The sequence below is a fragment of the Citrobacter sp. B72 genome (genome assembly GCF_016894305.1).
GTDB classification, from domain to species: Bacteria; Pseudomonadota; Gammaproteobacteria; order Enterobacterales; family Enterobacteriaceae; genus Citrobacter; species Citrobacter portucalensis.
Window position 1 is genome coordinate 1,728,460 of record NZ_CP069801.1, and the last position, 115,343, is coordinate 1,843,802.

106 protein-coding genes, 1 pseudogene and 1 riboswitch (2 of these 108 only partly in view) are annotated in these 115,343 nt (G+C 52.0%); of the genes and pseudogenes, 52 read left to right on the forward strand and 55 right to left on the reverse strand.

Annotated elements, in window-relative coordinates:
• Positions 1-559 carry the 5' portion of a MocR-like pyridoxine biosynthesis transcription factor PdxR gene (pdxR, locus tag JQN59_RS08110; protein WP_149607647.1) on the reverse strand. 914 nt of this gene lie to the left of the window's left edge, so 559 of the gene's 1,473 nt are visible here — the first part of the coding sequence; it begins with the start codon at positions 557-559; the stop codon falls past the left edge of the window.
• A gap of 164 nt (positions 560-723) precedes the next feature.
• Between pdxR and torC the strand changes: the two genes are divergently transcribed.
• From torC to torD, 3 genes are read left to right on the forward strand one after another with little or no spacing between them, the layout of a single operon-like run.
• Positions 724-1,857: a pentaheme c-type cytochrome TorC gene (gene torC, locus JQN59_RS08115; RefSeq protein WP_149607646.1), complete on the forward strand. Its 1,134-nt coding sequence runs from the start codon at positions 724-726 to the stop codon at positions 1,855-1,857.
• Positions 1,858-1,866: 9 nt separating this feature from the next.
• The gene (gene torA, locus JQN59_RS08120; protein WP_149607645.1) at positions 1,867-4,365 is read left to right on the forward strand and encodes a trimethylamine-N-oxide reductase TorA; all 2,499 of its coding nucleotides are present in this window, start codon (positions 1,867-1,869) and stop codon (positions 4,363-4,365) included.
• Positions 4,355-4,987, forward strand: coding sequence for a molecular chaperone TorD (gene torD / locus JQN59_RS08125; RefSeq protein ID WP_128316796.1), 633 nt, complete (start codon positions 4,355-4,357; stop codon positions 4,985-4,987). The genes torA and torD overlap by 11 nt, the downstream gene beginning before the upstream one ends.
• Before the next feature lie 714 nt (positions 4,988-5,701).
• Here the strand turns inward: torD and yeiP are convergent.
• Positions 5,702-6,274: an elongation factor P-like protein YeiP gene (yeiP, locus tag JQN59_RS08130; RefSeq protein ID WP_003027452.1), complete on the reverse strand. Its 573-nt coding sequence runs from the start codon at positions 6,272-6,274 to the stop codon at positions 5,702-5,704.
• A gap of 157 nt (positions 6,275-6,431) precedes the next feature.
• Here yeiP and JQN59_RS08135 point away from each other — a divergent pair, with 157 nt between their 5' ends.
• Positions 6,432-6,686, forward strand: a complete 255-nt coding sequence (locus JQN59_RS08135; protein WP_008785278.1) for a YkgJ family cysteine cluster protein — start codon at positions 6,432-6,434, stop codon at positions 6,684-6,686.
• Here the strand turns inward: JQN59_RS08135 and setB are convergent.
• Complete coding sequence (gene setB, locus JQN59_RS08140) at positions 6,683-7,864, reverse strand: sugar efflux transporter SetB (RefSeq protein WP_003834548.1); 1,182 nt, start codon at positions 7,862-7,864, stop codon at positions 6,683-6,685. The two genes, JQN59_RS08135 and setB, sit on opposite strands and share 4 nt — an antisense overlap.
• Positions 7,865-8,232: 368 nt before the next feature.
• Here setB and fruB point away from each other — a divergent pair, with 368 nt between their 5' ends.
• Genes fruB through fruA form a run of 3 tightly spaced genes read left to right on the forward strand, consistent with a single transcriptional unit; the run spans position 8,233 to position 12,006 of the window.
• Positions 8,233-9,363 (forward strand): fused PTS fructose transporter subunit IIA/HPr protein, encoded by a 1,131-nt coding sequence (fruB, locus tag JQN59_RS08145; RefSeq protein ID WP_103014199.1) that lies wholly within the window; start codon positions 8,233-8,235, stop codon positions 9,361-9,363.
• On the forward strand, positions 9,363-10,301 hold the full coding sequence (fruK, locus tag JQN59_RS08150) for a 1-phosphofructokinase (RefSeq protein WP_003834544.1): 939 nt from the start codon (positions 9,363-9,365) through the stop codon (positions 10,299-10,301). The genes fruB and fruK overlap by 1 nt, the downstream gene beginning before the upstream one ends.
• A 16-nt stretch (positions 10,302-10,317) precedes the next feature.
• The gene (fruA, locus tag JQN59_RS08155; protein WP_048215908.1) at positions 10,318-12,006 is read left to right on the forward strand and encodes a PTS fructose transporter subunit IIBC; all 1,689 of its coding nucleotides are present in this window, start codon (positions 10,318-10,320) and stop codon (positions 12,004-12,006) included.
• A gap of 105 nt (positions 12,007-12,111) precedes the next feature.
• Here fruA and JQN59_RS08160 read toward each other — a convergent pair whose 3' ends face one another.
• Both JQN59_RS08160 and JQN59_RS08165 read right to left on the reverse strand, forming a co-directional pair.
• Positions 12,112-13,410 (reverse strand): anaerobic C4-dicarboxylate transporter, encoded by a 1,299-nt coding sequence (locus JQN59_RS08160; protein ID WP_149608288.1) that lies wholly within the window; start codon positions 13,408-13,410, stop codon positions 12,112-12,114.
• A 75-nt stretch (positions 13,411-13,485) separates the two neighbouring features.
• Positions 13,486-14,205, reverse strand: a complete 720-nt coding sequence (locus JQN59_RS08165) for an aspartate/glutamate racemase family protein (protein ID WP_048224619.1) — start codon at positions 14,203-14,205, stop codon at positions 13,486-13,488.
• A gap of 97 nt (positions 14,206-14,302) precedes the next feature.
• Here JQN59_RS08165 and JQN59_RS08170 point away from each other — a divergent pair, with 97 nt between their 5' ends.
• Positions 14,303-14,515, forward strand: a complete 213-nt coding sequence (locus JQN59_RS08170) for a hypothetical protein (RefSeq protein ID WP_048215909.1) — start codon at positions 14,303-14,305, stop codon at positions 14,513-14,515.
• A 43-nt stretch (positions 14,516-14,558) separates the two neighbouring features.
• Positions 14,559-15,470 (forward strand): hypochlorite stress DNA-binding transcriptional regulator HypT, encoded by a 912-nt coding sequence (gene hypT, locus JQN59_RS08175; protein WP_020996669.1) that lies wholly within the window; start codon positions 14,559-14,561, stop codon positions 15,468-15,470.
• A gap of 32 nt (positions 15,471-15,502) precedes the next feature.
• Here the strand turns inward: hypT and nfo are convergent, their stop codons facing one another.
• Both nfo and JQN59_RS08185 read right to left on the reverse strand, forming a co-directional pair.
• Positions 15,503-16,360 (reverse strand): deoxyribonuclease IV, encoded by an 858-nt coding sequence (nfo, locus tag JQN59_RS08180; protein ID WP_032944004.1) that lies wholly within the window; start codon positions 16,358-16,360, stop codon positions 15,503-15,505.
• A 71-nt stretch (positions 16,361-16,431) separates the two neighbouring features.
• Positions 16,432-17,481 (reverse strand): YeiH family protein, encoded by a 1,050-nt coding sequence (locus JQN59_RS08185; RefSeq protein WP_008785269.1) that lies wholly within the window; start codon positions 17,479-17,481, stop codon positions 16,432-16,434.
• Between the two features lie 315 nt (positions 17,482-17,796).
• Between JQN59_RS08185 and yieE the strand changes: the two genes are divergently transcribed.
• Both yieE and lysP read left to right on the forward strand, forming a co-directional pair.
• Positions 17,797-18,678 (forward strand): DNA-binding transcriptional regulator YeiE, encoded by an 882-nt coding sequence (gene yieE, locus JQN59_RS08190; protein ID WP_003834519.1) that lies wholly within the window; start codon positions 17,797-17,799, stop codon positions 18,676-18,678.
• A 195-nt stretch (positions 18,679-18,873) separates the two neighbouring features.
• On the forward strand, positions 18,874-20,343 hold the full coding sequence (gene lysP, locus JQN59_RS08195; RefSeq protein ID WP_003834517.1) for a lysine-specific permease: 1,470 nt from the start codon (positions 18,874-18,876) through the stop codon (positions 20,341-20,343).
• Between the two features lie 71 nt (positions 20,344-20,414).
• On the opposite strand, the gene JQN59_RS08200 is transcribed toward lysP, so the two are convergent.
• The gene (locus JQN59_RS08200) at positions 20,415-22,400 is read right to left on the reverse strand and encodes a ligand-gated channel protein (protein WP_003834514.1); all 1,986 of its coding nucleotides are present in this window, start codon (positions 22,398-22,400) and stop codon (positions 20,415-20,417) included.
• A gap of 279 nt (positions 22,401-22,679) precedes the next feature.
• The gene (gene fghA, locus JQN59_RS08205; RefSeq protein WP_149608287.1) at positions 22,680-23,516 is read right to left on the reverse strand and encodes an S-formylglutathione hydrolase; all 837 of its coding nucleotides are present in this window, start codon (positions 23,514-23,516) and stop codon (positions 22,680-22,682) included.
• 322 nt (positions 23,517-23,838) lie between these two features.
• Between fghA and folE the strand changes: the two genes are divergently transcribed.
• The 6 genes from folE to mglC all read left to right on the forward strand — a co-directional run bounded on the left by folE (position 23,839) and on the right by mglC (position 30,759).
• A complete protein-coding gene (gene folE / locus JQN59_RS08210) occupies positions 23,839-24,507 on the forward strand; it encodes a GTP cyclohydrolase I FolE (protein WP_003027410.1) in 669 nt (222 codons plus the stop codon).
• Positions 24,508-24,521: 14 nt separating this feature from the next.
• A complete protein-coding gene (gene yeiB, locus JQN59_RS08215) occupies positions 24,522-25,679 on the forward strand; it encodes a DUF418 domain-containing protein YeiB (RefSeq protein WP_048215912.1) in 1,158 nt (385 codons plus the stop codon).
• 144 nt (positions 25,680-25,823) lie between these two features.
• Positions 25,824-26,849 carry an HTH-type transcriptional regulator GalS gene (gene galS / locus JQN59_RS08220; RefSeq protein WP_020996668.1) on the forward strand — a complete coding sequence of 342 codons (1,026 nt, stop codon included), beginning with the start codon at positions 25,824-25,826 and terminating at the stop codon, positions 26,847-26,849.
• A gap of 293 nt (positions 26,850-27,142) precedes the next feature.
• Entirely contained in the window at positions 27,143-28,141 is a 999-nt protein-coding gene (mglB, locus tag JQN59_RS08225; protein WP_003027399.1) for a galactose/glucose ABC transporter substrate-binding protein MglB, read from the forward strand.
• 71 nt (positions 28,142-28,212) lie between these two features.
• Positions 28,213-29,733, forward strand: coding sequence for a galactose/methyl galactoside ABC transporter ATP-binding protein MglA (mglA, locus tag JQN59_RS08230; protein WP_003027396.1), 1,521 nt, complete (start codon positions 28,213-28,215; stop codon positions 29,731-29,733).
• 15 nt (positions 29,734-29,748) lie between these two features.
• Entirely contained in the window at positions 29,749-30,759 is a 1,011-nt protein-coding gene (mglC, locus tag JQN59_RS08235) for a galactose/methyl galactoside ABC transporter permease MglC (protein WP_003027393.1), read from the forward strand.
• A 51-nt stretch (positions 30,760-30,810) separates the two neighbouring features.
• Here the strand turns inward: mglC and JQN59_RS08240 are convergent, their stop codons facing one another.
• The 6 genes from JQN59_RS08240 to JQN59_RS08265 all read right to left on the reverse strand — a co-directional run bounded on the left by JQN59_RS08240 (position 30,811) and on the right by JQN59_RS08265 (position 35,105).
• Complete coding sequence (locus JQN59_RS08240; RefSeq protein ID WP_003834502.1) at positions 30,811-31,050, reverse strand: DUF2542 family protein; 240 nt, start codon at positions 31,048-31,050, stop codon at positions 30,811-30,813.
• A 2-nt stretch (positions 31,051-31,052) separates the two neighbouring features.
• A complete protein-coding gene (sanA, locus tag JQN59_RS08245) occupies positions 31,053-31,772 on the reverse strand; it encodes an outer membrane permeability protein SanA (RefSeq protein WP_003027383.1) in 720 nt (239 codons plus the stop codon).
• Positions 31,773-31,935: 163 nt separating this feature from the next.
• Positions 31,936-32,820 carry a cytidine deaminase gene (gene cdd / locus JQN59_RS08250; protein WP_149608286.1) on the reverse strand — a complete coding sequence of 295 codons (885 nt, stop codon included), beginning with the start codon at positions 32,818-32,820 and terminating at the stop codon, positions 31,936-31,938.
• Between the two features lie 148 nt (positions 32,821-32,968).
• Positions 32,969-33,664, reverse strand: a complete 696-nt coding sequence (locus tag JQN59_RS08255; RefSeq protein WP_003027380.1) for a CidB/LrgB family autolysis modulator — start codon at positions 33,662-33,664, stop codon at positions 32,969-32,971.
• The gene (locus JQN59_RS08260; RefSeq protein WP_003834497.1) at positions 33,661-34,065 is read right to left on the reverse strand and encodes a CidA/LrgA family protein; all 405 of its coding nucleotides are present in this window, start codon (positions 34,063-34,065) and stop codon (positions 33,661-33,663) included. Before JQN59_RS08260 ends, JQN59_RS08255 begins: the two co-directional genes overlap by 4 nt.
• Positions 34,066-34,196: 131 nt before the next feature.
• Complete coding sequence (locus tag JQN59_RS08265) at positions 34,197-35,105, reverse strand: LysR substrate-binding domain-containing protein (protein ID WP_008785262.1); 909 nt, start codon at positions 35,103-35,105, stop codon at positions 34,197-34,199.
• A gap of 126 nt (positions 35,106-35,231) precedes the next feature.
• Here JQN59_RS08265 and mhbT point away from each other — a divergent pair, with 126 nt between their 5' ends.
• From mhbT to dusC, 6 genes are all read left to right on the forward strand, one after another.
• On the forward strand, positions 35,232-36,590 hold the full coding sequence (mhbT, locus tag JQN59_RS08270; protein ID WP_103014204.1) for a 3-hydroxybenzoate transporter MhbT: 1,359 nt from the start codon (positions 35,232-35,234) through the stop codon (positions 36,588-36,590).
• 11 nt (positions 36,591-36,601) lie between these two features.
• Complete coding sequence (gene gtdA, locus JQN59_RS08275) at positions 36,602-37,639, forward strand: gentisate 1,2-dioxygenase (RefSeq protein ID WP_048215915.1); 1,038 nt, start codon at positions 36,602-36,604, stop codon at positions 37,637-37,639.
• A gap of 15 nt (positions 37,640-37,654) precedes the next feature.
• Complete coding sequence (locus JQN59_RS08280; RefSeq protein WP_003845199.1) at positions 37,655-38,356, forward strand: fumarylacetoacetate hydrolase family protein; 702 nt, start codon at positions 37,655-37,657, stop codon at positions 38,354-38,356.
• 8 nt (positions 38,357-38,364) lie between these two features.
• Positions 38,365-39,009 carry a maleylacetoacetate isomerase gene (gene maiA / locus JQN59_RS08285; RefSeq protein ID WP_079934534.1) on the forward strand — a complete coding sequence of 215 codons (645 nt, stop codon included), beginning with the start codon at positions 38,365-38,367 and terminating at the stop codon, positions 39,007-39,009.
• Positions 39,010-39,023: 14 nt separating this feature from the next.
• Positions 39,024-40,217 (forward strand): 3-hydroxybenzoate 6-monooxygenase, encoded by a 1,194-nt coding sequence (locus JQN59_RS08290; protein WP_149608285.1) that lies wholly within the window; start codon positions 39,024-39,026, stop codon positions 40,215-40,217.
• Positions 40,218-40,278: 61 nt separating this feature from the next.
• Entirely contained in the window at positions 40,279-41,223 is a 945-nt protein-coding gene (gene dusC, locus JQN59_RS08295) for a tRNA dihydrouridine(16) synthase DusC (protein ID WP_048215919.1), read from the forward strand.
• Between the two features lie 103 nt (positions 41,224-41,326).
• Here the strand turns inward: dusC and yohP are convergent, their stop codons facing one another.
• Both yohP and JQN59_RS08300 read right to left on the reverse strand, forming a co-directional pair.
• The gene (gene yohP, locus JQN59_RS27230) at positions 41,327-41,410 is read right to left on the reverse strand and encodes a small membrane protein YohP (RefSeq protein WP_015572324.1); all 84 of its coding nucleotides are present in this window, start codon (positions 41,408-41,410) and stop codon (positions 41,327-41,329) included.
• Between the two features lie 70 nt (positions 41,411-41,480).
• Positions 41,481-42,215, reverse strand: a complete 735-nt coding sequence (locus JQN59_RS08300; RefSeq protein WP_048224585.1) for a class I SAM-dependent methyltransferase — start codon at positions 42,213-42,215, stop codon at positions 41,481-41,483.
• A gap of 169 nt (positions 42,216-42,384) precedes the next feature.
• Between JQN59_RS08300 and mdtQ the strand changes: the two genes are divergently transcribed.
• The gene (mdtQ, locus tag JQN59_RS08305; RefSeq protein WP_103014209.1) at positions 42,385-43,824 is read left to right on the forward strand and encodes a multidrug resistance outer membrane protein MdtQ; all 1,440 of its coding nucleotides are present in this window, start codon (positions 42,385-42,387) and stop codon (positions 43,822-43,824) included.
• 37 nt (positions 43,825-43,861) lie between these two features.
• Here the strand turns inward: mdtQ and JQN59_RS08310 are convergent, their stop codons facing one another.
• Positions 43,862-44,431 (reverse strand): DedA family protein, encoded by a 570-nt coding sequence (locus tag JQN59_RS08310; protein ID WP_003834476.1) that lies wholly within the window; start codon positions 44,429-44,431, stop codon positions 43,862-43,864.
• Between the two features lie 240 nt (positions 44,432-44,671).
• On the opposite strand from JQN59_RS08310, the gene JQN59_RS08315 reads away from it, so the two are divergent.
• Positions 44,672-45,259 carry a Yip1 family protein gene (locus tag JQN59_RS08315; RefSeq protein ID WP_003834475.1) on the forward strand — a complete coding sequence of 196 codons (588 nt, stop codon included), beginning with the start codon at positions 44,672-44,674 and terminating at the stop codon, positions 45,257-45,259.
• Positions 45,260-45,439: 180 nt separating this feature from the next.
• Positions 45,440-46,387, forward strand: a complete 948-nt coding sequence (gene pbpG, locus JQN59_RS08320; RefSeq protein ID WP_020996667.1) for a D-alanyl-D-alanine endopeptidase — start codon at positions 45,440-45,442, stop codon at positions 46,385-46,387.
• 101 nt (positions 46,388-46,488) lie between these two features.
• Here pbpG and dld read toward each other — a convergent pair whose 3' ends face one another.
• A complete protein-coding gene (gene dld, locus JQN59_RS08325; protein ID WP_020996666.1) occupies positions 46,489-48,198 on the reverse strand; it encodes a D-lactate dehydrogenase in 1,710 nt (569 codons plus the stop codon).
• A gap of 232 nt (positions 48,199-48,430) precedes the next feature.
• Here dld and bglX point away from each other — a divergent pair, with 232 nt between their 5' ends.
• The 5 genes from bglX (at position 48,431) to JQN59_RS08350 (ending at position 54,715) form a co-directional block, all read left to right on the forward strand.
• Positions 48,431-50,728: a beta-glucosidase BglX gene (bglX, locus tag JQN59_RS08330; RefSeq protein WP_075551243.1), complete on the forward strand. Its 2,298-nt coding sequence runs from the start codon at positions 48,431-48,433 to the stop codon at positions 50,726-50,728.
• A gap of 232 nt (positions 50,729-50,960) precedes the next feature.
• A complete protein-coding gene (gene osmF, locus JQN59_RS08335; protein ID WP_149608284.1) occupies positions 50,961-51,878 on the forward strand; it encodes a glycine betaine ABC transporter substrate-binding protein OsmF in 918 nt (305 codons plus the stop codon).
• Positions 51,879-51,893: 15 nt separating this feature from the next.
• Positions 51,894-53,060: an ABC transporter permease gene (locus JQN59_RS08340; protein WP_048216408.1), complete on the forward strand. Its 1,167-nt coding sequence runs from the start codon at positions 51,894-51,896 to the stop codon at positions 53,058-53,060.
• Entirely contained in the window at positions 53,053-54,000 is a 948-nt protein-coding gene (locus tag JQN59_RS08345; RefSeq protein ID WP_149608282.1) for an ABC transporter ATP-binding protein, read from the forward strand. Before JQN59_RS08340 ends, JQN59_RS08345 begins: the two co-directional genes overlap by 8 nt.
• The gene (locus JQN59_RS08350) at positions 53,984-54,715 is read left to right on the forward strand and encodes an ABC transporter permease (protein ID WP_003834464.1); all 732 of its coding nucleotides are present in this window, start codon (positions 53,984-53,986) and stop codon (positions 54,713-54,715) included. Before JQN59_RS08345 ends, JQN59_RS08350 begins: the two co-directional genes overlap by 17 nt.
• On the opposite strand, the gene JQN59_RS08355 is transcribed toward JQN59_RS08350, so the two are convergent.
• Both JQN59_RS08355 and mlrA read right to left on the reverse strand, forming a co-directional pair.
• Entirely contained in the window at positions 54,696-54,803 is a 108-nt protein-coding gene (locus JQN59_RS08355; RefSeq protein WP_003027354.1) for a protein YohO, read from the reverse strand. The two genes, JQN59_RS08350 and JQN59_RS08355, sit on opposite strands and share 20 nt — an antisense overlap.
• 51 nt (positions 54,804-54,854) lie before the next feature.
• Positions 54,855-55,586, reverse strand: a complete 732-nt coding sequence (gene mlrA, locus JQN59_RS08360; RefSeq protein WP_003027351.1) for an HTH-type transcriptional regulator MlrA — start codon at positions 55,584-55,586, stop codon at positions 54,855-54,857.
• A 225-nt stretch (positions 55,587-55,811) separates the two neighbouring features.
• On the opposite strand from mlrA, the gene JQN59_RS08365 reads away from it, so the two are divergent.
• From JQN59_RS08365 to JQN59_RS08375, 3 genes are read left to right on the forward strand one after another with little or no spacing between them, the layout of a single operon-like run.
• Positions 55,812-57,497, forward strand: coding sequence for a sensor histidine kinase (locus JQN59_RS08365; protein ID WP_003834458.1), 1,686 nt, complete (start codon positions 55,812-55,814; stop codon positions 57,495-57,497).
• Positions 57,494-58,213 (forward strand): two-component system response regulator BtsR, encoded by a 720-nt coding sequence (btsR, locus tag JQN59_RS08370; protein WP_003840155.1) that lies wholly within the window; start codon positions 57,494-57,496, stop codon positions 58,211-58,213. The genes JQN59_RS08365 and btsR overlap by 4 nt, the downstream gene beginning before the upstream one ends.
• Before the next feature lie 46 nt (positions 58,214-58,259).
• Positions 58,260-58,730, forward strand: coding sequence for a DUF1456 family protein (locus tag JQN59_RS08375; RefSeq protein ID WP_003834454.1), 471 nt, complete (start codon positions 58,260-58,262; stop codon positions 58,728-58,730).
• A gap of 43 nt (positions 58,731-58,773) precedes the next feature.
• Here JQN59_RS08375 and JQN59_RS08380 read toward each other — a convergent pair whose 3' ends face one another.
• Together JQN59_RS08380 and metG are read right to left on the reverse strand one after the other, a co-directional pair.
• Positions 58,774-59,232 (reverse strand): YehR family lipoprotein, encoded by a 459-nt coding sequence (locus JQN59_RS08380; RefSeq protein ID WP_032943976.1) that lies wholly within the window; start codon positions 59,230-59,232, stop codon positions 58,774-58,776.
• Positions 59,233-59,437: 205 nt separating this feature from the next.
• Positions 59,438-61,471 carry a methionine--tRNA ligase gene (metG, locus tag JQN59_RS08385; protein WP_048215927.1) on the reverse strand — a complete coding sequence of 678 codons (2,034 nt, stop codon included), beginning with the start codon at positions 61,469-61,471 and terminating at the stop codon, positions 59,438-59,440.
• A 164-nt stretch (positions 61,472-61,635) separates the two neighbouring features.
• Here metG and apbC point away from each other — a divergent pair, with 164 nt between their 5' ends.
• Together apbC and JQN59_RS08395 are read left to right on the forward strand one after the other, a co-directional pair.
• Entirely contained in the window at positions 61,636-62,745 is a 1,110-nt protein-coding gene (gene apbC / locus JQN59_RS08390) for an iron-sulfur cluster carrier protein ApbC (RefSeq protein ID WP_048215928.1), read from the forward strand.
• A 265-nt stretch (positions 62,746-63,010) separates the two neighbouring features.
• Complete coding sequence (locus JQN59_RS08395; protein ID WP_048215929.1) at positions 63,011-63,295, forward strand: DUF2574 family protein; 285 nt, start codon at positions 63,011-63,013, stop codon at positions 63,293-63,295.
• 176 nt (positions 63,296-63,471) lie between these two features.
• On the opposite strand, the gene JQN59_RS08400 is transcribed toward JQN59_RS08395, so the two are convergent.
• Positions 63,472-64,169 (reverse strand): IS1-like element IS1B family transposase gene (locus JQN59_RS08400; protein WP_095033700.1). Its coding sequence is split into 2 segments (ribosomal slippage): positions 63,472-63,920 and positions 63,920-64,169, totalling 699 coding nucleotides; the frame shifts between segments, so codons are not numbered across the junction.
• A 59-nt stretch (positions 64,170-64,228) separates the two neighbouring features.
• Here JQN59_RS08400 and JQN59_RS08405 point away from each other — a divergent pair.
• A pseudogene (locus JQN59_RS08405) lies at positions 64,229-66,247 on the forward strand (fimbrial biogenesis outer membrane usher protein); the annotation flags it as partial.
• Positions 66,219-67,226, forward strand: coding sequence for a fimbrial protein (locus JQN59_RS08410; RefSeq protein ID WP_131820873.1), 1,008 nt, complete (start codon positions 66,219-66,221; stop codon positions 67,224-67,226). The pseudogene JQN59_RS08405 and the gene JQN59_RS08410, both read left to right, overlap by 29 nt.
• A 53-nt stretch (positions 67,227-67,279) precedes the next feature.
• Here the strand turns inward: JQN59_RS08410 and JQN59_RS08415 are convergent, their stop codons facing one another.
• From JQN59_RS08415 to tssD, 4 genes are all read right to left on the reverse strand, one after another.
• Positions 67,280-67,612: an RcnB family protein gene (locus JQN59_RS08415; RefSeq protein ID WP_003834436.1), complete on the reverse strand. Its 333-nt coding sequence runs from the start codon at positions 67,610-67,612 to the stop codon at positions 67,280-67,282.
• Between the two features lie 270 nt (positions 67,613-67,882).
• Positions 67,883-68,323: a hypothetical protein gene (locus JQN59_RS08420; RefSeq protein WP_048234940.1), complete on the reverse strand. Its 441-nt coding sequence runs from the start codon at positions 68,321-68,323 to the stop codon at positions 67,883-67,885.
• On the reverse strand, positions 68,324-68,692 hold the full coding sequence (locus JQN59_RS08425; protein ID WP_149608007.1) for a tlde1 domain-containing protein: 369 nt from the start codon (positions 68,690-68,692) through the stop codon (positions 68,324-68,326).
• Positions 68,692-69,186, reverse strand: a complete 495-nt coding sequence (gene tssD, locus JQN59_RS08430; RefSeq protein ID WP_048236390.1) for a type VI secretion system tube protein TssD — start codon at positions 69,184-69,186, stop codon at positions 68,692-68,694. The genes JQN59_RS08425 and tssD overlap by 1 nt, the downstream gene beginning before the upstream one ends.
• A gap of 295 nt (positions 69,187-69,481) precedes the next feature.
• Positions 69,482-69,578: riboswitch (TPP riboswitch) on the forward strand.
• A 31-nt stretch (positions 69,579-69,609) separates the two neighbouring features.
• Between tssD and thiM the strand changes: the two genes are divergently transcribed.
• Genes thiM through JQN59_RS08445 form a run of 3 tightly spaced genes read left to right on the forward strand, consistent with a single transcriptional unit; the run spans position 69,610 to position 71,984 of the window.
• The gene (thiM, locus tag JQN59_RS08435) at positions 69,610-70,398 is read left to right on the forward strand and encodes a hydroxyethylthiazole kinase (RefSeq protein ID WP_149608006.1); all 789 of its coding nucleotides are present in this window, start codon (positions 69,610-69,612) and stop codon (positions 70,396-70,398) included.
• The gene (gene thiD / locus JQN59_RS08440; protein WP_008785237.1) at positions 70,395-71,195 is read left to right on the forward strand and encodes a bifunctional hydroxymethylpyrimidine kinase/phosphomethylpyrimidine kinase; all 801 of its coding nucleotides are present in this window, start codon (positions 70,395-70,397) and stop codon (positions 71,193-71,195) included. The genes thiM and thiD overlap by 4 nt, the downstream gene beginning before the upstream one ends.
• Positions 71,196-71,237: 42 nt before the next feature.
• Positions 71,238-71,984: a GntR family transcriptional regulator gene (locus JQN59_RS08445; RefSeq protein WP_008785236.1), complete on the forward strand. Its 747-nt coding sequence runs from the start codon at positions 71,238-71,240 to the stop codon at positions 71,982-71,984.
• On the opposite strand, the gene JQN59_RS08450 is transcribed toward JQN59_RS08445, so the two are convergent.
• Genes JQN59_RS08450 through JQN59_RS08460 form a run of 3 tightly spaced genes read right to left on the reverse strand, consistent with a single transcriptional unit; the run spans position 71,958 to position 75,198 of the window.
• Complete coding sequence (locus JQN59_RS08450) at positions 71,958-72,923, reverse strand: PfkB family carbohydrate kinase (protein ID WP_060683554.1); 966 nt, start codon at positions 72,921-72,923, stop codon at positions 71,958-71,960. The genes JQN59_RS08445 and JQN59_RS08450 overlap by 27 nt on opposite strands.
• The gene (locus tag JQN59_RS08455) at positions 72,920-73,924 is read right to left on the reverse strand and encodes an ADP-ribosylglycohydrolase family protein (protein ID WP_008785234.1); all 1,005 of its coding nucleotides are present in this window, start codon (positions 73,922-73,924) and stop codon (positions 72,920-72,922) included. The genes JQN59_RS08450 and JQN59_RS08455 overlap by 4 nt, the downstream gene beginning before the upstream one ends.
• On the reverse strand, positions 73,921-75,198 hold the full coding sequence (locus JQN59_RS08460; RefSeq protein ID WP_008785233.1) for a nucleoside permease: 1,278 nt from the start codon (positions 75,196-75,198) through the stop codon (positions 73,921-73,923). The genes JQN59_RS08455 and JQN59_RS08460 overlap by 4 nt, the downstream gene beginning before the upstream one ends.
• Before the next feature lie 252 nt (positions 75,199-75,450).
• Between JQN59_RS08460 and fbaB the strand changes: the two genes are divergently transcribed.
• Positions 75,451-76,503 carry a class I fructose-bisphosphate aldolase gene (fbaB, locus tag JQN59_RS08465; RefSeq protein ID WP_003834421.1) on the forward strand — a complete coding sequence of 351 codons (1,053 nt, stop codon included), beginning with the start codon at positions 75,451-75,453 and terminating at the stop codon, positions 76,501-76,503.
• 19 nt (positions 76,504-76,522) lie between these two features.
• Here fbaB and yegS read toward each other — a convergent pair whose 3' ends face one another.
• From yegS to JQN59_RS08500, 7 genes are all read right to left on the reverse strand, one after another.
• Entirely contained in the window at positions 76,523-77,422 is a 900-nt protein-coding gene (gene yegS / locus JQN59_RS08470) for a lipid kinase YegS (RefSeq protein WP_149608005.1), read from the reverse strand.
• A gap of 131 nt (positions 77,423-77,553) precedes the next feature.
• Positions 77,554-78,285, reverse strand: coding sequence for an arginine ABC transporter substrate-binding protein ArtJ (artJ, locus tag JQN59_RS08475; RefSeq protein WP_003027308.1), 732 nt, complete (start codon positions 78,283-78,285; stop codon positions 77,554-77,556).
• Between the two features lie 261 nt (positions 78,286-78,546).
• Positions 78,547-79,215, reverse strand: coding sequence for an arginine ABC transporter permease ArtM (gene artM, locus JQN59_RS08480; RefSeq protein ID WP_003840185.1), 669 nt, complete (start codon positions 79,213-79,215; stop codon positions 78,547-78,549).
• A complete protein-coding gene (gene artQ / locus JQN59_RS08485; protein WP_003027301.1) occupies positions 79,215-79,931 on the reverse strand; it encodes an arginine ABC transporter permease ArtQ in 717 nt (238 codons plus the stop codon). Before artQ ends, artM begins: the two co-directional genes overlap by 1 nt.
• Before the next feature lie 6 nt (positions 79,932-79,937).
• Complete coding sequence (gene artI / locus JQN59_RS08490; protein ID WP_003027298.1) at positions 79,938-80,669, reverse strand: arginine ABC transporter substrate-binding protein ArtI; 732 nt, start codon at positions 80,667-80,669, stop codon at positions 79,938-79,940.
• A gap of 16 nt (positions 80,670-80,685) precedes the next feature.
• Entirely contained in the window at positions 80,686-81,414 is a 729-nt protein-coding gene (gene artP / locus JQN59_RS08495) for an arginine ABC transporter ATP-binding protein ArtP (protein ID WP_003027295.1), read from the reverse strand.
• Between the two features lie 225 nt (positions 81,415-81,639).
• Positions 81,640-82,155 (reverse strand): lipoprotein, encoded by a 516-nt coding sequence (locus JQN59_RS08500; protein ID WP_003834409.1) that lies wholly within the window; start codon positions 82,153-82,155, stop codon positions 81,640-81,642.
• 520 nt (positions 82,156-82,675) lie between these two features.
• Here JQN59_RS08500 and cspE point away from each other — a divergent pair.
• The 4 genes from cspE (at position 82,676) to JQN59_RS08520 (ending at position 84,424) form a co-directional block, all read left to right on the forward strand.
• Complete coding sequence (gene cspE, locus JQN59_RS08505; RefSeq protein ID WP_149608004.1) at positions 82,676-82,888, forward strand: transcription antiterminator/RNA stability regulator CspE; 213 nt, start codon at positions 82,676-82,678, stop codon at positions 82,886-82,888.
• Positions 82,889-82,898: 10 nt separating this feature from the next.
• Positions 82,899-83,087, forward strand: coding sequence for a cold shock small protein YmcF (ymcF, locus tag JQN59_RS08510; protein ID WP_149608010.1), 189 nt, complete (start codon positions 82,899-82,901; stop codon positions 83,085-83,087).
• Positions 83,088-83,285: 198 nt separating this feature from the next.
• Positions 83,286-83,597: a heavy metal-binding domain-containing protein gene (locus JQN59_RS08515; protein ID WP_204528195.1), complete on the forward strand. Its 312-nt coding sequence runs from the start codon at positions 83,286-83,288 to the stop codon at positions 83,595-83,597.
• Complete coding sequence (locus JQN59_RS08520; RefSeq protein WP_149608003.1) at positions 83,594-84,424, forward strand: N-acetylmuramoyl-L-alanine amidase; 831 nt, start codon at positions 83,594-83,596, stop codon at positions 84,422-84,424. Before JQN59_RS08515 ends, JQN59_RS08520 begins: the two co-directional genes overlap by 4 nt.
• Positions 84,425-84,524: 100 nt before the next feature.
• Here the strand turns inward: JQN59_RS08520 and JQN59_RS08525 are convergent, their stop codons facing one another.
• The 4 genes from JQN59_RS08525 to poxB form a co-directional block, all read right to left on the reverse strand.
• A complete protein-coding gene (locus JQN59_RS08525; protein ID WP_003834312.1) occupies positions 84,525-85,538 on the reverse strand; it encodes an NAD-dependent epimerase/dehydratase family protein in 1,014 nt (337 codons plus the stop codon).
• A gap of 97 nt (positions 85,539-85,635) precedes the next feature.
• On the reverse strand, positions 85,636-87,066 hold the full coding sequence (locus JQN59_RS08530; protein ID WP_149608002.1) for an SDR family oxidoreductase: 1,431 nt from the start codon (positions 87,064-87,066) through the stop codon (positions 85,636-85,638).
• A gap of 10 nt (positions 87,067-87,076) precedes the next feature.
• Entirely contained in the window at positions 87,077-88,078 is a 1,002-nt protein-coding gene (gene ltaE, locus JQN59_RS08535; RefSeq protein WP_149608001.1) for a low-specificity L-threonine aldolase, read from the reverse strand.
• A 155-nt stretch (positions 88,079-88,233) separates the two neighbouring features.
• Positions 88,234-89,952 carry a ubiquinone-dependent pyruvate dehydrogenase gene (poxB, locus tag JQN59_RS08540; RefSeq protein ID WP_149608000.1) on the reverse strand — a complete coding sequence of 573 codons (1,719 nt, stop codon included), beginning with the start codon at positions 89,950-89,952 and terminating at the stop codon, positions 88,234-88,236.
• Between the two features lie 152 nt (positions 89,953-90,104).
• On the opposite strand from poxB, the gene JQN59_RS08545 reads away from it, so the two are divergent.
• Entirely contained in the window at positions 90,105-90,539 is a 435-nt protein-coding gene (locus tag JQN59_RS08545; RefSeq protein WP_149607999.1) for a DoxX family protein, read from the forward strand.
• A gap of 74 nt (positions 90,540-90,613) precedes the next feature.
• Here the strand turns inward: JQN59_RS08545 and JQN59_RS08550 are convergent, their stop codons facing one another.
• The 5 genes from JQN59_RS08550 to aqpZ all read right to left on the reverse strand — a co-directional run bounded on the left by JQN59_RS08550 (position 90,614) and on the right by aqpZ (position 97,057).
• Complete coding sequence (locus JQN59_RS08550; RefSeq protein ID WP_048215943.1) at positions 90,614-92,227, reverse strand: FAD-NAD(P)-binding protein; 1,614 nt, start codon at positions 92,225-92,227, stop codon at positions 90,614-90,616.
• 179 nt (positions 92,228-92,406) lie between these two features.
• Positions 92,407-93,375 carry an NADH oxidoreductase gene (gene hcr, locus JQN59_RS08555; RefSeq protein ID WP_003027256.1) on the reverse strand — a complete coding sequence of 323 codons (969 nt, stop codon included), beginning with the start codon at positions 93,373-93,375 and terminating at the stop codon, positions 92,407-92,409.
• Positions 93,376-93,385: 10 nt separating this feature from the next.
• The gene (hcp, locus tag JQN59_RS08560) at positions 93,386-95,038 is read right to left on the reverse strand and encodes a hydroxylamine reductase (RefSeq protein ID WP_149607998.1); all 1,653 of its coding nucleotides are present in this window, start codon (positions 95,036-95,038) and stop codon (positions 93,386-93,388) included.
• A gap of 155 nt (positions 95,039-95,193) precedes the next feature.
• Complete coding sequence (locus JQN59_RS08565; RefSeq protein ID WP_103014216.1) at positions 95,194-96,093, reverse strand: lysine exporter LysO family protein; 900 nt, start codon at positions 96,091-96,093, stop codon at positions 95,194-95,196.
• A gap of 268 nt (positions 96,094-96,361) precedes the next feature.
• A complete protein-coding gene (gene aqpZ, locus JQN59_RS08570) occupies positions 96,362-97,057 on the reverse strand; it encodes an aquaporin Z (RefSeq protein ID WP_003840208.1) in 696 nt (231 codons plus the stop codon).
• A gap of 371 nt (positions 97,058-97,428) precedes the next feature.
• Between aqpZ and JQN59_RS08575 the strand changes: the two genes are divergently transcribed.
• Positions 97,429-99,087 carry an ATP-dependent endonuclease gene (locus JQN59_RS08575; protein WP_003834292.1) on the forward strand — a complete coding sequence of 553 codons (1,659 nt, stop codon included), beginning with the start codon at positions 97,429-97,431 and terminating at the stop codon, positions 99,085-99,087.
• Here JQN59_RS08575 and JQN59_RS08580 read toward each other — a convergent pair.
• Positions 99,084-100,031 carry a VirK/YbjX family protein gene (locus tag JQN59_RS08580; protein WP_149607997.1) on the reverse strand — a complete coding sequence of 316 codons (948 nt, stop codon included), beginning with the start codon at positions 100,029-100,031 and terminating at the stop codon, positions 99,084-99,086. The genes JQN59_RS08575 and JQN59_RS08580 overlap by 4 nt on opposite strands.
• 159 nt (positions 100,032-100,190) lie before the next feature.
• On the opposite strand from JQN59_RS08580, the gene macA reads away from it, so the two are divergent.
• Together macA and macB are read left to right on the forward strand one after the other, a co-directional pair.
• Complete coding sequence (gene macA / locus JQN59_RS08585; protein WP_008785219.1) at positions 100,191-101,306, forward strand: macrolide transporter subunit MacA; 1,116 nt, start codon at positions 100,191-100,193, stop codon at positions 101,304-101,306.
• A complete protein-coding gene (gene macB / locus JQN59_RS08590) occupies positions 101,303-103,249 on the forward strand; it encodes a macrolide ABC transporter ATP-binding protein/permease MacB (protein WP_048215946.1) in 1,947 nt (648 codons plus the stop codon). The genes macA and macB overlap by 4 nt, the downstream gene beginning before the upstream one ends.
• 74 nt (positions 103,250-103,323) lie before the next feature.
• Here the strand turns inward: macB and cspD are convergent, their stop codons facing one another.
• On the reverse strand, positions 103,324-103,548 hold the full coding sequence (cspD, locus tag JQN59_RS08595; RefSeq protein ID WP_003834283.1) for a cold shock-like protein CspD: 225 nt from the start codon (positions 103,546-103,548) through the stop codon (positions 103,324-103,326).
• Between the two features lie 323 nt (positions 103,549-103,871).
• On the opposite strand from cspD, the gene clpS reads away from it, so the two are divergent.
• Together clpS and clpA are read left to right on the forward strand one after the other, a co-directional pair.
• The gene (clpS, locus tag JQN59_RS08600; protein ID WP_003036810.1) at positions 103,872-104,192 is read left to right on the forward strand and encodes an ATP-dependent Clp protease adapter ClpS; all 321 of its coding nucleotides are present in this window, start codon (positions 103,872-103,874) and stop codon (positions 104,190-104,192) included.
• Positions 104,193-104,222: 30 nt separating this feature from the next.
• Positions 104,223-106,499 carry an ATP-dependent Clp protease ATP-binding subunit ClpA gene (clpA, locus tag JQN59_RS08605; RefSeq protein WP_003036804.1) on the forward strand — a complete coding sequence of 759 codons (2,277 nt, stop codon included), beginning with the start codon at positions 104,223-104,225 and terminating at the stop codon, positions 106,497-106,499.
• Between the two features lie 268 nt (positions 106,500-106,767).
• Here clpA and trhP read toward each other — a convergent pair whose 3' ends face one another.
• The 6 genes from trhP to mdtC form a co-directional block, all read right to left on the reverse strand.
• A complete protein-coding gene (gene trhP / locus JQN59_RS08610; RefSeq protein WP_043016896.1) occupies positions 106,768-108,129 on the reverse strand; it encodes a prephenate-dependent tRNA uridine(34) hydroxylase TrhP in 1,362 nt (453 codons plus the stop codon).
• Between the two features lie 159 nt (positions 108,130-108,288).
• On the reverse strand, positions 108,289-108,621 hold the full coding sequence (locus tag JQN59_RS08615) for a YegP family protein (RefSeq protein WP_149607996.1): 333 nt from the start codon (positions 108,619-108,621) through the stop codon (positions 108,289-108,291).
• Between the two features lie 135 nt (positions 108,622-108,756).
• On the reverse strand, positions 108,757-109,479 hold the full coding sequence (gene baeR, locus JQN59_RS08620; RefSeq protein ID WP_032943946.1) for a two-component system response regulator BaeR: 723 nt from the start codon (positions 109,477-109,479) through the stop codon (positions 108,757-108,759).
• Positions 109,476-110,879 carry a two-component system sensor histidine kinase BaeS gene (gene baeS, locus JQN59_RS08625; RefSeq protein ID WP_149607995.1) on the reverse strand — a complete coding sequence of 468 codons (1,404 nt, stop codon included), beginning with the start codon at positions 110,877-110,879 and terminating at the stop codon, positions 109,476-109,478. The genes baeR and baeS overlap by 4 nt, the downstream gene beginning before the upstream one ends.
• Positions 110,879-112,291 (reverse strand): MFS transporter, encoded by a 1,413-nt coding sequence (locus tag JQN59_RS08630; protein WP_003834276.1) that lies wholly within the window; start codon positions 112,289-112,291, stop codon positions 110,879-110,881. Before JQN59_RS08630 ends, baeS begins: the two co-directional genes overlap by 1 nt.
• Positions 112,288-115,343: the 3' portion of a multidrug efflux RND transporter permease subunit MdtC gene (gene mdtC / locus JQN59_RS08635; protein ID WP_103014219.1), read on the reverse strand. Its footprint extends 25 nt past the window's final position; 3,056 of the gene's 3,081 nt are visible here — the last part of the coding sequence; its start codon lies beyond the right edge, outside the window; it ends in the stop codon at positions 112,288-112,290. The genes JQN59_RS08630 and mdtC overlap by 4 nt, the downstream gene beginning before the upstream one ends.

The following is a 115,343-nucleotide window of genomic DNA, read 5'->3' on the forward strand; positions in this document are numbered from 1 at the left end:
TGGTAATGATGATGTTCTCTGCTCGGGTATTAATTCCGCGGGATAAATTAAGGTATCTGACCAATTGCTCACGCAGTGAAAATAATCCACTTGGTGAATGGTATCGGGTAAATAATTGTTCTTTAAGTATGCTTGGAGCATTATTCCATTTCCGCCAACTTGACCAGGGAAAAGCGTTGGGATCGGGGACGCCCATCCGACAGTAGCACTCTCGTCCAGGCTCGGCGTAAACATCGGTTGAGACTCCGGCAGCTTTAGGTTTTGTCGGCGGAGAACCCTGGGTAACGGGCACATGCGTTGGTGTTATACGTACAGGCGTGGTGAATATCACTTCATAGCCAATGCCGTGTCGGCTCTTGATTAACCCTGCAGCCATAAGCTTATCATAGGCCATCACTACCGTTATTTTGGCTACGTTCAATACCTGAGCCTGCTCGCGAATAGAGGGAAGCTTATCGCCACAAAGCAAATCTCCCCGCTGAATAGCCTGGAAATAAAATTGGAAAATTTGCAATTGCAGCGGAGTGCGGAGTTCTCTATTGAGCGTTAATGTAAGCATGAGTAATTCCTTATTAATATATGGCCACTATATTACGAATTTCTCGTTTTTACTATTTGATACACCTCATGGAGTAGCAGCTGTTCCTATAGCTTGCTATCGCTGTCTCTATTTTTGATTTTTATTATCCCTTAGCGTGTCGCTATTAAAAAATGGAGGCAAGCATGTCGTGGATAAGAAAGAACGCATTGTGGTGCGTATTGGCTGGGGCGGTGGCAATGGCCCTGGCTATTTGGGGAACGTGGCAAGGCGTTCATTACACCAGTACCACCGAATTTTGTTTATCGTGTCACTCGATGCGCACGGCTGGAGAGGAATATAAAACCAGCGTGCATTTTCGTAACGCATCTGGCGTGCGGGCTGAGTGTAAGGATTGTCATATTCCCCCGGGCGTTGTTCCAACGCTTGTTCGTAAAACTGAAGCCTTAAACGACCTCTATCACACCTTTATTTCTCCTTCTATCGATACTCCTGAAAAGTTTGCTGCCAAACGCCCGGAGCTGGCCCAGCGGGAGTGGGCACGCATGAGCGCGAATAATTCAGCGGCGTGTAAATCCTGCCATAGCTATGAGGCAATGGATCATGGCAAGCAATCGGCAAACGCGGCTGCGCAAATGACCGCAGCGGCAGCAAAAGACAGTAACTGTATCGATTGTCACAAAGGAATAGCCCATCACAAACCCGATATGAGCAGCGGTTTTCGCGATCGCTATAAGCAGCTACAGCGTCAGGGAGATATGCCAACAGATGCGACCACACTGTTCTCATTAAGCGAAAAATCACTGGCGGCAACGGCAGGGAGTCCGGCCGGGAAGGCACTGTTATTTCCCGCCACCGAGGTCAAGGTGCTGAAAAAAGAAGGCAGTAACGTGCAGCTCGAAATCACGGGCTGGCGAGAAAGCAAAGGGCGTGGACGGGTGATCACCCAGTATATGGGGAAACGCGTTTTCTCCGCCGTTCTCGATGAGCCCCTGATGGCGAACGTAAAAGTGCTACAAACCCAGGTCGATCCTGACTCACATCAGGAATGGCAGCAGGTGAGCGTCACCGCCTGGACCACCGATCAGGACTTTATCAACACGCTTGCGCCAATCTGGGAATACTCAGATCAAATGCTGCAATCCACCTGTAGCGCCTGTCATAGCACTCCTCCTACAACCCGATATACCGCTAACGGCTGGATCGCCGGACTGAAAGCCATGTCGACCTATTACCGGCTTAATCCGGTGGAGGAACGTACGTTGTTGAAATACCTCCAGACCCACGCCAGCGATGTGTCTGAAACCAACAAAAAGTAAGGATAATGTATGGATATTCATGACTTTAATCCGTCCCGCCGCCGTTTTCTCAACGGAATGCTGGCGGTGGGGGCTGCCAGCGCACTGGCGCCTAATCCGCTGATATCAAAAGTGTGGGCGGCGGGGGAAAATCCCGAGCAGTGGATCCAATCTGGTTCGCACTATGGCGCTTTTGAAGCCAAAGTGGTCAACGGTGAGTGGACCGAAACCCGTCCGTTCAAACATGACAAATACCCCTGCGATATGCTGAACGCGGTGCGTGAAGTGGTCTACAACCCGTCGCGGGTACGCTACCCGATGGTGCGTCTGGACTGGCTGCGTAAGCGTGAGAAGTCAGATCGCAGTCAGCGCGGAGATAACCGTTTTGTTCGGGTCAGTTGGGATCAGGCGCTGGATCTGTTTTACGAAGAGCTGGAGCGGGTGCAAAAAACCTATGGCTCATCAGGCGTATTTACCGGGCTTGCCGACTGGCAAATGGTGGGCAAATACCATAAAGCGGGCGGGGCGATGGATCGGGGACTTGGCCTGCATGGTAGCTATGTGACAACCGTCGGCGACTATTCTGCGGCAGCGGCACAGGTCATTTTACCGCATGTGATTGGTTCGCTGGAAGTTTATGAGCAGCAGACGTCGCTTCCGCTGGTGATTCAAAACAGCAATACCATCGTGCTGTGGGGCTGCGATCCGATCAAGAACTTGCAGATCGAGTTTTTGGTTCCCGATCACGATGCGTTTGGCTACTGGCAGCAGATTAAAGAGGCGGTAGCGCAGGGTAAGATGCGCGTTATCAGTGTTGATCCGGTGCGGAGCAAGTCGCAAAACTATCTTGGCTGCGAGCAGTTGGCGTTGCGGCCACAAACCGATGTCGCGTTAATGCTGGCGCTGGCGCATACCTTGTACGAAGAAAAACTGTACGACACGGCGTTTATTACCGATTACACCGTCGGCTTTGAGCAGTTTTTGCCGTATCTGCTGGGCGAAACCGATAAACAGCCGAAAAATGCCGAATGGGCGGCAGAAATCTGCGGCCTGACGGCAGAGCAGATCCGAGACTTCGCCCGCCTGTTGGTGAAAGGTCGGACACAGTTTATGGGCGGTTGGTGCGTACAACGCATGCACCATGGTGAGCAGTATCCGTGGATGCTGGTGGTGCTGGCCAGCATGGTCGGTCAAATTGGTTTGCCCGGCGGCGGGGTAGGATTTGGCTGGCACTACAACGGTGGCGGTACGGTAACATCCGCCGGGCCTGTGCTTTCTGGACTGGGAGGGATCACGAATCCCCCGCAGGCAAAGTACAACGCGGATTTTCGCGGCGCATCGGAGCATATCCCCACTTCGCGTATCGTTGACTGCCTGCTTGAGCCGGGCAAAAAGGTTGCCTTTAACGGCGAGACGTTAACCTGGCCTGACATCAAAATGGCGATCTACAGCGCGGCGAATCCATTTCATGCGCAGCAGGACAGGAATCGCATGATCGACGCGTGGAAGAAGCTGGAAACCGTGGTGGTGTTGGATCACCAATGGACCGCGTCGTGCCGATTTGCCGATATCGTCCTGCCCGTTACTACCCGCTTTGAACGTAACGATATTGAGCAGTTCGGTACGCATTCGAATAAAGGGCTGATGGCGTTGCATCAGATCGTCAAACCGCAATATGAAGCGCGACATGATTTTGATGTATTTGCCGGGCTGTGTAAGCGCTTTGACAAGGAAGCGGTGTACCGTGAAAACCGTGATGAAATGCAGTGGTTACAGGCGCTTTATGACGAAGGTGTGAAGATGGGGGCATCGCTCGGCGTCTCATTACCGGATTTCACAACGTTCTGGCAGGGGGATGGATATATTGAATATCCGCCGGGGCAGCCGTGGGTACGTCACGGTGAGTTTCGCGACCAGCCAGACCTGAATCCGCTGGGAACGCCGTCAGGTCTGATTGAAATCTACAGCAAAACCATCGCGGGCTTTGCCTATGAGGATTGTCCGGGGCATCCGGTGTGGATGGAACCCTTTGAGCGTACCCATAGCGGCAAAAAAGATAAATACCCGCTGCATCTGCAATCCTGCCATCCGGATAAACGTCTGCATTCCCAACTGTGCTCTAGCGAGGCGTTTCGTAACACCTATGCGGTTGCCGGAAGAGAGCCGCTTTATATCAGTGAACAGGATGCCACCGCTCGTGGCTTAAAAGCCGGTGATATCGCCCGCGTCTTCAACGCTCGTGGTCAGGTACTGGCTGGCGTAGTTGTCAGTCCGGATTTTTCCCCTGGCGTGATTCGTATTCATGAAGGCGCGTGGTACTCCCCGCAGGAAGGGGGGAAAGCCGGGACATTATGCACCTATGGCGACCCGAACGTGCTAAGCGCGGATATAGGTACTTCACAATTGGCCCAGGGGCCTTCAGCGCATACCGTGCTGGTGGAGGTCGAGCGTTATCAGCAGAAAGCCCCGCAGGTGACGGCATTCGGTGGTCCGCAGATTGTGAAAGAGGAGGGGACCAGTGCAGCATAAGCAAATTCATCAGCAGCGGGCAGCTGTGTACCAGTGGTTTTCGCAACTGTTATTTCGTGAGCTGGATGAAAAACAGCTTGCCAGTCTGGAAAACGGCGATAGCCAGGCTTGGATTGCCTCACTGGCGGCGGTTCCTGGAGTGTCTGCCGAGGTTAAACGTTTTGAGCATAGCCTGGGCCGGGTTTTGCGGCGCGACTCCCGACAACTGGAGCTGGCAGCAGATTTTGCCTCGCTGTTTCTGCTGGCCCCGCCAGCTAGTGTTTCTCCCTATGCAGGGCACTATCCACACACGACAGCGGCAGAAGAACGTCGGCAAATGAATGTGCTGCTGATTGAGCAAGGTCTGGCAGCGCGAGAGAATGAACCCTCCGATCATATTGCTGTGCAGTTGGCATTAATGGCGAGGATGGTTGCTAAAGAGGAGAGGCTATCGGCGCAATATTACTTTTTGCATCATCATATTCTGTGCTGGGCACCGTTATTTCGCGACGCTTGTCTGGTGCGGGATAACGAGGGGTTTTATCCTCAGACGGTGAATCTGATAGTGCGTTTTATGCAAGAGGATGAACAGTATCTGGAGTCGTTGCTGATGGATGATTTTTATTTCAGCAGCCAGCGCTGAAAATGAAAAAAGGGACAGCCTGCGCTGTAATGCCAGTCAGTTAAGCATTATGGAGAATATTTTATTGCGGCATAGGGTTCCGTTCACCTCAGCGGAGTCATTTCTCTGAAGCGCAGATACCTGTGAACGTGCAAGGGAGGCTCACCGCCGCCTCCCTTGCAACCCAGGCTCCCGGCGGGAAAATCGTCGCGATGCGATTCATTCGGCTCATGCCGTCTGCCTGTCGGGTCGGGGCCGAGCCTGCGTCCCTGCAGGCCGTCCCCTCTGCCCGCATCCCTGCGGGCAGACCCGGTCAGCCGTCAACGCCTCATCGATTTTCAGCCGGACCGGGGTCATCGCTTCAACTCTCTGATTTCCAGTTAAATCTGTTTTGCTGTTTAAACAAAAAAGTAGATGGTCAGGTGTGGCTGGTCCGGCTGAAAATTGCCGACGTGTTTCCGTAAGGCCGGGAGAACCCGCAGGGATGCGGGTTCAGGGCGCGCTTTGCAGGGACGCTACCTCGCGCCCGGCCCGATAGCCTGAAGGAAAAAGCGGAGGGTATTGCGTAGCAACAATTTTCCCGCCGGGAGCCGGGATTGTTAAGGGTACGGCGATAGTACCCTTAACACGTTCACAGGCAGTATCGTTTCAGAGAAGTGATATCACTAAAGTGAACGGAACATTTTGCCAGAGACAACATGTCATTATCTTTGGTTCACCTGTAACGACAGGAGCTTAATCTGCACGGCCCATATAGCGACGTTCTTCGATATGAATACGGATTTTTTCACCCGCACTCAGATACTCAGGAACCTGGATCACCAGACCAGTGCTCAGGGTAGCTGGCTTGTTGCGCGCACTCGCTGAAGCACCTTTAATACCCGGTGAGGTTTCAACGATTTCCAGGTCTACAGTCTGCGGCAGTTCAAGCGCCAGCAGTTGGCCGTCCCAGGTCAGTACCTGCATATCCGGCATACCGCCTTCCGGCATGAACAGCAGCTCTTCTTCAATCTGGTCTTTGGTGAAGGTATACGGGGTATAGTCTTCTTTATCCATAAAGATGTATTCGTTGCCATCGACGTAGGAAAAATCAACGCCACGACGGCTCAGAGTGACGGTATCCACGATATCGTCGCCTTTGAAGCGCTCTTCAACTTTCAGACCGGTACGCACATCAGAAAAACGCATTTTGTACAGCGTGGCAGCACCACGTGCAGACGGTGATTGAATATCGATATCTTTTACAATCAGCAGTTTGCCGTTGTAGTTCAGTACCATACCTTTTTTAATTTCGTTCGCTCTTGGCATCGAAAAAATCCTGTAGTGAGGAGTGTCTAAAATATCGCGTAAAACTACTCGCGCCGGGGCATTCAGGCAAGCGGAATTCATGCTTTTGCTGGTGCAAAAAAGGTGGTACTGTGCCCTTTCCGCACAATCCGATGGTTTACGATAAAGAGAGTACTATATGGAATGCCGTCCGGATTGTGGTGCATGCTGCACCGCGCCTTCAATCTCCAGTCCCATCCCCGGTATGCCTGATGGCAAGCCCGCTAATACGCCATGCGTTCAGTTGGATGAATCCCTGCGTTGCAAAATTTTTGCGTCGCCGCTACGACCAAAGGTGTGCGGCGGTTTACAGCCTAGTGCGGAAATGTGCGGGCGGACGACGCACCAGGCCATGGTTTATCTCATCGAGCTTGAAGCGCTAACCGCGCCTTAAACGTCCTTGATGCGTGCCAGGCACGCGACGGTGGCGACGATCATCACCAGTGCAAACCAGAACACCGCGTGATAGTTCCAAATTTCAGCGGCAATCCCCGCCAGCGATCCAGCAATAATCCAGCCCACGCGAATGGTATTCGTATAGAGGGTGGTGGCTGAACCCGCCTGTCCCGGCATCAGGTCCTGGAAATAGAGCATACCAATCCCGCCGAGAATACCGATGTAAATCGCGTTCAGCAGCTGTAAGCCAAGCAATATCGCCGGAGAGTGAGCCAGCAGCATACCAGCATAAAAGAAGAATCCGGCAACGACGGCAATTCTCATCAACAGACGTTTACCCAGACGCTTTGCAAAATAGCCAGCAATCAACATGGTTGGGATTTCCAGTCCGGCTGCGGTACCCATCATGATGCCCGCCAGTTTTTCCGGCAGATGCAGTTCGTTGATGATAAACAGCGGCATATTAATGATATAGAGACTATTGGTTCCCCACATTAATGTGCAGATAACAAACAGCAGCAACGTGTCGCGTCGATTGCGGCGCGGGGCCTCAACTGCGCCTGTCGCGAGAGGCACGTTTTTACTCATTGAGGGTAAAAACAGCCAGACCATTACGCCGCAGACAACAAACGCCACCGCCGCGCTGAGATACATCACCGTAAAGCTGAATCCCATGGCCAGCGCGTAGGCCAGCGGCGGGCCAATTACCCAGGCTAGCGAAACCTGCGCACGTAATATTGAGCTGAACATGACGGCTTCCCGACCTGTGCGGTCGGCGTGTTCACGGGCGAGAGCAAACATTTGCGGGTTGGCGGTCGATCCAAAGCTGCTGAGGAATACCCCGACAAACAGCAAGATAAAATAATTACGGTTCCAGGCGAACAGCACGCAGGCCAGCATCCCCAGCACGCAGCAAAACACAATCAGGTTCTTGCGATCGCCTTTTCTATCTGAACGTCCGGCCAGAAACTGACTTACCAGAATACCGATCACAGCGCTACCGGTAAAAAAGAACCCGACCATGCCGGGACGGGCGTGGACTTCATCCGTCAGAAAAAGGCTGAGCGTTGGCGTCTGCAACGCACCGGCGATACCCGTCAGAAATGCGACAAGCAGGAACGCCGAAGACGTTAAATCAAACGCCTTGGGTGTGGCGGCTACGGGGGTGTTATGCATGTTTTGATATCAATGATGTGAAGAGACGCGGAGTTTACGCCGCTTGTCAGAAAATAAACAGGGAGCCAAATCAAAATCGGCATCAAAAATCAAAATAGCATTTCAGTCAAAGACTGCTGTTTGCTGACGTTGCTGAATCTGACAAGCTGACGGCGTTTTTGCGTCAGCATTTTTTTCTCCTTCGCAGAGAAAATGTGCGTTATCTCTAAATTCAGCAAGTAATTTGTCAACTTTACTTGTGTGCTGAAGAAAAAAGAGCAAGACTTCTTGAAACGTTTCAGCGTCATCTTGCCTTAACTGATGGAGTCGGGTGACGCCTTTTTTCTCATGTTGGCTGAATCGTTTCAATTCAGCGGGAGAGGAGAATCATGTTCCAGTTATCTGTTCAGGATATTCACCCGGGCGAACAGGCCGGGAATAAAGAAGAGGCTATTCGCCAGGTTGCCGCTGCCTTAGTGCAGGCGGGTAACGTCGCGGAAGGCTACGTCAATGGCATGCTGGCGCGCGAACAACAGACGTCCACGTTCCTCGGCAACGGTATTGCGATTCCTCACGGTACGACGGACACGCGCGATCAGGTACTGAAAACCGGTGTGCAGGTATTTCAGTTTCCGCAAGGCGTGACCTGGGGCGAAGGGCAGGTTGCTTATGTGGCAATCGGCATCGCCGCAAGCTCTGATGAACACCTCGGTTTACTGCGTCAGCTGACACACGTGCTGAGCGATGACTCCGTTGCTGAACAGCTGAAATCTGCGACCACGGCGGAAGAACTGCGTGCGCTGCTGATGGGTGAAAAGCAAAGTGAGCAGCTGAAGCTTGATAACGAAACGCTGTCGCTGGATGTCGTGGCCAACTCGCTGGTGACGCTGCAGGCACTCAACGCGGCACGGCTGAAAGAAGTCGGTGCGGTTGACGCCACCTTTGTGGCCAGAGCAATCAATGAGCAGCCGATGAATCTTGGTCAGGGGATCTGGCTGAATGACTGTGCTGAAGGTAACGTGCGTAGCGCCGTTGCGGTCAGCCGTGCAGCAACAGCGTTCGATGTACAAGGTGAAGTTGCCGCCCTGTTGGTGACCGTCGCCATGAATGACGATCAACCGGTTGCTGTGCTGAAGCGCCTTGGCGATCTGCTGCTGAATAATAAAGCTGACCGTTTGTTGAAAGCTGATGCGGCAACGGTGCTGGCGCTGCTGACCAGCGATGATGCCTTAACTGATGATGTACTGAGCGCCGAATTTATTGTGCGCAATGAGCATGGTTTACATGCCCGCCCGGGCACCATGCTGGTGAATACGATTAAACAATTTAACAGTGAAATTACCGTGACAAATCTTGATGGAACCGGCAAGCCGGCGAATGGACGCAGTCTGATGAAAGTTGTGGCGTTAGGTGTGAAGAAAGGACATCACTTGCGCTTTACTGCACAGGGCGAAGATGCTGAACAGGCGCTGAAGGCGATTGGCGAAGCCATCGCGGCAGGTCTTGGGGAGGGCGCGTAATGAGCAGACGTGTTGCTACTATCACCCTTAACCCGGCCTACGACCTGGTGGGCTTCTGCCCGGAAATTGAACGCGGTGAAGTGAACCTGGTTAAAACCACCGGTCTGCATGCGGCAGGGAAAGGGATCAACGTCGCTAAGGTTTTGAAGGATTTAGGTATTGATGTCACTGTGGGCGGCTTCCTGGGTAAAGACAACCAGGATGGTTTTCAGCAGTTGTTCAGCGAGTTGGGCATTGCCAACCGTTTTCAGGTCGTGCAGGGCCGTACCCGTATTAACGTCAAGCTGACCGAAAAAGACGGTGAAGTATCTGACTTCAACTTCTCCGGCTTTGAAGTCACCCCGGCTGACTGGGAACGCTTTGTGAATGATTCGCTGAGCTGGCTGGGCCAGTTCGACATGGTGTGCGTCAGCGGCAGTTTGCCAACCGGCGTGAGCCCGGAAGCCTTCACCGACTGGATGACGCGCCTGCGTAGTCAGTGTCCTTGCATTATCTTTGATAGTAGTCGTGAAGCGTTGGTAGCAGGTCTGAAAGCGGCACCATGGCTGGTGAAGCCAAACCGTCGCGAACTGGAAATCTGGGCCGGTCGTAAGCTGCCGGAAATGAAAGATGTGATTGAAGCGGCGCATGCGCTGCGTGAACAGGGGATCGCTCATGTGGTGATTTCACTCGGCGCAGAAGGTGCGCTGTGGGTTAACGCCTCAGGTGAGTGGATTGCTAAACCGCCGTCAGTTGAGGTGGTCAGCACCGTCGGCGCGGGTGATTCAATGGTTGGCGGTCTGATTTACGGTCTGCTGATGCGTGAGTCCAGCGAACATACCCTGCGTCTGGCGACGGCTGTTGCCGCCCTGGCGGTAAGCCAAAGTAATGTAGGCATTACCGATCGTCCTCAGTTGGCCGCAATGATGGCGCGTGTCGACTTAAAACCGTTTAACTGACAGCAGGAGAGGCATAATGAAAACGCTGCTGATTATTGACGCTAATCTCGGCCAGGCTCGCGCTTACATGGCGAAAACCCTGCTTGGAGCGGCGGCACAGAAAGCACATCTGGAAATTATTGATAATCCGAATGATGCCGAACTGGCAATTGTTCTGGGCGATACGCTTCCTGCCGACAGTTCGCTGAACGGCAAAAAAGTCTGGCTGGGCGACATTGGTCGTGCGGTTGCGCATCCTGAACTCTTCCTCAGCGAAGCTAAAGGCCATGCAAAACCCTACAGCGCCCCGGTTGCAACAGCACCTGTGGCCAGCAGTGGTCCAAAACGCGTGGTGGCGGTGACGGCGTGTCCGACCGGTGTTGCTCATACGTTTATGGCCGCTGAAGCGATTGAAACTGAAGCGAAAAAACGTGGCTGGTGGGTGAAGGTTGAAACCCGAGGTTCTGTTGGCGCAGGTAATGCCATTACGCCGGAAGAAGTGGCTCAGGCTGATCTGGTGATTGTGGCCGCTGACATTGAAGTTGATCTGGCGAAGTTTGCCGGCAAACCGATGTACCGCACCTCTACCGGTCTTGCGTTGAAGAAAACCAAGCAGGAGCTGGACAAAGCGCTGGAAGAAGCAACACCGTACCAGCCAACCGGTAAAGCGCAGACTTCAGCAACCGAAAGTAAGAAAGAGAGCGCGGGGGCGTATCGTCACCTGCTGACGGGCGTCTCTTACATGCTGCCGATGGTGGTTGCTGGCGGTCTGTGTATTGCACTCTCGTTCGCTTTTGGTATCGAAGCGTTTAAAGAGCAGGGGACGCTGGCGGCGGCGCTGATGCAGATTGGCGGTGGTTCAGCTTTCGCGCTGATGGTGCCGGTACTGGCAGGTTATATCGCGTTTTCCATCGCTGACCGTCCGGGTCTGACGCCGGGTCTTATCGGCGGTATGCTGGCGGTAAGCACCGGTTCCGGCTTTATTGGCGGGATTATTGCTGGTTTCCTTGCCGGTTATGTGGCGAAGCTTATCAGCACGAAGCTGAAACTCCCGCAGAGTATGGAAGCGCTGAAACCGATCCTGATCATTCCGCTGTTCTCAAGCCTGGTGGTTGGTCTGGCCATGATTTACCTGATCGGCAAACCGGTGGCGGGTATTCTGGAAGGTTTGACTCACTGGCTGCAAACCATGGGTACGGCCAATGCGGTGCTGCTTGGCGCGATTCTTGGCGGCATGATGTGTACCGACATGGGTGGTCCGGTTAACAAGGCGGCGTATGCTTTCGGTGTGGGTCTGCTGAGTACGCAAACTTATGCGCCGATGGCGGCCATCATGGCTGCGGGTATGGTACCTCCGCTGGCTCTGGGTCTGGCAACGCTGGTTGCGCGTCGTAAGTTCGACAAAGCGCAGCAGGAAGGCGGCAAAGCTGCCCTGGTACTGGGCCTGTGCTTTATCACCGAAGGGGCAATCCCGTTCGCTGCCCGTGACCCAATGCGCGTTCTGCCTTGCTGTATCGTTGGTGGTGCGATTACCGGGGCTATCTCGATGGCGGTGGGTGCGAAGCTGATGGCGCCACACGGCGGGCTGTTTGTCCTGTTAATCCCAGGCGCAATCACGCCGGTGTTGGGATACCTGCTGGCAATTATTGCTGGTACGCTGGTAGCCGGTCTCTCCTACGCGGTGCTGAAGCGCCCGGAAGCTGAGGTTGTGGCAAAGGCGGCCTGATTTAACGTCAATAGCAGGGGCAGAGAATTCTCTGCCCCTTTTTTATGCATTTACCTATACGTTGCAGCATCGCCACAATAATCCATCCAGCCTTAATAAAACGGGTCAGGCAATCATTGGCGCGATGATAAAACCAAAGGCAACGCCAGCAATGATCCCACCCAGACCTGGCAGCATAAACGGATGGTTTAAGACATACTTGCCCACGCGCGTTGTCCCTGTGGTGTCGAACTCCATTGCCGCCAGCGAAGTCGGGTATGTTGGTAGAACAAACACCCCGGTTACCGCCACATAGGAGGCCAGAATTGCCCATGTAGGCACGCCGAGCGCAACGGCCAGAGGGATGATTAGCGGCGTGGTGGCGCCTTGCGAGTAAAGAAGCGCGCAGGTACCAAACAGCACCAGTGCCAACAGCATGGGGTAAGCCCGTAGAATATCGCCTGCGATATCCTTAATCTCCGCTAAGTGGGCATCAATGAAGGTCGTTCCCAGTGTAACAATCCCGAGAATGACCGCCAGTGAACTCATCCCCGATCGAAACGTGGATGTCAGGACAATAGCATCGGTTGATGTTTTGCATAACACCACCATCAGGCAAGCGGCAGCCAGCATACAGATAATGATGATATCCCGGGTATTCATTGGGTTGCCTGCATCGAATCCAGGGCGTAGCTGCGGGCAGGCGGCAAGAATAACGATGACGACCGTTGCCAGCATAAACAGGGCGACTGAGAGTTTGGCACCCGGCGTGGTGCTGTTTTGCCCTTCATATTTACGCACTAATCCTTTTTGCAGGCGTTCCAGATAGACTTCATCATCCTGTAGCTCGCATCCCTGACGTGAGGCGATAAAAGCGGCAACCATCGCGGAGACAAAAGAAGCTGGCAGACATACAGCCATGACCTGAATAAAAGTGATACCGTTGCCTTCCATAATGGTCAGCATAGCCGCCATTGCGGCACTGATCGGCGAACCGGATATCGCCACCTGGGAGGCGACTACGGATCCGGCGAGCGTACGAGAAGGGCGGATACCGGACTCTTTGGCGACTTCGGCAATCACTGGCAGGGTAGAAAATACAATGAACCCTGTTCCGGCCATAATGGTCATCGACCAGGTGATAATCGGTGCAATAATATTGATATATTTAGGGTTACGCCGCATGAAATTACCGGCAACGCGAACCAGATAATCCATACCTCCTGCGGCCTGTAGCGCCGATGCTGCCACGACAACTGTCATAATAATGAGGATAACGTCAACGGGTGGCGAGCCAATTTGCAGATCAAATCCCAACGTTAAAATAGCCAGCCCCAGACCACCGCATAAACCGATACCTATTCCGCCGAGGCGGATACCAAAAAATATTGCACCCAACACGACGATAATTTCTAACCAAACCATAATGGCCTCCGCCAGAGAATAATTTGTTATTAAAATAAGTTGTTGTTTAATGCTTTATTAATCTGGTGACGGCTGTTATTGCGCCAGAAGATGATGTTTGCCAACTCGTTTTTCGTACCATTTAATACCGGCGCGAACTAATGATCCGGTTGAGTCAATATATTTATCTGGATACTTTCTGACTGCGTCGGCAAGAATGACGGGGACTTCAGTACATCCCAGTACAATGATTTGTGCGCCGCGTGAGAAGAGCACTTCAGCCTGTTCATTCATCAGCGTTTGTGCCCGCTTAAGGTCGCCAGCTTTTAAGCAATAAATACTTTCCATGACCTTATCCTGACCGGATGAATCAGGACTGATGCAGGTTAAACCAAGAGATTCTATGCCTTTTTGGTAGAGTCCCATGTAAAGGGTGGCGTTAGTAGCAAGTAAACCGATACGTGATTTTCCGCAGTTTTTGACCTCATTCATGGTTGTTTCAACGATACTGAGTAACTCTGTATGACAGCACTCTTTTAATTCATTAAACCAAAAGTGGGCGGTATTACAGGGGATCACAATACACTCCGCACCAGCATCTTCCAGTTTGTGCATATAATCACGCATTGCCGGAAGTGGGGAATGACCATGATGCATTAACGCATCAGTTCGGTCTGGAATATCAGGGATGGATGAAATAATTAATGGGATATGTTCCTGATCGCGTTGCGCTGCGGTAAAGGTGACGAATTTATTAAAAAGATCGACGGTTGCAGCAGGCCCCATACCACCAAGTACGCCAATTAAACCTTTCACGATATATACCTCTAATTTACCGATATTTAATATTCATAGCTGGTGTCTATCTGGTGCTTATGTTTAACAGCAGAGTGTCGTGAGGAGAAATGCAATAATGTTTGGTTCAATGCAAAAAACGCATGAGCGTGATGTCTTTTACCACCTCGGCAGGCCGGTAATCAGCCAGAGGCCCGTCATTCAGCGGTGGATGAGCGGTCGTGGTCGATGGGTAAAGAAACATGTTAATGTCAAAAACGAAGGTATTATGCAAAAAACGAATCACCAGATGCTGATGTTGAATATCATCTCCGGGAATATTCAGGCATGATGCTTAAGACTAATCGACATATTTAAACATCCGCGTGACAGGCATGAAAAATATCGAGACAAAATGGTTATATGATTTTCTGACGCTGGAAGCGTGTCGTCATTTTTCTCAGGCCGCAGAGGAGCGCAACCTATCCCAACCGGCATTTAGTCGGCGGATCAAGGCGCTAGAATCCGCTGTTGGGGTGCTGCTGTTTGACCGTACGACAAGTCCACTGCAGCTGACGGAGGAGGGTAAGTTATTCCATTCGCAGACCCGTAGCCTGCTACAACAGCTGGAATGCAATTTAGATGAGCTAAGTGGTCACAACCTGCTTGGCGTTCCCAATATCAAAATAGCGGCGGCACATTCTCTGTCGCTGACGATGTTGCCCAGATTAGTACATTCAATGTCGGCATGGGGCGAAGAATTTGTTTACCACGTCGAAGCGATTGATGTAGTCCAGGCGGTGAATACGCTGCGCGAGGGGAAAAGTGATTTTATTATCTCCTTTCGCGATGAAGACTTAATGCAGTCGCCTTTCTGCGGCTTGAAGGTTTTTGAGTCTGAGCTGTATCCCGTCTGTGCTGCGGATGCACAGGGTAAGGCGTTGTTTGATATCTATCAGCCGCAGGTGCCGATTCTGAACTATACCAGCACTTCCTACATGGGAAGATTGGTTAACCGTCACCTGGCGGAGGTGGGCAGTATTTCAGCGCGTACGCTGTTTATGTCTTCGATGAGTGAGCTATTGAAGAATATGGCATTGGATGGTCATGGTATCGCCTGGCTGCCAGCGTGGACGATCGTGAACGAACTACGGGATAAGCGCCTGGTTTGTCTGGACACGCCGGAGTTGATGGTGCCAATTCAGGCCTATATTTACCGAATGGATACCCGTTTGAATAAAACGGCAGAGCATTTCTGGCGGATTTTGTACAACCATATGCCAGAGGATCTGGTTACGCTCACTTGATACGCGCCAGCTTGTCTGGCGCGCGGAGATCGTTACGCCACTGCTTTTTCTGTTTGCTGGGCTTTCAGCCAGGCGATCTCTTCGGCCCATATATCCGGATTAATGGTTTCCAGTACCAGCGGAATACCGTCAAAACGATTATCCTGCATAATCCAACGGAAGGCATCATGGCCAATATTACCTTCACCCAGGCTGTGATGACGGTCAACGCGACTGCCAAACGCGCTCTTGGCGTCGTTCAGGTGCATACCGCGTAGATACTTGAAACCGACAATGCGTTCAAATTCCGCAAACGTCTTTTCGCACTCTTCTGCGGAACGCAAATCGTAACCCGCCGCGAAAGCGTGGCAGGTATCAATACAAACGCCAACACGGGACTTATCTTCGACGCCGTCGATAATGGCGGCCAGGTGCTCAAACTTGAATCCCAGATTACTACCTTGTCCGGCGGTATTTTCGATAACTGCCGTAACGCCCTGGGTCTGAGCGAGGACGATGTTGATGGATTCGGCAATGCGCGCCAGACATTCATCTTCCGGGATCTGCATCAAATGGCTGCCCGGGTGAAAGTTCAGCAGGGATAAGCCAAGCAGTTCACAGCGTTGCATTTCATCAAGAAACGCATCACGCGATTTTTCCAGCGCATCGCTGACCGGGTGACCGAGGTTAATCAGATAACTATCGTGAGGCAGTATTTGTGCGGAGGTGTAGTGGTACTTCTCGCAGGCAGATTTGAAATCATCAATGATTTCGGTGGTTAGCGGCGCAGCACGCCACTGGCGCTGATTCTTGGTGAACAGGGCGAATGCGGTCGCTTCGATTTCTGCGGCTCGAATAGCGGCGTTAGCCAGACCGCCAGCGGCGCTTACGTGCGCTCCGATGTATTTCATAAATTTAACCCGCCATACTCAAATACAAAAAGGGAGAGTATAGCGGGTTAATGGAGGTGAGTCGTGATCGTTTATGCCATCAGGGCGTGGACAGCGACGTTAATCGCACCACCACCGACAATCAGCCAGACAAACAGCAGCAGGGCCATCAGTAACGGTTTGGCACCGGCTTTTTTCAGTGCGCTAACGTGAGTGGTTAACCCCAGTGCAGCCATTGCCATTGCCAGCAAAATGGTATCCAGCGTTACCAGCATGTTCACAACCGACTGCGGCAGCAGGTGGAACGAGTTAAAAATCGCGACCACAATGAACAGGATGGCAAACCATGGAATAGTGATTTTGCTTTTCTCACCGCCCGTAGCCGGAGACAACTGTTTAACGCGTGCAGCCAGGAGGATGAGGAACGGTGCCAGCATCATGACACGCAGCATTTTGGCAATAACCGCGGCGTTTTCTGCATCCGGGTTAATGGCGTGCCCGGCAGCCACTACCTGTGCTACTTCATGCATGGTGGAACCAATGTAAATGCCGTAGGTTTCTGGGCTAAACCAGTGTGCCAGCAGCGGATACATTGCCGGATACAGGAAGATAGCGATAGTACCGAAGATCACCACGGTGGCGACAGCGACGGTTACCTTACTGGCTTCCGCTTTCACTACCGGCTCGGTTGCCAGCACGGCGGCGGCCCCACAAATGCTGCTCCCCGCACCAATCAGCCAACTGGTGTGGCGGTCCAGACCAAACACTTTCTGCCCCAGGAAGCAGGCAATCAAAAAGGTACTGCTCAGCGTTAACACATCAATCACGATACCGCTGACGCCGACGTCAGCAATTTGCGCGAAGGTGAGGCGGAAGCCGTAGAGGATGATCCCCAAACGTAATAAATGTTGTTTAGCAAACAGCACGCCGCCGTCACAGCTTTTCCAGATGTGCGGATAGACGGTGTTGCCGAGGACCATCCCCAACAAGATTGCTAAGGTGAGGGCGCTGAACCCGGCACCTGCGACGGCGGGAATAGATCCACCCCATAAGGCGACCCCAGTGATAACTGCACTCAGGGCAAGCCCCGGAATAAAATGCCACGCTGTACGACGATGAGTCTGCAAGGTGAGTTCTGTCATATCCTTCTCCTTTATCTGGGTAAAAGAGTACGGCGAAGTGGTTTAAAAATAAAATTGATTATATATTTATAATTAATCTATATAAGTGGTATACCCGTCATACTTCAAGTTGCATGTGCGTTGGCTGCGCTCGTTCACCCCAGTCACGTACTTAAGTACGCTCCCGGGGATTAATGAGGGACATCCATGTCCCTCACCAGAGGCCAGCCTTTGGCTGGTCAAATTCGTTCCTGACGAATTTGTCTCTCTCTTGCCGCCTTCCTGCAACTCGAATTATTTAGGGTATAAGTAACGGATATCCGGTGGAAAACGACTATGCATATCACCTTGCGACAACTTGAAGTGTTTGCTGAGGTACTAAAAAGCGGTTCAACGACCCAGGCGTCTGTCATGCTGGCATTGTCGCAATCGGCGGTGAGTGCGGCACTTACCGATCTGGAAGGGCAACTCGGCGTGCAACTGTTTGACCGCGTCGGCAAACGGCTAGTGGTCAATGAGCACGGGCGTTTGCTCTACCCACGAGCGTTGGCGTTACTTGAGCAAACGACCGAAATCGAGCAGCTTTTTCGCGAAGATAATGGTGCCATTCGGGTCTATGCCAGTAGCACCATTGGTAACTATATCTTGCCTGCTATGATCGCCCGCTATCGGCAGGATTTTCCTGATTTGCCGCTCGAGCTGAGCGTGGGTAACAGTCAGGATGTGATCAATGCTGTGCTTGATTTTCGGGTAGACATTGGGCTGATCGAAGGGCCGTGTCACAGTACTGAAATTATCTCTGAACCGTGGCTGGAAGACGAGCTGGTGGTGTTTGCCGCACCGTCGTCACCGCTCACAAAGGGGCCTGTTACGCTGGAACAGCTGGCGGCTTCGCCGTGGATCCTGCGTGAGCGAGGATCCGGTACGCGTGAACTGGTGGATTACCTGCTGTTGTCTCATCTGCCGAGATTTCAGATGGCAATGGAGTTGGGTAACTCAGAGGCCATTAAGCATGCGGTACGTCATGGTCTCGGGATCAGCTGCTTGTCGCGTCGGGTCATTGCGGAGCAGCTGCAGGCGGGAACGCTGAGCGAAGTTCCCGTGCCGCTGCCGCGTTTAGTCCGCACTCTCTGGCGCGTGCATCACAGGCAAAAACACATCTCCAATGCCATTACGCGATTTTTGCATTACAGCGACCAGGTCGAGCTGGGCGAATAGGGCGCTTACAGTCGTAAGGTCATCTCTTTATAGAACGGCGGTTATATCTTAACCGCTGTGCGCCGCAAATTTTCTGCTTTACTTATAATCCGCGGCCAGTCATGAAGGTCTCTTATAACAGCGTATTTGTGCCGGAAGAATGCCATTTCGTCTGCTACAATCGCGCCTCATTTTTTGGATGGATAGCATTTTCACATGGTTTCCGAAACTAAAACCACAGAAGCGCCCACGCTACGTCGTGAACTGAAGGCGCGTCACCTGACGATGATTGCCATTGGAGGCTCCATCGGTACAGGTCTTTTCGTTGCATCTGGTGCAACTATTTCTGCAGCGGGTCCAGGCGGCGCGTTGTTCTCTTATATTCTGATCGGTCTGATGGTGTACTTCCTGATGACCAGCCTCGGTGAACTGGCTGCCTATATGCCGGTTTCCGGCTCGTTTTCCACCTACGGTCAGAACTATGTAGAAGAGGGCTTTGGCTTCGCGCTGGGCTGGAACTACTGGTACAACTGGGCGGTAACGATTGCCGTTGACCTGGTGGCCGCACAGCTGGTGATGAGCTGGTGGTTCCCGGACACGCCGGGCTGGATCTGGAGTGCGCTGTTCCTCGGCGTTATCTTCCTGCTGAACTACATTTCCGTTCGCGGGTTTGGTGAAGCGGAATATTGGTTCTCACTGATCAAAGTTACCACCGTCATTATCTTCATCGTGGTTGGTGTGATGATGATTTTCGGTATCTTCAAAGGCGCTCAGCCGGTGGGCTGGAGCAACTGGACGACCGGTGATGCACCGTTTGCCGGTGGTTTTGCTGCGATGATTGGCGTGGCGATGATCGTTGGCTTCTCCTTCCAGGGGACAGAGCTTATCGGTATCGCGGCTGGCGAATCTGAAGATCCTGAAAAGAACATTCCACGTGCGGTACGTCAGGTATTCTGGCGAATCCTGCTGTTCTATGTGTTCGCGATTTTGATTATCAGCCTGATCATTCCGTACACCGATCCAAGCCTGCTGCGTAACGATGTAAAAGACATCAGCGTTAGCCCGTTCACGCTGGTATTCCAGCATGCGGGTCTGCTGTCTGCGGCAGCGGTGATGAACGCAGTTATCCTGACGGCGGTGCTGTCGGCAGGTAACTCCGGGATGTACGCCTCCACGCGTATGCTTTATACCCTGGCATGTGACGGTAAAGCACCGCGTATTTTCGGTAAACTGTCTCGTGGCGGCGTACCGCGTAACGCGCTGTATGCGACCACCGTGGTGGCGGGGCTGTGCTTCCTGACTTCAATGTTTGGCAACCAGACCGTGTATCTGTGGCTGCTGAATACTTCCGGGATGACGGGCTTTATCGCCTGGCTGGGGATTGCTATTAGCCACTATCGCTTCCGTCGCGGTTATGTGCTTCAGGGTCACGATGTGAAGGATCTGCCGTACCGTTCTGGCTTCTTCCCGCTGGGTCCGATCTTCGCCTTTGTGCTGTGCCTGATTATCACCCTGGGTCAGAACTACGAAGCGTTCCTGAAAGACAGCATTGACTGGGGCGGCGTGATGGCTACCTATATCGGTATCCCGCTGTTCCTGATTATCTGGTTTGGCTATAAGCTGACCAAAGGAACCCGTTTTGTTCGCTACAGCGAAATGAAATTCCCGGGTCGCGTGAAGAAGTAATTCTTAACCAGATACGGCAGAAAAACAAAACCCCGGCATGATGAGTGCCGGGGTTTTTTATTGCGCCTAACTTAGAAGCTGTAAGTCATGCCAACCGTGTAACGACGTCCATCAAGGACGGTGTCGTAGGTATCGTAATCGATTTGTTTATCCAGCACGTTATACACGCCAGCGGTCATCAACAGATCCTTGGTAGCATAGTAACGTAAACCAACGTCGACCTGAGTATAGGACGGGGTGCCCTGTGCCATAGAGGTTCGGCTCAGGTATTCAGACGTTTTCCCGCGCAGATTCAGACGGCTCCAGAAACCGAGATCCTGCGTAGCCTGCCAGTCCAGCGTCGTGTTAAACATATGCTTCGGCATTTTGTTCAACGGCTGGCCAGAAAACTGACCGCTTTTCTGCTCAGATTCCGTGTAGGTGTAGTTCGCAGTCCAGTTGACGTCAGAGGTTATTTTCCAGCCGAAGGTGGATTCTACGCCGCGCATATTGGCTTTATCGACGTTAACGCGATCGCTGACGAAGTCATAATGGGTGCCGCCGATGGTGCAGGCCGGATCGGAACTGCTGTTACAACGGCGAACTTCGGTGATTTTGTTTTTAAAGTCGGTATTGAACAGCGTAACGCCTGCGTTGAGGTCGTTGCCGTTATCCCACAGTAAACCGATCTCTTCGCTGAGGCTTTTCTCTGGCTTCAGATCCGGGTTGCCGACAATGATTCCGTTCAGACGACCACCGCCGGTAACCTGTCCCCAACTGGCAGAAGACTGGCGCAGATCCGGTGCACGATAGCCCGCGGAAACGCCACCTTTTAAGGTCCACTGATCGCTCAGATGCCATACGCCATAGCCGCGCGGCGTCCAGTTGTCACCGTAGTTTTCATCCTTATCCATACGCAGACCGCCGGTCAGCGTGAAGGTATCGGTAACGGCCCATTCATCTTCAGCAAACAGCGCCCAGCTCCAGCGGGTCAGTTTGTTCAGTCCATCAGCCGCTTGCAGCTGGTTGCCGTTATCGCGTAGTTTTTCATAACGGTATTGCCCGCCTAGCGTCAGGGTGTGTGCCCCAAGGAAGACCTGGTTCTGGTTATTGAAAATCGTGTTGTAAGACTTCATCTGGCGACCGGGGTTATCGGTCTCTTCCTGCTGGACATAACTGGTGGAGTTGAAGTCGTCGTAATAACCGCTGTGGGTTATTGAGTACGTGGTGTGCACATACTTGTTTTCGCTTTTACTGTTGGGCTTACAGCTTCCGTTACGGCAGTTTTCCTCTGCCATGGATTTGCCTGGCGTACTGTCGCGATCCTGCAATTCACGTGCGTAATCGAAATCGATGTCGTTTTTATCATCTGGCGTAAAGTTCAGGGTTAATCCCCCGCTACGCATACGCTGTTCATTGTAGCCATTTACGATTTCATCTTCTGCGCGGTGGGAGAATAATCCGGTCACCTTCGCGCCAAGTAATCCGTCAATCAGTGGTCCAGACGCATAGGCGTTGGTCTGGTAAATATCGCCGGAGTCTCTGTCTTCCTGGAAAGTGGCATCGCCGTGCAAAGAGCCGGTCCAGGCTTTAGTATTCGACACTTTTTTGGTGATGACGTTAATAACGCCACCCATCGCATCGGAGCCGTAAAGCGATGACATTGGGCCACGGATGACTTCGATACGCTCGATGGATTCCAGCGGCGGTAACCAGCCTTGTTCAATACCTGAGTTATCGCTGTTAGGTCGTGTACCGCGGGTGCTGATGCGTTTACCGTTGACCAGGAAGAGCGTGTATTGCGAAGCCATACCGCGAATACTGATATCGCTGCTGCTCCCCCCGCCAGTGACGACGACGCCAGGGACATCTTTTAGCGCATCGGTGACATCTCGATAGGCTTTGTCCTCAATCTGCTGCTTGGTAATAACAGATATTGAAGCCGGGGCATCCTGAATTTTCTGCTCGAAACCGGTAGCGGTAACGACCACGGTGTCTTGTTCAGCGGCATGGCCGAGTGATGGGAGGCAGGCGACGCATACTGCGGCAGCTACAGCCTTAACGTGAGGTATAGTCATTTGTATCATTCCATTTAAATGAATCAAACTGCGCGTCATGTGAAAGGCCATGACAATTGTATGTATTTGTCTTTTAAGGACTCTTTTCAGTAAAGAAGCGGGGGGATTGTACAAAAGTATGAATATTTGTAAACACAAATGATAATAGAAATCATTTGTGTTTGATATGGTTTGGAGTGAAATGCTTTTTTAATCAATAAGATAGTGGGGGAAGAAAAAAGGAGAAAAAGTGAAGGAATGATGGAGAAATGAAGAGGGCTTCCGCCCTCAACTCAGGAATTACTTCAGCAAATACTGGGCGTGGAAGCGCAGGTGATCCTCAATAAACGACGCAATAAAGTAATAGCTGTGGTCGTAACCAGGCTGGATGCGTAGCGTCATTGGCCATGCGGTCTGACGGGCAGTTTCGGCCAGTACCGCGGGCTGCAACTGATCGGCAAGAAACTGATCGCTGTCTCCCTGATCGATTAACGTCGGAATCGCGTCTGCGGGTTTGCTGGCCAGCATTAACGCGCAGCTATCCCACTCTGCCCACTGTGTTTTATCTTCGCCCAGATAAGCGCTAAAAGCCTTCTCACCCCACGGAACACGACAAGGGTTTACGATCGGCGCAAAGGCGGAAACGCTGGTGTATCTCCCGGGATTTTTCAGCGCCATAATTAATGCGCCGTGGCCGCCCATGGAGTGTCCGCTGATGGCGCAGCGATCGCTGACGTTAAACTGCGACTGAATCAGTGCCGGAAGCTCATCACGCAGATAGTCATACATACGAAAATGCGTTGCCCACGGCTGCTGGGTGGCATTGAGGTAAAATCCGGCCCCTTGACCTAAATCGTAGCCATCATCGTTGGCAACCTGCTCGCCGCGCGGGCTGGTGTCCGGCATCACGAGAACAATACCCAGCTCAGCTGCAATGCGCTGCGCGCCTGCTTTGGTGGTGAAGTTTTCATCATTACAGGTCAGGCCCGACAGCCAGTACAGCACCGGAGGCGCGGCGTTATCACGGGGTGGTGGAAGAAAAATACTGAAGGTCATGGCGCAATTTAACGTGGCGGAGTCGTGACGCCAGCGTTGCTGCCAGCCTTCAAAATAGCGGTGCTCTTCAAGCATTTCCATGCGTGGCTCCTTGTTGTGTTGAACCTGAATGTGTTTGCGAACTCATCATAATACAGATTATTCATAGCACTGTGAGTAACTTTCACTTCCGCATTGAACAAACATACTTCATCATCTATATAACTTTACATTAACACTCGACGTCACCGGGCTGAACGACAAGTGAAATCCGCAACGCTGAAAGGCTGTGCCAATTTCAATAATTATCACGGTGAATACTGGATTATGTGCGCCGCCTCACGCACAATGTTCTGGCTGTGACACAGCCTAAAAACTTTGCCCCATGCAGGGCAGAGGCGCCCCACCTGCAGGAGAAGAAGAAATGTCATCACTCAGTAAAGAAGCGGCACTGGTTCATGAAGCGCTGGTTGCGCGTGGTCTCGAAACCCCGCTGCGCCCGCCCGTGCAAGAGATGGATAACGAAACACGCAAACGTCTTATCTCTGGCCATATGACCGAGATTATGCAATTGCTCAATCTCGATTTGAGCGATGACAGTCTGATGGAAACTCCGCATCGCATTGCGAAAATGTATGTCGATGAGATTTTCTCCGGCCTCGATTACGCCAACTTCCCGAAAATCACCGTCATTGAAAACAAAATGAAGGTGGACGAGATGGTCACGGTTCGCGATATCACGCTGACCAGCACCTGCGAACACCACTTTGTCACTATCGATGGCAAAGCGACGGTGGCGTATATTCCGAAAGATTCGGTCATTGGTCTGTCGAAGATTAACCGCATTGTGCAGTTCTTTGCGCAGCGTCCGCAGGTACAGGAACGTCTGACCCAGCAAATTCTCACCGCGCTGCAAACGCTGCTCGGGACGAATAATGTGGCGGTATCGATTGATGCGGTGCATTACTGTGTGAAAGCGCGCGGCATTCGTGATGCGACCAGTGCGACCACCACCACTTCTCTTGGCGGATTGTTTAAGTCCAGCCAGAACACGCGTCAGGAATTTCTGCGCGCAGTACGTCATCACAACTGATTAGGACAGGAACCATGGAGCGTAATGTCACGCTGGATTTTATTCGTGGCGTTGCCATTCTTGGTATCCTGCTTCTCAATATTAGCGCCTTTGGCTTGCCGAAGGCGGCATATCTCAACCCCGCCTGGTATGGCGACATTACCTTATCTGACGCCTGGACCTGGGCGCTGCTCGATCTCTTCGCGCAGGTAAAATTCCTCACGCTGTTTGCTCTGCTGTTTGGTGCTGGTCTGCAAATGCTGCTCCCGCGTGGTAAACGCTGGATCCAGTCGCGGCTTACGTTGCTGGTGCTGTTGGGATTTATTCACGGTTTACTCTTCTGGGATGGCGATATCCTGCTGGCATATGGCTTGATCGGCCTGATTTGCTGGCGGCTGATCCGGGATGCGCCGTCGGTGAAAAGCTTGTTTAACACCGGCGTGGTGCTTTATTTGGCGGGCGTTGGTGTATTGCTGCTGTTGGGTGTGATCTCCGGGAGCGAAACCAGCCGGGCCTGGACGCCGGATGCTTCAGCGCTGCTGTATGAAAAATACTGGAAAGTGAACGGCGGAATGGAAGCAATCAGCAATCGCGTGGATATGATGTCCAATAGCTTGCTGGCGTTAGGCGCGCAATATGGCTGGCAACTGGCGGGGATGATGCTGCTCGGCGCGGCATTAATGCGTAGCGGCTGGCTAAAAGGGCAGTACAGTTTGCAGCATTATCGACGCACTGGCGTTCTGCTGGTTATTATCGGCATGGCGATTAACCTGCCTGCTATCATCGCTCAGTGGCATCTGGACTGGGCCTACCGCTGGTGTGCCTTCCTGTTACAAGCCCCGCGAGAGCTGGGGGCGCCTTTGCAAACCATTGGTTATGCTGCGCTGATGTTTGGTTTCTGGCCACAGCTTAGTCGCTTCAAATGGGTCATTGCTATCGCCTGTGTGGGGCGCATGGCATTAACCAACTATCTGTTACAAACCTTAATCTGCACCACGTTGTTTTATCAGGCCGGTTTATTTATGAAATTTGACCGGCTGGAGCTGCTGTTTTTCGTCATCCCTGTCTGGGCGATTAACTTACTTTTCTCTGTCATATGGCTGCGTTTCTACCGGCAGGGCCCGGTGGAATGGCTGTGGCGTCAATTAACCCTGCGTGCTGCGGGGACATCATTACCGCGAACATCCAGATAACGATCTGGATCACATTCATTAACAAAATGGATGTAAGCGCTTTCATTCCTGTGACATCACTCACGCAGTCCGTTTCATTGTGCTGACAAAATACCCAGCCTGGGGTGTCTGCGGGCAGCCGCAATCTAAAACAGGGCAGTGAATATGGTAACCATTCGTGATGTGGCACGGCAGTCTGGCGTTTCTGTAGCGACCGTTTCCCGCGTACTGAACAACAGTGCGCTGGTGAGTCCCGATACGCGTGAAGCGGTAATGAAGGCAGTCACTCAGCTTGGCTATCGACCTAATGCCAACGCACAAGCACTGGCGACGCAGGTAAGCGACACGATTGGTGTTGTCGTCATGGATGTATCAGATGCGTTTTTTGGCGCGCTGGTAAAAGCCGTGGATATGGTTGCCCAGCAGCATCAGAAGTATGTCCTGATTGGCAACAGCTACCATGAGGCGGAAAAAGAACGTCATGCCATTGAGGTGTTGATTCGCCAACGCTGTAACGCGCTGATTGTACACTCTAAAGCGCTGAGCGATCGGGAACTGGCCGAGTTTATGGATCAAATCCCCGGCATGGTACTGATCAACCGCCTTGTTCCGGGTTATGCTCACCGTTGCGTCTGCCTGGATAACATCAGCGGTGCCAAAATGGCTACCCGAATGCTGCTAAATAATGGTCATCAACGCATAGGTTATCTGGCATCAAGCCACCGCATTGAAGATGACGCCATGCGCAAAGAAGGGTGGTTAACTGCCCTGCAAGAGCAGGGGATTGTTGCGGCAGAAAGCTGGGTCGGCACCGGTTCGCCCGATATGCAGGGCGGAGAGTCCGCGATGGTGGAATTGCTGGGGCGTAACTTACAACTGACGGCGGTCTTCGCTTATAACGACAATATGGCAGCAGGCGCACTGACCGCGCTAAAAGATAACGGCATCGCTATTCCATTACACCTTTCTATCATTGGCTTCGATGATATTCCCATCGCACGTTACACCGATCCGCAGCTAACCACTGTGCGCTATCCCATTGCCTCAATGGCAAAAATGGCGACGGAGCTTGCGCTACAGGGGGCGGCTGGCACGTTGGATCCGCAGGCGTCGCATTGTTTTATGCCAACGCTGGTGCGTCGTCATTCAGTAGCGCTGCGGCAGAATGCGGCACCGATCACTAACTCATAACGTTGCGCGATGTAACCGCTTTCAATATGTGAGTAAATTCACAGTATATTAACAATGCGATAGCTATGATGACACTGTTTGTTGCGCTGTAACTACTATGTAACGGTGAATAATCACTTTCATCGAGGTATAGGTGCCTTAAACAAAAATTAAAGCCTGTTTTTGGAGCGTTGCCAGACACGGAAGAAATATTTTTTAAAAGTGAGCTTCGGCGTTCAGTAACACTTCAGTAACGTTCTGCCTGCCGAGCATTTATCTCAAGTACTACCCTGCATAATAAAACCGGAGATACCATGAATAAGAAGGTGTTGACCCTGTCTGCTGTAATGGCAAGCATGTTATTCGGCGCGGCTGCGCACGCTGCTGATACCCGCATTGGTGTGACTATCTATAAGTATGACGATAACTTTATGTCTGTAGTACGTAAGGCTATTGAAAAAGATGCCAAAGCGGCACCAGATGTACAGTTGCTGATGAACGACTCGCAGAACGACCAGTCCAAACAAAACGATCAGATCGACGTGCTGCTGGCAAAAGGCGTTAAAGCACTGGCGATTAACCTGGTTGACCCGGCAGCTGCTGGCACGGTCATTGAAAAAGCACGCGGACAGAACGTACCGATCGTATTCTTCAACAAAGAACCTTCTCGTAAAGCGCTGGACAGCTATGACAAAGCGTATTACGTCGGTACCGACTCTAAAGAGTCCGGCATTATTCAGGGTGATTTGATTGCCAAACACTGGGCAGCTAACCCGAACTGGGACCTGAACAAAGACGGCAAAATTCAGTTTGTTCTGCTGAAAGGCGAACCGGGACACCCGGATGCTGAAGCACGTACCACTTACGTGATTAAAGAGCTGAACGACAAAGGCATTAAAACTGAGCAGCTGCAGTTAGATACTGCAATGTGGGATACCGCTCAGGCGAAAGATAAGATGGATGCGTGGATGTCTGGTCCAAACGCGAACAAAATTGAAGTGGTTATCGCTAACAACGATGCGATGGCAATGGGTGCAGTTGAAGCGCTGAAAGCGCACAACAAAACCAGCGTACCAGTATTTGGTGTGGATGCGCTGCCTGAAGCGCTGGCTCTGGTGAAATCTGGCGCCATGGCCGGTACCGTCCTGAACGATGCCAACAACCAGGCGAAAGCCACCTTCGATCTGGCGAAAAACCTGGCTGACGGCAAAGGTGCGGCAGATGGCACTAACTGGAAAATTGAGAACAAGATTGTTCGCGTTCCGTACGTAGGTGTCGATAAAGATAATCTGGCAGAGTTCACCAACAAATAAATACTCCGTATGTGGGCGCAATTTCATTGCGCCCTTAATAACGCACTCTGCAAGGCCAACAAGGTATAATTATGGTCAGCACACATACTCAGTCGTCAGGCGAATACTTGTTGGAAATGACCGGCATCAACAAGTCCTTCCCCGGCGTTAAGGCGCTTGATAATGTCAATTTAAAAGTCCGCCCGCATTCTATTCACGCCCTAATGGGAGAGAATGGCGCGGGGAAATCAACATTATTGAAATGTCTTTTCGGCATCTATCAAAAAGATTCCGGCAGTATTTTATTTCAGGGTAAAGAAATCGATTTTCATTCTGCGAAAGAAGCGCTTGAAAATGGTATTTCGATGGTACACCAGGAATTAAACCTGGTATTACAACGTTCTGTAATGGACAACATGTGGCTGGGACGCTATCCCACCAAGGGCATGTTTGTCGATCAGGAAAAAATGTACCGTGATACCAAAGCGATATTTGATGAACTGGATATTGATATCGATCCGCGTGCGCGTGTCGGCACATTATCTGTTTCACAAATGCAGATGATTGAAATTGCGAAAGCATTCTCCTATGACGCCAAAATCGTCATCATGGATGAGCCAACTTCATCGTTAACTGAAAAAGAAGTTAACCATCTGTTCACCATCATCCGTAAGCTGAAAGAGCGTGGATGCGGTATTGTTTATATCTCTCACAAAATGGAAGAAATCTTCCAGCTGTGCGATGAAATTACCGTTCTGCGCGATGGCCAGTGGATTGCGACCCAGCCGCTGGAAGGGCTGGATATGGATAAGATCATCGCCATGATGGTCGGACGTTCACTGAACCAACGTTTTCCGGATAAAGAAAACAAACCTGGTGAAGTCATTCTGCAAGTGCGTAACCTGACCTCGCTGCGCCAGCCGTCGATTCGTGATATCTCGTTTGATTTGCACAAAGGGGAGATTCTTGGGATTGCAGGTCTGGTAGGCGCAAAACGCACGGATATCGTTGAAACGCTTTTTGGTATTCGTGAGAAATCATCAGGTACGATTACGCTACACGGCAAAAAAATTAATAACCACAGTGCAAATGAAGCCATCAACCATGGTTTTGCACTGGTCACGGAAGAGCGCCGTTCAACCGGTATTTATGCGTATCTGGACATTGGTTTTAACTCGTTAATTTCCAATATCCAAAACTATAAAAACAAAGTTGGTCTGTTGGATAATTCCCGCATGAAGAGTGATACCCAGTGGGTAATTGACTCTATGAGGGTAAAAACGCCGGGTCATCGTACGCAAATCGGTTCACTTTCTGGTGGTAATCAGCAAAAAGTGGTTATTGGTCGTTGGTTATTAACGCAGCCAGAAATTCTGATGCTGGATGAACCGACGCGTGGAATCGATGTTGGCGCGAAATTTGAAATTTATCAGTTGATTGCCGAACTCGCGAAAAAGGATAAGGGGATTATTATTATTTCCTCTGAAATGCCGGAGCTGCTGGGTATTACCGATCGTATTCTGGTGATGAGCAATGGTCTCGTTGCTGGAATTGTTGACACTAAAACAACAACGCAAAACGAAATCCTCCGTCTTGCGTCTTTGCACCTTTAAGATTAGGGGCTCCTCATGAGTGCGTTAAATAAGAAAAGCTTTCTTACTTACCTGAAAGAAGGCGGAATTTACGTTGTTCTTTTGGTTTTGCTGGCGATTATTATTTTCCAGGATCCCACTTTCTTAAGCTTACTGAACCTGAGTAATATTCTCACGCAATCCTCGGTGCGTATTATTATCGCATTGGGTGTGGCTGGACTGATTGTTACCCAAGGGACCGACCTGTCGGCGGGGCGTCAGGTTGGCCTGGCGGCAGTGGTGGCGGCAACTCTGTTGCAGTCGATGGAGAATGCCAACAAGGTGTTCCCGGAAATGGCGACGATGCCGATCATTGTAGTGGTGCTGATTGTTTGCGTGATTGGCGCCATTATCGGTCTGGTGAACGGTATTATCATTGCTTATCTGAACGTAACGCCGTTTATTACCACACTGGGTACGATGATTATCGTTTACGGGATCAACTCCCTGTACTACGACTTCGTCGGCGCATCGCCAATTTCTGGCTTTGACAGCGGATTCTCAACCTTTGCGCAGGGCTTTATTGCACTGGGCAGTTTCCGACTCTCCTACATCACTTTCTATGCGCTGATTGCGGTGGCCTTTGTGTGGGTGCTGTGGAACAAGACTCGCTTCGGTAAAAACATTTTCGCCATCGGCGGAAACCCGGAAGCTGCGAAAGTGTCCGGTGTAAACGTTGCGCTGAACCTGCTGATTATCTATGCGTTGTCTGGCGTATTCTATGCCTTCGGTGGTTTGCTGGAAGCCGGACGTATCGGCTCAGCGACCAACAACCTCGGCTTTATGTATGAGCTGGATGCGATTGCGGCGTGCGTGGTTGGCGGCGTGTCGTTCAGCGGCGGGGTAGGTACCGTGTTTGGCGTAGTGACCGGTGTGATTATCTTCACCGTCATCAACTACGGTTTGACCTACATCGGCGTGAACCCATACTGGCAGTATATTATCAAGGGCGGCATTATTATCTTCGCGGTCGCGCTGGACTCACTGAAGTACGCGCGTAAGAAGTAATCTGGGAAGAGAAAAATAAAACCGGTGCAGAGGCGTTCTGCATCGGTTTTTTTATTTGATAAAGAGTAACCAGATACCAGTGAACAGTGCACCAATGGCCATACCGAAATAAACGATGATATAGCTCCAGTAAGTGCTGGGTTCTTTAGCGCGAGAAATGATCATTGGCGTCTGCGAACCTTTCACTGTTTTCTCGACGATACCGGAACGCAGTCCCTTCAGGCCTTCTCTGCACGTCCAGAGAACAATCATCAGTACGCCAATAACGATAAAGATCGTTTTTCCTTCCATGCTTATTTTCCTTGTTTCTTTTGTAATTCGAGTAATTGTTCAGGCGTGACCGCCGGATACCCCTGCGCATCGTCCGGTACCTGATGCATGGTAGGGATGGGCACCAGTGGACCTAAAAAACGGGGCTCACGTTTGAAAATGTAGAGATCGGCGAGTGCGCCAAAACGCGCGCCAAATTCACGAACCCGCACGGTGAGCATATCTTTTGGCGAAGGTACGGCGTAGCACTGGGCCTGGATACCCATATGCAGCGCAATAAACAAGGCGCGCTCACAGTGGAATCGTTGAGTAATAATGATGAAATCGTTGGTATCGAACACCTTGCGGGTACGCACGATGGAGTCAAGCGTCCGAAACCCGGCGTAATCAAGCACGATGTCAGCGGGATCGACGCCTGCGGCAATCAGATCCTTACGCATCGTCATGGGTTCGTTATAGCTTTGCTGGGCATTGTCGCCGCTTAACAGCAGATAGTTTACCTTCCCGCTGTTATAGGCGTTCAATGCGCCCTGAATACGGTAGCGGTAATACTGATTGATGACGCCGGTGCGGTAATACTTCGCCGTGCCCAGAACCACACCGACCTGGCGGTAGGGCAAATCCTGCAGTTCGTCGTAAATGTAGGGAGCCGTCTTCCAGCTCATCCAGCGATCGAGTCCAAGCACAGTCAAAAGCAGCAAGCCTAGCAGGACTAACAGGCTGTAAAACACGCGCTTTAACATGCAGAAAACTCGTTATTTGGATGGAATTTCAATCAGGCTACTGTACCGGAAGACGTAGCGCAAGAAACAGCAGTCTGATTGAGGGGATTTTAGGCATTCTGCATAGTGCCGGATGGCGGTGTAAACACCTTATCCGGCCTACGAACTGGCGTTATTGAGTCGATTAACCCAGGAGAACGCGCTCAATATTATTGCAGCCCAGTGCTTTCAGCGTGGCGAAGGTCGCATCCCACTGAATCAACGGCGCGTCGGCTTTTTCAGCCAGCACGGCGCGTTGGATATCTGGATAATCATAACCGTTCAGATTCAACAGGTTTAACGCGCCCTGCAGCGGTGGCAGGGTCGGGTTAAAGGCGGCATTTTCAGCATAGCTGCCGCTAAAAATACGGCCATCTTTACACTCCAGCGCCACGCCGCTTGGGGATTTGCTGTACGGCATATGACATCTGTTGGCAGCAGTGATTGCCGCTTGGGTCAACGCATCGCCCTGCAGCGCGAAGCCGTGATCCTGCTCGTCCATCAGCAGCGTTTTAATCTCCAGATCTTTCGGGCCGAAGGCATCTGGCAGGTAATCACGCAGCATGTGTGGCGCACGTCCCGGCAGATGAATCCGTAAATCCAGTCCGCTGTTCAGTTCGTTCATAAACTGTCGACAGTGGCCGCACGGCGTGTAGTTGACGGTGATGGCGGCGAGCCCTTTTTCACCGCGCAGCCAGGCGTGGCTGATAGCGCTTTGCTCGGCATGAACAGTTTGCTGCATGGTCGCGCCCAGGAACTCCATGTTCCCACCGAAGTACCAGTTGCCGCTGATGCCGCGAGAAATTGCCCCAACGTTGAAGTTGGACAGCGGAGTACGTGCGCAGGCCGCAGCCAGCGGCAGCAGAGCGAATGCCAGCGCGTCTTCGTCCAGTCCCGATTCGCGTTTCAGCAAAGAGACCTGCTCAGCAGTCAGCATGGCGGGGAAATGTGCATCCGCCAGAACAGGGGCCAGGGCTGATTGCAAGTTATCCGCGAGTTGGGCAAAAGCAGTTTGAAAACGTGGATGCATGGCGATGCCTCATAACAATGTAATGGAATCGTAGTTTACGGGCCTGTTATGGCTTTATATGTGATCCAAATCTCATTGTGTGTGCAACTTATGAAACTTAAATGAAAAATGTGCAACGCATCGCAAATAAATAGCTAAAAAATGAAGATTAACCCACCACTGCCAGAATAATCGGGAACAGGAACGGGGCTACCAGCGAGGTAATAATGCCGCAGATGACCAGCGCCAGTGAGCTAAACGCACCTTCCTGATAGTCCAGTTCCGCACAGCGTGCGGTGCCCAGGGCGTGCGACGCGGTGCCCATTGCCAACCCACGTGCGGCCTTAGTGCGGATACGCATCGCATTAAGCAACGTATGACCAAACACTGCCCCCAGGATACCGACAAAGATGACGCATACGGCGCTGATCGCCGGAATGCCGCCAATACTGCCACCCACCGCCATAGCGATAGGTGTAGTGACCGATTTTGGCATAATAGACGCGGCAATTTGCGGTGATGCGCCCATCAACAAGGCGATTGTTGTACCTGTTACCATCGCCACAACGCTCCCGGCAAAACAGATAGCAATGATTGATTTCCAGCGGGCGCGAATCTGGTGCAACTGTTCGTATAACGGATAGGCCAGCGCGACCACGGCGGGTTGCAGCAAATCGTTCAGCACTTCGCTGCCTTTGAAATAGTGATCGTAGGGAATACCGGTCAGCAGCAGAATGGGAATGATCACCACCATGGCAACAAGCAGCGGATTCAGCAAAGGCATTTTAAAGCGAGCTGCCAGCTTACGTGCGCCAAAAAATACCGCCAGCGTAAGAGGTAACGACCACCAGATATACGACATCATTTTTTTGCTTTAGCCTCTTTTTGCCCAACGATTTTGCGCTCACCGTGCACAATGTGCGAGCTCCAACTCACCACCAGGAAAACGACCAGCGTACTGATGGTACAAGACACCACCACCGGACCAAATTGCGCGCGCAGCAGGTCAAAGTACTGCATGATCCCCACGCCAATCGGGACAAACAACAGGGCCATATAGCGAATCAGCACGTAGCAGCCGGGGTTAACCCATTTTGCCGGTAACACCTGCAAAGCCAGTAAGACAAACAGAATCAGCATGCCGATAATGCTGCCCGGAATGGTGATGGGGAGTAGCGATGCAAGAAAAATACCTGCATAGAGGCAGGCATAAATTAGGACGAATGCGCGCAAATATTGCCAGATAACGTTCAGTGCTTTGCTCATAGTTGAAACCCTTGACGAGACTGATTCATCATACAATTAAACTTAAAAACGTGCTACCGATCACATCATGAATTCTAAGCATAGAGGAAATAGATATCTGGAACATCGGGCGATGGCCCTAACTCTCCGCGCTAAACTTGTGCCAGGTAGTACAGAAAACGATTCAGGGCGGTAGTAGGCGTTTCGTTGTTGCGCCAGAATACGCCGACGCTGCCTTTTTGTTCAATCTTCGGCAGATTCAGGATAGCCAGTTGTCCCTGGGCGGCATACCGTTGTGCCAGCCGTAGAGAAAGAATAGAGATCATGTCGCTACTTTGCAGCAGGTTAGTACTGACGTTGATTGATGCCGATTCAATGATGTTTTCCGGCAACATTACGCCGTTATCAACCAGCGCGTTATCAATGCTTATCCGGATAGGGGTTCCTGTCGGCCAGACAATCCAGCGCCAGTTAGCCAGATCGTGCCAGGTTAGCAGGGGATATTTTGCTAAGGGATGGTCGGGGCGGGCGACGAAACAGACCGGCTCGGTATACAGCACCTGATAATTGAGCGGCAACTGAAGCGCCCGACCGCCGACCCGACCGACGACGACATCCACCGAACCCGCGAGCAGATCGTGCAGTAGCGGGGTCATCACTTTCTCTTCAATATTAAGATGCAGGGTTGGCAGTTCTGTGAGCAAACCCAGTATTGCCTGTGAAACACAGTCGGTCGCTACCGGCGAACAGCCAATCTTCAGACTCCCTACAAGTCCGCCTTGCTTAAAACGGGCGATTTCATACTGCGAACGCTCCATATCATTGATCAGGCGTTGGGCATGTTGCAGTAGCAACTTGCCGCCTTCGGAAGGGCGCAAGCCTTTACTGTGACGTTCAAAGAGCGTGATGCCAATCTCATCTTCGAGCTGTGATAACCATTTCGACAATGCGGGCTGGGTGATATTCATCATCCGGGCGACGTGCGTCAAATTTCCCTGTTCGCCCAGCGCGATAAGCGTTTGCAGGTGTTGCAACTTCAGTTTCTGCGCCCAGTTTGCCATTTGCTATAACCTCCAGGTTATGCCTCTGCATGAAAAGCCATTGTACATTTCATCTCCAAACATACAAAGTCGCAACATACCTAAAACAAAACAGAAATCTACTCTACCTGCACTGAGGCATTCACTATGACTCAACAACGTGATCTACAAGCACTGATCGATTCCGCCCCCGTCGGTAAGACCCAGTGGCGCGTTATCATCTGCTGTTTTCTGGTTGTCATGCTCGACGGATTTGATACCGCGGCGATTGGTTTTATCGCACCCGATATTCGCACTCACTGGCAGCTGACTGCTGGCGATCTGGCACCGCTGTTTGGTGCAGGTCTGCTGGGGCTGACCGCTGGCGCGCTGCTCTGTGGCCCACTGTCCGACCGTTTTGGCCGCAAACGGGTGATAGAACTCTGCGTGGCGCTGTTCGGTGCACTGAGCCTGCTCTCGGCTTTTTCACCCGATCTGCAAACGCTGGTTATTTTGCGCTTTCTTACCGGCTTAGGGCTGGGCGGGGCAATGCCGAATACCATTACTATGACCTCGGAATACCTGCCCGCGCGTCGGCGTGGCGCACTGGTCACCATGATGTTCTGTGGCTTTACTCTGGGATCGGCAATGGGCGGTATCGTCAGCGCACAGCTGGTGCCGGTGATTGGTTGGCACGGCATTCTGGTGCTGGGAGGCGTTCTACCGCTAATGCTGTTTGTTGCTCTGCTGTTTGCGCTACCGGAATCCCCGCGCTGGCAGGTTCGTCGTCAGTTGCCGCAAAACGTGATTGCCAGAACCGTTAGCGCCATCACCCGGGAACGTTATGACAATACCCATTTTTATCTCAACGAAGGTGCCGCGATAGCTAAAGGCAGCATTCGCCAGCTGTTCGTTGGGCGACAGCTGCCTATTACTCTGATGCTATGGGTAGTGTTCTTTATGAGCCTGCTGATTATTTATCTGCTCTCCAGCTGGATGCCAACGCTGCTTAACCATCGTGGAATTGATCTGCAGCATGCCTCCTGGGTAACTGCCGCCTTCCAGATTGGAGGAACTCTGGGGGCACTGGCGCTGGGCGTGCTGATGGACAAATACAATCCTTTCCGCGTGCTGGCCGTGAGTTATGCGCTGGGCGCAGTGTGCATCGTCATGATTGGCCTGAGCGAAAACGGTCTGTGGCTGATGGCACTGGCTATTTTTGGCACCGGCATCGGCATCAGCGGTTCTCAGGTTGGTCTTAATGCGTTAACCGCTACGCTTTATCCGACACAAAGCCGGGCGACGGGCGTCAGCTGGTCTAATGCAGTGGGGCGCTGCGGCGCGATTGTCGGCTCGCTTTCCGGCGGGGTGATGATGGCGATGAATTTCTCATTCGATAACCTGTTTTTCATTATTGCCGTCCCGGCGGCCATCAGCGCGGTAATGCTTACGCTGCTGACGGTTGCTATCCGCCAGTCGGCCTCTGCCTCAAATACTCTGCCACGCGCAGGTGTTGTGAATGAATAAGGAGAATCCCTATGTCTGAACTGAATCAGGACGTTAAGAACAGCCGTCAGCAGTTTTACCAGCATATTTCCGGGCAGAATCTGACCCCGCTGTGGGAGTCGCTGCACCGCCTGGTGCCGCCAACACCGAACGCACATTGCGCGCCTGCGTACTGGAACTATCAGGAGATCCGCCCGCTGCTGCTGGAAAGTGGCGATCTGATTGGCGCGAAAGAGGCGATTCGCCGCGTGCTGGTGCTGGAAAACCCAATGTTGCGTGGACAGTCTTCAATCACCCCAACGCTGTACGCGGGATTGCAGTTAATTATGCCGGGCGAGGTTGCGCCGAGTCATCGTCATAATCAGTCTGCACTGCGCTTTATTGTCGAAGGGAAAGGCGCATTTACCGCCGTGGACGGTGAGCGCACCCAAATGCATGAAGGCGATTTTATTCTGACGCCGCAGTGGCGCTGGCACGATCACGGCAACCCGGGCAGTGAACCGGTGGTGTGGCTGGACGGTCTGGACCTGCCGTTGGTGAACCTGCTGGGCTGTGGCTTTGCGGAAGACTACCCGGAAGATCAGCAGCCGGTCACGCGCAAGGAAGGGGATTACTTACCGCGCTACGCGGCCAATATGCTGCCGCTGCGTCATCAGAAAGGTAACTCATCGCCGATTTTTAACTATCGCTACGATCGCAGCCGTGAAGCACTGCATGACCTGACCCGCATGGGCGACGCCGATGAGTGGGACGGTTACAAGATGCGTTACGTCAACCCGGTAACCGGCGGTTATCCCATGCCTTCGATGGGAACCTTCCTGCAACTGTTGCCGCAGGGCTTTTCCTCACGGATGGCGCGTACCACCGACAGCACTATCTACCACGTGGTGGAAGGAAGTGGGCAGGTCACCATCGGCAACGAAACCTTCAACTTTTCGCCAAAAGATATCTTTGTGGTGCCGACCTGGCACGGCGTGTCGTTCCAGACCCGCGAAGATACCGTCTTATTCAGTTTTTCGGACAGACCGGTTCAGGAAGCACTGGGGTTGTTCCGCGAAGCACGCTATTAATTTGGGAGAGAGAAAATGACGCAATACGTATTTGAACCACAAGCGCCTGTTACCGTTCCGGTTGTTGGCTGTGATGAACAATTTCCTGTGCGCCGTGTTTACTGCGTGGGCCGTAACTATGCCGCTCATGCCCGTGAAATGGGCTTTGATCCGGATCGCGAACCACCGTTCTTCTTCTGTAAACCTGCCGATGCGGTAGTCCCGGTGGCGGCTGGTCAGATCCTTGAACTGCCGTACCCATCGCAAACCGATAACTATCACTATGAGATAGAGCTGGTGGTGGCGATAGGTAAAAAGGGCAGCGATATACCGCTGGAAAAAGCGCACGAATATATCTGGGGCTATGCCACCGGTCTGGATATGACTCGCCGTGACCGGCAGATGGAGATGCGCCAGATGGGGCGTCCGTGGGAAATCGGCAAAGCGTTTGATCTCTCTGCGCCCATCGCGCCGCTGCATAAAGCCAGCGAAAGTGTGGATGTTAACCATGCGCCAATCTGGTTGCAGGTCAACGGCGACGATCATCAGCGTAGCGATATTCGCCACCTCATCTGGTCTGTGAATGAAACCATCAGCTATCTGTCTGGTTTCTTCGAACTGCAGCCGGGCGATCTGATCTACACCGGTACCCCAGAAGGCGTGGGGGCGGTAGTGAAAGGGGATGTGATCACCGGAAACGTAGACGGTTTAACCCCCATCGCCGTGAAGATTGTCTGAGGTGGATGATGAAGCTGTACAGTTTCTTTAATAGCTCGGCGTCATATCGGGTGCGCATTGCGCTGGCGCTGAAGGGGCTGGATTACCAGACGGTGGGCGTCAACATTCGCATCGGTCAGCAGAACGAACTGGCCTACCGACGGATGAACCCGGTGGGACTGGTGCCGACTCTGGTGACCGATGACGGAGAATCACTTGGGCAGTCGCTGGCAATAATTGACTGGCTGGATAGCCACTTTCCGCAGTCGCCGCTGCTGCCTGCTGACTTTCCGATGCGCAGTAAGGTGCTGGAAATAGTCTATGCCATCGCCTGTGATATCCACCCGGTGAATAACATGCGGGTACTGCGCTACCTGAGCGAAGAGTTAAAGGTCAGTGAAGAAGATAAAAAACGCTGGTATGCGCACTGGATCCAGCAGGGGCTAAGCGCGGTGGAACAGATGCTGCGCCAGAGCCATTCGGGGACGTTCTGCGTGGGTGATGCGCCAACGCTGGCGGATTGCTGTCTGATCCCACAGTGGGCGAACGCGTTACGTATGGGCTGCGATCTGAGCGGATATCCGCGCTGTAAGGCGGTATATGATGCCTGTACTCAGCTTCCGGCGTTTATCGCAGCCGCGCCCGAGAATCAACAAGATAAAATTCCAGCCTGATAAGGAGAACGACAATGGCTAAAGTGACACGCGCAATTATCGTGGGTGGCGGGATTGGCGGCGCGGCGACCGCGCTATCGCTGGCCCGTCAGGGCATTAAAGTGATGTTGCTGGAGAAAGCGCACGAGATTGGTGAAATTGGCGCGGGTATTCAGCTCGGGCCGAATGCATTCTCTGCTCTGGACAGCCTTGGCGTGGGGGAAATCGCCCGCCAGCGCGCCGTTTTTACCGACCACATCACGATGATGGATGCGGTAAATGCGAAAGAGGTGGTCCGCATTGAAACCGGCCAGGCGTTCCGCGATCACTTTGGCGGTCCTTATGCGGTTATCCATCGGGTTGATATTCACGCCAGCGTTTGGGAAGCGGCGCTGGTGCATCCTAACGTTGAGTATCGCACTTCAACTAACGTGGTTGATATCCGCCAGACAGAGAATGACGTGACGGTATTTGACGAGCACGGCAACAGCTGGACGGCGGATATTTTGGTCGGCTGTGACGGTGTGAAGTCGGTTGTCCGCCAGTCTCTGATTGGCGATGCGCCACGGGTTACCGGACACGTGGTCTATCGCGCCGTGATTGATTGCGATGATATGCCGGAGGATTTACGCATTAACGCACCGGTTCTGTGGGCCGGACCACACTGTCACCTGGTGCACTATCCGCTGCGCGGCGGTAAGCAATATAACCTGGTGGTGACCTTCCACAGTCGTCAGCAGGAAGAGTGGGGCGTGAAGGATGGCAGCAAAGAGGAAGTGCTCTCCTATTTTGCGGGTATCCATCCGCGCCCGCGCCAGATGCTGGATAAACCGACATCATGGCGGCGCTGGTCCACTGCCGACCGCGAGCCGGTAGAAAAATGGGGAACCGACCGCATCACGCTGGTGGGAGACGCCGCGCACCCGGTTGCGCAATATATGGCGCAGGGTGCCTGTATGGCGTTGGAAGACGCGGTAACGCTCGGTAAAGCGCTACAGCAGTGTGGTGGCGATGCGGCTGATGCCTTTGCGCTGTATGAGTCGGTGCGTATTCCGCGTACCGCACGCATCGTCTGGTCAACGCGTGAAATGGGCCGTGTCTACCACGCCGCAGGCGTCGAGCGTCAGGTACGTAATCTGCTGTGGAAAGACAAATCGCAGGCGGAGTTTTATCGCGGTATGGAATGGCTGTACGGTTGGAAAGAAGATAACTGTCTGTTGCCGCGCTGAGCCTCTTTAATCTCCCGAACGGAGGCGCTACCATAGCGCCTCTTTTTTTGCGGGTGACGATATGCGTGTTTTACTGGCGCCGATGGAAGGCGTGCTCGACTCACTGGTGCGCGAGCTGCTGACTGAAGTGAATGATTACGATCTGTGCATCACCGAGTTTGTGCGCGTGGTGGATCAGCTCCTGCCGGCAAAAGTATTTCATCGACTCTGCCCGGAACTGCATAACAACAGCCGGACGCCATCCGGCACGTTGGTTCGCATTCAGCTGTTAGGACAGTATCCGCAGTGGCTGGCGGAGAATGCCGCACGAGCGGTAGAACTGGGCTCGTACGGTGTCGATCTAAACTGTGGCTGTCCATCGAAGCTGGTGAACGGTAGCGGCGGTGGCGCAACATTATTGAAAGATCCTGAGCTTATCTACCGGGGCGCAAAAGCTATGCGCGAGGCGGTCCCGGCTCATCTTCCGGTGACGGTGAAAGTTCGTCTGGGCTGGGACAACAGCGACCGGCAGTTTGAAATTGCCGATGCCGTCCAGCAGGCTGGTGCCAGCGAACTGGCGGTGCATGGCCGAACCAAAGAGCAGGGCTACAAGGCGGAACATATCAACTGGCAGGCGATTGGCGAGATCCGTCAGCGGCTGTCCATTCCGGTTATTGCGAATGGCGAAATCTGGGACTGGCAGAGCGCCCAGGATTGTATGGCCATCAGCGGATGCGATGCGGTGATGATCGGACGTGGCGCATTAAATATTCCGAACCTGAGCCGCGTGGTGAAATACAACGAGCCGCGTATGCCGTGGCCTGAAGTCGTGACGCTGTTGCAAAAATATACCCGCCTTGAAAAGCAGGGGGACACCGGGCTGTATCATGTAGCGCGGATTAAGCAGTGGTTAGGGTATTTGCGCAAAGAATATTCAGAGGCAACAGAACTGTTTCAGGAAATTCGTGCGTTAAATAATTCGCCGGATATCGCACGTGCGATTCAGGCTATCGAGATTACTGCCTGATCTCAGTTCCAGTAGGCCGGATAAGGCGTTTACGCCGCCATCCGGCATCAGAGAGAAGAATAGCCTGAGATTTCTGCTATCAGGCCTGGGCGAAATGACGACATCAGAAAATCATCTTAAACACGCCTGTTACCACCAATAGCCCAATCAGAAAAATAATCAGAATTACCCACAGCAGAATTTTCATTAACTTTCCTTTTTTTGGTAAGTTCAGATTGAGTATAGGAAAGTATCAATCATTCTGCCTGGAGGCGTTGTTATGCAGGTTTACGTGCGCTGAGCAGAAACACCATCGGCCGCTCTTTTTCTTCATCTAAAGCCGGGTTTTCAGCAATCTGTTGCGCGGACGGTCCCCATTCATCGACACAAACGATCTCGAATCCGGCGGCAATCAGCGCATTAATCCAGGTCGCCAGCTTACGGTGCTGTTTTTTGACGCCTTCAGCAAACCAGTTACTGATGCGCTCACCTTCCTGCTGATAATGATTAACCGGCCAGGACAGCTGCCCAGTTTTATCTTTTATCCAACCCTGATTAAGCGGTGCGGTATAAATTGGATGCTCGGCAGAGAAAACTAACATACCGCCTGGTGTTAATGACTGGTAAATGGTTACGAATAATCGTTCTATATCGTGCAAATAGTGCAGGGCAAGCGAGCTATAAACCAGGTCAAAAGAATTTGGGGACAGGGTTAGCGTTTCGAGATCTTCACGCTGATAAACGATGCCATTACCCTGCGTCATACTGTGTGCCTGGGTTAACATCTTTTGTGAAATATCCAGTCCCATTACACTGGCTGCCTGATTATCGCGCGCGTAGCGGCAAAACCAACCATATCCACAGCCCAAATCAAGAATATTTTTGCCTTGAAGAGAGGGGAGCATCGCTTGTATTGTCGGCCATTCTGGCGCGCCGTCGAGTCCCTTTACTGAACGATCCAGCGTGGCATATCCGGCAAAGAACTCAGGATTGTCATAGATATTCTGTGACATAACATCTCCATCCATTAATTATTAAAATTATTTAATCTATATTATTCACTAGGTGTATATTTTGCTGATTATATATTTTTATTGCCAAAGATGTATTGCCACGCGTAACTAAAAAAGCAACAGCGACAAGTCGTAATCTCTGCACATCTTTTCTTACCTGTATATCTCCATGAATCGTAATTCTGTGTTTGTCACGACGGCATTGTTGCCGCTTTTTGTTCTGATGTCTGGCTGCGCGCCGATGCATGATGACCGCCAGTCTCTGTCACAGCAGACGCCTGCCGCAAATGTCGATACCACATTGCCTGCCGCGTTAAAAAATGGCTGGCCGGACAGCCAGTGGTGGAAGGCATATCACGACCCCCAGCTTAATGCGTTGATTGAAAGCACGTTGCGAAATTCTCCTGATATGCAGGTCGCGGAACAGCGCATTCAACTGGCGGAGGCGCAGGCTAAGGCCGTGGAAGCACAAGATGGCCCGGAGATTGACTTCTCCGCAGACGTTGAGCGTCAGAAAATGTCAGCTGAGGGGCTGATGGGACCTTTCGCCATAACCGATCCCGCAGCAGGAACCACGGGGCCGTGGTACACCAATGGAACCTTTGGTTTAACCGCCGGCTGGAATCTGGATCTGTGGGGTAAGAATCGGGCCGAAGTGACTGCGCGTATAGGGGCCGTTAAGGCACGTGAGGCTGAGCGCGAGCAAACCCGGCAGCTGCTGGCGAGCGGTGTCTCCCGTCTTTACTGGGAATGGCAGACGCAGGCGGCGCTGAAAACCGTGTTGACGCAAATCGAAACTGAGCAGCAAAACGTGATTACCGTCGATCGTCAACTGTATCAAAATGGCCTCACTTCTTCGGTAGAAGGTGTCGAAACCGATATCGATTCCAGCAAAACAGAGCAGCAGCTGAATGATGTCAGCGGTAAAATGAAGGTGATTGAGGCGCGCCTAAGCGCGTTGAGCAACTCGCAGTCCGTTGCCCTGAAGCTCCATTCGACCAAACTGCCCGTGGTTGAAAGTCAGCTTCCGTCCCAGCTAGGTTATTCGCTGCTGGCCCGTCGACCAGATTTGCAGGCAGCACACTGGTACATTGAGTCATCGCTGAGCAATATTGATGCGGCGAAAGCGGCGTTTTATCCCGATGTGAATCTGATGGCATTTTTACAACAGGATGCGTTACATCTGAGTGACCTGTTCCGCCATTCCGCGCAGCAAATGGGCGTAACCGCCGGGTTGACGCTGCCTATCTTTGACAGTGGCAGACTGAATGCGAATCTCGATATTACGAAAGCGCAAAGTAATCTGACGGTGGCGAATTACAACAAAGCTGTGGTGGATGCGGTGAATGACGTGGCACGTGCGGCATCGCAGGTAGAAACACTGGCGCAGAAAAATCAGCATCAGCAGCAGATTGAACATGACGCTCAGCGCGTAGTGGGGCTGGCACAGGCGCGCTTTAATGCGGGTATTATTGCGGGCTCCAGGGTTAGCGAGGCAAAGATCCCGGCATTACGTGAGCAGTGCAACGGTCTGCTTTTGCAAGGCCAGTGGCTGGATGCATCAATCCAGTTGACCAGCGCGCTGGGCGGCGGTTATCACGCATCCTGATTGTTCGGCCCGCCGGTGTTCCGCTGTCGGGCCATCTTCATTGCGCTTTACGCGTGCTTCGGCGTTTCATCCACCAGCGAACGCCCGCGACTATCCCAATAACCAGCACCAGCCAGATGCCATGCTTGATATGCTGGTCGAGGCTGTGCAGCCACGGTGCAATCACTTCACCACCGACGTAGCCAAGGGTGGTAAATAGCAATGCCCAGACAAACGCGCCAAGAATATTCAGCGGTAAAAAGATCTTCGGCGGCAGGTGACTGGCGCCAATCAGTAAGGGACCAATAACGCGAAAGCCGTACATAAAGCGCGTACCGACCACAAACAGGTAAGGACGTCGTTGGATCATTTTCTGCGCATAATGAATTTTCGCCTGATGGCGCGAGAAACGACGCAGAATTTTGCCGCCAAAACGACGTCCGAGTAAATAGAGCAACTGATCGCCAATCATCCCACCTAGTGCGACCGAGAGTACCACCAGCGGGAATTTCAGGACTCCCTGATGCGCCACGACGCCGCCTAACAGGGTAATGGTTTCACCTTCCGCCAGGCTGCCGATGATTAACGCAGCATAGCCGTACTGCGCAACATAATGCGTTATATCCATACGTTGTATGACCTCCACTGGTCATAGCATACACCCTATGATTATTTGATGCCGGAAAAGCCGCGTAGTAGCGCTTAACGTCGTTCAGTTCCCTAATGCCTGATGGCGCTTCGCTTATCAAGCCTACGGCTTACACACTTTTTACCCGGCGCTTCGGTATTTTCTCTGTGTACATAAAATAATCAAAAGCTGAATTATAATTGAAGTGTTGAGGTCCGGAGCTGACAAGAAGGGGGCGGTATGAACCATGTCTGGGGGCTGTTTTCCCATCCCGATCGTGAAATGCACGTGATCAACAGCGAAAACGAAAGTGTTTCGCATCACTATACCCACCATGTACTGCTGATGGCGGCAATCCCGGTTGTTTGCGCGTTTATCGGTACCACGCAAATCGGCTGGAATTTTGGCGATGGCAATATCCTGAAGTTATCTCTGTTGACCGGATTTGCGATGGCAATTCTGTTCTACGGGGTCATGCTGGCAGGCGTCGCCGTCATGGGCCGGGTTATTTGGTGGATGGCGCGTAATTATCCGCAACGTCCGTCGCTGGCGCATTGTATGGTGTTTGCCGGATATGTCGCGACGCCGCTGTTTTTAAGCGGGCTGGTCGCACTTTATCCGCTGGTCTGGCTGTGCGCATTGGTGGGGACCATTGCGCTGTTTTACACCGGTTATTTACTCTATCTCGGCATTCCGACGTTCCTGAATATCTCTAAAGAGGAAGGCCTGAGCTTTTCCAGTTCGACGCTGGCGATCGGTGTTCTGGTGCTGGAAGTTCTGCTGGCGATTACGGTAATCCTGTGGGGTTACGGCTATCGGTTATTCTGACGGATAAACCTGTCTGCGCTGCGTTGTTGACGTAAAAGTCAGCAACGCAGCATTTCGAGACGATTCTCCTGTGGCGGCAAACCTGCCGGATCGCTATGATGCCTGAGCTAGCTTGAGATAATACTTAGTCTCTGGCGGTGTGCGTTGTGACGTGCGTGAACCATTATCAGAAATCTCATCATGCTGAAATTCCGAGTTTCATTATTAAGCCTTGCCCTGGTGCTGGCCGTTCCTTTTGCACCCCAAGCCGTGGCGAAAACGGCAACTACCGCAGCAGCTTCTCAGCCTGAGATAGCGTCCGGTAGCGCGATGATTGTTGATCTGAATACCAACAAAGTTATCTATTCGAACCACCCGGATCTGGTGCGTCCGATTGCGTCGATTACCAAATTAATGACCGCGATGGTGGTGCTTGATGCACGACTGCCGTTGGATGAGAAGCTGAAAGTTGATATCAGTCAGACGCCGGAAATGAAAGGCATCTACTCTCGTGTGCGACTGAACAGTGAAATTAGCCGTAAAGACATGCTGCTGCTGGCGCTGATGTCATCAGAAAACCGTGCGGCGGCGAGCCTGGCGCATCATTACCCTGGCGGTTATAACGCGTTTATTAAGGCCATGAATGCCAAAGCGAAAGCGCTCGGCATGACTCAGACTCGCTTTGTGGAACCAACCGGCTTATCGATTCATAACGTCTCGACCGCCCGTGATTTAACCAAGCTGCTGATCGCCAGCAAACAGTATCCGCTGATTGGCCAGTTAAGCACCACGCGTGAAGATATGGCGACTTTTGCCAACCCGGCTTATACGCTGCCATTCCGTAACACTAACCATCTGGTATACCGCGATAACTGGAATATTCAGTTAACCAAAACCGGGTTTACCAATGCGGCAGGCCACTGTCTGGTGATGCGCACCGTGATCAATAACAAACCGGTGGCGCTGGTGGTGATGGATGCGTTCGGTAAATATACCCACTTTGCTGATGCCAGCCGTTTACGTACCTGGATCGAAACGGGCAAGGTGATGCCGGTTCCGGCAGCGGCGCTGAGCTATAAAAAGCAAAAAGCGGCGCAGATGGCAGCGGCGGGTTCAGTGACGAGCGAGCAAACTGCACAGAACGATTAAATAAGACAACTTATCCGGCATACACATAGCTAATGTAGCGGTAGGCCGGGCAAGCGAAGCGCCCCCGGCAACATGCCCGGTGGCGCTTATCTTTTTCTGGTTTACGACTCTTTCCAGAACTTTTGCTTACTCGTTTTACCAATCCCCGGGTTCATACTGTTGGTGGGGTCATTCTCGCGGTAAAAACGGGTTAATGTTTCCGGTGCTTTATACAGATGTCCGACGTTATGCTCTGCTGGATACTGTGCTCCGCGCTCGTGCAGAAGCTCCAGCATCTGCTCTTTCAGCGCATGCGCATCCACGCCTTTTTTCACGATGTAATCCTGGTGGAAGACGTAGCACATAAAGTGGCCGTAATAGAGTTTGTGCACCAGTTGGCTGTCGATCTCTGCAGGCAGATGCTCGTACCATTCGGTGTCGTTACGGCGCAGCGCGATATCCAGCGCCAGAATATCTTCCACTTCATCAGCATGTACGGCCTGATAACGAATCGCCGCGCCAGCCGCCGCAAAGCGATGCAAAAACGCCTTGCTGCCTTCTTCCGGCGTACAGGCAAAGAAGTCGCCTTCAGCGGTTTTGAAAAACTCGCTTAGCCAGTTTTGCGCTTCAGCCACGCCGCCACCGGCCATTTTTAATAGCAGGTGATGTTCGTACTTATCGCGCCAGCTTTTCATGCGCGCGGGTAAGTGGCTGGGGAACAAATGGCCAAATTTCTGCATTGCCCGATCGGTGAAATGTGGACGGAAAATTTTCACTTTTTCCAGCATCGCATCGGTGCGACCTTTCAGGGTGAAGAAGAAGGGCATTTTGTCGGTGCCGAGCTTGTCGATCATCAGAAACGTATCTTTGCCGTATTGCTCAGCGATGTCATAAATATCGCGGTGCATATATTCACCGGCGACCGGCAGATGCTCAAATTTTGCCAGAATATGACGGCGAATCTCCGTCAGTACCTCTGGCTGGTTGGTACCGATGTAAAAGACCTGCTGGTTTTTTTCGGCTTCGAAGGTGTCCAGACGCACCGCAAAAACCGCGAGCTTGCCTGCACAACCGGATGATTCAAACAACCGATCCGGGTCGGCGTTATAGCGAGCGGGCGTGTCCGCCTCAATATCTCTGACGCGGGTAACGTAGTCGTGATCGTGTGCATGACGTCCATCGTGGCGCACATCGTCATCTTTGATACGCTCGTCATCAAGTTTGCTCAGGATCTGTTCTGGGGTCTGGCCCAGTTCGATACCCAGATGGTTAACCAGCTGTAATTTACCCTGCTCGTCAATACGTGCAAACAGCGACATCTCCGTGTATGCCGGACCGCGCTGAACCAGCGAGCCGCCAGAGTTGTTACAAATACCGCCAATCACTGAAGCGCCGATACAGGAAGATCCGATCACCGAATGCGGCTCACGGCCAAACGGTTTGAGCGCTTTTTCCAGTGAATAAAGCGTGGTGCCGGGATAGGCCAGCACCTGTTCGCCTTTGCCGATGACGTGCAGCTTATCAAGGCGCAGGGTGCTGATAATGACAATCTCGCGGTCGTAATCATTACCGCTCGGCGTAGAGCCTTCGGTCAGGCCAGTGTTGGCGGCCTGCATCAGGATAATTTTATCTGCAGCGACGCAAGCGTTCAGGACGCGCCACAGTTCTAAAAGCGAGCCAGGGAACACCACGGCGAGTGCATCGCCCTGACCGGAACGGAATCCCTTGCGATAGCGGGCGGTTTTAGCAGGGTCTGTGAGCAGGTGTGAATGACCTACCAGACGGGTCAGTTCATTCAGAAAAGCTTTATTATCTGTTGTAATGGAAGACATTCTCCACTCCTTGTGGTGGGACTCAATATCAGGAACAAGCATAGCGCTTTGTATGACAATACGCTTTCTCATTCACATTGTCTCTGGGTTGTCCTCCACTGAGTCGCGTTGGTTTCGAAAATTAGGAGAATAACCTTAGCTTTCTTTATCGCTCCCGTTTAGTCTTACGGCAAACTGCGGTTTTTGTTATATTTTCGCTGCCTCGTCGGGAAAAAATAAAGAGAGAATCAACATGAAATGGCTATGTTCTGTAGGTGTCGCGGTGAGTCTGGCGTTGCAACCAGCGCTGGCGGACACGCTGTTTGGTAACCATCCTCTGACGCCAGAAGCGCGGGATGCATTCGTTACCGATTTACTTAAACAGATGACCGTGGATGAGAAAATTGGGCAACTACGCTTGATAAGCGTCGGACCTGATAACCCGAAAGAAGCCATCCGCGAGATGATCAAAGACGGGCAGGTTGGGGCAATTTTTAACACCGTCACGCGCCAGGATATCCGCAAAATGCAGGATCAGGTGATGGAGCTCAGCCGCCTGAAAATTCCTCTCTTTTTTGCCTACGACGTATTGCACGGCCAGCGTACCGTGTTCCCGATAAGTCTTGGCCTGGCGTCCTCTTTTAATCTCGATGCGGTCAGAACCGTTGGCCGTATTTCCGCGTATGAAGCTGCCGATGATGGTCTGAATATGACCTGGGCGCCAATGGTCGATGTCTCTCGCGATCCGCGCTGGGGCCGTGCTTCAGAAGGTTTTGGTGAAGACACGTATTTAACGGCTACGATGGGTAAAACCATGGTGGAAGCGATGCAGGGGAAAAGCCCGGCTGACCGCTATTCGGTGATGACCAGCGTCAAGCACTTCGCCGCCTATGGCGCGGTTGAAGGTGGCAAGGAATATAACACCGTCGATATGAGCCCACAGCGTCTGTTCAACGACTATATGCCGCCGTATAAAGCCGGACTGGACGCCGGTAGCGGTGCGGTGATGGTGGGTCTTAATTCGCTGAACGGTACACCAGCAACCTCAGATGCATGGCTGCTAAAAGACGTGCTGCGAGATGAATGGGGCTTTAAGGGGATTACCGTTTCCGATCACGGCGCGATTAAGGAACTGATTAAGCACGGTACCGCCTCCGATCCTGAAGATGCGGTGCGTGTGGCGATCAAGTCCGGCATCAACATGAGTATGAGCGATGAGTATTACAGCAAATATCTGCCGGGCTTGATTAAATCCGGCAAAGTGACGATGGCGGAGCTGGACGACGCCGCGCGTCATGTGCTGAATGTGAAATATGATATGGGGTTGTTTAACGATCCGTACAGCCATCTGGGGGCCAAAGAATCTGACCCACAGGACACCAACGCAGAAAGCCGTTTGCATCGCAAAGAGGCGCGTGAAGTGGCGCGCGAAAGCCTGGTGCTGCTGAAAAACCGTCTGGAAACGTTGCCGCTGAAAAAATCCGCCACCGTGGCGGTTGTCGGACCGCTGGCCGACAGCAAGCGTGATGTAATGGGCAGTTGGTCCGCCGCCGGTGTTGCCGATCAGTCGGTAACGGTGCTGACGGGGATTAAAAATGCCGTCGGCGAACAGGGCAAAGTGCTGTACGCCAAAGGGGCGAATATCACCAACGACAAAGGCATTGTCGATTTCCTCAACCTGTATGAAGAAGCGGTAAAGGTTGACCCGCGTTCGCCGCAGGCGATGATCGATGAAGCCGTTAACGCCGCGAAGCAATCTGATGTGGTTGTCGCGGTAGTCGGTGAAGCGCAGGGCATGGCGCATGAAGCCTCCAGCCGCACCGATATCACCATTCCGCAAAGTCAGCGTGACCTGATTGCTGCGCTGAAAGCCACGGGTAAACCTCTGGTTCTGGTGTTGATGAACGGTCGTCCGCTGGCGCTGGTGAAGGAAGATCAACAAGCCGATGCGATCCTCGAAACCTGGTTTGCCGGGACGGAAGGCGGTAACGCCATCGCCGATGTGCTGTTTGGTGATTACAATCCGTCAGGCAAGCTGCCGATGTCTTTCCCGCGCTCTGTTGGACAGATCCCGGTCTATTACAGCCATCTCAATACCGGCCGTCCGTATAACGCCGATAAGCCGAACAAGTACACGTCGCGCTACTTTGATGAAGCCAATGGTCCGTTGTATCCCTTTGGTTATGGCCTGAGCTACACCACGTTTACGGTTTCTGATGTGAAGCTCTCTTCTCCGACGATGAAGCGTGACGGAACCGTGACGGCCAGCGTGCAGGTGACCAACACCGGCAAACGCGAAGGTGCAACGGTGATTCAGATGTATTTACAGGATGTGACCGCCTCCATGAGTCGTCCGGTAAAACAGCTGAAAGGTTTTGAAAAAGTGAATCTTAAGCCTGGTGAAACCCAGACCGTCAGCTTCCCGATTGATATTGAAGCGCTCAAATTCTGGAACCAGCAGATGAAATACGATGCAGAACCTGGCAAATTTAACGTTTTCATCGGCGTGGATTCCGCCAGAGTGAAGCAGGGCGAATTTGAACTGCTGTAATAGATGAATAAAGTCATGCAGCATGCCTGATGGCTCTACGCTTATCAGGCCGACAAAGTCGTATCATCCGGCAAATTCACATTGGGTTTGCCGGATTTTTTTTATTTTATTATCGCCTTACCGCTAATAACTCTCAGCGTTACCACCCAATTGCCAGGTTAAGGCTTGATTTTTCGACTATGCTTTTTCCTCAAGTCTCTGAAAAGGGCCGCAAAAGGATAAGGAGTACAGCATGATAATCTCAAAAGTATCGGTGGGTTCGCTGGTGCTGTTAGCCGCGATAAGCCTACCCTTACAGGCCGCGTCACCCGTCACGGTTGGTTCAAAAATAGATACCGAAGGGGCGCTGCTCGGCAACATTATTTTGCAGGTGCTCGAAAGCCATGGCGTGAAAACCGTCAATAAAGTACAGCTGGGTACCACTCCAGTAGTGCGTGGGGCAATCACCTCCGGTGAGCTGGATATTTATCCGGAATATACCGGTAATGGCGCATTCTTTTTTAAAGATGAAAATGATCCCGCGTGGAAAAATGCGCAGGCCGGTTTCGAGAAAGTGAAAAAGCTGGATGCAGAGCAAAATAAGCTGGTCTGGCTAACACCTGCACCCGCCAATAATACCTGGACCATTGCGGTACGCCAGGATGTCGCGCAAAAGAACAAGCTTGAGTCCCTTGCTGATTTAGGCCGCTACCTGAAAGACGGGGGAACATTCAAACTTGCTGCCTCTGCTGAATTTATCGAACGGGCTGACGCGTTGCCTTCGTTTGAAAAAGCCTATGATTTCAAACTGAATCAAAATCAGCTGTTGTCGCTAGCTGGGGGAGATACCGCGGTGACGATTAAAGCAGCGGCGCAGCAGACTTCTGGCGTCAATGCGGCGATGGCTTATGGCACCGATGGCCCGGTTGCGGCGCTTGGTCTGCAAACTTTAAGCGATCCCAAAGGTGTCCAGCCCATTTATGCGCCAGCACCCGTCGTACGTGAATCGGTGCTGAAAGACTACCCGCAAATGGGAGAATGGCTACAACCGGTTTTTGCCAGCCTGGATGAAAAAACGTTGCAGCAGCTGAATGCCAGTATTGCCGTGGAGGGGCTGGATGCGAAAAAAGTTGCAGCAGACTACCTGAAGCAAAAAGGATGGGTGAAGTAACGGAGTTTGCAGCAGGTGGGTGTTTTGTCAAAGATTTCAGTTAATCGGGTGCTGTTGTTACTGGTACTTCTTACCTTCGCGGCGGCAGCGCTGCCTTTCATTAGCTATGCGCCTAATCGCCTGGTCTCCGGTGAGGGGCGCCAACTCTGGGATATCCGGCCCGACATGGCGTGGGGATTGGCAGTAGCCTGTTTGCTGCTGTTTCTTCTGTGCTTTGTACCGGGAAAGCCCGGCAATATATTGACCCTTGTTATTAGCCAGTTGCTGGTTATTGCAGCGCTGGTAACCGCAGGAACAACGGCAACGTATCTGGCCCAGACGGGAAGTCCACTGGCCAGAACCAGCCTGGGCAGCGGGTTCTGGTTGGGGCTAGGACTAATGTTGCTGGCCGCCAGTGACGCCATTCGTCGCATAACCGAGCTGGCATCATGGCGTTGGCTGTTACACGCGCAAATGTTTATTTTTCCGCTGGTGCTTTTGTTCTCCGGCACGTTTAACGATCTTTCCCTGCTTAAAGAATATGCCAACCGTCAGGATGTCTTCAACGACGCCCTGACGCAGCATCTGACAATTCTGTTCGCTACCGTGGTGCCCGCGCTGCTTATTGGTGTGCCGTTGGGCATCTGGTGTGCTTTCTCTGTCTCCCGTCAGGGGCCGGTTTTTGCGGTACTGAATATCATCCAAACCATTCCCTCAGTCGCGCTGTTTGGCCTGTTAATTGCGCCCCTTGCCGGGTTGGTGAAGCACTTTCCTTTGTTGGGTTCGCTCGGCGTCGCCGGAACCGGCCTGACGCCTGCGCTTATTGCGTTAGTGCTGTATGCGCTGTTACCGCTGGTACGTGGCGTTGTGGCTGGGTTGAATCAGGTGCCGCAGGATGTACTGGAAAGCGCCCGAGCGATGGGGATGAACACTTTCCAGCGGTTTGTCTCGGTGCAGTTCCCGCTGGCATTGCCGGTCTTCTTGCGCAGTTTACGGGTAGTGATGGTGCAAACGGTGGGAATGGCGGTGATTGCTGCGCTGATTGGCGCAGGGGGATTTGGCGCGCTGGTCTTTCAGGGATTGCTCAGTAGCGCCGTCGATTTAGTGTTGCTGGGCGTGATCCCCGTTGTGGTACTGGCAGTATTGATTGATGCGCTGTTTGATTTAGGGCTCGCGCTGTTGAAGGTAACAAACAATGATTGAATTTCGCCATGTCAGTAAAACCTATGGTCAGCAAACAGCCGTTGACGACCTTAACCTGCGGTTGGGGGAGGGCAGCTTTTCGGTGTTAATTGGCACGTCAGGTTCCGGGAAATCCACCACGCTGAAAATGATCAATCGGCTGGTTGAACATGACAGCGGACAGATTCGCTTTGCCGGGGAAGAGATCCGCAGCCTGCCGGTGCTGGAGTTAAGGCGGCGCATGGGATACGCGATTCAGTCGATTGGCTTGTTTCCCCACTGGACAGTCGCGCAGAACATCGCCACGGTGCCGCAGCTACAAAAGTGGTCGCGTTCTCGTATTGATGACCGAACAGACGAACTGATGGCGCTGCTGGGTCTTGAGGACAGTTTGCGCCATCGTTATCCGCATCAGCTGTCTGGCGGGCAACAGCAGCGGGTCGGAGTGGCGCGTGCCCTGGCGGCAGATCCGCAGGTACTGCTGATGGATGAGCCTTTTGGCGCGCTGGATCCGGTCACACGTGGTGCGCTGCAGCAGGAGATGACGCGTATTCATCGTCTGCTCGGGCGTACCATTGTGCTGGTGACGCATGATATCGACGAGGCGCTAAGGCTGGCGGAGCATCTGGTTCTGATGGATGCAGGAAAGGTAGTACAGCAGGGCGCGCCGCTGTCGATGCTGACAGCACCGGCGAACGAATTCGTGCAAACATTCTTTGGCCGTAGTGAACTGGGCGTACGTCTGTTGTCGCTTCGCACGGTAGGGGATTTTATCCGTCGCGGTGAACACACAGCCGGTGAACCGTTGGTAGATGAAATGACGCTGCGTGATGCGTTGTCGGTGTTCGTAGCACGCGGTTGCGACGTCTTGCCGGTCGTGACCCCGCAGGGGTTGTCCTGCGGGACGCTTCATTTTCGTGATTTGCTTTCGGAGATGCCGACCCGTGAAACGTCTTGCTGATCCGTTGTTATGGCTTATTGTTCTGTTTCTGGTCCTGTTAGTTGGGTTGCCTCATAGTCAGGCCTTGTTCAGTGCGCTATTTCCGGCGCTACCGCGTCCCGTGTATCAGCAGGAAAGTTTTGCGGTGCTGGCACTGAGCCATTTTGGTCTGGTGGGGATTTCGAGCCTGATTGCCGTACTTATTGGCACCGGGGCCGGTATAGCGGTAACCCGGCCCTGGGGCGCGGAATTCAGGCCGATGGTGGAAACCATCGCCGCCGTGGGGCAGACCTTTCCGCCAGTTGCTGTGCTGGCGATCGCCGTACCGGTGATGGGATTTGGTCCTGAACCGGCAATTATCGCGTTGATCCTGTATGGCGTATTACCGATCTTGCAGGCAACGCTGGCCGGACTCGGAGGAATTTCACCCAGCGTGATGGATATTGCCAGCGGAATGGGAATGAGTCAGGGGCAGCGGCTGCGTAAAGTCGAGTTGCCGCTGGCGGCCCCGGTGATTCTGGCGGGGATTCGCACGTCGGTGATTATTAATATCGGCACTGCAACCATCGCCTCAACCGTTGGGGCGAACACGCTGGGTACGCCGATTATTATCGGGCTAAGTGGGTTCAATACCGCCTATGTGATTCAGGGGGCGCTGCTGGTCGCGCTGGCGGCGGTAATTGTTGATCGCGGGTTTGAGAAATTAGCGAGACATCTTACCCGGCACGTAAAATAAAAGTATAGCCTGCCAGCATGACACCGCCGATACCGCCGATGGCCATCAGCAGGAAGAGGGTAATGACACCGATTTTAGCTGCGCTCATTATGCACTCCTTATGTGAATTCAAGGATTGTACACGTTTGTTAATAGAATATTAAATACCGAGTGGATAAATATCGTGACCTAACGCGCGCCATTCATTCAGCTGTTGCTGCTGAGCGGGCGTTTGGTTCTCGCCGCACCAGACAAGCAAGGTGCGACCTTCAAACAGCTCCGGTCGCAGTTGGTTCAGCGAATGGGCAAGGACGTCAATGCGCCATCCCTGCTGGCTGGCGACCCAACCCTCCAGCCATAAACGGGTCGTATCCTGAATGTTCCAGCCAACCACCAGAGCATCTTTCCCCTGTTTCTTACGTGCTGAGGCCAGACAAATCGCGATATAGTTGATCAGTACGCCGTCGAGGATCCCCAGTAACGCCTGCAGGATCGGCTGTTGGCATTGCAGACGTCGGCGTAACGGAATGAACAAATGGGTGTTGAGCGTTTGTGCGGGATAATCCTGGCCGCGCTCTTTGATCCACAGTCTGAGGCTATGCAGATTATTACTTTGCAAATAGCTCAACAGCGTCTCTTGTTGTTCACGCCAACCGTTATGCACATCAATGCTCTCATTGCTGAGCAACATTTTAACCTTGCTGACCTGAACACCGTTGTTTATCCAGCGTTTTATCTCGCGGATCCGGTCGATATCCGCATCGTTAAACAGGCGATGCCCGCCGTCTGTCCGCTGCGGTTTAAGTAATCCGTAACGCCTCTGCCACGCGCGTAAAGTGACAGGGTTGATATCACAAAGCAAAGCCACTTCACCTATTGTGTAAAGCGCCATCGTCGTCTCACTCTTGCTCGCGAGGTCCCAGTTTTACTTTAGACGCTCTTTTGCGAACCAGGTAGTTTTGTCTGTTTTTTGATCTATGAATGGGTGATTTTGTAACCATGCTCGCGCTTTCGAGTGATCGTTCTCACAAATTCGTCTTTTTTTGCAACACTTCAAAGAAAGTTACACGCAGCCCATGTATGTTACGCGCTTTTAAGTGATGTGTGGTTGGCGGGTATGTACGAGTTTAATCTGGTGTTGCTGCTGCTTCAGCAGATGTGTGTGTTCCTCGTTATCGCGTGGCTCATGAGCAAAACGCGTTTGTTTATCCCGCTGATGCAGGTGACTATCCGACTCCCGCACAAACTGCTTTGCTATGTTACTTTTTCCATTTTCTGCATTTTAGGCACCTATTTCGGGCTGCACATTGATGACTCCATTGCTAACACTCGCGCTATTGGCGCGGTGATGGGCGGGCTGCTTGGCGGCCCGGTGGTTGGCGGTTTAGTTGGTCTTACCGGCGGTTTGCATCGTTATTCGATGGGGGGGATGACTGCGCTTAGCTGCATGATCTCGACCATTGTGGAAGGGTTGCTCGGCGGGCTGGTGCACAGCGTGCTTACCCGTCGTGGTCGTACCGATAAAGTCTTTAGTCCGCTGACCGCGGGAGCGATTACCTTTGTTGCCGAACTGGTGCAGATGCTGATCATCTTATTAATTGCGCGTCCGTTCGATGATGCGTTTCGGTTGGTCAGCAATATTGCCGCGCCGATGATGGTGACCAATACCGTGGGCGCCGCCTTATTTATGCGTATTTTGCTCGATAAACGGGCAATGTTTGAAAAATATACCTCCGCTTTTTCCGCCACAGCACTCAAAGTTGCCGCCTCAACGGAAGGTATTTTGCGCCAGGGATTCAACGAGGTTAACAGCATGAAGGTTGCTCAGGTGCTGTATGAAGAGCTGGATATCGGTGCGGTGGCGATTACCGATCGTGAGAAACTGCTGGCATTTACCGGTATTGGTGACGATCACCATCTACCCGGAAAACCTATTTCATCGTCATATACCCAACGCGCGATTGAAACCGGAGAGGTGGTGTATGCCGATGGGAATGAAGTTCCTTACCGTTGCTCTTTGCACCCGCAATGCAAATTAGGCTCGACGCTGGTGATCCCCCTGCGAGGTGAAAACCAGCGGGTAATGGGGACCATCAAACTTTATGAAGCCAAAAACCGCCTCTTTAGTTCGATCAACCGTACGCTGGGGGAAGGGATCGCCCAACTGCTTTCGGCGCAAATTCTGGCCGGGCAGTATGAGCGGCAAAAAGCGATGCTCACGCAGTCGGAAATAAAACTCCTGCACGCCCAGGTCAATCCCCATTTTCTGTTTAATGCACTCAACACCATCAAAGCTGTGATCCGACGCGATAGCGAGCAGGCCAGCCAACTGGTGCAGTATCTGTCGACGTTCTTTCGTAAAAATTTAAAACGCCCGTCGGAAATTGTGACGCTGGCCGATGAAATTGAACACGTTAATGCTTATCTGCAAATTGAAAAGGCACGATTCCAGTCACGTCTTCAGGTGACCTTGACGGTGCCAGAAGAACTTTCGCATCAGCAATTACCCGCCTTTACTCTGCAACCCATCGTGGAGAATGCCATCAAACACGGTACTTCTCAGTTACTGGATACCGGTGAAGTATCGATTACCGCCCGTCGCGAAGGGCAATATCTGATGCTGGATATCGAAGACAATGCCGGGCTGTATCAGCCAACCTCAGAAGCCAGTGGACTGGGTATGAATCTGGTCGATAAACGACTGCGCGAGCGGTTTGGCGATGATTTTGGCATCAGCGTAGCGTGTGAACCTGACCGCTTTACTCGAATTACTTTACGACTTCCTCTGGAGGAACTGGCATGATCAAAGTGCTGATTGTCGATGACGAACCGTTAGCCCGGGAGAATCTGCGGATCCTGTTGCAAGAGCAAAGCGACATCGAGATTGTCGGTGAATGTTCGAATGCGGTGGAAGCCATTGGCGCGGTGCATAAATTGCGTCCGGATGTTCTGTTCCTTGATATTCAGATGCCGCGTATCAGCGGCCTGGAAATGGTTGGCATGCTTGATCCCGAGCATCGTCCGTACATTGTTTTTCTGACCGCCTTTGATGAGTATGCGGTGAAAGCCTTCGAAGAACATGCGTTTGATTATCTGCTCAAGCCGATTGAAGAAGCACGGCTGGAAAAAACGCTGATCCGTTTGCGTCAGGAGCGCACCAAGCAGGATGTATCACTGCTGCCAGAAAATCAGCAGGCACTGAAGTTTATTCCGTGCAGCGGCCATAGTCGGATTTATTTGCTGCAAATGGATGATGTGGCGTTTATCAGCAGTCGCATGAGTGGTGTGTATGTGACCAGCAGCGATGGTAAAGAAGGCTTCACTGAGTTGACGCTCAGGACGCTGGAGAGCCGTACTCCTCTGCTGCGTTGTCATCGGCAATATCTGGTAAATATGGCGCAATTGCAGGAGATCCGTCTGGAAGACAACGGTCAGGCGGAACTGATTTTGCGTAACGGACTGACCGTTCCGGTGAGTCGTCGTTATCTTAAAAGTCTAAAAGAGGCGATTGGACTGTAAAACTGATACACTGCGCGCCATTGCATCACCGACAGTTGAAGGCTCTATGCTAAGTAACGATATTCTTCGTAGCCTGCGCTACACCCTGAAAGCGAACAATAACGACATGGTGCGTATTCTTGCGCTTGCTGACATGGAATCCACCTCCGCAGGTTTCGATACCTGGATGACAAAAGAAGATGAGGCTGGGTTTGTTCGTTGCCCGGATATCATTCTCTCCGGTTTTTTAAACGGCCTGATTTATCATCTGCGTGGTAAAGATGATTCTGCACCGGAACTGGCGCTGGAGCGTCGTGTTAATAACAATACGGTGCTGAAAAAGCTGCGTATCGCCTTTTCGCTGAAAACCGACGATATTCTGGCTATTATGACCGAGCAGAAATTCCGTGTGTCGATGCCGGAAATTACCGCCATGATGCGTGCACCTGATCATAAGAACTATCGCGAATGCGGCGATCAGTTCCTGCGTTATTTCCTGCGTGGTTTGACATCACGGGTACATAACGCGAAACCATAAAGAAAAAATGGGCGACACCGATTAACATCGGGTCGCCGATGGTTTACTTCACTTCTTTAAAACCCGCCGATTCCATTACCGTTTGCATTTGCTTCATGCTGATGTTTTTATCGGCGTTTTCAGAGAGTTTCATCCCTGAAATGGCCTGCAACGCTTTTATATCAACTTTTTCCATATCGATAGTGACATTTTCTTGCGCGTAGGTATCTGAATAGGTGAGTTTTTCTTCTATGCCAGTAATGTTTTGATATTTGGCGCTTAATGCGTCGAATACTTTTGCTGCTTCCTCTTTATTGCTGGCACCGACTGACGCATAGCTAATTTTACTTTCGGAGATTTGCTTCAGGACCTTATCACCTTTATAGGTGTAAGAGACGGTGATATCAGAACCATTAATGTTGGCATTGAATGTTTTTGTCTCTTCTTTATCACCACATCCCGCCAGGGAAAAAACCACAATCGATGCCACGGCGAGAGAAAATAATTTTTGTAACGCTTTCATGTAAAACTCCATTTCATGAATATCGGATGTTAAATAATAACGTCCACGAATCTGGTGAGCCCGGACTACCTTGATACCAGAGCAGTATAGAATAAATCTAATATTAACAACGAAGCAGTCCGAAAATGGAGCAGGGGTTAAGATTAGAGGAAGCACTTGCGTAGCAAAAAAAAGCGCTGCGGTTGCAGCGCTTGAGATGTTTGATTTACTTCACCTGTTGGCCTGGTTTTGCACCTTCGTCTGGGCTTAACAGGAAGATATCTTTCCCGCCAGGACCTGCGGCCATCACCATCCCTTCGGAAATGCCGAAGCGCATCTTACGTGGTGCCAGGTTGGCCACCATAATGGTCTGGCGGCCAATCAGGACCTGCGGATCTGGATACGCAGAACGAATACCAGAGAAGACGTTACGTTTCTCACCACCGAGATCCAGCGTCAGACGCAGCAGTTTGTCAGAACCTTCCACGAACTCGGCGTTTTCAATCAGCGCTACACGCAGGTCAACTTTAGCGAAATCGTCAAAGGTGATGGTTTCCTGAATCGGGTCATCCGCCAGCGGGCCGGTAACCGGTGCAGCAGCTGCTTTCACTTCTTCTTTCGACGCCTCAACCAGCGCTTCAACTTGTTTCATGTCGATGCGATTGTACAGCGCTTTAAAGGTGTTGACCTTGTGGCCGAGCAGTGGCTGCTCAATGGCATCCCAGCTCAGTTCGCTGTTCAGGAAAGCTTCAACACGTTCAGCAAGCGTTGGCAGAACCGGTTTCAGGTAGGTCATCAGCACGCGGAACAGGTTGATACCCATGGAGCAGATCGCCTGCAGGTCGGCATCGCGGCCTTCCTGTTTAGCCACCACCCACGGGGCCTGTTCGTCAACGTAGCGGTTTGCCACGTCGGCCAGCGCCATGATTTCACGGATAGCTTTACCAAATTCACGGCTTTCCCATGCTTCGCCAATCACCGCTGCGGCGTCGGTGAAGGTTTTATACAGAGCCGGGTCGGCCAGCTCAGCCGCCAGAATGCCGTCAAAACGCTTAGCAATAAAGCCAGCGTTACGGGATGCCAGGTTGACTACTTTGTTGACGATATCGGCGTTAACGCGTTGGACAAAGTCTTCCAGGTTCAGGTCGATGTCATCAATACGTGAAGAAAGCTTCGCGGTGTAGTAGTAGCGCAGGCTGTCGGCATCGAAGTGCTTCAGCCAGGTGCTGGCCTTAATGAAGGTGCCGCGAGATTTGGACATCTTCGCGCCGTTCACCGTCACATAACCGTGTACAAACAGGTTGGTCGGCTTGCGGAAGTTGCTGCCTTCCAGCATGGCAGGCCAGAACAGGCTGTGGAAGTAGACGATATCTTTACCGATGAAGTGATACAGCTCGGCGTCGGAATCTTTCTTCCAGTACTCGTCAAAACTGGTGGTGTCACCGCGCTTATCGCACAGGTTTTTGAATGAACCCATATAGCCAATTGGCGCGTCCAGCCAAACGTAGAAGTACTTGCCAGGCGCATTCGGGATTTCAAAACCGAAGTACGGAGAATCGCGAGAGATATCCCACTGTTGCAGGCCGGATTCGAACCATTCCTGCATTTTGTTGGCGACCTGCTCCTGTAACGCGCCGCTGCGCGTCCACGCCTGCAGCATTTCGCTGAATGACGGCAGATCAAAGAAGAAGTGTTCGGAGTCACGCATCACCGGCGTTGCGCCAGACACGACGGATTTCGGCTCGATAAGTTCGGTCGGGCTGTAGGTTGCGCCGCAGACTTCACAGTTATCGCCGTACTGATCCGGAGACTTACATTTCGGGCAGGTGCCTTTAACGAAACGGTCCGGCAGGAACATGCCTTTTTCCGGATCGTAAAGCTGGGAGATTGTGCGGTTCTTAATAAAACCGTTCTCCTTCAGGCGAGTATAAATCAGCTCAGACAACTCACGGTTCTCTTCGCTGTGCGTCGAGTGGTAGTTGTCGTAGCTGATGTCAAAACCTGCAAAATCAGTCTGATGCTCCTGACTCATTTCACCGATCATCTGCTCTGGCGTGATCCCAAGCTGCTGTGCTTTCAGCATGATTGGCGTACCGTGTGCGTCGTCCGCGCAGATGAAGTTAACCTGGTGGCCGCGCATTCGCTGGTAACGGACCCAGACATCAGCCTGGATGTGCTCCAGCATATGGCCGAGGTGGATTGAGCCGTTGGCGTACGGCAGCGCGCACGTTACCAGAATTTTCTTCGCGACTTGAGTCATAGTGGGCAATTACTTCTTTTGTAGTGAAAAGGGCTTTGATAGTACCAAAATGGTAATTACTGCGCCAAGCGATAAGGGCATTTATCCGTAAATGAATAATTGTTGCGGTTGGAGTAAACTACCTGGTGACTATTGTATATTCAGAACAACAAAAAGGAGTCGGGATGAACGCACAATCCCAGGCCAAATCACCAGAGACCCTGCGCGCCATGGTTGCCGGGACGCTGGCGAATTTTCAGCATTCAACCCTGAAGCATAATCTGACGACGCTTAAAGCGTTGCACCACGTCGCCTGGATGGATGACACGTTGCACGTTGAGCTGGTCATGCCGTTTGTCTGGCATAGCGCGTTTGAGGACTTAAAAGAGCAATGTAGCGCCGATCTGCTGCGTATTACCGGTGCGAAAGCGATCGACTGGAAACTGTCGCATAACATCGCGACGCTGAAACGCGTGAAAAACCAGCCGGGTATTAATGGTGTGAAAAACATCATCGCCGTCAGTTCAGGTAAAGGTGGCGTGGGTAAATCCTCTACCGCCGTGAACCTGGCGCTGGCGCTGGCTGCAGAAGGGGCGAAGGTAGGGATTCTGGACGCCGATATTTATGGTCCGTCTATCCCGACAATGCTTGGCGCGGAAAACCAGCGTCCAACCTCGCCAGATGGTACCCACATGGCACCGATCATGTCTCATGGTCTGGCAACGAACTCCATTGGTTATCTGGTCACTGACGATAACGCGATGGTATGGCGCGGCCCGATGGCCAGCAAAGCGCTGCTGCAGATGTTGCAGGAAACCTTATGGCCGGATCTTGATTATCTGGTACTGGATATGCCGCCGGGCACCGGTGACATCCAGCTGACGCTGGCGCAGAACATTCCGGTAACGGGCGCGGTTGTTGTCACTACGCCGCAGGACATCGCGCTGATCGATGCGAAAAAGGGCATCGTGATGTTCGAAAAAGTCGAAGTGCCGGTACTGGGTATCGTTGAGAATATGAGTATGCATATTTGCAGCAACTGCGGTCACCATGAACCGATCTTCGGTACCGGTGGGGCACAGAAGTTGGCCGAGCAGTATCACACTCAACTGCTGGGACAGATGCCGCTGCATATTTCTCTGCGTGAGGACCTCGATCGTGGTACGCCGACGGTGATTAGCCGTCCTGAAAGCGAATTTACTGCTATTTACCGCGACCTGGCAGGACGAGTGGCTGCACAGCTCTACTGGCAGGGAGAGGTTATTCCGGGCGAGATTGCCTTCCGCGCGGTGTAATTTATTGCGTTACATATATTCACCGCATCAATGTATTATTGATGCGGTGAATATATTAAATTTAAAAATCTTACGATATTGTTCATTCTGCGTTTATAATTCATGCCTTTTTCCGAATAAATCACCTCAATGCATCATTGCAATTGATCAAATCTATCCCATTAATCTACAATTTCAATTGGTTCAAATAGGGGAGTTAACTGATAATACTCAGTGCAGGCGGCTTGTACGCTGTTTCCCACCCATTACAGGAATAATGAACACAATGAAGAAAAGTTTATTCTTGGGAGTTATTACTCTGGCTTATGGAATGAGTTTGCAGGCTTTGGCTTCTGATACAATCGATGGAAAGTTAACAATCATCGGGCATGTTGTTGAGTCCACCTGCCATATCGATATGACAGGTGGCGAGCCTCAAAATGATTGCCAAGCAGATGCGGTTCGATTGACGGTTGGAAGCGACAAACCAAACTACCGGGGTGTCAATACGCAACGTGTGATGTTACCGGGTGATACGACACGGCAAATAGTGCTCAATACCTACGATTAATGACCTCAGAATGAATCTTGTCAAACGGCAGTTTTACCCAGCGTAATACTGCCGCCTCTTTAATTTTCCCTTCTATTACATTTGCTTTCCGTTATTTATTATTATCGTGAATTACTTAAATAAGTATTATCTTATGCTTAAATAATGCTTAGTGAAATTTGGGTAATGACTCCAACTTATTGATAGTGTTTTATGTTCAGATAATGCCCGATGACTTTGTCATGCAGCTCCACCGATTTTGAGAACGACAGCGACTTCCGTCCCAGCCGTGCCAGGTGCTGCCTCAGATTCAGGTTATGCCGCTCAATTCGCTGCGTATATCGCTTGCTGATTACGTGCAGCTTTCCCTTCAGGCGGGATTCATACAGCGGCCAGCCATCCGTCATCCATATCACCACGTCAAAGGGTGACAGCAGGCTCATAAGACGCCCCAGCGTCGCCATAGTGCGTTCACCGAATACGTGCGCAACAACCGTCTTCCGGAGCCTGTCATACGCGTAAAACAGCCAGCGCTGGCGCGATTTAGCCCCGACGTATCCCCACTGTTCGTCCATTTCCGCGCAGACGATGACGTCACTGCCCGGCTGTATGCGCGAGGTTACCGACTGCGGCCTGAGTTTTTTAAATGGCGGAAAATCGTGTTGAGGCCAACGCCCATAATGCGGGCGGTTGCCCGGCATCCAACGCCATTCATGGCCATATCAATGATTTTCTGGTGCGTACCGGGTTGAGAAGCGGTGTAAGTGAACTGCAGTTGCCATGTTTTACGGCAGTGAGAGCAGAGATAGCGCTGATGTCCGGCGGTGCTTTTGCCGTTACGCACCACCCCGTCAGTAGCTGAACAGGAGGGACAGCTGATAGAAACAGAAGCCACTGGAGCACCTCAAAAACACCATCATACACTAAATCAGTAAGTTGGCAGCATCACCGCTGTATACGTCCTATTATGTGAGCCAATACTATAGCGATTATAAAGACTCCGGTAACAGTAAAAATACTTTTGCTCGTTTTAATAGCGGATTGAATTTATTAGGTTGGCAACTACATTCTGATGCCAGTTACAATAAGACTGATGATAGTAATGGTGAGTGGAAGAGTAATACTCTCTATTTGGAGCGCGGGATCCCGGAAATTTTGGGCACATTGCGCGCGGGCGATATGTACACATCATCAGATATTTTTGATACCGTGCGGTTTCGCGGGGTACGCTTATATCGTGATATGCAGATGCTCCCAAACTCAAAACAGAATTTTACGCCGTTAGTTCAAGGGATTGCACAAAGTAATGCCCTTGTCACTATTGAACAAAATGGTTTTGTTGTCTATCAAAAAGAGGTACCGCCGGGCCCCTTCTCGATTGCTGATTTACAGTTAGCTGGTGGGGGCGCAGATCTTGACGTGAGTGTAAAGGAAGCGGATGGAACGGTTACGACCTATCTGGTTCCTTATTCCTCCGTACCCAATATGTTGCAGCCTGGCGTGTCAAAGTATGATTTTGTCGCGGGTCGCAGCCATATTGAAGGTGCCAGCAACCAAAGTGATTTCGTTCAGGCCAGTTATCAGTATGGCTTTAATAATCTATTAACGCTGTATGGCGGCACAATGCTAGGGGATAACTATAATGCCTTTACGCTGGGAACAGGCTGGAATACGCGCATTGGCGCTGTTTCTTTTGACGCCACGCAGTCACATAGTAAACAGGATAATGGTGACGTTTTTGATGGCCAGAGTTACCAGGTTGCGTGGAATAAATATCTTACGCAGACAGGGACGCGATTTGGTTTAGCGGCATACCGATATTCTTCTCGTGACTATCGTACATTTAACGATCACGTATGGGCGAATAATAAAAACAGTTATCATCGTGATGAAAATGATGTCTACGATATTGCTGATTATTATCAGTATGATTTCGGTCGTAAAAACAGTTTTACAGCCAACATCAATCAATCGCTTCCTGAGGGGTGGGGATCCGTATCATTAAGCACATTATGGCGTGACTACTGGGGACGTAGCGGTAGTAATAAAGATTATCAACTGAGCTACACCAATAGTTGGCAACGGATTAGCTATACGCTTTCTGCTAGCCAAACCTACGATGAAGATCATAATGAAGATAAACGTTTCAACATCTTTATCTCCATACCCTTTAACTGGGGAGATGGTATATCCACGCCACGGCGACAGGTATATCTCTCTAACTCGACCACATTTGATGATGATGGTTTTGCATCAAATAATACCGGTATTAGTGGGATCGCAGGCGATCGCGATCAATTTAACTATGGTGTAAACCTGAGCCATCAACGACAAGACAGCGAAACCAGCGCAGGGGCAAATGTGACGTGGCGTGCTCCTGTTGCAACGGTTAACGGTAGTTATAGTCAATCCACAAAATATAAACAAAGCAGTGGCAGTATCTCCGGTGGGATTGTGGCATGGGCTGGCGGTATAAACCTGGCAAACCACCTTTCTGAGACTTTCGCCATCGTAGACGCCCCCGGACTTGAAGGCGCTTATATCAATGGGCAGAAATATCGGGAGACAAACAGTAAAGGTACGGTGGTATATGATGGTATGAGTGCGTACCGTGAGAATATGCTGACACTGGATGTCTCTAATACCAATAGCGAAACAGAATTACAGGGTAACCGTAAAAGTGTTGCTCCATATCGTGGGGCAGTGGTCAAAGCGCAATTTGATACCGACCAGCGTAAACCCTGGTACTTTAAAGCATTGCGCTCGGATGGATCACCATTAACCTTTGGTTATGAGGTCGAAAGCGAACAGGGCGAAAACATTGGTCTGGTTGGGCAAGGCAGTATGTTGTTTATTCGTACTAATGACGTGCCTGCAAAAATCAAAGTTGCCATTGATAAACAACAAGGACGTTACTGCACAATCTCCTTCAATCAGGAAATTGATGCCAGTAAGACATACTCATGCCAGTAAAAGGATAATGATGATGAGATGGATACTGTTAACGGTATTAACATTATGCTCTTTTTGGGCACAGGCTGATAAATGTGATTTTGTTCCTCCACCAAATATTACGGGAGCATATTCTTTCACCCCAGATGCGATGTCCGGTGTACTTGATGGTGGTGTTTTTGCTTCTGGCCAGGATGGCACTGTTGTACTGGACTGTAAGTCACAGGAGAAGGCATGGTTGAAGGCCGCAATGGCCATCTTGCATAGCAGTGAATATGCTTTTAAGGTAGGCAGTAAATATTACATTGTTTCCTTTTCTGTGAGTTATCAAGCAAAGGATATTGTTGCAAATAAAGCAAAGTATACATTGTCAGATTTTTTTGATATGGCGGGTTTAGTTCTGAACTATTCAATTGTTGAGGCCCCAGACCGCGGGGCCGCAACGATCATCGCCCCTGGTGCGACGATCCCTCTCGTTACTGAGTTGAGCCTTGAATACTGTCAGGGAAATGAGAATAACTGTAGTTCAAAAAAATTAAATTATAATTTAAATGTCACGATTATGGTCGATATCACAACCTGCTATTTTGGTAATCAGGAAATTGATCTGGGAAGGATAAATATTAATGATCTTGATAAGAAAAAATTTGAGCTTCACCCGGTAATATTCACCTGTCAGGCCAGTGGGGCTGGGAATCTGAAGTTTACGCCTGATAATCTGTTATTTTATTTTGAACCGATGAGTCCATTGGCGGAGGATTCAATGACCCTGACCAACGATTATGGTACTGCGGCGAATAGCGCAGGGTCGGTAGGATTTCAGTTATCAATGGACGGTTCAACGAGTATTGGTTATGGCAGAAGTAACCTGTATCGATCTGGCGATGTGAAAGCGAATATAGTACCAATCAATATTTACGCCCGCACTAGAACGTATGCAGGGAAAGTCACTGCGGGAGAAACAATGAGTCGGGTAAAGGTCGTTATTGACTATAATTAAAAAGTAAGTAAAGCAGGAAATTTACGCACCCAACTATACTGGGTGCGTTTTTTTTAGCGGTGATAAAAAATCTCGCCGTCGTAGGCTTTAATGATCTTAGCATCGGCATCATTGACCAGCACATATGCGCCGCCCATGTAGGTCCAGTGGGTGCCTGCCGTCGGTGCGGGCAGGTTGCGCAGATTCCACTGTTTAATGGTGTATTCTTCGGTGAGATACAGTGGTGGAACCTTGTCACCGGGTTTGAAATGGGTGAAGTCAGCAATAAAGCTGCTCAGTTCATACTTATCGATACCGGTGGGGGCAGCTGTTGCAGCTGGTGCGGCCCAGACGACGCTGCTTGCAAGCAGAAGTGCACCCAGCAACATTTTATTCTTCATACCCATCCTCTCTACCTCTTCGGGTCATCAAAATCAGTCATGTATCATTCCTGGCATACCGGATGTCTGACAAGCACTATTTTGTGATCACTCCAGTCATTTCGTAAAAAGTGTAAATGAAAGTACAGAATTGCAGCAACCTTGACCAGTAGTTTCGCAATAGGGGAGGTACAGCACGATTCATTCTGTCAGCTTTACGGCTGTTCTATGGCTGACAGCCATGCATTCTTTCATCTATTAGATAATAGGGACCGTTGCTAACCCCTATTATTAATATTAAAATTCTCTTGATAGGGTGATGTACCCGTTGAACCTAACTGAACACTCGTCTTTGTTCATCAGGCTTGAGGCAATGAATACATCTTTCTTACCGTGCTTATCGGTGTAGGTATATTTAGCTGTAATGGACTTCACTTCATTATCATAATAGCTTGAAAGATAAATGTTTTTGTACTTATCTTCTGTTTTATCCTTATCAGGATCTTTATCAAAGTCGATTCTTGCTAATTTCTCAGCGTACATCCGTGAAATAGGTGTAATATCAAGCACATCTACTTTTGCTTTCATTTCATCAACAGTAGATGTATCTATACTCAAGTCCTCTGCTAACTTATTGAATAATATGGCTTCCATTGCTGAGCCTACTGATGCACAACCCTCATTTTTTGCAAATGAAAGAATAGGTATGAAGGTTATAAGGATTAATAATTTTTTCATTTAATCCTCAACTACCAGAATCTTATCAGAGCTATCATTGATCTCTTTGCGACCAGCCAGTCCTAATATGATGCATCCATCCGAGGCACTAAGAGGATGTCTTGAACTATTACCGTGTATCATGAAACCATCACGCCCGCACATCTGATTTTCAGGGTAAGGTGTAAGGCGTATTGTGTACGCTTTTGTCTTATGGTGATAGAAAGCAAGACCGATAGTGTAGGTTCCTCTAGGAAGTGGCCCCTTTTCACTCACGCACTCGTTAGCTGAATCATTCTTAAAACCTGGTCTACCTGAATACAATGCATCAAATTGGTATGTACCATTCAGATAGAAGCTATGAGAACTTACTTTGTATACCCAAGTCATTACGCCGCCTCCTTGCTGTCGTTCCATGAATCGGAGTGAGTTATGTTCCCGTCCAGATAGAGCCATGTGATCTTTTCGTAGGCTAAGTAGAATGCCTCAATGTGATTTCGCTTTTCATATGCTGGATTCTTGACATCAAACATAAAAGGTTCAATCTCATTGACCCTTACATTATCCATTGTCACTCGAAAATATTCTTCTTCCAGCCCGTTGTGGTTGATATGGTAGAATTTCAATACCGCTTGTTTGAATATCTGTCCACTGGATACACCCTGATAGAGATAAGGCGATGAACAATCTACCTCTTTCAGTAAAAAATAATCTCCATGCTTCCTCTTAGCTGTAATCTGTCCTGTCAGTGGATCAGTAGGTAGCTCTACGTTATGCATCAGTTCTACAATTTCAATAGAACCTTCTCTACCATGTACATCAACCGATCCTTTAACCTGATTTCCTACATCGTCTGTAAGCCATAGATAAACAGGTATTGCCATATCAAAATCCCTCTTAGTTAGTATGGTATCCCTCGTTATCATATTCCTGAAAAATGGGAATAAGGAATGAGTGATTATTATAACATCATGAAAATAAAATAGATTTTAGTAAAATTAATATTCCGGTTTACTAGAGCTTAAATCATTGAAATGCAATTAACGGGATAATGCCTAAAGCGGGGCACGACGTATGATACAAAAAGAGATACACCTTTGCGGGGTGTTATGGTGTATATTGACTCCGGATCAAATTAATTTTTCAGGCATAACTTACTGTAAAATTAAAAGAGATCAATTCAACGACTCGGGGTGCCCTTCCTGGTGAAGGCTGAGAAATACCCGTACCACCTGATCTGGATAATGCCAGCGTAGGGAAGTCTGACACTGCTCGTGTCCCTTCTTCGCGCGGGCAGGAGCTGAACCATGCAGCCTGACCTGCACAGCCGCGCGCTCGCGGCTCACACTTTGCACCAATTTAGAACCTTATCCCCGCTCACACACTGTATGACCAATGAGGTCGTGCAAAGCTTTACTGCCAATACATTACTGGCGCTGGGCGCATCGCCTGCGATGGTTATCGAGCCTGAAGAAGCCAGCCGATTCGCCGCCATTGCCAGTGCGTTGCTGGTTAATGTCGGCACCTTAACTCGGGAACGGGCCGCGGCGATGCGTGCCGCAGTTGAGCATGCTCAGAATGCTAAAACCCCGTGGACGCTCGATCCCGTTGCCGTAGGCGCGCTTGAGTTTCGCCGCCGCTTCTGCCTGGAATTATTGTCACTACAGCCTGCTGCTATTCGTGGCAACGCTTCGGAAATACTTGCTCTGGCCGGCATGAACGGTGGGGGACGCGGCGTGGATACAACCGATACGGCTGTCGCTGCGCTTCCCGCAGCGCAGGCGCTGGCTCGTCAGATTGGGACCATTGTCGTGGTTACCGGCGAAGTGGATTACGTCACCGATGGTCAGCGTACCGTTTGCGTGGACGGTGGTGACCCGTTGATGACTCGCGTGGTGGGCACCGGATGCGCGCTATCAGCGGTTGTTGCGGCCAGTTGCGCTTTACGTGGTGACCGACTTGATAACGTCGCCTCCGCCTGTAGCTGGATGAAACAGGCCGGGCAAATAGCCACACAACAATCAAACGGACCGGGCAGTTTTGTCCCGGCATTTCTCGACGCCCTCTATAACCTGAACGCCCAGGAGCAAGCATGAAACGGATTAACGCATTAACGATCGCCGGAACCGATCCAAGCGGTGGCGCGGGTATTCAGGCTGATTTAAAAACCTTCTCGGCGCTGGGCGCTTACGGCTGTTCCGTTATCACGGCGTTGGTGGCGCAAAATACGCGTGGGGTGCAGTCGGTGTATCGCATTGAGCCTGATTTTGTCGCCGCGCAGTTGGACTCTGTGTTCAATGATGTGCGTATTGATACGACTAAAATCGGTATGTTGGCGGAGACGGACATTGTCGAAGCTGTCGCCGAACGTTTACGTCGCCATCGGGTACAAAATGTGGTGCTGGACACGGTGATGTTGGCGAAAAGCGGCGATCCGTTGCTGTCGCCCTCAGCGGTAGAAACGTTGCGTACCCGTTTGCTGCCGCAGGTTTCGATTATCACCCCTAATTTACCCGAAGCTGCTGCACTGCTCGGGGCATCGCATGCGCAGAGTGAGCAGGAGATGTTAGAGCAGGGAAGGGCGCTACGGGCGCTGGGCTGCGAGGCAGTGTTGATGAAGGGCGGTCATCTGGATGATGCGCAAAGCCCCGACTGGCTCTTTACGCGCGATGGTGAGCAGCGTTTTACCGCACCAAGGGTGATGACCAAAAATACCCATGGCACCGGTTGTACGCTATCGGCGGCGTTGGCAGCCCTGCGTCCGCGCCATAACAACTGGGCTGATACCGTACAGGAAGCCAAACTGTGGCTTTCAGCGGCGTTGGCACAGGCCGACACGCTGGAAGTTGGCGAAGGAATCGGTCCGGTGCATCATTTCCACGCGTGGTGGTAATGGGTATACTGGCTGCAGAAACGGCGGCCAGGAAAAAGATAAATGGAACAAGCGCATACCCAGCTTATCGCACAACTGAATGAACGTATTTCAGCGGCGGATAACACGCCGCTGTATATGAAATTTGCGCAGACGGTGAAGAATGCTGTGCGCAGTGGGATCCTGGAGCACGGCAATATCCTGCCCGGCGAGCGCGACCTCAGCCAGTTGACCGGCGTTTCTCGGATTACGGTACGTAAGGCGATGCAGGCCCTGGAAGAAGAAGGTGTAGTAACACGTGCCCGCGGTTACGGAACGCAAATTAACAATATCTTCGAGTATTCGCTCAAAGAAGCGCGTGGTTTTTCTCAGCAGGTGGTGTTACGCGGTAAAAAACCGGATACATTGTGGGTTAACAAAAGAATTGTGCCTTGCCCGGAAGAGGTGGCACAGCAGTTGGCTGTTGTCGCAGGGAGTGATGTCTTCTTGCTCAAACGCATTCGTTACGTTGACGAAGACGCAGTCTCTATTGAAGAGTCTTGGGTACCCGCACATCTAATTCATGACGTGGATGCCATCGGTGTTTCGCTGTATGACTATTTTCGTAGCCAGCATATTTTCCCGCAGCGCACGCGCTCACGTGTTAGCGCCAGAATGCCTGACGCAGAGTTTCAGGCGCACATTCAAATGGATAGCAAAGTGCCGGTACTGGTGATCAAGCAGGTAGCGCTTGACCAGCAGCAACGGCCTATTGAATACAGCATCAGTTACTGTCGTAGCGATCTATACGTTTTTGTGTGCGAGGAGTAGCTCCTCGCGTGACGGGGCGCAATCGCCGCCGCGATGCCCAACTACCCAGGACGCCACCGCGTTACCTAACAGCACTGAGTCGGCCAGCGTCCAGCCAGACGCCAGCCCAGCCAGCATACCGCCAGCGTGGCTGTCACCTGCGCCGATAGTATCAACGACCGCCGTTGCAAATGCCGGTACGCAGCCGGATGTCTGTGCGCTGAAATACCATGCGCCGTCTTTATCGTGCCGCACGACCACCGGTGCGGTGAAACGCTGCACCCATTCTGCGCCAAAACCTTCCACATCCTGACTCAATGCAAACCGCTCGGCAGCAATTTCCGCCTCCTGACGATTAAGTGACACCAGCGGACGACAGGCCATAATTCTTGCCAGTAAGGGCTCGGGAATGTCGCCGATGCGCGGGCCAAAATCGATAAATGGTGTCACCTCTTCCAGACCTTCCAGCCACTGCACCAGCAATTCACCGCACGGGGACGCTAGCTGATAACCCGAAAGATACACCAGGCTATGACGCGGGATATCCAGCTGTGCCAGCCAGGCGGCATTCCACTGATTCTCAACGCCGCTAAAAGACATAAAGGTACGCTCGCCATCCGGCTCCACCAGCGCCAGACACCAGCCGTTATCGCCTTCGGCATTGTCGATCCGGCTGTGCAGTCCCTCTTTTGTCATCCGGTTGCGGATAATGTCGGCCCACACTCCCTGACCCAGTGGTAGAGCATTGCAGGCATCGATACCTAAACGCTTAAGCGTGACGGCGATATTGAGTGCGCAGCCGCCAACGTTAACACCTTGCTGCTTGAGCTCGATGTCACAGCCGCGCCAGGGGAGGGCATACGCATCGGCAATGACATCAATCACCGCCGCACCCACCACCGTTACTGGCCGCTGTGTACGTAACTGCGAGAGAAGTTGTTGCAGATGCGTGTTGCTCATAGCGCCTCCCGCTGCTCGCGCAGTCGCATTAACCCGTTGGCGTAGTGGGTAAAGTCCAGCTGATTCACCGCATCCAACTCCTGCTTCAATGCTGGGTTGATCGCGCTCACGCCGTGTAATGCACCACAAATGGCGGTTGCCATCGCCCCGATGGTGTCGGTATCGCCGCCGAGGTTAGCGCACAAAATGGCGCAGCGGTTAGGATCGGTCTGTGCCAGCTCAACCATGGCGATAGCGCAAGGAACGGACTCAATGGTGCTGGTTCCTGCCCCCACAACCTGATACAACTGCTCGCTGGCGGACTCGACGCCGTCGGCGTTACGGACGATTTTCAGCGCCAGTTCAAGGCGTGCACAAAGCGATGCGCTAAACGTGGTGATTCGTTTTTGCTGCGCATGCAGGGCAATGGCAGGTAGCGCGTCGGCAATCTCTGACCATTTTCCTCCGTCGATGGCGCGCGATACCGCCCACGCGACGACAACGGCTCCCGCGATAGCCAGATCCGATTTATGCGTTGGGCTGGAGGCCAGTGCCACATCATCGATAAAGGCATCAAGATCGCGGGCGGGCAGCAGGCATCCCAGCGGGGAAACGCGCATTGCCGCGCCATTGGTCACGCCGTTGTTTTCCAGTTCGGCGACCGGTTTACCGTCACGAATAGCTTTCAACGCAATTTTCGAGGTCGGGCCGAGCACGTTTTTATTAAAAGCATCAAACTGCTCGGCCCAGGCCAGAATATTGCGACCAATAACGTCTGGCACAATTTCGCCGTCGCACTCAAGCAGGGCATCTGCCAGACACAGTGCCATGGACGTGTCATCAGTGAACTCCGCCTGGTTAAAATAGCAGGCGGCATTATTTTCCGCAGGGCCGGGCAAAAAACGGTCGATCCAACCGAAGTGTGCTTTAACCCGGGTTCTTGGCCACAGTTCCGACGGCATGCCCATCGCATCCCCTAACGCCTGCCCATAAAGAGCACCGAGAATACGTTCTGCTTTCATTTTACTTCCCCTTGTTTCAACGCTACATCGCGATCGTCCACCTTAATGGCGGTGATTTCTTTGTCTGATTCGCGAAAGAAAATCATAAACATCACGGCAATGACGGCAATCATGACCGCGCCAAATCCCCACATGCCAGCCCAGTTAAAGGTGAGACCATTAACCGGTTCCTGATAAGCAAACATTTTTTCCATCATTACGCCGCCCAGACGGTAACCGAGCAGGCTGCCGAACCCCTGACAGCAGAGGGTGATAAGCCCTTGCGCTGCGGTGCGCATGTGGACCGGCGCTTTTTTATCGACATAGATGTAAGCCGTGACGTAATAGAAGTCGTAACTGACGCCGTGCAGCAGAATGCCGAGAAACAGCAGGGCGTAAGTGAAATATTCTTCCGCACCGCCGTAAACGAAAAATCCGTAGCGGATCGCCGCAGTAATAAGACCAAGCAACAATACCTTTTTAATGCCAAAGCGTTTGGTGAAAAACGGTAGCGCCAGCATAAAGAAGATTTCAGAGAATTGGCCCAGTGTCATCCAGCCGGTGGCGTTTTTCATTCCGACTTCTGTCAGATAGCCGTTGGCGAAGATGTAATAGAACGCCAGTGGCATCGCAAACAGGAAAGAGCAAAAGAAGAAGACGAGGAAGTTCTTATCGCGCAGCAGGATCAGCGCATCCAGACCCAGCATAACTTTGAAATCCATTTTGCCGGTACTTTTTGGCGGCGTATCCGGTAAAAAGAAGGCAAAAACGCCTAATAATGCGGAGCTTCCGGCAGTGATAAGCAGGGGAATATTGGTGGGTGAGATGTCGTTATAGCCAAGCATTTGCGGTAAGAAACCGCAGGCCAAACCGGAGGCAATCCAGCCAATGGTCCCCATCACGCGGATGCGCGGGAAATCACGTTCAACATCCGGTACGTTGGCAAAAGCAATACTGTTGGTCAGCGCAATCGTCGGCATATAGGTCAACGAATAGGCCAGTAACAGAGGGAAGAATCCGCTAAAGGTGGTTTGCTGGGCGGCGAAGTACATCAGAATAGCGCCGACGAACATCAACACCGCCAGCACTTTTTGCGCGGAGAAAAAGCGGTCAGTGATTGAACCGACCAGAATGGGCGACAGGATCGCCGCAATGGCTGTGCAGGCGTAGGACCAGCCGATCTCTCCGGCACTAAAGCCACTTTTACTCAGCCACAGCCACAGTGGTACAAACCAGGCGCCCCAGATAAACCACTCTACAAACATCATGAACGACAGCTTAACTGTAGTTTTCATCTTTAAATCCTTCATGACAGGTAAGGTACGCGCTGATAGTACCATTCAATAATACCTTTAAAATACCTTTGGGGTTAAACTTTGACCGTCTTAACATTATTTTTTCCTGAATCGAGCCAGCAGAAGTTGCTGAAAAGTGCGCTAAAGATGGAAAAAAAGTGCAGTCGGTACCAGGCTTAATGCTGCCCGCAAAAAGGCGGGTCAGGACAATCCATATTCCGGTTTTAAACTGGAACTTACGGGAGCATAGCTATGACTGATATTGCGCAGTTGCTTGGCAAAGATGCCGACAGCCTTTTACAGCATCGTTGTATGACCATTCCTTCTGACCAACTTTACCTGCCTGGACATGATTACGTCGATCGCGTAATGGTGGATAACAACCGGCCGCCTGCCGTGCTGCGTAATATGCAGACGCTGTATAACACGGGGCGACTTGCCGGGACAGGGTATCTGTCGATCCTACCGGTGGATCAGGGGGTAGAGCATTCTGCTGGTGCTTCGTTTGCCGCTAACCCGCTGTACTTTGATCCGAAGAATATTGTGGAGTTGGCTATCGAAGCAGGGTGCAACTGCGTGGCATCAACTTACGGTGTGCTGGCTTCTGTCTCCCGCCGCTACGCGCACCGTATCCCGTTCCTCGTTAAAATTAACCACAACGAAACGCTCAGCTATCCGAATACTTTTGACCAGACGCTGTATGCCAGCGTAGAGCAGGCGTTCAATATGGGTGCGGTTGCGGTAGGGGCAACTATCTATTTCGGTTCTGAGGAATCTCGCCGCCAGATTGAAGAGATTTCAGCAGCGTTTGAGCGCGCCCATGAGTTGGGTATGGTTACCGTGCTGTGGGCGTATCTGCGTAACTCCGCGTTTAAAAAAGATGGCGTGGATTACCATGTTTCCGCCGATCTTACCGGGCAGGCTAACCATCTGGCTGCCACTATCGGAGCGGATATCGTTAAGCAGAAAATGGCGGAAAATAACGGCGGGTATAAAGCGGTTAATTTTGGCTACACCGACGATCGCGTCTATACCAAGTTGACCAGCGAGAATCCAATTGACCTGGTGCGTTACCAACTGGCGAACTGTTATATGGGGCGTGCCGGGTTAATTAACTCTGGCGGGGCGGCCGGCGGCGACACCGACCTGAGCGATGCAGTACGTACGGCGGTTATTAACAAACGTGCGGGTGGTATGGGGCTGATTCTGGGGCGTAAAGCGTTCAAGAAAACCATGGCCGACGGCGTTAAGTTGATTAACGCCGTACAGGACGTTTATCTGGACAGCAAAGTTACTATTGCCTGATCCTCGGATTGTCGTTGGGTTAGCGCAATAGCGGACAACCTGGCGGCAGTCTGCAACGTAGCGCAGCGGGCAGGATTTCAATATGAAACTCTTGTCCGCTGAGTGGTTCACCATCGAGATTAAAGGTAATTTCGTGTGGGGCGCGGATATCAAACCACGACGATGCGCCGTCAATAATGTTAGGGTTGTCTTCGGATTGCGTTAACGCCGAAAGCAGTCCTGGCAGTAGTTCTTCGCCGGTAAAAATGCGCAGTTGCAGCAGGCCGTCGTTGATCAGCGCCGTCGGGCAAAGCTGTTGCCCACCACCGGCCTGGCGACCGTTACCGATACCAATCACCAGCGCCTTACCCTGCCAGTGAAAATCCTCCCCATGAATGTCACAGATGTCGGGCTTGAGAGTATCCATGCGCATTAATCCGTGAATAAAATACGATACACCGCCCAGTGCGGCCTTGAGTTTTTCCGGCGTTTCGGTGGTGATGCGCGTGCCAAATCCCCCGGTCGCCATGTTGATAAAACAGGTTTTATCGTTGACCTGCACCATATCGATCGCAGTCGCATTTGCAGCGATAGCCAGCTTTAACGCCTTATCAAGGTCGTCGGGTATACCAACGCTGGTGGCAAAGTCATTCGCCGTTCCCAACGGTAAAATACCCAGCGCCGGAATATTGCCACCCTGCGACTGAATCAGCGCTGTCGAAACTTCGTTGATGGTGCCGTCACCGCCGCCGGCTATCACCGTAGCAACGCCTAGCTGACGAGCTTCATCAACGTAGCGTTGGGCATCGCCTTTTTCCCAGGTCACGCGAACATGGATTTCCACGCCTTCATCGCGAAGCTTCGCAATGGCATCACGCAGGGGGAGATTATCAGCACTTTTTCCATTGAGGATCAGTAAACTGGCAGGGAACGCTATCATCCGTTTGCCTCACTTTTTTTCGTTTTAACAAGTGTATGCCAGGAAAGCGTTTATGGCGTAAGAACTGACTGAAAGCGCAGGCGAAGAGATAAAAAAAGCCGCAGAGCGCGGCTTTTCAGATTGGGCAGACGTTACTGCGGGAACCATTGATCGCTGATTTTCTGGTACGTGCCGTCAGCTTTGATTGCCGCCAGCGCGCTGTTCAGTTTTTCCAGCAGGGCTTTGTTATCCGGGCGAACCGCGATGCCAAGGCCAGTACCGAAGTATTGCGGATCGGTTACTTTGTCAGTGGCAACGCCTAACTGCGGGTTGGTTTTCAGCCATTCGTTAACCACAGCGGTATCGCCAAATACGCCATCAATACGGCCATTTTTCAGGTCGATAATCGCATTCTGATAGCTATCGTAGGCCACGGTTTTCACTTCAGGATGTTTGTCCTGCAGGTATTTCTGGTGCGTGGTGCCGTTTTCCATACCGATGCGCTTACCTTTCAGGTCGGCAAAGGTTTTATAGGTGTCTTTTTTCGCAATCACCAGCGCGGAGTTGGCATAGTAAGGCTGAGTAAATGCAACCTGCTTGCTACGCTCAGGTGTGATATCCATTCCGGAAATTACCGCATCATATTTCTTGAATTTCAGCGCGGGGATCAGGCTGTCGAAAGCGTGATTGGTGAAAGTACATTCTGCCTGCATTTGTTTGCACAGCGCCGTTGCCAGGTCGATGTCAAAACCGACAATTTTATTGCTCGCGTCCAGTGATTCAAATGGCGGATACGTGGCTGATACACCGAAACTAATTTTATCAGCAGCTGAGGCGCCAGCGGCGAAAGTAGCAAGTAATGCGGCCAGTACTAACTTTTTCATGGTGGAACTCCCGTCTGTCAATCTTATGATTATTACCGTGTCTGCGGCGTGGAGTAACAATGCCATTTAATGAATTTATATGCAATAAAAACGATTAAATATTTTTACTGGTATAAAAAAAGACGGACAATTTAGGTTGTTGTCCGTCTTTATTATTTTGCTTTATGCATATTTGTGGGATGGCGGTGCTAGCACCTTATCCGGCCTACAAAAGGTGCATGAACCGTAGGCCTGATAAGCGTAGCGCCATTAGGCATATGCTTAATTCCGGTGTTCAAACGCCAGCGCTTTACGTTCGATTAAGCGCATCATCAGCGTCAGCAAGCCGTTGACGATCAGGTAAATCACACCTGCCGCACCGAAGACCATAACGTCATAAGTACGACCGTACAGCAGCTGGCTATAGCCCATGACTTCCATCAGCGTGATAGTGTAAGCCAGTGAGGTACTTTTAAATACCAGCACCACTTCGTTGGAATACGAGGAGAGGGCGCGTTTAAAGGCGTACGGCAACAGAATCGCCAGCGTATCCTTTTTGCTCATCCCTAACGCTCCGCAGGACTGCCATTGGCCTTCCGGGATTGCACGGATAGCGCCGTAGAACAGTTGCGTAGTGTAGGCCGCACTGTTTAACGACAGCGCAATTAAGGCGCATAACCAGGGTTCAGAGAGCAGATGCCACAGTACCGGATATTCTTGCAATGCCGGAAACTGTCCAGGTCCGTAGTAGATCAGGAAGATTTGCACCAGCAGCGGTGTACCGGTAAACAGCGTGATATACGCGCGAACCAGCCACACCAGCACCGGCGTTTTCAGCGTCAGGATGACGGTGAAGATCAGCGCCAGCACCAGAGCAACCACGATGGAGGCGACTGTCAGCGTCAGGCTGGTATGCAGCCCTTTCAACAATTCAGGTAAATACTCAAGCATCAGCCTGGTCTCCGCTCAAAACGTGTCGCGCGCAGGTCAATGCGTTTGAGAATGTACTGACTCACCAGCGTAATCACCAGGTAAATAGCGGCCGCCACAATGTACCAGGTAAACGGCTCCTGGGTACGGGTGGCAATACTCTTCGTTTGTAGCATCAGATCGTTCACGCTGATAAGGCTGACCAGCGCGGTATCTTTCAGCAATACCAGCCACTGATTACCCAGTCCCGGTAAGGCATGACGCCACATCTGCGGCATCACCAGACGAAAGAAGATCGCGGCTTTAGACAAACCCAACGCCTGACCTGATTCCCATTGTCCGAGTGGCACGGCCTTCAGCGCGCCACGCAGCGTTTGCGACGCGTAAGCGGCGTACAATAATGACAGTGCAATGACACCGCACAGGAACGGGCTGACGTCGAAGTTTTCGATCTGCATCTGAACCGGGATTTGTACAAACCCGAGATTGATCGTAAAGCCATCGGCCAGCGTCAGCAGCAGCTGCGAGGAGCCGAAATAGATAAACAGAACCACCAGAATTTCTGGCAGACCGCGCAGGATGGTGACCAGGGCCGAGCCCGCCCATGCCACCGGGCGCCATTTTACTGACTCCCAGACGGCAAAAAACATGGCGAGTGCAAGGCCAATGATCAGCGCACAAACGGCAAGGCCGACGGTCATCCCGGCGGCGCTTGCTAAAGGAAAAAATTCATTCATCAAATATTACTTCTGGAACCATTTGTTGTAGATGGTTTCGTAAGTCCCATCTTTCTTCACTTTTTCCAGCGCAGCGTTAAACTTCTGCTGCAGCTCGGTATTGCCCTGGCGTACCGCGATGCCCAGACCTGTACCGAAGTAATCTTTATCCGTCACTTTGTCACCAACCGCGGCAAGCTTAGGATTGTCTTTCAGCCACTCGGTTACTACTGCGGTATCACCAAAGACGCCGTCAATACGACCGTTTTGCAGATCGAGTTTGGCATTCTGGTAGCTGTCATACGGCACAGTGGTCACTTCCGGATGTTTATCCATGATGAATTTCTGGTGCGTAGTACCGTTTTGAACGCCGACTTTTTTACCTTTCAGCTGGTCAATGCTGGTGTATTTACCCTGCTGGCCCACAAACAGCGCAGAGTTGTCGTAGTAAGGGGTGGTGAACAGCACCTGTTTTTCACGCTCTGGGGTGATGTCCATACCGGCCATTACCGCGTCAAAACGACGGAATTTCAGGCTTGGGATCAGGCTGTCGAAGGCCTGATTGGTGAAGGTACAAGTAGCGTCAATCTCTTTACACAGCGCGTTTGCCAGATCAACGTCAAAACCTACGATCTTGTTATTCGCATCGATAGATTCAAACGGAGGATAAGACGCTTCGGTGGCGAAACGAATGGTTTGGGCTGCGGTAGCGGAAAGACTAAAACCTGCGATTAGCGCGGCAATCAGAACTTTTTTCATTGTATTGTCCCGAATCTTAGTGAGAAAGATAGTTTTTAAACGCTTCGGTTTGCGGGTTGGCAAAGCAGCTCGCATCCCCAAACTCGACGATATGACCGTTTTCCATATACACCACACGACTGGCCGTTTTACGTGCAACTTCCACTTCGTGGGTGACGATCACCTGAGTAATGTTGGTTTCCGCCAGTTCGCGAATGATGCTGACGATTTGGGCGGTAATTTCCGGGTCAAGCGCGGCGGTCGGTTCATCAAACAGCAGCACCTGCGGCTCCATCATCAACGCGCGGGCAATGGCTACACGCTGTTGCTGTCCACCGGAAAGATGTAATGGGTAACGATCGCTGTAAGGCTTGAGGCGCAGACGTTCCAGCAGTTTCTCGGCGCGCGCCATTGCCTGCTCTTTTGTCAGACCGAGCACACGGCAGGGCGCTTCAATCAGGTTCTGCACAACCGTGAGATGCGGCCAGAGATTATATTGCTGAAAGACCATGCCCACGTTCTGACGCAGATCCCGAATGGCTTTATCTGACGGGGTCTTCGTGAAGTCGAAACGGTTGCCCGCAATAGAGAGCGTGCCTGAGCGCGGCATCTCAAGCAGGTTGAGTACGCGCAGCAGCGAGCTTTTCCCGGCTCCACTTGGGCCAAGTAACACCAGTGTTTCACCCTGAGGGCAATCCAGCGTGATATCGAACAGCGCCTGATGTGCGCCGTAGAAGCAGTTAATGCCGTTTAATTGAATACTCATTGACACTCGATACTGGCAGTCTGATAGCTATTGAAGCCGCAGATACTACCTTTGACAGAATAGTTATGCAATATTTATGCGTTAAAAGTTAAATGCAAACCGCATTCTTCTCTAAACATAGCACAAAATAGCGAGGTCACCAGTGGGCAAGAATAAATGTCGGCATTCTATGCAGAATGCCAGACAATTTATGGGGGTTATGATTTAAGCGGGTGAATGGGGCGGTTAGCGGTTTTCGACAGACTGGCGCAACGTCCCGGCTGGCGCGTGTACGCTGCCGCCCAGATAGCGTACATCATCAACGACCCAGCACTGACCTTCACGGATCATCAGCACTTCATCACGCCAGCTTTGGTCACCTTGTTTCAGCTCTACGCGCAGTGGAATGTTGCGTGCATCACTATTCGGAATAGTCGATGCGCTGGCGACACTGGCGCTGTCTGGTAACGTAGCGCGACTGGAGAACGGATCGCTGTTAAACAGGTCGCGGTGTGCATTATCACGGCTGGCATCGGTCAGCAGTTTTGCCAGATTGTCGCTCAGGTACGGACGAAGGGCGGTAATGTCATTGTTTCGATGCTGAATACGGTAATCATAGAATTGTTGAGCCACGCTGTCTGGCCCACCTTCTATGCATGAACCACTACGCGTGCCGTTATCTTTATAGACCGGCGTCACGGTCGTACAGGCGCTGAGAAGTAGTGCACATGGAACCAGCAGAGAGAGTTTCGAATAGCGCATAATGATTTCCTTATAAGCTTCCTACTAATTGTGTTCTACGATGAACAATTCGGTCTCACTAAAGATTGTATGATCGATTAACACATTGTTTTTGCTAAAGCAAATTCGCGGACACCCCACCTGAAGCATGTTGGTGGCGCTCGTTGCCAGCTTCAGCTTTAGTATATCAACCTGCAACGGGGCGTTGGCGGCCATTCATGCTTCTTATACTGTATAGACCATCTGAGCATTTGCATGTTCCATTTGCCGCGCTTTACGCCTGGCTAAACAAAACTCATGCCGTGTTGTTGGCTATAAGGGACTCCGGATGGCTAAAATAAGAGTTGCTTAATCTCGGTGCCCGTGCGTTAATGATCCGGTCGGTTTGAATAACAGACGATATACAAAGTAGTTTACTCAAGCAGTTCTCATTTTCAGGTGTAATCCGTTTATCCCCTCTTTGAGTCTCTTCATTAAGCACTACGAAGTTTCTGTCATAAAAACCAAGCTTGCCGAAAGGCTCAAATTAAGGAATAAATATATGTCTACTAAAATGACTGGTTTAATTAAATGGTTCAATCCTGAAAAAGGTTTTGGCTTCATTACGCCTGCAGATGGCAGCAAAGATGTCTTTGTCCATTTCTCAGCGATTCAAAGTAATGAGTTTAAGACACTGAATGAAAACCAGAAAGTCGAATTCGGTGTGGAGCAGGGACCTAAAGGTCCATCCGCAATTAATGTTGTGGCGCTTTGAGGTAACTATTATTACTAATCATATTCACTTTCGCTGTCCATGTTGCCATGGTTCCCAATACAGAACATCAACCTTTGATGTTACTGAGGGAAATCCGTTCGGGGCAAAATGTATTTTTTGTAAATCAAAAATGATTACATTTGATAACGTAGCAATGTACATTCAGTCCGGCAAGGCGCCATTAGATTTTAGAAAATAATAACTTCAGGCCCCCAAACATCTGGGGGCTTTTTTATTTCTGGCGGCATGCCAGTCAAATAAAAAACGCACCACCTGAAACCGCTACACATCAACAAGGATAGCAGTTTTATTTGGCGGGCTTTCCTTTGAGTGTCATAGTGTATTGGTTTGATAATGCTTTTGAGATTGTGCTCTTAGTGCAAAAAGGAGATTAACCATGCAGTTTTCGACAACCCCTACGCTGGAAGGACAGAGCATCGTGGAGTACTGCGGTGTTGTTACCGGCGAAGCCATTTTAGGCGCGAATATCTTCGCCGGCATTCGCGATATTGTTGGCGGTCGCTCCGGCGCGTATGAAAAAGAGCTGCGTAAAGCGCGTGAAATTGCTTTTCAGGAGCTGGGCGAACAGGCGAAAGCGCTGGGTGCTGATGCGGTGGTCGGTATCGATATCGATTATGAAACCGTAGGCAAAGACGGTAGCATGCTGATGGTGAGCGTCAGCGGTACCGCGGTGAAAACTCGCCGATGAAACGTCTGTTGTGTCTGCTGGCATTTACGCTGTTGCTGGTGGGATGTGCTGGCGAAAAAGGGATTGTCGACAAAAACGGGTATCAGTTAGATACCCGCCGTCAGGCCCAGGCTGCTTATCCGCGCATTAAAGTACTGGTTATCCATTACACGGCCGATGATTTTGACTCTTCCCTGGCTACGCTGACCGATAAAAACGTCAGTTCACACTATTTGATCCCCGCAGTGCCGCCGCTTTACCATGGTAAACCGCGTATCTGGCAACTGGTGCCGGAAAAAGATCTGGCCTGGCATGCGGGGATTAGCTTCTGGCGCGGCGCTACGCGTATTAACGATACCTCAATTGGCATTGAGCTGGAAAACCGCGGCTGGCAAAAATCAGCGGGCAGCAAGTATTTTGCGCCGTTTGAGCCCGCGCAGATTCAGGCGTTAATCCCATTGGCGAAAGATATCATCGCCCGCTACGACATAAAACCGCAAAACGTGGTGGCTCATGCAGACATTGCGCCGCAGCGTAAGGACGATCCCGGCCCGCTGTTTCCGTGGCAAGCACTGGCCGCTCAGGGCATTGGCGCATGGCCGGATGCTCAGCGTGTGGCATTTTATCTCGCCGGACGAGCGCCCCATACGCCGGTAGAAACCGCGTCATTGCTCGATCTGCTGTCACGCTATGGTTATGAGGTAAAAGCTGAGATGACGCCGCGTGAACAGCAGCGGGTGATTATGGCATTCCAGATGCACTTCCGCCCGACGTTGTGGAATGGCGTGGCGGACGCGGAAACGCAGGCGATTGCCGAAGCGTTACTGGAGAAATACGGGCAGGGTTAACGCAGACACCAATGCCTGATGGCGCTTCGCTTATCAGGCCTACGGTTAATTTTGCAGGATTTTGTGACGCTTGTGCCGCCCCCCTGCAATGGCTATCAGCCTAACGCGGCAGCTTACCGTGGTCGCGCAGCCAGGCCGCGGTACGCTCAATCCCTTCATCCAGCGTCACAACTGGCTGATAACCTAACTCTTCCTGGGCGCGGCTGGTATCCAGCGTAAAGTCAAAATTCAGCTTCGAAACGCCGTAATGCGTAAGCTTTGGCTCTTTCGCCGATTTATTGCCTAAACGCTCCATGCTGCGGGCAATCATGTCCAGCATCGGGTAGGGCACGGAGCGGATACGGCAATCAATATTCAGCTCGTCGATAAGTTTCTGCACAATACTGCGCAGGGTGCGATGTTCACCGTTGGTTATATTGTACGCGCGACCCGACGGCAGCTTATCGCAGGCTTCCTGACTCGCCAGCCACATCGCGTGAACCGCGTTCTCGTAATAGGTCATATCCACCAGCGCACTCCCGCCGTGCGGCAACAGGATGCTGCCGTAGTGGTACATCATATGGGCGAGGCGGGGAATAAAGACTTTATCGTGAGGTCCGAACAAGCTTTGTGGGCGCAAGACAGTAAAGCGAGTCTGCGGGTTGGCCTGGGCGAGCAGCGCAATCACCTCTTCACCAGCCGCTTTGCTGCGGGCGAATTCGTTGGCGAAGCGATGGGGACGGAAGTCTTCTTTGATATCGCGATGATGGTGATAATCAAAATACAGCGACGGAGAGGAGATATGAATAAAGTTACGTACGCCCCAGGCTACGGCCCACTCGCCCAGACGGCGGGTAGCACGAACGTTGGCCAGATCAAAAGCTTCCTGAGTTCCCCATGGAGAGGTGAAACTGGAGCAGTGCCACAGCGTGTCAATGCCGGCCAGCATCACTTTTGCCTGCGAAGAAACCAGCTCGGTCAAATCCGCATGCACAAACTCTGCGCCCATTTTCTCCAGCAGCTTGCCCATCGCTTCGTTGCGACCGGTGGCTCTGACGCTGACGCCTTTGCTGCATAAAAACTCAACCGCGTTTCGGCCCAAGCCGCTGGTGGCTCCGGTAACCAGTACCTTCATATCAATCCACTGTGTTTAAAAAACGTCGTGCGCATTCTTCCGTGAATTACGCCTGTATGCAATGGGAAACATGAAAGAATACAGGCTCTTTTTATCATTAGTCTGTGATTTGTTCTGCATGTTTGGCTATACGCTTCGCCATCCCCCTGAAAATGAACAGGTGGGCGGGGATCATCAACAGCCAGTAGAAGAGGCCAGGCATACCGTGCGGATGCCACCACGCGCGTACATCAATGCGTCGGTGATCGCCTTTATCTTCCAGTGTGAAGCTCAGGCGACCCAGTCCCGGCGCTTTCATCCCAAACAGCAGCGTCAGCTGTTTCTCCGGCTCAACGATGATGACTTTCCAGCTATCAACGGTGTCGCCAACTTGCAATAGTGGGTGTTCGGGACGACCTTTTGCCAGCTTATGGCCGACCAGCAGGTCCAACGCCGCGCGCGTCTTCCATAGAATATTGCCAAAGAAATAGCCTTCTTTGCCGCCGAGTCGATTCACAACCTGCCACAGCGCTTTTGTGCTGGCAGAGGTTTCAACGCTAAAGCCAGCTTGTTTGGCGAAATAGCCATATTCTGGGCGCCAGCGGGCAAACGCCTGTGCGTCGTAACCCCAGTCGCTGGAGTTGACCAGCTTCTCTTCTTCCTTCAACGTGCTGCGCACCGCGTCATCAAAGGCAATCAGTTTTTGAGGGATCAGCGCACGTAATTCGGTGTCATCGGCCAGCAGGTCGTGTTTTAAGCCCTGGATCAGCGCTTTGGCCGTGGTTGGCGGCACTGACGTAATGACGTTTAAAAACCAGACCGAAATCCAGCGGGTAGGAAAGGGGATGGGGATGAGCAGGCGATGTTTACCGCTGACCGCCATAAAATGCTCGAACTGTTCCTGATAGCTCAACACCTGCGGCCCGGCGGCTTCGAGGACGCGGTGATGTGGTGTGGGATTTTCCAACAATGCCACCAGATAGTACATTAAATTCTCCAGCGCGATAGGCGTGGTACGCGAGCGTACCCAGCGTGGAGGGGTGAGAACCGGCAGGTTGTAAACCATATCGCGCATGACTTCAAAGGCAGCGGAACCCGCTCCCACGATAATGCCCGCGCGCAATTCCGTCATTGGCACGCCTGACTCGCGCAAGGTGTCCGCGGTTATCTGTCGCGCACGCAGATGATCGGATTGTTCATGCCGGGGAGCCTGCAATGAGCTCAGGAAAATAAGCTGTTTAACTGGCGTATTACGCAGCGCATCGCGCACGTTCATCGCCACCTGGCGTTCGTGGGCGATAAAATCACCGCCTTCGCCCATACCATGAACCAGATAATAAACCGTATCAACACCCGTCAGCAGCGGGGTGAGGTTATCTGGCCAATTCAAATCGACCTTGTGGCAACTGACATTGGCCAGTTGCTGCTTTTCCAGCCGTTCAATGCGACGTGCCGCAGCCAACACCTGATGCCCTTGTTGACTGAGCGCCTGTACCAAATGCTGACCAATGTAGCCACTGGCGCCAAGAACCAAAATCCGTTGCGGCACGCCCATCTCCTTATTGGGTTAAAAAAGCGCGCCAGTGGGCGACGACTTCAGCAAGTTGTTCACGTGATACGTCCAGGTGCATCACCAGGCGCACAATCGGGGAGGCGTTAATCAGCACACCTTGCGCTTTCATATACTCGCCCAGCGCGTTAGCGTGCTCTTCGCCAACGCGAGCAAACAGCATGTTGGTGTCGTGACGCATGACGTCTGCGCCTGCTTCGCGCAGCTGCTCCGCCATCCAGGCGGCGTTGTCATGATCTTCCTGCAAACGCGCCACGTTATTTTTCAGCGCATACAGCCCGGCCGCTGCCAGAATACCGGCCTGACGCATTCCGCCGCCGGTCATTTTGCGCCAGCGAATAGCGCGTTTGATGTACTCGTGGCTGCCGACCAGCAGTGAACCAACGGGGGTACCGAGGCCTTTGGAGAGGCAAATGGTGAACGAATCACAGTATTGCGTGACATCTTTAAGTTCACAGCCGTAGGCGACGATGGCGTTAAAAATACGTGCGCCGTCGACGTGCAGGGCAAGATTACGCTCACGGGTGAATTCCCAGGCGTCTTTCAGATACTCGCGCGGCAGCACTTTGCCGTTGTGGGTATTTTCCAGGCTGAGCAAGCGGGTGCGGGCAAAGTGGATATCGTCCGCTTTGATTTTCGCAGCTACTTTGTCCAGAGGCAGGGAGCCATCCGGTGCGGCGTCGATAGGTTGCGGTTGAATGCTACCGAGCACCGCTGCGCCACCTGCTTCGTAGAGATAGTTATGCGCGCCCTGACCGGCAATGTACTCTTCGCCACGCTGACAATGGCTGAGCAGCGCCACCAGGTTAGCCTGAGTACCGGTAGGTAAGAAAATAGCGGCTTCTTTACCAGAAAGTTTTGCGGCGTATTGCTGGAGGGCGTTAACGGTAGGGTCGTCTCCATATACGTCATCCCCGACTGGGGCTGCCATCATCTCTTCCAGCATGGCGCGACTCGGCCGGGTGACGGTATCACTGCGTAAATCAATCATGGTGTCTCCTTATTACACTTCATCCTTCAAGCTGCCTCGGCGTTGGCCGCACCCTTAAACCCCAGTCACATAGTATACCTATGCTCCTGGGGATTTTCGGGCTAGCCGCCTTGAGGCATCATGAATGATTTTGTGTGTGATTTAATAAGGATGTTTTACCTGAGCCAGTTCGTTTTCGCCAGTTCGATCACTTCATCACCGCGTCCACTGATGATTGCACGCAGCATATACAGGCTAAAACCTTTGGCCTGTTCGAGTTTGATCTGCGGCGGGATCGCCAGCTCTTCTTTCGCCACCACCACATCGACCAGCACCGGGCCGTCAATCGACATCGCCCTTTGTAGCGCTTCATCAACCTCTGAGGATTTTTCCACGCGAATGCCTGTAATGCCACAGGCTTCGGCAATCCGCGCGAAGTTGGTGTCGTGCAGTTCAGTGCCGTCGGTCAGATAACCGCCAGCCTTCATCTCCATCGCCACAAATCCCAGTACGCTGTTGTTGAAGACAATAATCTTCACCGGCAGCTTCATTTGGACAACCGACAGAAAGTCTCCCATCAGCATGCTAAAGCCGCCGTCACCGCACATTGCCACAACTTGGCGTCCTGGTTCGGTCGCTTGTGCGCCGAGTGCCTGCGGCATGGCATTCGCCATCGACCCGTGGTTAAACGATCCGAGCAGGCGACGTTTGCCGTTCATTTTCAGATAGCGTGCTGCCCACACCGTTGGCGTACCAACGTCGCAGGTAAAGATGGCATCGTCAGCGGCAAAGTGGCTGATCTGCTGCGCCAGATACTGCGGGTGAATGGCTTTATCGCTGGGTTTGGCTAAATCATCCAGCCCTTTACGCGCCTCGCGATAGTGCTCCAGCGCTTTGTCCAGGAATTGCCGCTCGGTTTTCTCTTCCACCAGAGGCAGTAGGGCACGGAGAGTGGATTTAATATCGCCTACCAGCGCCATATCCACTTTACTGTGCGCGCCAATGCTCGACGGATTGATATCAATCTGAATAATTTTGGCGTCGGTGGGGTAGAACGGGCGATAGGGGAACTGGGTGCCAAGCAGGATCAGCGTGTCGGCATTCATCATGGTATGGAAGCCGGATGAAAAGCCAATCAGCCCGGTCATACCCACATCATAGGGGTTATCGTACTCAACATGCTCTTTACCACGCAGGGCGTGAACAATCGGCGCTTTAATTTTAGCCGCAAACTCAACCAGTTCTTTATGCGCACCGGCGCACCCGCTGCCGCACATCAGGGCGATATTGCTGGAGTAGCGCAGCAGTTGCGCCAGTTTTCTCAGCTCTTCTTCTTGTGGAGTCACCACCGGGAGCGGCGCATGATACCAGTGCGTGGTGGCGCTTTCAGGTGCAGGTTTTAGCGCCACGTCACCGGGTAAAACCACCACGGAAACACCGCGGTTGAGCACCGCCTTTCGCATGGCAATTGCCAGCACCTGTGGGATCTGTTCTGGGCTGGAAACCAGCTCGCAATAGTGGCTACATTCGCGGAACAACTCTTGCGGGTGGGTCTCCTGAAAATAACCGCTGCCTATTTCACTGGAGGGAATATGCGCGGCGATTGCCAGTACCGGGACGTGGTTACGGTGACAATCAAACAGCCCGTTGATCAGGTGCAGGTTGCCTGGCCCGCACGAGCCTGCGCAGACGGCCAGTTCGCCCGTCAACTGCGCTTCAGCGCCCGCAGCGAAGGCTGCAACCTCTTCATGACGGGTTGGCATCCAGTCAATTGTTCCCATACGATTCAGACTGTCACTCAGACCATTTAGCGAATCACCCGTTACACCCCAAATGCGTTTTACGCCAGCCTGTTCGAGTGTTTTAGCAATAAAAGCGGCAACCGTTTGTTTCATGGTTTTCCTTCTCCTCTAATGTGATACCGGTTACAAGTTTAGATGAAGATAATAGTTATGCTTCTCATTTCCCCCTTATTTCCGGCAGGTTTCATTTAACCTGTATTAAGCGTAGTTTGTTTTGGATATGGTGAAACAAGGAATAAATTCAAATGGTTATAAAACTATTAAATTCAGTTAACCGAGTACTGACCCACGAAGATTTTGGCAAGTTATTGTTACGCTTTGCCGTAGGTGGGCTGATGCTGTTTCATGGGCTGCATAAACTCTTTGCGGGTATTGATGGCATCAGCGGTATGTTGATAGCGAAAGGTTTACCAGGCTTTATTGCGTATGGCGTTCTGTTGGGAGAGGTCGTGGCACCGTGCCTGATTATTCTTGGCATCCTGACGCGTCCGGCGGCGTTGGGGCTGGCGTTTACGATGGTTGTGGCGTGGCTGATGGTCGGGATGGGTGAAACCTGGACACTGGATAAAACCGGTGCATGGGCGATTGAAAGTCTGGTTTATTTCTTTATCGGCGCGCTGGCCGTGGCGTTTTTGGGGGCGGGGCGTTACTCCGTTGCCGGGAATTCTGCCTGGCGATAGTTACCATCTGAGAGTCAATACCGAGGCGGGAAAGCGTAGCATTGCTCCGCCTCGTCGTTCAATTTGTCGCTAATCTATATGTCGTCACTGTTCCATAGTTTGTGCCGACGTCTCAGCGCTCGCTGCGTCAATGCCCTTGCCATCGCGGCGCCTATTTCAGCGCTGACCACCAGTCCCTGAATAAACGGACGATCGTGCATTAACCACGGCAGCCCGCCAAAAGCGATGCGATTGCGGGCGTTTTCCGGCGCTTGCAGCGTGTAATCTTCGCCGATATCCGGGATCTCATCGCCACAGGCCAGCAGTTGATCGCGTAGCGTTGGGAACGGGATATCTTTGCTCTGCAATGCCCGTTGTCCTCGGGCGTCAATAAACACATCAAATTCGCTGCGCTGACCGTGGTGGGAAATTACCGTCATTTCCTGTTCATTCATGCGCTCATAATCTGTGCCAAGCGCGAGGATCTCAATCAGCCCAGCTTCGTGCAGCGCCAGCAGTCGGCGAACTGACTCTGACGGGATTGCCGCATAGTTATCAATAAATACCCGCGCCAGTCCGCGCTTGAAACGTTTTTCGTCGCGGGCATCAAGATGAGGGACTATCTCCTCGATAACCTCGTGCAGGCGCAGCAAGGTATAGCGCCAGGCGACGGTATGTTGTTTCTGCTTGTTGCGCTCAACTTCTACCAGGTTACGTCTCGCCCAGTCAAAAGGGTCATGCCTGAGCCTGTCGGCGAAATAGACTTCGGGGAACGTGTCGGCGTTAAGCGTCGCAAGCGCCACCTGTTGGCACCAGCCTGGCGCTGCGTCTTGCAGTTGTTGCGCCATAAGCTGAAAGATGCGGTCCAGTAATCCGTTTTGTCCATGGGCAATGGCATCTTCAATTGCTTCTGGCGTCGCGATATTCAGCGATTCATACGGAAGGGGGCAGTAAAAATCCGCTTCAGGCAGTACCCCGCTGCGCGACATCAGGGTCAGTTTCAGGTTTTGACTGTCGGATTTAGGTGTGAATTGCAGTGAATGGTCGGTATTGGTAGTGAAGGTGCCATGCTGACTGGCCACAGCCATCGCTGCGTCGATAGCACTTAACGAGGTGCCCAGAATCCCTACCCGGCAAGCACCAATCTGCGCGTCCATCAGACCGGTCCACGGACTGGGGAAAAATTTGCGTTCCTGAGCATCCGTTTCAGGCCACAGATGACCAGTGGCGATAGCGGCGAAATCCACCTCAACGGGCTGTGACGCGTGGTTGATCCACAAAGAAACCCCATTCGGGTCTGCTCGCAGGTCGGTGACTTCGCTTGATTCATGTACGCGAATCGTGAAACCGGCTTGTTGCGCTTTCTCGACAATGGCTAAAAAACGATCGCGATAATAGTCGCCGAGGATCACGCGGGGCAAAAATTGCCGCTCATGCAAAGACGCGCGTTCAATCTGAAACTGGGCCAGATAGTCATCACTTTGATTCTGAAGCCACGTCAGATAACTGATATAGATCGGTGGGATCTCAATGCTGGCTATATTTGCCAGCATGTGGTCTGCGTTGTTGTCGCTATTGTAAGGCATGCCAACGCCCGCCTCTTCAGCTTGCTCGTAAAGCTCTATTTCCAGCGGTTCACCGCGCTCAACCAGGGCATGAAACGTATAAATCCCGGTGGGACCGACGCCGACAATGGCCACTTTTTTCATGGGGATCCTTGTAGAAAGTTCGACGTGCTAGTCGGGTATTATGTTTAATCTGCGCAGGGTAAGTGTGGTCGATAATTTGCGGGGAGAGTGAAAACATCAGAATTTTGCAACGCCTGACAGCATAAAAAAAGGCCACCCGGTACAGCCAGGCGGCCTTTTGCACATCAGATCCCGGCCAATTACGCCAGCACTAAATCACCCTGCGGATGACAGGAACAAGCCAGCACATAACCTTCAGCGATTTCTGCGTCGGTCAGCGTCATAGTGCTGCTGACCGTGTAGTTACCGTCAACCACTTTGGTTTTGCAGCAGCCGCAAACACCTGCACGGCATGCGGCGACAACCGGAACCTTGTTGCTTTCCAGCGCTTCCAGCAGCGTACTGCCCACTGGCGCGTAGAACTCTTTCGCCGGCTGTAGCTTGGTAAACTTCAGGCCACTGGTGGCGGCTTCGGCAACAGGTGTGAAGAACTGCTCTTTAAAGAAGCGCGTCACACCCAGCGCTTTGACTTCTTTCTCGACCAGATCCATATACGGTGCCGGGCCACAGGTCATCACGGTACGCGAGGTCAGATCCGGTACGCTTTTCAGCAGTTCGGTCGTCAGTCGGCCGGAAACAAAACCTTCTGTGGCATTGTTTTCAGCAACTAATGTCACCGGATATTCGCGCCACTCGTCCGCAAAAATGACATCTTGCGGCGAGCGAACGTTAAAGATTACCTGTACATCCGCTTGTGGGCGGTACTTTGCCAACCAGCGACGCATTGACATGATTGGCGTAACACCACAGCCGGCGGCCAGCATCAGGAACTTGTCTTCCGCTTTATCTTCACAGGTGAACTCACCCATTGCATCCGACAGCCAGATATAGTCGCCGCGCTTCACGTCGCGGGTTAGCCACTGTGAACCTGCGCCATCGTCAATCCGGCGGATGGTCAACGTGATGTACTCGCTAACGCCCGGCGTTGAAGAAATGGTGTAAGCACGCAGTGTATCCGCTGAATTACGTACGCTGACCAGTGCATATTGCCCGGCGCGGTAAGGATAATAATCGTGGCACAGCAACGAAATTGTCCATACATCCGGCGTTTCCTGATGGATGTGGTGAACCTGCATCCGCCATGGGCACTGATGAGTTGGCATTGTCATTCTTTACTCCTTACGCGTTCAGCAGTTGCTTCATGTCTTCTTCAACGGTGGTCACGGAACGCAGACCAAATTTCTCGTTGAGAACTGCCAGCAGATCCGGTGTGAAGAAACCAGGTGCAGTCGGGCCAGTGACGATGTTTTTCACGCCCAGAGACAGCAGGGTCAGCAGAATAACAATCGCTTTCTGTTCGAACCAGGAGAGCACCAGAGACAGCGGCAGATCGTTCACGCCACAGCCCAGTTTCTCAGCCAGGGTTACCGCCAGGATGATGGCAGAGTAAGCATCGTTACACTGACCAGCATCCACCAGACGCGGCAGACCTTCGATATCGCCGAACTCCAGTTTGTTGAAGCGGTATTTACCGCAAGCAAGGGTCAGGATCAGGCAGTCATCCGGCACGCTGGTGGCGAAGTCGGTGAAGTAGTTACGTTCACCACGTGCACCGTCACAACCGCCAACCAGGAAGATGTGACGCAGTTTTTCGCGGCTCACCAGGTCGATCAGGGTATCAGCAGCGCCCAGCAGGGTCTGACGACCGAAACCTACGGTGATCAGGTGCGGGATTTCGCTGTACGGGAAGCCAGCCATCTGCTGTGCCTGAGCGATAACCGGACCGAAGTTGTCGCCTTCGAGGTGGCTCACACCCGGCCAACCGACGATGCTACGGGTCCAGATACGGTCGTCGTACGCGCCAACGGTCGGGTCGATGATGCAGTTAGAGGTCATGACGATCGGACCTGGGAAGCGGGCAAACTCTACCTGCTGGTTCTGCCAGCCGCTGCCGTAGTTGCCGATCAGGTGCTTGAACTTACGCAGTTCCGGGTAGCCGTGCGCCGGCAGCATTTCACCGTGGGTATAAACGTTAACACCGGTACCTTCGGTCTGCTCCAGCAGGTTGTACAGATCTTTCAGGTCGTGACCGGAGATCAGGATGCACTTACCTTCGGTTGCTTTTACGTTGACCTGAGTCGGGGTCGGGTGGCCGTATTTGGTGGTTTCACCGGCGTCCAGAATGCTCATCACTTTGAAGTTCATCTGGCCGATTTCCATTGAACACTCCAGCAGAGCGTTCATATCGGCAGGCCAGGTACCCAGCCACGCCATGATTTTGTGGTACTGAGCGTAGATTTCGTTGTCGTACTGACCGAGAACGTGCGCGTGCTCCATGTAAGCTGCCGCACCTTTCAGGCCGTACAGACACAGCAGACGCAGGCCGAGAATGTTCTCGCCGATGGCTGCTTTGTCTTTGTTCGGGGTAAATTCAGCGGCCTGACGTTGCAGGTCGCCCAGATCGTCGCTGACCAGTTGCAGATCGGCCATCGGGTTGGTGACCGCTGCGTTCGCGTCGATGTTCAGGCATTGCGCTTTTAGGGCGTCGCGCATGGCGATAGCTTCACGGGCATAGCCAACAATACGCGGGGAATCGAAGTTAACGTTAGTCAGCGTGGAGAAGAATGCACGCGGCGCAAAGTTATCAACCTCATGGTCGATAATGCCGTATTCACGTGCTTTAACAGCCCATGCAGACAGACCTTGTAGGGAAGCAATCAGCAGATCCTGCAAATCGGAGGTTTCAGCCGTTTTACCGCACATACCCTGCGCGTAAGAGCAGCCGTTTCCTGCCGGAGTACGGATGGTTTGTTCACATTGCACACAAAACATGGTCACACCTTTTAAAGTTATATTTGATATACATGTTTAAGGTTATGCCTGTGCGCGAAGGGATAAAAGGGATTTCTGCTACTACTTGCAGGGAGATTGATTTAGCGCAATTTTGGCGGTAGCTGACTACCGCCAGAGAGGTATTTGTCCCGGCGTCAGGCGGAGAAAAACGCCATCAGCAGAGGTACTAACAGACTCAGAATAAAGCCGTGGACGATGGCTGCCGGGACCATTTCCAGACCGCCGCTGCGTTGTAAAACGGGCAGGGTGAAATCCATTGATGTCGCGCCGCATAATCCCAGCGCGGTAGAGCGGCTGCGGCCCACCATTCCTGGAATCAACATAATGGCGATCAGCTCACGGGCCAGGTCGTTAAAGAAGGCGGCACTACCAATTACGGGCCCGAACGATTCGGTTAACAGAATACCGGACAGGGAATACCAGCCAAAACCTGATGCCATCGCCAGCGCGGTTTTCAGCGGTAGACCGAGGATCAAGGAATTGATAACCCCCGCCAGCATCGAACTGGCGACGACGACGACGGCCACGATCATCCCCCGACGGTTCAACACAATTTGCTTTAAGGTCATGCCGCTGTTGCGCAGTTGAATCCCCACCAGGAACAGTAAAAAGATTAACGTATATTCGCTGGCTTCGGTGGCATGCTGCAGAATGGGAAGCCCAGTGAGGCCGAGCAGGAAGCCGATGACGACGACGCCGCAAAGCTGAAGCGACTCAAGCGCCATTGCAATTCGCGAGGGGAGCTTTTCTTGCTTGTGGTTGTGTCTCCAGGGCAGCGAACGCTCCAGCCAGAACAGCGCCGCAATATTACACAGTATAATGACCGTCACGCTGACCGCAGAATAATGAAGAATGGCTAACAGGTTGCTAGCGAGATTATCCAGAAACGCCAGGCTAATACCCATAAAAAAGAGAATAAGGTAGACGATCCAGCTTAACAGGCGATTGATAAGTTGTAATGCAGCCCTGTGCCGGAGCGGAATAAGGTAGCCCACAATAAGGGGAACCAGAATGATTAACAGCCCTGAAAACATGAAAATCAGATCCTTGCTGAGAAGTAAGACGAAATGCGTCACTATAACCTAAATAATTCAAGTTGCAGGAAGGCGGCAAGGGAGTGAATCCCCGGGAGCGTACATAAGTACGTGACTGGGGGGAGCGAGCGCAGTCAACACATCTGCAACTTGAAGTATAACGGGTATACACACTACTCAATGCAAAGAGGGGAGTAAAGTTGCAAATAAAAGGAAATATAGAGAGGAAAAAAAAGACCTGACTTTCGCCAGGCCTTTTTGTTAGCGATTAATCGCGTTTTTCCAGCAGGGTGCGGTAAATAAGACCGCCGAGAACCCCACCGATAATCGGCATGACCCAGAAGAACCACAATTGTTGCAATGCCCAGCCGCCCTGGAAAATGGCTACTGCGGTACTACGTGCCGGGTTCACGGAGGTGTTGGTGACCGGAATACTGATCAAGTGAATCAGTGTTAACGCCAGACCAATTGCGATAGGTGCAAAACCTGCCGGAGCATGTTTATCGGTCGCGCCGTGGATCACTAATAAGAAACCTGCGGTCAGAATAATTTCAATGACGACGGCAGAAAGCATGGAATAACCGCCTGGTGAATGTTCACCAAAGCCGTTCGAAGCAAAACCACTGGCCGTTGCATCAAAACCTGCTTTACCGCTGGCAATAAGATACAGTGCCGCAGCTGCAACAATACCGCCTACAACCTGAGCAATAACGTAACCAATAACATCTTTTGCCGGGAAACGACCGCCAGCCCATAAACCGAAGGTTACCGCCGGGTTAAAATGCCCACCTGAAATATGACCCACAGCGAATGCCATGGTTAATACTGTCAGGCCGAATGCCAGCGCGACACCGGCAAATCCAATTCCCAATTCCGGGAATGCGGCTGCCAGCACTGCACTACCGCACCCACCAAAAACGAGCCAAAACGTACCGAAGAATTCAGCTGCTAATTTCCTGAACATAACCACCTCAATTAAAAGTTCCGGGTTCGTGTTCCTTGCCCGGTAATTCATCGCTAAAAGGGACGATGATGGAAGAGCGGGTATTTTAGAAAAAAATATCATCCCTTCGCCAGTTAAATTGATGAAAAAATTTGATTTAAGGCAATATGTTGCGATTCCTTTTTGAATCTTGGGTGAATGAAGCATAGTTCAATTAGCGAAAGGACGATGATTAAGTTCTGAAATTATATTCAGGAGAAAACATAAGAAGAATATTCTTATTTTTTTTGCTTTTGCGATTCACACCAGATTGATATCGGGTGTCCTGAGCGCCCGCTTGCCGTTATACTCCTGATAACTTGAAGGAAAAAGTTAGCATTTCCGGAGGCTATATGATTCTCGAACGCGTTGAGATTGTTGGATTTCGCGGTATTAACCGTCTGTCGTTGATGCTGGAGCAGAGCAACGTGCTGATTGGGGAGAACGCGTGGGGTAAATCCAGTCTGCTGGATGCCTTGACCCTGCTGCTGTCGCCGGAGTCAGACTTGTATCATTTTGTCCGCGAGGATTTCTGGTTCCCGCCGGGTGATATACAGGGCAGGGAACACCACCTGCACATTATCCTGACGTTTCGTGAATCCCAGCCGGGTCGTCACCGGGTGCGTCGCTATCGTCCTCTGGAAGCCAGTTGGACGCCTTGCCAGGATGGCTATCACCGCATTTTTTATCGCCTGGAAGGCGAGTGTGCGGATGACGGTAGCGTTCTGACCTTACGCAGTTTTCTTGATGGCGACGGCCATCCATTACCTCTCGATGACATTAACGATCAGGCGCGCCACCTTGTGCGTCTGATGCCGGTACTGCGTCTGCGCGACGCGCGATTTATGCGACGGATCCGCAACGGTACCGTGCCGGACTCGGCGGATGTCGAAGTCACCGCCCGCCAACTGGATTTTCTGGCGCGTGAGCTGGCTACCCGGCCGCAAAACCTGACCGACGGGCAGATCCGCCAGGGGTTATCGGCCATGGTTCAGTTGTTGGAGCACTATTTTTCCGAGCAGGGGGCTGGCCAGTCCCGCTACCGTCTGATGCGCCGTCGCTCCAATAACGAACAACGGAGCTGGCGCTATCTGGACATTATTAACCGCATGATTGATAAACCCGGCGGACGTACGCACCGGGTTATTCTGTTGGGCCTGTTTTCGACCTTGTTGCAGGCCAAAGGCACGCTAAGGCTGGATAAAGACGCCCGACCTTTACTGCTGGTGGAAGATCCGGAAACGCGTTTACATCCCATCATGCTGTCGGTGGCCTGGCACTTGTTGAATTTACTGCCTCTGCAGCGAGTGGCGACCACCAACTCTGGTGAGCTGCTGTCCCTTACGCCTGTTGAGCATGTTGTTCGTCTGGTACGTGAATCATCCCGCGTCGCTGCCTGGCGGCTGGGGCCGGGTGGGATCAGTGCAGAAGATGGTCGGCGAATCGCATTTCATATTCGTTTTAATCGTGCGTCATCGTTGTTTGCCCGCTGCTGGCTGCTGGTGGAAGGTGAAACGGAAACATGGGTTATTAACGAACTGGCCCGCCAGTGCGGACACCACTTTGATGCAGAAGGGATTAAAGTCATTGAATTTGCCCAGTCCGGTCTTAAGCCGCTGGTTAAATTCGCCCGCCGGATGGGGATAGAGTGGCATGTGCTGGTCGATGGCGATGAAGCCGGGAAAAAGTACGCGGCCACGGTACGTAGCTTATTGAATGACGACAGAGAGGAAGAGCGTGAGCATTTGACCATGCTCCCCGCGCTGGATATGGAACACTTTATGTATCGCCAGGGGTTTGCTGACGTCTTTCACCGGGTGGCGCAAATCCCGGAGAATGTGCCTATGAATATGCGCAAAATTATCTCCAAGGCGATACATCGTTCGTCAAAACCGGATTTGGCCATTGAGGTGGCGATGGAAGCCGGGCGGCGGGGCGTTGATGCGGTGCCAACGCTGCTGCGAAAAATGTTTTCCCGCGTGCTGTGGCTGGCACGCGGCAGAGCGGATTAGTGGCGAAACATCGACGACAGCTGCGAATGGATGCTGTCCAGTAGCTGATAGCGGCGGCGGTATTCTGCGCGTTTTTTGCTGGCAATATCCGCCTCGCTTTTTCGCGCCAGCGTGCGTGGAATATGATAGTACCCGTTGCTGTCGCACTCACCGCCAACCGACTCCCAAAAAGCGTTGTAGTCAGAATGGATCACCTTGTTTTTATCGTGGTAGCGTTGACTGCGAAAGATATGCTGTTCATTACTTACAGCCATAACTTTTTCAATATTCAACTGTTCGGCTAAACGGCAAATGGTTTCCATCACAATACGTTTTGGGAAAATTCCATGGCAGGACTTCGTTGCTTTTTGGATTGCTTCGTGTGGTAGTTGCGCATTGCCCTGCACACCGCCAATAAATAATGTACTTTTCCCATTATATTCGCAGAACGTAAACGTCATTTTGGTTAGCACGTCTCCGTGACCATTGCGCACCTGAATGGTGGCTTCACCCTCTTTATCCAGTACCGGAAACATCATCATGGTGATGGTAAATATATCGCCGTCTTTACCTTCGGTTTGCGCCAGATGTAAGCCGTCATTGCTTAATAAGGCGTTAAATTCAGCGGGTAAGAATGCGTGGCGGATAAAATGGTAATGAAAACGCACCGCATCTAAACGCATTTTGCGGGAGAAGTTTGCTGCAAGATAAGGACGGTGCAAACGAACCGGCAGTCGGGGTTGACGGGCGAGCAGGGGGCCAAGATCCGGCCATTGGGCCAGTTCAGTCATCCATTCCTGAGTGAGACGGGGTATCAATAATGAACGCCAGATAAATTTACGACGAAAGCTCCGTTTATCCCAGCAATGTGCGGGCCGTAAATGACCGCTGCTCAGGCTGAAAAAAAGGCCAAAACGCGTGACTGGTTTGGTGGAAAGAAAAGTGCTTTCAGTTAGTTGACTCATAATATAAATCCGATTGATACCCTTGTACTAATTTCAGCACAGCGGATCTTAACCATTCATCAATAACTCTGTTATTCTTGCGCTTTTCAACGGCGATTTATTTAACGTTGATGATTAGCACTCCACTCTGGTGGACGTATTGGGGGTATTGGGACATTTATGAAGCTCAAGGGAAAAATCAAAAAACGCTATTTTCTGTTCGCCGTCATCCTTATTGTGGCGGTAATTGCACTTTGGCGAACGCTTAATGCGCCTTTACCTCAGTATCAAACATTAATTGTTCGACCTGGCGATCTGCAACAAAGCGTGCTGGCGACCGGTAAGCTGGATGCGCTGCGTAAAGTTGACGTCGGGGCACAGGTCAGCGGGCAGTTAAAAACGCTGTCGGTTGCGATTGGCGATAAAGTGAAAAAAGATCAGTTGCTCGGTGTTATCGATCCTGAACAGGCGCAAAACCAAATCAAAGAGGTTGAAGCGACGCTGATGGAATTGCGCGCCCAGCGTTTACAAGCCGAAGCTGAGTGGAAGCTGGCGCGGGTCACTCTCTCCCGCCAACAACAGCTGGCGAAAACTCAGGCCGTTTCACAGCAGGATCTCGACACGGCGGCCACCGAAATGGCGGTCAAACAGGCGCAAATTGGCACAATTGACGCGCAAATTAAGCGTAATCAGGCCTCTCTCGATACGGCAAAAACCAACCTTGATTACACCCGCATCGTTGCGCCAATGGCTGGCGAAGTAACGCAAATTACTACCCTGCAAGGGCAAACCGTTATTGCCGCCCAGCAGGCCCCTAATATTCTGACGCTGGCGGATATGAGCACCATGCTGGTAAAAGCGCAGGTTTCTGAGGCTGATGTAATTCACCTGCATCCTGGGCAAAAGGCCTGGTTTACCGTGCTGGGCGATCCGCAAACACGCTATGAAGGTAAGCTCAAAGATGTTCTTCCGACGCCAGAGAAAGTGAATGATGCGATTTTCTACTATGCCCGCTTCGAAGTTCCCAACCCGAAAGGGATCCTGCGTCTGGATATGACCGCGCAGGTCCATATCCAGCTCACTGATGTCAAAAATGTCCTGACCATCCCGCTGTCGGCGCTGGGCGATCCTATTGGCAACAACCGCTATAACGTCAGACTACTGCGTAACGGCGAAACCCGCGAACGTGAAGTGGTTATCGGCGCGCGTAATGACACCGATGTGGAGATCGTGAAAGGGCTGGAAGAGGGGGATGAAGTCATTACCGGTGAGGGCAACGCTGGAGCTGCAAAATGACAGCATTGCTTGAGCTGAGCCATATCCGCCGCAGCTATCCGTCAGGTGAAGGCCAGGTTGAGGTATTGAAGGACGTATCCTTGAGCATTCAGGCCGGGGAAATGGTGGCGATTGTCGGGGCGTCGGGTTCGGGTAAATCGACGCTGATGAACATTCTCGGCTGTCTGGATAAGCCAACCAGCGGTACGTATCGCGTTGCCGGACGCGATGTCTCTACGCTGGATAGTGATGCGCTAGCGCAACTGCGTCGTGAGCATTTTGGTTTTATCTTCCAGCGCTATCACCTGTTGTCGCATTTAACCGCCGCACAAAACGTTGAGGTACCTGCGGTCTACGCGGGCACTGAACGTAAGCAGCGCCTGGCGCGTGCGCAGGAATTACTCCAGCGGCTGGGGTTGGGTGACCGGGTTGACTATCAACCTTCCCAGCTTTCCGGTGGTCAGCAGCAGCGGGTCAGTATCGCGCGTGCGCTGATGAACGGAGGGCAGGTTATTCTTGCCGACGAACCCACCGGTGCACTGGATAGCCATTCCGGCGAAGAGGTGATGGCGATTTTGCATCAGCTGCGCGATCGCGGGCATACGGTAATTATCGTTACTCACGACAGCCAGGTCGCCGCGCAGGCCGAACGGGTCATTGAAATTCGTGACGGTGAGATTGTGCGCAATCCACCGCCACAGAAACCCTCTGGCGGACGCGATATTGCGGAGCCAACGGTGAAAACGGCATCCGGCTGGAGCCAGTTTGTCAGCGGTTTTCGTGAAGCGCTTACCATGGCCTGGCTGGCAATGGCCGCGAATAAAATGCGAACGCTACTGACCATGCTTGGGATCATTATCGGTATTGCTTCGGTGGTGTCGATCGTGGTGGTAGGCGATGCGGCTAAACAACTGGTACTGGCAGATATTCGCGCTATAGGTACTAACACCATTGATATCTATCCAGGCAAAGACTTCGGCGACGACGATCCGCAATATCAACAGGCGTTGAAGTATGACGATTTGACGGCGCTACAGAAGCAGCCCTGGGTCAGTTCAGTAACGCCTGCGGTGTCGAAGAACCTGCGGTTACGCTATGGCAATATCGACGTTGCTGCCAGTGCTAATGGCGTTAGCGGCGACTATTTCAACGTCTATGGCATGACATTTAGCGAAGGGACCACCTTTAACGCCGAGCAACTGGCGGGGCGCGCTCAGGTGGTGGTGCTCGACAGCAATACCCGTCGTCAGTTGTTCCCCAATAAAGCGAAAGTTGTTGGCGAAGTCGTGCTGGTGGGGAATATGCCTGCCACGGTGATTGGTGTTGCAGAAGAGAAACAGTCGATGTTTGGCAGTAGCAAGATCCTGCGGGTCTGGCTGCCTTACAGCACTATGTCCGGGCGCATTATGGGACAGTCGTGGCTGAACTCGATCACCGTGCGGGTGAAGGATGGTTTTGACAGTGCCCAGGCCGAACAGCAACTGACCCGACTGTTGACGTTGCGCCACGGTAAGAAGGATTTCTTCACCTGGAATATGGACGGCATCTTGAAAACCGCCGAAAAGACCACACGTACATTACAACTCTTCCTGACGCTGGTGGCGGTGATTTCGCTGGTGGTCGGTGGGATTGGCGTGATGAATATTATGCTGGTTTCAGTAACCGAACGAACGCGTGAGATTGGTATTCGTATGGCGGTTGGCGCTCGCGCCAGTGACGTGCTGCAACAGTTCTTAATTGAAGCGGTGTTAGTGTGTCTGGTTGGCGGCGCGTTGGGCATTAGCCTGTCGATGCTGATCGCTTTTACGCTACAGCTATTTCTGCCGGGCTGGGAAATTGGATTCTCACCCGTCGCGCTGTTGACGGCGTTCCTGTGTTCGACTGCAACCGGTGTGTTGTTTGGCTGGTTACCGGCGCGGAATGCGGCACGTCTGGATCCAGTAGATGCTCTGGCGCGGGAATAATGCCACAGAGATAAAAATGCCAGCCGCAAGGGCTGGCATTTTGACTGCGGGATGTACACAATGAGACAGAAGAGCTATGCGACAGCTTCTGTTTCAATGACAGGCACGATGACACTGGCATGATTGCCTTTTGGCCCCTGGTGGACATCAAACTGGACAGACTGTCCGGCTTTTAGCGTTCTGTAACCATCCATTTGAATGGTGGAGTAATGGGCGAAAATATCTTCGCCGCCGCCTTCAGGGCAAATGAAACCAAACCCTTTGGCGTTGTTGAACCACTTAACAGTACCCGTTTCCATACTTCGACATCCTTCGTAAATCTTATATAAGTAAGATGGAATGAACCGGTGGCGGAGTGGGGGCTGTTCAAAACCTCGCCAACTCTCGAAACTACAATTTAGAGAAATCAGGCGGGGCGTCAAGCGCCATGCAGACGGAATAGGGTAAAAATGCATCAAAATTTGAAGCAGTTAACGCTATTGTCGGTTATGTGACAGATGTCGCGGATGGCACTAATAGATGATAGTTATCTAATACTTGAGGTAGATTGATTGTGCGCATAGGCTGCTTGTCAGCGGCAAGATTTTCTGCCGGAAACCGTAACTGAAGATGACGACTGACAATGGGTAAGACGAACGACTGGCTGGATTTCGATCTGCTGGCGGAAGACAAATTGCGCGACGCGCTAAAACCGCCATCTATGTATAAAGTGATATTAGTCAATGATGATTACACTCCGATGGAGTTTGTTATTGACGTGTTACAAAAATTCTTTTCTTATGATGTAGAACGTGCAACGCAACTGATGCTTGCAGTTCACTATCAAGGCAAAGCTATCTGCGGCGTGTTTACTGCCGAAGTGGCTGAAACCAAAGTAGCGATGGTGAACAAATATGCGAGGGAGAACGAGCATCCGTTGCTGTGTACGCTGGAAAAAGCCTGAATGCAGGCATAAACATTGGGGGAGGTGCCTATGCTCAATCAAGAACTGGAACTCAGTTTAAACATGGCTTTCGCCAGAGCGCGCGAGCACCGACATGAGTTTATGACCGTCGAGCACTTGTTACTGGCGTTGCTCAGTAACCCATCGGCCCGCGAAGCGCTGGAAGCGTGTTCTGTGGATCTGGTGGCGCTCCGTCAGGAACTCGAAGCCTTCATTGAACAGACCACACCTGTATTGCCTGCCAGTGAGGAAGAACGCGACACGCAGCCAACGTTGAGTTTTCAGCGTGTACTGCAACGCGCGGTCTTTCATGTTCAGTCCTCCGGGCGCAATGAAGTTACCGGCGCAAATGTGCTGGTCGCTATCTTCAGCGAGCAGGAATCTCAGGCGGCTTATCTGCTGCGTAAGCATGAAGTAAGTCGTCTTGATGTGGTGAATTTTATTTCTCATGGCACGCGCAAAGACGAACCCAGTCAGTCTTCTGACTCTGGGAATCAGCCAAATAACGAAGAGCAAGCTGGCGGGGAGGACCGTATGGAGAACTTCACGACTAACCTTAACCAGCTTGCCCGAGTGGGCGGAATTGATCCGCTCATTGGCCGGGACAAAGAGCTGGAGCGCGCCATTCAGGTACTGTGCCGTCGCAGAAAAAACAACCCGCTGCTGGTGGGAGAGTCTGGTGTCGGTAAAACCGCCATTGCTGAAGGGCTCGCCTGGCGTATCGTCCAGGGTGATGTGCCTGAAATCATGGCTGATTGCACCCTTTACTCCCTGGATATCGGCTCGCTGTTGGCTGGCACCAAATATCGCGGTGATTTTGAGAAACGCTTTAAGGCGCTGCTGAAACAGCTGGAACAGGATACTAACAGCATTCTGTTTATCGATGAGATCCACACCATTATCGGTGCGGGTGCGGCATCGGGCGGCCAGGTGGATGCGGCTAACCTGATCAAGCCGCTGCTCTCCAGCGGTAAGATCCGTGTGATAGGGTCCACAACCTATCAGGAATTCAGCAATATCTTTGAAAAAGATCGTGCGTTAGCGCGCCGTTTCCAGAAAATCGATGTCACTGAGCCATCGGTAGAAGAGACCGTGCAGATAATCAACGGTCTGAAGCCGAAATACGAAGCGCACCATGACGTCCGCTATACCGCTAAAGCGGTGCGTGCAGCGGTCGAACTGGCGGTGAAATACATTAACGATCGTCATCTGCCGGATAAAGCGATTGACGTGATCGATGAGGCGGGCGCGCGTGCGCGTCTGATGCCGGTCAGCAAGCGCAAGAAAACCGTCAACGTGGCGGATATCGAGTCCGTTGTGGCCCGCATTGCGCGGATCCCGGAGAAGAGCGTTTCGCAGAGCGATCGCGACACGCTGAAAAACCTGGGCAACCGTCTGAAAATGCTGGTATTCGGACAGGATAAAGCCATTGAGGCGCTGACTGAAGCGATCAAAATGAGCCGTGCCGGTCTGGGACACGAGCATAAACCGGTTGGTTCGTTCTTGTTTGCCGGACCAACTGGCGTCGGTAAGACTGAAGTCACGGTGCAGTTGTCCAAAGCACTCGGCATTGAACTACTGCGTTTTGATATGTCCGAGTATATGGAACGCCACACCGTTAGCCGCCTGATTGGTGCGCCTCCGGGGTATGTCGGTTTCGACCAGGGCGGTTTGCTGACCGATGCTGTTATTAAGCATCCGCATGCGGTACTGCTGCTGGATGAAATCGAAAAAGCGCACCCGGATGTCTTTAACCTGCTGCTGCAAGTGATGGATAACGGTACGCTGACCGACAATAACGGGCGCAAAGCGGATTTCCGCAACGTGGTGCTGGTCATGACCACCAACGCTGGTGTGCGTGAAACTGAGCGTAAATCGATTGGGTTGATTCATCAGGACAACAGTACTGATGCAATGGGCGAAATCAAAAAAGTGTTTACGCCGGAATTCCGTAACCGTCTCGACAACATTATCTGGTTTGATCATCTCTCTACCGAGGTGATTCATCAGGTTGTTGATAAGTTTATCGTCGAGCTTCAGGTACAGCTGGATCAGAAAGGTGTCTCTCTGGAAGTGAGTCAGGAAGCACGTGACTGGCTGGCAGAGAAAGGCTACGACCGCGCAATGGGCGCACGTCCAATGACGCGTGTGGTCCAGGATAACCTGAAAAAACCATTGGCTAACGAACTGCTGTTCGGTTCGCTGGTGGATGGTGGCCAGGTGACCGTTGCGCTGGATAAAGAGAAAAATGAGCTGACCTATGGCTTCCAGAGTGCGCAAAAGCACAAGCCAGAAGCAGCACATTAATCTTTAATCACCTAATCAGCCGGGCGCAATGCCCGGTTTTTTTTCGCCTGATAAAAGTGATTTGAATTGGGATATTCAGGGAGTTTAAACGGCAGGCAAAAAATAAGCCTGCGTAAGGGAGATTACGCAGGCTAAGGAGGTGGTTCCTGGTACAGCTAGCATTTATGGGTTATGTTTTTCAGCGGAGGGGATAATACCCTTAATGAACGAAACGGTATGTGATCGATTTCTAAGAATCTTCCGAACGCTGAAAAATAACCGTAATTAACTACTTAGCATGCGGGTTGCGCGTGGACTCACCGGTAAAATTACGCATCAACAATGCATAATTCAGATCGATATCCTCTGGTACTGGCATCCACACGGTGTAACCATCGCCCGGCGCAACCGGCATGGCTTCGCCTTTCGCGTTTTCCATCTGCTCGAGGGTAAAGTTGATGTTGCCTTGTGGGGTCATCAGCTCCAGGCTGTCGCCGACGGTGAATTTGTTTTTCACCAGTACGGCTGCCAGTTCACCTTTACGTTCGCCGGTAAACTCGCCGACAAACTGCTGACGCTCGGAAACAGAGAAGCCGTATTCGTAGTTCTGATAGTCGTCATGCGTATGGCGGCGCAGGAACCCTTCGGTGTAACCACGATGCGCCAGACCTTCCAGCGTTTCGAGCAGTTGCGGGTCGAACGGTTTACCGGCTGCGGCATCATCAATGGCTTTACGATAGACCTGCGCGGTACGTGCACAGTAATAGTATGACTTGGTGCGGCCTTCGATCTTCAGGGAATGCACGCCCATCTGCGTCAGGCGTTCAACGTGGGCAATGGCACGCAAATCCTTTGAGTTCATGATGTAAGTGCCATGTTCGTCTTCGAACGCGGTCATATACTCACCCGGACGCTGGGCTTCTTCAATCATAAAGACTTTGTCTGTCGGTGCGCCGATACCCAGCGTAGGCTCAACGTTTTGTACCGGGATAGGCTCGTACTTATGCACGATATTGCCCACCACGTCTTCTTTGCCTTCCTGCACGTTGTATTCCCAGCGGCAGGCATTGGTGCAGGTACCCTGGTTAGGGTCACGCTTGTTGATATAGCCAGAAAGCAGGCAACGGCCGGAGTAGGCCATACACAGCGCGCCGTGAACGAAGATCTCAAGCTCCATATCCGGCACCTGGGTGCGGATCTCTTCGATTTCTTCCAGTGACAGCTCGCGGGAGAGGATCACGCGGGTCAGCCCCATCTGCTTCCAGAATTTCACCGTCGCCCAGTTTACGGCGTTAGCCTGTACTGAAAGGTGAATGTCCATGTCAGGGAAGTTTTCGCGCACCAGCATAATCAGTCCAGGGTCTGACATGATCAGTGCATCCGGCCCCATTTCCACCACCGGTTTCAGATCACGAATGAAGGTCTTCAGCTTGGCATTGTGTGGGGCAATGTTAACCACCACATAGAATTTTTTACCCAGTTCATGGGCTTCATTAATGCCGAGTTGCAGGTTTTCGTGGTTGAATTCGTTGTTGCGTACGCGCAGTGAGTAACGCGGTTGGCCCGCATATACTGCGTCTGCGCCATAGGCGAAAGCGTAACGCATATTTTTCAGCGTTCCCGCCGGGGAAAGGAGTTCCGGTTTAAACATAATTATCTCGTTCTGATGACAGGTCAGACTCGCCTCACTCAATGAGGCGGTTAGGGGAGTGCCCCCATATTAAGGGCGGGCATTGTAGCGCTGCGAGGAAGTCAGGTAAAGAAAAACGCCGGGCGACAGCGTTGTGTTACCCGGCTGGGCGAGTAATTATCAGGTCTTATCTTTTATCGTCTGACTGATACCATTGGTCTTAACTGAAGCAATACCGGTCTCGCGTGACTGTTCATTCGCATACAGTTGACTGCTACCAATAATCTGGTGGTTTGCAGCTTTCAGGTTGAAATGTAATTTGCCATTAGACGCTGTTTTTTTCTCATAACGCTCATCCAGAGGGCTGTTAGCCTGGACAGATGCGATCCCTTTTTCTGCAGCACCTTTTGTAGTGTAAAGCTCACTGGTAAGGATTATTTCCCCGTTCCCAGCTTTAAGAACAAAGCGGTACTGATCATCGCTACTCTTACTTAATTCAAACCAACCAGCCATATGAACTCCTTGATTAAAAGTTTTATATCAAACAGTTATTGACGACAGTATTGTCAGAAAGAGTATGAGCGATATTTGGAGAGTTGCTAGTTACCAGGGCTCACGGAGCAGCGGAGCCCTGAAGGGCAGGAGAGTTTAAGCAATTCGGCAGGCGTCGGCTTCCCAGCGATACCCCACGCCATAGACCGCGCGGATAAACGACTGCTCGGCATCCAGCGACTCCAGCTTGCGTCGCAGGTTCTTAATATGGCTGTCGATGGTGCGGTCGGTAACGACGCGGTAATCGTCATAGAGATGATTGAGCAACTGTTCACGGGAGAACACTTTTCCCGGCTCATGTGACAACGTTTTAAGTAAGCGGAATTCGGCTGGCGTTAAATCGAGCATCTTCCCACGCCAGGAGGCCTGAAAACGGCCTTCATCGACGATAAGCGGGCTGTCTGCATCCATTTGTTGCAGTTCGCGCTGCGGTTTGCAGCGGCGTAGAATTGTTTTCACGCGAGCCACGACTTCGCGCGGGCTGTAAGGTTTACAAATATAATCATCAGCACCGATCTCCAGCCCCAGCAGGCGATCAATCTCTTCGATTTTAGCGGTTACCATCATGATGGGGACTTCTGAGAAGCGGCGGATTTCCCGACACAGAGTCAGACCGTCGGTACCGGGCAGCATCAGATCCAACAAGATCAGATCAGGCGGCGTTTGGCGCACGTAAGGCAGAACCAGGTCGCCGTGGTTGATCAGCGTAGGGGCATAGCTCGCTGCCCGCAGGTAGTCGATCAGCAGTTGCCCCAGCTTAGGCTCATCTTCCACGATCAGAATACGCGGTGTGTTTTCATCAATGGGTAACTCAGTCATACATCTCTCTGTAAATCGCGTTCCAGCGGTAACTCTACTGTAATGCTAACCCCACCAAAAGGCGAATGGGCGGCACGAATCTGACCATTATGCGCTTGTACGATATTGACGCAAATCGCCAGCCCCAACCCGGAACCTCCGCTGGCGCGGTTGCGCGAGCCTTCGGTGCGATAAAATCGTTCAAACAGCTTCTGTAACTGCTCGTCACTTACGCCGGGAGCGGAATCTGCGAAGGTTAATAACACCATGCGTTCGCGTTGTTCGGCGCTGATATGCAACCCGCCACCGCTATCGGTGTAGCGCAGACTGTTTTCCAGCAGGTTGTTGAACAGCTGCATCAGACGATCCCTGTCACCAAATACCGTCATGCTGTCGGGGAGCGAAAGCTGTATGGTTAATCCACGGCTGGCGAAGCGTTCACGAAATGCGCCGCTTGCCACTTCCAATAGGGGGATGAGGTCCAGCGATGTTTTCTGGTAGGCCAGCGCGCCTTCATCTGACATGGAGAGCTGATGAAGGTCGTCAACCAGTTTGGTGAGCGTACCGACTTCAGCCTGCAACGAGGCAACGGAGTCAGGGGTAAACTGGCGGACACCATCCTGAATGGCCTCCAGTTCACCGCGCAACACCGCCAACGGCGTACGCAGTTCGTGAGAAATATCGGCCATAAAGTCACGACGCATTTGCTGGTTTTTTTCCAGTGTACTGGCGAGCTGGTTGAAGTCCTGCGCCAGCTTGCCCAGCTCATCCGTACTGGTTGGCGTAACGCGAGTGGTGAAATCGCCCGCCGCCAGTTTGTGGGTGCCTTCCACCAACCGCTTAACCGGGGCCAGCAGGCTGCGAGCCAGCGTAAACGTCGCCAGCGCTGCCAGGATCGTGGAGAGCGCAACGATAAGCCAACTGGATCGTCTTTGCTGCATGTCGAAATTGATATCCGTATTCCGCGTTAAACGCTCTACAGGAGAGGCGATCACGGCGCCCACTTCGCTACCGTTAACGCGTATGGGATGGCGCATGCCGTCGCGAGGAACTGGGCCGCGCGGGCCGACAAGCACACGGGCATTTTGGTCGACAACCCAAAACTGTGTTCGCCAGCCGTGTGGCGGCATACCTGGTCCCGGTTTATCATCGTCGTTGTCGTGTTCAAAAGAGCGCAGGATCTGGAAAACAAAACGATCGTTATTGCGTAAGAATCGCCAGTTGCCGTGCTGCTCGTACTGCTCGCTTAATGCGTCGCTGAGCATTTGCAGCCGCTGCTCGTTGCCATGCTTGATATAGTCAATAAAACCACGTTCGAAGCTAATGCGTACGGCCCAGTGCATGCTGATCAGCAACACAATGCAGGTGGCGAAAATCGCCAGAAACAGTTTGCCGGTGATACCGGGCCGCCAGAACTTCATCAGGTGCTCCTTTTACGCCGTGAAATCACCGCGTTGGTTTGCGTGTCGTTCGGCACGCGGGCAAAAATAATGGCGGGCAGCGCAATGATGAATGCGATGCACAGCCAGGTATACATAAAGACGGTATGCGTACTACCGCTGTCGATGGCGATATGCTGTTGGCCGAACATGCCCAGCAGCAGGCCAGCGATGGTCACACCAATACTCATCGATAGCTGCATGATCATCGACAGCAGGCTGTTACCGCTGCTGGCCAGATCATCAGGCAGATCTTTTAACGTAAGCGTGTTCATGGATGAAAAACGCGTTGAGTTGACCATTCCCTGTAAAAACAGCACGAAGGGCAGGGCGTAATACCAGCCCAGCAGTGCCGTGGTCATTAGCAACAGACTGACCAGCGACAGGCCAAGCGTAGTGGTAATCAGCACACGACGGTAACCAAAGCGGTTAACGACCTGCACCACAATGCGCTTCATGCCCATACTGCCCAGCACCATCGGGATCATCATCAGCCCGGCATGAAAAGGTGAAAAACCGAGGCCAATCTGTAAAAACACCGGCGTCATAAACGGTAACATGCCGCTGCCGATGCGTCCGGCAAAACTGCCGAACAGACCTAGCGAGAAGGTTGGTGTGCGAAACAGATTCAGGCTGAATAGCGCACGCGGATTACGATGGGCGTGTTTCAGATACAGCGCAATAGCCAACACCCCGCAGATAACCAACGCCGCCAGCGTGATACTGGAGAGGCCGGTTCCTTTGCTGCCATCGAGCGCAAGCGTTAGTACCGCCATGCCGACCGCCAGCATCGCGAACCCTGAGAGGTCGAAACGTCGGGTTTGCATGGTGTAGTTGGGCATCAGCATTAACGTCGCTATTGCGCCGACAATGCCTACCGGAATATTAATCAAAAATATCCAGTGCCAGGAGGCGTATTCAACCAGAATTCCGCCTAACGCTGGGCCCAGCAGCGGGCCGATTTGACCGGGTAAAGTGACAAACGTCATTGCCGCCATATATTGCTCACGCGGGACGATTTTCATCACCGTTAGCCTGCCGACCGGCACCATCATCGCACCGCCAACGCCTTGTAAGACGCGCGCCATCACCAGCTCGTTGAGGGTGCTCGACCCGGCACAAAACAGCGAGCCTAGCGTAAACAGGATGATGGCGGTGAAGAAGATATTACGCACGCCAACTTTGTCCGCCAGCCATCCGCTGGCGGGCAGCATCACGGCAACAGTTAAAACATATGACACAATGACCATATGCATGTGTAACGGGCTTTCCCCGAGGCTTGCCGCCATCGAGGGAAGCGCGGTGTTAACGATGGTGGTATCCAGCGACTGCATAAAAAAGCCAAATGCCACAATCCAAAGTTGCCAGCGGGTGCTGTCGGGAAGTTCTGTCATAACTCTGCTACCGGTTTGCTGTTTTTACGCGAAAAACGCAGACGCAGACGGTCGAAAAAGAGATAGACCACGGGCGTGGTGTACAGCGTCAGGAGCTGGCTCACGACCAGCCCACCGACAATGGTTATCCCCAAAGGCTGACGCAGTTCAGAGCCATCCCCTGCGGATAACACCAACGGCAACGCGCCAAACAACGCCGCCAGCGTGGTCATCATTATTGGGCGAAAACGCAACAGGCAGGCCTGAAAAATAGCTTCTTCCGGCTGTAGCTTGCCGTTTCTCTGCGCTTCCAGCGCAAAATCGACCATCATGATGGCGTTTTTCTTCACAATGCCAATTAATAGCATGATCCCTATCAGGGCGATTAGGCTGAATGGGGCATTGAACAGCTCCAGCGCCAGCAACGCCCCGACGCCAGCCGAAGGTAGCGTGGAGAGAATAGTCAGCGGATGGACATAGCTTTCATACAGCATACCCAGCACGATATAGACCGTGGCGATGGCGGCGATAATCAGGATCACCTGCGAATTCATGGTGTCCTGAAATACCTGCGCGGTACCGGCAAAGCTGCCGCGAACCGTGGAGGGGACACCGAGCTGGGTCATGGTTCTGTTGATGGCCTCTGTCGCTTCTGACAGTGAAGAACCTGTCGGCAGGTTAAACGACACGGTTGAGGCGGCAGACAAGCCCTGATGGTTCACAGATAGAGGCGCATTCGCCGGCTGCCATTTAGCAAAGTACGATAACGGGATCGCTTTACCGTCATTGTTGATGACGAACATTTTGTCCAGTGCGCTGATGTCCTGGGTGTAACGTCGATCGACCTCCATCACCACTTTGTACTGGTTCATCGGCTGATAGATGGTAGAGATCTGTCGTTGTCCGAAAGCATTATTCAACAGGCTGTTGGCGGCTGCCACGTCGATCCCCAGACGAGACATGGTGTCGCGATCGTAAATCAGATTCATCTCCGCGCCATTGTCCTGCTGATCGGAGTTGACGTCTGCCAGTTGGGGCAGGGCGGCAAGCGCCTTACGGATCTTCGGTTCCCACTCACGCAGCGCCGCGAGATCGTCGGACAGCAATGTGTATTGATAGCTGGCGTTGGCCTGGCGTCCACCAACGCGAATATCTTGCACCGCCATTAAAAACAGATTCGCACCTGGCTCTTTTGAAAGCGCGACGCGCAGGCGGTCGATCACCTGCTGAGCCGTTTCATGGCGCTCATCGCGTGGCTTGAGGGTAATAAACATCATCCCGCTGTTAACCCGCGAACCACCGGTAAAACCGGTGACGTTATTCACCGCCGGGTCGTCGCGGATGATCTTCATAAAGTCCTGCAGTTTGCCGCGCATGGCCTGGAATGAGATGCTCTGGTCGGCCTGGATCCCACCCATCAATACACCCGTATCCTGCTCCGGGAAGAAGGTTTTGGGGATGGAAATATAAAGCCAGATATTCAGCGCGATGGTACCGAGTAACACCACGCCAACCAGCCGCGTATGGCGCAGCACCCATTTAAGCGAGGTGCCGTAACTCTGTTGCAGCGCCACCAGCACACGACCAAAACCCCGCTTGCGAGACTGTTCGCGCGGGGTGCTGGATTTGAGCATCCAGCCGCACATCATTGGCGTTAATGTCAGCGACACCAGCAGCGAGATACCGATAGCAACCGACAGCGTGACAGCAAATTCACGCAGCAAGCGCCCGGGCAATCCGCCCATTAACAGCAGTGGCAGGAACACCGCCACCAGCGACAGACTCATGGAGAGCACGGTGAATCCCACTTCGCGCGTACCCTGTAACGCCGCCTGGAGCGGCTTCATTCCTGCTTCCAGGTGGCGGGCAATATTTTCCAGCACCACGATGGCGTCATCGACGACAAATCCCGTAGCAATGGTGAGCGCCATCAACGACAGGTTGTTCAGGCTGAATCCGCACAGATACATGGCGGCAAAGGTACCGATCAGCGAGACCGGAACAGCTACCGCAGGGATCAGCGTCGCGCGCCCGGAGCGCAGGAAAATAAAGACCACCAGGATAACCAGCGCCACGGAGATAATCAGCGTCTGTTCGACTTCTTCCAGCGAGGCGCGAATAGTCGGCGAGCGGTCCTGGGCGATTTGCAGATCGATGGCGGCCGGGACCAGCGTTTGTAACTCCGGCAATTTGGCGCGAATGCTGTCTACCGTCTGAATGATATTGGCTTCCGGTAGCTTGCGGATCATCAGCAGAATGGCCGGTTTGGCATTGGTCATCCCTGCGTTGCGTACGTCCTGCACCGAGTCGGTTACAGACGCAACATCGCCCAGTCGCACCGCCGCGCCGTTATTGTAGTGGATGATAATTGGCTGGTATTCGGCGGCGGTTTTCAGCTCATCGTTGGTTTGAACCTGCCAGCGCTGAGTATCATTCTCGATAGCACCCTGCGGCTTACGCACGTTGGCGTTGTCAATTGCGCTACGCACGTCATCCAGCGACACACCCTGGTTAAACAGCGCCTGCGGATTAAGCCCTACACGCACCGCAGGCAGAGAGCTGCCTCCAACGTCCACGTCGCCTACGCCGTCGATTTGTGCGATGGTCTGCGCCAGTTGTGTTGATGCGAAATCGTACAATTCACCTTGCGAGTACGTGTCCGACGTTAGCGTCAGGATCATGATTGGCGCATCGGAAGGGTTGGCTTTGCGATACGTTGGTCGGCTCGGCATCCCGCTGGGTAGCAGACTTTGCGCGGCGTTAATTGCGGCCTGAACGTCCCGCGCCGCGCCATTGATGTCACGGTCGAATTTGAATTCGAGAATAATACGCGTACTGCCAAGTGAACTGCTCGAAGTCATTTCGTTCACGCCCGCAATGCGCCCCAGCGAGCGCTCCAGCGGAGTTGCGACCGAGGACGCCATCGTTTCGGGTGAGGCACCCGGTAACGATGCGCTGACCATGATCACCGGAAAATCCACCTGCGGTAGCGGAGCGACCGGCAGCAGACGAAATCCGAGTATGCCGCACAGGGTGATGGCCACCGAAATAAGAATGGTCGCCACCGGACGAT

Coding starts and splice junctions, on each gene's coding strand:
- JQN59_RS08315 (WP_003834475.1), top strand. CDS start 44,672: ATGAACCATGTCTGGGGGCTGTTTTCCCATCCCGATCGTGAAATGCAC.
- aqpZ (WP_003840208.1), bottom strand. CDS start 97,057: ATGTTCAGGAAATTAGCAGCTGAATTCTTCGGTACGTTTTGGCTCGTT.
- JQN59_RS08395 (WP_048215929.1), top strand. CDS start 63,011: ATGAAGAAAAGTTTATTCTTGGGAGTTATTACTCTGGCTTATGGAATG.
- lysP (WP_003834517.1), top strand. CDS start 18,874: ATGGTTTCCGAAACTAAAACCACAGAAGCGCCCACGCTACGTCGTGAA.
- JQN59_RS08525 (WP_003834312.1), bottom strand. CDS start 85,538: ATGAAGGTACTGGTTACCGGAGCCACCAGCGGCTTGGGCCGAAACGCG.
- osmF (WP_149608284.1), top strand. CDS start 50,961: ATGATAATCTCAAAAGTATCGGTGGGTTCGCTGGTGCTGTTAGCCGCG.
- JQN59_RS08615 (WP_149607996.1), bottom strand. CDS start 108,621: ATGGCTGGTTGGTTTGAATTAAGTAAGAGTAGCGATGATCAGTACCGC.
- baeR (WP_032943946.1), bottom strand. CDS start 109,479: ATGACTGAGTTACCCATTGATGAAAACACACCGCGTATTCTGATCGTG.
- dld (WP_020996666.1), bottom strand. CDS start 48,198: ATGTCTTCCATTACAACAGATAATAAAGCTTTTCTGAATGAACTGACC.
- hypT (WP_020996669.1), top strand. CDS start 14,559: ATGAAAAATATCGAGACAAAATGGTTATATGATTTTCTGACGCTGGAA.
- dusC (WP_048215919.1), top strand. CDS start 40,279: ATGCGTGTTTTACTGGCGCCGATGGAAGGCGTGCTCGACTCACTGGTG.
- macA (WP_008785219.1), top strand. CDS start 100,191: ATGAAGCTCAAGGGAAAAATCAAAAAACGCTATTTTCTGTTCGCCGTC.
- sanA (WP_003027383.1), bottom strand. CDS start 31,772: ATGTTAAAGCGCGTGTTTTACAGCCTGTTAGTCCTGCTAGGCTTGCTG.
- JQN59_RS08425 (WP_149608007.1), bottom strand. CDS start 68,692: ATGACTTGGGTATACAAAGTAAGTTCTCATAGCTTCTATCTGAATGGT.
- mglA (WP_003027396.1), top strand. CDS start 28,213: ATGGTCAGCACACATACTCAGTCGTCAGGCGAATACTTGTTGGAAATG.
- JQN59_RS08185 (WP_008785269.1), bottom strand. CDS start 17,481: ATGACAGAACTCACCTTGCAGACTCATCGTCGTACAGCGTGGCATTTT.
- JQN59_RS08520 (WP_149608003.1), top strand. CDS start 83,594: ATGAAACGTCTGTTGTGTCTGCTGGCATTTACGCTGTTGCTGGTGGGA.
- JQN59_RS08410 (WP_131820873.1), top strand. CDS start 66,219: ATGCCAGTAAGACATACTCATGCCAGTAAAAGGATAATGATGATGAGA.
- artM (WP_003840185.1), bottom strand. CDS start 79,215: ATGCTTGAGTATTTACCTGAATTGTTGAAAGGGCTGCATACCAGCCTG.
- JQN59_RS08310 (WP_003834476.1), bottom strand. CDS start 44,431: ATGGATATAACGCATTATGTTGCGCAGTACGGCTATGCTGCGTTAATC.
- pbpG (WP_020996667.1), top strand. CDS start 45,440: ATGCTGAAATTCCGAGTTTCATTATTAAGCCTTGCCCTGGTGCTGGCC.
- JQN59_RS08160 (WP_149608288.1), bottom strand. CDS start 13,410: ATGGTTTGGTTAGAAATTATCGTCGTGTTGGGTGCAATATTTTTTGGT.
- JQN59_RS08375 (WP_003834454.1), top strand. CDS start 58,260: ATGCTAAGTAACGATATTCTTCGTAGCCTGCGCTACACCCTGAAAGCG.
- artJ (WP_003027308.1), bottom strand. CDS start 78,285: ATGAAAAAGTTAGTACTGGCCGCATTACTTGCTACTTTCGCCGCTGGC.
- yohP (WP_015572324.1), bottom strand. CDS start 41,410: ATGAAAATTCTGCTGTGGGTAATTCTGATTATTTTTCTGATTGGGCTA.
- JQN59_RS08200 (WP_003834514.1), bottom strand. CDS start 22,400: ATGACTATACCTCACGTTAAGGCTGTAGCTGCCGCAGTATGCGTCGCC.
- baeS (WP_149607995.1), bottom strand. CDS start 110,879: ATGAAGTTCTGGCGGCCCGGTATCACCGGCAAACTGTTTCTGGCGATT.
- torC (WP_149607646.1), top strand. CDS start 724: ATGTCGTGGATAAGAAAGAACGCATTGTGGTGCGTATTGGCTGGGGCG.
- JQN59_RS08380 (WP_032943976.1), bottom strand. CDS start 59,232: ATGAAAGCGTTACAAAAATTATTTTCTCTCGCCGTGGCATCGATTGTG.
- nfo (WP_032944004.1), bottom strand. CDS start 16,360: ATGAAATACATCGGAGCGCACGTAAGCGCCGCTGGCGGTCTGGCTAAC.
- cdd (WP_149608286.1), bottom strand. CDS start 32,820: ATGCATCCACGTTTTCAAACTGCTTTTGCCCAACTCGCGGATAACTTG.
- JQN59_RS08575 (WP_003834292.1), top strand. CDS start 97,429: ATGATTCTCGAACGCGTTGAGATTGTTGGATTTCGCGGTATTAACCGT.
- fruA (WP_048215908.1), top strand. CDS start 10,318: ATGAAAACGCTGCTGATTATTGACGCTAATCTCGGCCAGGCTCGCGCT.
- tssD (WP_048236390.1), bottom strand. CDS start 69,186: ATGGCAATACCTGTTTATCTATGGCTTACAGACGATGTAGGAAATCAG.
- mlrA (WP_003027351.1), bottom strand. CDS start 55,586: ATGGCGCTTTACACAATAGGTGAAGTGGCTTTGCTTTGTGATATCAAC.
- galS (WP_020996668.1), top strand. CDS start 25,824: ATGGTAACCATTCGTGATGTGGCACGGCAGTCTGGCGTTTCTGTAGCG.
- JQN59_RS08630 (WP_003834276.1), bottom strand. CDS start 112,291: ATGACAGAACTTCCCGACAGCACCCGCTGGCAACTTTGGATTGTGGCA.
- thiD (WP_008785237.1), top strand. CDS start 70,395: ATGAAACGGATTAACGCATTAACGATCGCCGGAACCGATCCAAGCGGT.
- JQN59_RS08515 (WP_204528195.1), top strand. CDS start 83,286: ATGCAGTTTTCGACAACCCCTACGCTGGAAGGACAGAGCATCGTGGAG.
- torA (WP_149607645.1), top strand. CDS start 1,867: ATGGATATTCATGACTTTAATCCGTCCCGCCGCCGTTTTCTCAACGGA.
- JQN59_RS08240 (WP_003834502.1), bottom strand. CDS start 31,050: ATGGAAGGAAAAACGATCTTTATCGTTATTGGCGTACTGATGATTGTT.
- macB (WP_048215946.1), top strand. CDS start 101,303: ATGACAGCATTGCTTGAGCTGAGCCATATCCGCCGCAGCTATCCGTCA.
- JQN59_RS08565 (WP_103014216.1), bottom strand. CDS start 96,093: ATGTTTTCAGGGCTGTTAATCATTCTGGTTCCCCTTATTGTGGGCTAC.
- folE (WP_003027410.1), top strand. CDS start 23,839: ATGTCATCACTCAGTAAAGAAGCGGCACTGGTTCATGAAGCGCTGGTT.
- btsR (WP_003840155.1), top strand. CDS start 57,494: ATGATCAAAGTGCTGATTGTCGATGACGAACCGTTAGCCCGGGAGAAT.
- JQN59_RS08265 (WP_008785262.1), bottom strand. CDS start 35,105: ATGGCAAACTGGGCGCAGAAACTGAAGTTGCAACACCTGCAAACGCTT.
- JQN59_RS08550 (WP_048215943.1), bottom strand. CDS start 92,227: ATGAAAAAAGTGGCCATTGTCGGCGTCGGTCCCACCGGGATTTATACG.
- JQN59_RS08355 (WP_003027354.1), bottom strand. CDS start 54,803: ATGAGCGCAGCTAAAATCGGTGTCATTACCCTCTTCCTGCTGATGGCC.
- JQN59_RS08445 (WP_008785236.1), top strand. CDS start 71,238: ATGGAACAAGCGCATACCCAGCTTATCGCACAACTGAATGAACGTATT.
- JQN59_RS08255 (WP_003027380.1), bottom strand. CDS start 33,664: ATGATGTCGTATATCTGGTGGTCGTTACCTCTTACGCTGGCGGTATTT.
- JQN59_RS08290 (WP_149608285.1), top strand. CDS start 39,024: ATGGCTAAAGTGACACGCGCAATTATCGTGGGTGGCGGGATTGGCGGC.
- JQN59_RS08545 (WP_149607999.1), top strand. CDS start 90,105: ATGGTTATAAAACTATTAAATTCAGTTAACCGAGTACTGACCCACGAA.
- fghA (WP_149608287.1), bottom strand. CDS start 23,516: ATGGAAATGCTTGAAGAGCACCGCTATTTTGAAGGCTGGCAGCAACGC.
- hcp (WP_149607998.1), bottom strand. CDS start 95,038: ATGTTTTGTGTGCAATGTGAACAAACCATCCGTACTCCGGCAGGAAAC.
- setB (WP_003834548.1), bottom strand. CDS start 7,864: ATGCATAACACCCCCGTAGCCGCCACACCCAAGGCGTTTGATTTAACG.
- fruK (WP_003834544.1), top strand. CDS start 9,363: ATGAGCAGACGTGTTGCTACTATCACCCTTAACCCGGCCTACGACCTG.
- artP (WP_003027295.1), bottom strand. CDS start 81,414: ATGAGTATTCAATTAAACGGCATTAACTGCTTCTACGGCGCACATCAG.
- clpA (WP_003036804.1), top strand. CDS start 104,223: ATGCTCAATCAAGAACTGGAACTCAGTTTAAACATGGCTTTCGCCAGA.
- poxB (WP_149608000.1), bottom strand. CDS start 89,952: ATGAAACAAACGGTTGCCGCTTTTATTGCTAAAACACTCGAACAGGCT.
- ltaE (WP_149608001.1), bottom strand. CDS start 88,078: ATGATTGATTTACGCAGTGATACCGTCACCCGGCCGAGTCGCGCCATG.
- mglB (WP_003027399.1), top strand. CDS start 27,143: ATGAATAAGAAGGTGTTGACCCTGTCTGCTGTAATGGCAAGCATGTTA.
- gtdA (WP_048215915.1), top strand. CDS start 36,602: ATGTCTGAACTGAATCAGGACGTTAAGAACAGCCGTCAGCAGTTTTAC.
- yegS (WP_149608005.1), bottom strand. CDS start 77,422: ATGATAGCGTTCCCTGCCAGTTTACTGATCCTCAATGGAAAAAGTGCT.
- maiA (WP_079934534.1), top strand. CDS start 38,365: ATGAAGCTGTACAGTTTCTTTAATAGCTCGGCGTCATATCGGGTGCGC.
- JQN59_RS08580 (WP_149607997.1), bottom strand. CDS start 100,031: ATGAGTCAACTAACTGAAAGCACTTTTCTTTCCACCAAACCAGTCACG.
- mglC (WP_003027393.1), top strand. CDS start 29,749: ATGAGTGCGTTAAATAAGAAAAGCTTTCTTACTTACCTGAAAGAAGGC.
- clpS (WP_003036810.1), top strand. CDS start 103,872: ATGGGTAAGACGAACGACTGGCTGGATTTCGATCTGCTGGCGGAAGAC.
- mhbT (WP_103014204.1), top strand. CDS start 35,232: ATGACTCAACAACGTGATCTACAAGCACTGATCGATTCCGCCCCCGTC.
- JQN59_RS08420 (WP_048234940.1), bottom strand. CDS start 68,323: ATGAAAAAATTATTAATCCTTATAACCTTCATACCTATTCTTTCATTT.
- JQN59_RS08345 (WP_149608282.1), top strand. CDS start 53,053: ATGATTGAATTTCGCCATGTCAGTAAAACCTATGGTCAGCAAACAGCC.
- mdtQ (WP_103014209.1), top strand. CDS start 42,385: ATGAATCGTAATTCTGTGTTTGTCACGACGGCATTGTTGCCGCTTTTT.
- JQN59_RS08280 (WP_003845199.1), top strand. CDS start 37,655: ATGACGCAATACGTATTTGAACCACAAGCGCCTGTTACCGTTCCGGTT.
- artQ (WP_003027301.1), bottom strand. CDS start 79,931: ATGAATGAATTTTTTCCTTTAGCAAGCGCCGCCGGGATGACCGTCGGC.
- JQN59_RS08415 (WP_003834436.1), bottom strand. CDS start 67,612: ATGGGTATGAAGAATAAAATGTTGCTGGGTGCACTTCTGCTTGCAAGC.
- cspD (WP_003834283.1), bottom strand. CDS start 103,548: ATGGAAACGGGTACTGTTAAGTGGTTCAACAACGCCAAAGGGTTTGGT.
- JQN59_RS08135 (WP_008785278.1), top strand. CDS start 6,432: ATGGAATGCCGTCCGGATTGTGGTGCATGCTGCACCGCGCCTTCAATC.
- yieE (WP_003834519.1), top strand. CDS start 17,797: ATGCATATCACCTTGCGACAACTTGAAGTGTTTGCTGAGGTACTAAAA.
- JQN59_RS08170 (WP_048215909.1), top strand. CDS start 14,303: ATGTTTGGTTCAATGCAAAAAACGCATGAGCGTGATGTCTTTTACCAC.
- hcr (WP_003027256.1), bottom strand. CDS start 93,375: ATGACAATGCCAACTCATCAGTGCCCATGGCGGATGCAGGTTCACCAC.
- JQN59_RS08260 (WP_003834497.1), bottom strand. CDS start 34,065: ATGAGCAAAGCACTGAACGTTATCTGGCAATATTTGCGCGCATTCGTC.
- JQN59_RS08455 (WP_008785234.1), bottom strand. CDS start 73,924: ATGAAAGCAGAACGTATTCTCGGTGCTCTTTATGGGCAGGCGTTAGGG.
- yeiP (WP_003027452.1), bottom strand. CDS start 6,274: ATGCCAAGAGCGAACGAAATTAAAAAAGGTATGGTACTGAACTACAAC.
- JQN59_RS08500 (WP_003834409.1), bottom strand. CDS start 82,155: ATGCGCTATTCGAAACTCTCTCTGCTGGTTCCATGTGCACTACTTCTC.
- metG (WP_048215927.1), bottom strand. CDS start 61,471: ATGACTCAAGTCGCGAAGAAAATTCTGGTAACGTGCGCGCTGCCGTAC.
- artI (WP_003027298.1), bottom strand. CDS start 80,669: ATGAAAAAAGTTCTGATTGCCGCGCTAATCGCAGGTTTTAGTCTTTCC.
- JQN59_RS08365 (WP_003834458.1), top strand. CDS start 55,812: ATGTACGAGTTTAATCTGGTGTTGCTGCTGCTTCAGCAGATGTGTGTG.
- apbC (WP_048215928.1), top strand. CDS start 61,636: ATGAACGCACAATCCCAGGCCAAATCACCAGAGACCCTGCGCGCCATG.
- JQN59_RS08300 (WP_048224585.1), bottom strand. CDS start 42,215: ATGTCACAGAATATCTATGACAATCCTGAGTTCTTTGCCGGATATGCC.
- fbaB (WP_003834421.1), top strand. CDS start 75,451: ATGACTGATATTGCGCAGTTGCTTGGCAAAGATGCCGACAGCCTTTTA.
- cspE (WP_149608004.1), top strand. CDS start 82,676: ATGTCTACTAAAATGACTGGTTTAATTAAATGGTTCAATCCTGAAAAA.
- JQN59_RS08450 (WP_060683554.1), bottom strand. CDS start 72,923: ATGAGCAACACGCATCTGCAACAACTTCTCTCGCAGTTACGTACACAG.
- bglX (WP_075551243.1), top strand. CDS start 48,431: ATGAAATGGCTATGTTCTGTAGGTGTCGCGGTGAGTCTGGCGTTGCAA.
- trhP (WP_043016896.1), bottom strand. CDS start 108,129: ATGTTTAAACCGGAACTCCTTTCCCCGGCGGGAACGCTGAAAAATATG.
- fruB (WP_103014199.1), top strand. CDS start 8,233: ATGTTCCAGTTATCTGTTCAGGATATTCACCCGGGCGAACAGGCCGGG.
- yeiB (WP_048215912.1), top strand. CDS start 24,522: ATGGAGCGTAATGTCACGCTGGATTTTATTCGTGGCGTTGCCATTCTT.
- thiM (WP_149608006.1), top strand. CDS start 69,610: ATGCAGCCTGACCTGCACAGCCGCGCGCTCGCGGCTCACACTTTGCAC.
- JQN59_RS08460 (WP_008785233.1), bottom strand. CDS start 75,198: ATGAAAACTACAGTTAAGCTGTCGTTCATGATGTTTGTAGAGTGGTTT.